Here is a 113,023-nt window from a genome sequence, read left to right on the forward strand (position 1 = left end):
CCAGCGGCCCCGCCCCCACCGGCGACCCCGCCGCCAACCTGCCGATGCAGGGCCCCGGCGTCGACGCCGAGTCCGACGGCGGCATCCCCTGCGTCTTCTGACGCGACCGGCACCGCAGCGAGGGAGGCCCCCCACCGGGGGCCTCCCTCGCTGCCTTTCCCCCACCGGTGTTCCGGGCCCGGCACCTCTGGCGCAATTCCCCGTACTATGTATAGTGTACTGCGTACGGGATAACCGTGCGCCATGACGAGAGGGCTCCGCCATGCAGATCACCGACACCGCCGTCTCCCTGACCGTCGAGGACACCGGGAGCTCCGCCGCCTTCCTCCGGCGGCACTTCGGCTACACCGAGCAGATGTCCGCCGACGGTTTCGTCTCGCTCGCCCACCCGGGCGGCGGGGTCAACGTCGTCTACCTGCGGCGCGGCCTGGAGGTGCTGCCCGAGGAGCAGCGTCACCGCACCGCGGACGGGGTGGTCCTGGCGTTCGTGGTCGAGGACATCGCCGCCGAGGAGCGCCGGCTGCGCGAGGAGGGGGTCGCGATCACCCTGCCGCTGCACGAGGAGCCGTGGGGCGAGAAGCTGTTCCAGGTCACCGACCCGAACGGGGTCGTGGTCGAGCTGGTCGAGTGGGTGAAGCAGTAGCCGTTCCGCGGAACGCGGGCGCCCCCGCCCCGGGAGACCGGGACGGGGGCGCCGAACTCGCGGCGGCGGACGGTCGGCCCACCGCCCGGGTGGGTCAGTCCACCGTCCAGGTGTCGCTGCCCGCCAGCAGCGTCGCCAGGTCGCCCGGACCGCGCTGCTCGACGGCCGCGGTCAGCTGGCTCTCCATCAACTCGTCGTAGACCGGCCGCCGGACGTCGCGCAGCACGCCGATCGGCGTGTGGTGCAGGGTGTCCGCGTCGGCGATCCGGGAGAGCGCGAAGGCGGTGGCGGGGCTGGCCGCGTGGGCGTCGTGCACCAGCAGCCGCGCCTCGTTGTCCGCCGTGACCGGCGCCGTGAACAGCTCGCCGTCCGGGCCCCGGAAGACGCCGTTGGCCGCCTGCGCGCCGAAGCGGATCGGCTGACCGTGCTCCAGCCGGATCAGCGCCTCGTCCCGGGTGCCGGCCTCCTTCAGCACCTCGAAGGCGCCGTCGTTGAAGATGTTGCAGTTCTGGTAGATCTCCACCAGCGCCGTGCCCTCGTGCTCGGCCGCGGCCCGCAGCACCGACTGGAGGTGCTGGCGGTCCGAGTCGATGGTCCGGGCGACGAAGGAGGCCTCGGCGCCGATCGCCAGCGACAGCGGGTTGAACGGCGCGTCCAGCGAGCCCATCGGGGTGGACTTGGTGATCTTGCCCAGCTCGCTGGTCGGTGAGTACTGGCCCTTGGTGAGGCCGTAGATCCGGTTGTTGAACAGCAGGATCTTCAGATTGACGTTCCGCCGCAGCGCGTGGATCAGGTGGTTGCCGCCGATCGACAGCGCGTCGCCGTCGCCGGTCACCACCCACACGCTCAGGTCCCGCCGGGAGGAGGCCAGCCCGGTGGCGATCGCCGGCGCCCGGCCGTGGATCGAGTGCACCCCGTAGGTGTTCATGTAGTACGGGAAGCGCGAGGAGCATCCGATCCCGGAGACGAACACGGTGTTCTCGCGCCTGACGCCCAGCTCCGGCATGAAGCCCTGCACCGCGGCCAGGATCGCGTAGTCCCCGCAGCCGGGGCACCAGCGCACCTCCTGGTCCGTCTTGAAGTCCCGGGCGCTCTGCGGCGCCTCGGCCTTGGGTACCAGTCGCAGCGACGGGAAGCCGCGCTCCTCGGAGTCACCGTCGCTCATGCGCCGCTCGACGGGTCGCTCGCTCCGCTCGCTCATCGGTGGTCCTCCTCGTCCAGGCTGCCGATCGCCGCCCACAGCACGTCCGCCAACTGGGCCGCCTTGAACGGCAGTCCGCGCACCTGGTTGTAGGACTCCGCGTCCACCAGGTACTTCGCCCGCAGCAGCAGCGCGAGCTGCCCGAGGTTCATCTCGGGCACGATGACCTTCTCGTAACTGCGCAGCACCGCACCCAGGTTGGCCGGGAACGGGTTGAGGTTGCGCAGGTGCGCCTGGGCGACCTCGCCGCCGTCCGCGCGCACCCGGCGCACCGCCGCGGTGATCGGGCCGTACGTCGAACCCCAGCCGAGCACCAGGACCCGGGCGTCGCCGGTCGGGTCGTCGACCTCCACCGGCCTGACCGTGATGCCGTCGACCTTGGCCTGCCGGGTGCGGACCATGAAGTCGTGGTTGGCCGGGTCGTAGGAGATGCTCCCGGTGCCGTCCTGCTTCTCGATGCCGCCGATCCGGTGCTCCAGGCCGGCCGTGCCGGGCACCGCCCAGGGCCGGGCCAGGGTGTGCGGGTCCCGCAGGTACGGCCAGAAGGCGCCGTCCTCGCGGTTCGGCTCCGTCGCGAACTTCGGGTCGATCTCCGGCAGTTCACCGATGTCCGGAATCCGCCACGGCTCCGAGCCGTTCGCCAGGTAGCCGTCCGAGAGCAGGAAGACCGGGGTGCGGTAGGTCACCGCGATCCGGGCCGCCTCCAGCGCCGCGTCGAAGCACTCGGCGGGCGTGGCCGGGGCCACGACCGGCACCGGCGCCTCGCCGTTTCGTCCGAACATCGCCTGCAGCAGGTCCGCCTGCTCGGTCTTGGTCGGCAGGCCGGTGGACGGGCCGCCGCGCTGGATGTCCACCACCAGCAGCGGAAGTTCCAGCGACACCGCCAGGCCGATCGTCTCGGACTTCAGCGCCACGCCCGGCCCCGAGGTGGTGGTCACGCCGAGCGCCCCGCCGAAGGCCGCGCCGAGCGCCGCGCCGATGCCGGCGATCTCGTCCTCTGCCTGGAAGGTGCGCACCCCGAAGTTCTTGTGCTTGGACAGCTCGTGCAGGATGTCCGAGGCCGGGGTGATCGGGTACGAGCCCAGGTAGAGCGGCAGGCCCGAGCGCTGGGCGGCGGCGATCAGCCCGTAGGCCAGCGCCAGGTTGCCGGAGATGTTGCGGTAGCGCCCGGCAGGCAGGGCAGCCGGGGCGATCTCGTAGGAGACCGCGAAGTCCTCGGTGGTCTCGCCGAAGTTCCAGCCCGCCCGGAAGGCGCTGATGTTCGCCTCGGCGATCTGCGGCCTCTTGGCGAACTTGCCGCGCAGGAAGGCCTCGGTGCCGTGGGTGGGCCGGTGGTACATCCAGGACAGCAGCCCCAGGGCGAACATGTTCTTCGCCCGCTCGGCGTCCTTGCGGGCCAGCCCGCTGTCCTTGAGCGCCTCCAGGGTCAGCGTGGTGAGCGGCACCTTGTGCAGGTGGAAGCCGTCCAGCGAACCGTCGCCCAGCGGGTCCGCCGGGTAACCGACCTTCGCCAGCGCGCGCTTGGTGAACTCGTCGGTGTTGACGATGATCTCCGCGCCGCGCGGCAGATCGGGCAGGTTCGCCTTCAGTGCGGCCGGGTTCATCGCCACCAGCACGTTTGGGGCGTCGCCCGGGGTGAGGATGTCGTGGTCGGCGAAGTGCAGTTGGAAGGACGAGACCCCCGGCAGCGTGCCGGCCGGCGCCCGGATCTCGGCCGGAAAGTTCGGCAGCGTGGAGAGGTCGTTGCCGAACGCGGCCGTCTCCGAGGTGAACCGGTCACCGGTGAGCTGCATCCCGTCACCGGAGTCGCCGGCGAACCGGATGATCACCCGGTCGAGTCTGCGGACGGGCTTGGCACCGCCGGGCGGCGGGCTGCCCGGGGCGTGCGGACCGGCGGGGCCGGCTGCTCCGGGGCGCTGCGCACCGCTGCCGGTGCGACCCCCGTCGCCGTCCGATCCGTCCACTGCCTCTGACTGATCGACCTGACTGGTCACTGCCGCGGACCTCCTCGTGGGCACACCACCGCGGGCGCGGCCCCGTGCCCCGTCCGCCTGGTGCACCGCTCGCATCCTATGCGCGCGCACACGAGCCCGGTCGGAACTCCGGCAGGAAATTCCACCCGCCCGCGACTCTCGCCGCATCCACCGACAACGCTCGGCCACCGGAGATCATTCCGCGTACGGAGCACCGCGCCGCGGCGGCTCCCCGGGCCGCGGGCGGGCACGCCCGGGGAGCCGTCGCGGTCAGGAGTTCAGGTAGGTGAGCACCGCGAGCACCCGACGGTGGTCCTCCGGGCTCTGTGCCAGGCCGAGCTTGAGGAAGATGTTGCTGACGTGCTTCTCCACCGCCCCGTCGGAGACCACCAGCTGCTTGGCCACCGCCGCGTTGGTGCGCCCCTCGGCCATCAGCCCGAGCACCTCGCGCTCGCGCGGAGTCAGGTTGGCCAGGACGTCGCCCTTGCGGCTGCGGCTGAGCAACTGCTGCACCACCTCCGGGTCCAGCGCGGTGCCGCCCTCGGCGACCCGCACCACCGCGTCGGCGAACTCGCGCACCTCGGCGACCCGGTCCTTCAGCAGGTAGCCGACGCCCCGGGTGGAACCGGCCAGCAGCTCGGAGGCGTACCGCTCCTCCACGAACTGCGACAGCACCAGCACGCCCAGGTGCGGGTAGCGCCCGCGCAGTTCCACGCAGGCGCGCAGGCCCTCGTCGGTGTGGGTCGGCGGCATCCGCACGTCCGAGACCACCACGTCCGGCAGGGCGTCGGAGGCCGCCAGGTCATGGACGGTCTTCACCAGGGCGGCGCCGTCCCCGACCCCCGCCACGACCTCCAGGCCGCGGTCGGTGAGCAGCCGGGTCAGACCTTCCCGCAGCAGTACGGAGTCCTCGGCGATGACGACGCGGCGCATGGCGACCTTCCGGGCAGGCGTGAACTGACGGGAGCCAGTCTCCCCCATCCCTGCGGCGCCGTGGGCGGGGATCACATGGTGCGGATCGCCACCGCGTCGCACAGCCCGTCCAGGGCCGCCTTCGCCGCGCAGTCCGGCAGCGGGGCCAACAGCGCCCGGGCCTCCTCGGCGTGCCGCAGGGTCTCCCGGCGGGCGCGCTCCAGGGCGGGGTGGGCGCGCAGCAGGCGCAGCGCCTCGGCGTGCAGGTCGTCGTCGGAGAGGTCCTTGGCGAGCAGTTCGCGCAGCCGGGTGTCGTCCGGGTCGCCAGGGTCGGCCGGCATCTGCTGGAGCAGCAGGGTCGGCAGGGTGGCCACGCCCTCGCGCAGGTCGGTGCCGGGGGTCTTGCCGGACTCGTCGCCGTCGCTGGCGATGTCCAGCACGTCGTCGGCCAGCTGGAAGGCGATGCCGATCCGCTCGCCGAAGTCGCCGAGGGTCTCCACCAGCCACGGCTCGGCGCCGGCCATCAGCGCTCCTATCCGGCAGGAGACGGCGATCAGCGACCCGGTCTTGCCCGCCAGCACGTCCAGGTAGTGCAGCAGCGGGTCCCCGTCCGGGCCGGGGCCACGGGTCTCCAGGATCTGGCCGGTGACCAGCCGCTCGAAGGCCTCGGCCTGCATCCGCACGGCCTCCGGGCCGAGATCGGCCAGCACCTGGGAGGCGCGGGAGAACAGGAAGTCGCCGGTGAGGATGGCCACCGAGTTGTCCCAGCGGGAGTTGGCGCTCTCCGTCCCGCGGCGCACCGGAGCCTCGTCCATCACGTCGTCGTGGTACAGCGTGGCCAGGTGGGTCAGCTCGACCACCACCGCGGCCGGCACCACGCCGGGCGCCCCCGGGTCGCCGAACTGGGCGGCGAGCAGCAGGAGCAGCGGACGGAAGCGCTTGCCGCCGGCCTCCATTAGGTGGCTGGCGGTGACGGTGATGAAGGGGACGTCGCTCTTGACGGCCTCGGAGAGCGCCGCCTCCACCGCTTCCAGCCCGGCCTGGACGTCACGGGTCAGGTCGCGGTCCTGCACGCTGAGCCCGAAGGGTCCCACGACGGTCACGAAGACCACTCCTCTGTCCCTGGTCGATCTAGCGGCCTGGTCCCTGAGTGCCGCCGCTGGCCATACAGGCAGGGTATCCGGTCGTGAGTGGATCACTGCACGGGCGTGCGGATCCTGTCATGACCGAGCCGGAAGGCCTGGTCAGGAGCGCTACGCGGGCGACGCGGCGGTGGGGGCGAATTCGTCTGGAAACAAAGGCTGGAGATCGGCCCGGACATCCGGACCGACCTCCAGCAAACCGACCGGTGACGGTCAGTACGCGAACAGCGAGGCCTTGGACGCGAGGTCCAGGAAGTACTGCGGCAGCAGACCCAGCCCCAGCGTCACCAGCACTCCCACCCCGATGGCCGTCGCCGTGAAGGCGCTCGGGATCGCCACCGTCGGACCGCCCGGCTTCGGGTCGGAGAAGAACATCAGCACGATCACCCGGATGTAGAAGAACGCGGCCACCGCCGAGCTCAGCACACCGACGATCACCAGCGGCGTCGCCCCGCCGGCCGCCGCCGCCTGGAACACCGCGAACTTCCCGGTGAAACCGGAGGTCAGCGGGATCCCGGCGAAGGCCAGCAGGAACAGCGCGAACACCGCCGCCACCAGCGGCGACCGCCGGCCCAGCCCCGCCCAGCTGGACAGGTGGGTCGCCTCGCCCTTGGAGTCCCGCACCAGGGTGACCACGGCGAACGCACCGAGCGTCACGAAGGAGTACGCCGCCAGGTAGAACAGCACCGAGGACAGGCCCTGCTTGTTGACAGCGATCACCCCGGTCAGGATGAACCCGGCGTGCGCGATCGAGGAGTACGCCAACAGCCGCTTGACGTCCTGCTGGGTCACCGCCAGCACCGCGCCCACCACCATGGTCAGGATCGCCACGCCCCACAGCACCGGTCGCCAGTCCAGCCGCAGCCCGGGGAACGCCACGTAGAACAGCCGCAGGAACGCCCCGAAGGCCGCGACCTTGGTGGCCGAGGCCATGAAGCCGGTCACCGGGGTCGGCGCGCCCTGGTAGACGTCCGGCGTCCAGGAGTGGAACGGCACCGCGCCGACCTTGAACAGCAGGCCCACCGCCAGCATCGCCAGGCCGGTCAGCAGCAGCACGTCGCTCCGGGTGCTGCTCAGCTGCGCCGCGGTGGTCATCGTCTTGCCGGAGACGATGTCCGCGATGTCGACCAGCTTCACGCTGCCGGCGTAGCCGTACAGCAGCGCCGTGCCGAACAGGAAGAACGCCGAGGCGAAGGCGCCGAGCAGGAAGTACTTGACCGCCGCCTCCTGGGACAGCAGCCGGCGGCGGCGGGCCAGCGCGCAGAGCAGGTACAGCGGGAGGGAGAAGACCTCCAGCGCCACGAACATGGTCAGCAGGTCGTTGGCGGCCGGGAAGAGCAGCATCCCGCCGACCGCGAACATGGTCAGCGGGAACACCTCGGTGGTGGTGAAGCCGGCCCGGACCGCGGCCCGCTCCTGCTCCCCGCCCGGGGTGGCGGCCGCCTGGGCGGCGAAAACGTCGGCGGGCTCGCCGCCGGCCTTCGGCTCCAGCCTCCGCTCGGCGTAGGTGAGCACCGTGACGACCGCGACCAGCAGGATCACGCCCTGCAGGAACAGCGCCGGGCCGTCCAGCGCGACCGACTCCATGGCCAGCAGGTCGATCCGGGGCGCGCCGTGGCCCTGCGCGGCCAGCACCACCACGGCGACGAAGGCGCCGACCAGCGCGACCAGGGAGAGCGAGACCTGGGTCCAGCGCCGCAGCCGCCGGGGGACGAACGCCTCCACCAGGACGCCGGCCACGGCGGCGCCGAACACCACCAGCATCGGGGAGAGTTGGCCGTACTCGACGTGCGGTGCGGGGATGCTCGGGGTGTTGCCGCCGGCGGCGGCGAGCACTGCGCTGGCACTCACTTCTGCTCACCTCCTGAGGTGGCGGCGACCGGGTGGGCCGGCGCCGGGTCGGTCCGGTGGACCTGCGAGAGCGTCGCGTCCACCGAGGGGTTCACCAGGTCGGTGAGCGGCCTGGGGTAGACGCCGAGCAGGATCGTCAACGCCACCAGCGGTGCCACCACGGCCAGTTCGCGGACCTTGAGGTCGGGCATCGACCGCACGCCCTCCTTGACCGGGCCGGTCATGGTGCGCTGGTACAGCAGCAGCGCGTACAGCGCGGCCAGCACGATGCCGACGGTGGCGATCACGCCGATCGCCGGGTAGCGGGTGAAGGTGCCCACCAGCACCAGGAACTCGCTGACGAACGGGGCCAGCCCCGGCAGCGACAGGGTCGCCAGACTGCCGATCAGGAACGTCCCGGCGAGCACCGGGGCGACCTTCTGGACCCCGCCGTAGTCGGCGATCAGCCGCGAGCCGCGGCGGGAGATCAGGAAGCCGGCCACCAGCATCCACGCGGCGGTGGAGAGGCCGTGGTTGACCATGTAGAGGGTCGCGCCGCTCTGGCCCTGGCTGGTCAGCGCGAAGATGCCCATGATGATGAAGCCGAAGTGCGAGATCGAGGCGTAGGCGACCAGCCGCTTGATGTCCTTCTGTCCGATCGCCAGCAGCGCGCCGTAGACGATCCCGATCAGCGACAGCACCATGATCGCCGGGGCGAAGGTCTTCGAGGCGTCCGGGAACAGCCCGAGGCAGAAGCGCAGCATCGCGAAGGTGCCGACCTTGTCCACCACGGCGGTGATCAGCACGGCGGTGCCCGCGGTGGCCTCGCCCATCGCGTTCGGCAGCCAGGTGTGCAGCGGCCACAGCGGGGCCTTCACCGCGAAGGCGAAGAAGAAGCCCAGGAACAGCGCGTTCTGGGCGGTGCCGGACAGCTTCAGGCTGCCTCCGGCGACCGCGTCGGTCAGGGTCGGCAGGTCGAAGGTGCCGAAGCCCTGGTCCTGGGCGATCACGTACAGGCCGATCACGGCGGCCAGCATCACCAGGCCGCCGAGCAGGTTGTACAGCAGGAACTTGACGGCCGCGTAGGAACGCTGGCGCGCCGACTCGGGGCCGCCCGCCCGGTCGCCGAAGCCGCCGATCAGGAAGTACATCGGGATCAGCATGGCTTCGAAGAACACGTAGAACAGGAAGACGTCGGTGGCGTAGAAGGAGACGATCACCATCGCCTCCACCGCCAGGATCAGGGCGAAGAAGCCCTGGGTCCTCCTGCGCCGCTCAAAAGTGCCGGGGTCCAAGGTCCCGTCCGGCGCTGCGGGCCCCGGGTCGGCGTCGTGCCAGGAGGCCAGCATCACCATCGGCACCAGGACGGCCGTGAGCAGGGCGAGCACCGCGCCGATGCCGTCCACGCCGAGCGAGAAGGTGATGCCGAAGGAGCGGATCCAGCTGTACGACTCGGTCAGCTGGTAGCGGGCGCCGTGCGGGTCGAACCGCAGCGCCACCGCGGCGGCCAGCGCCAGGGTGACGGCCGAGACGGCCAGCGCGACGGTCTTGGTGGTGCGGCGCCGGGCCTCGGTCGCCCCGGCGGGCAGGGCGGCGGTCAGCACCGCACCGGCCGCCGGGACGGCGCAGGTGGTGGTCAGCAGGACGCTCATGGCCGCACCTCCCGCCGCGTCTCCCCGCCCCGAGCCGAAGGGCGCGCCGGTGCCAGAAGTGATGAGCGACGAGCGACCGACGCAGGAGGGACTGCCGGAGCGAAGAGTGTCGGCGCCGGGTCGGAGCGCCCGGAGGCGAGCGGGCGAGCAACTGTCATCAGACGGACCTCATCAGGAGAGTCGAGGCGACCAGCACCAGCGTGCCGCCGAACATGGAGAGCGCGTACGAGCGGACGAAGCCGTTCTGGACCCGCCGCAGCCGGCCGGACAGGCCCCCGATGACGGCGGCCAGGCCGTTGACGAAGCCGTCCAGGCCGCGGCTGTCGAAGAAGACCAGGGTCGCGGTGAGCGCCGAGCCCGGCCGCACCAGCACGGCGTGGTTGAAGTCGTCCTGCAGCAGGTCGCGGCGGGCGGCCCGGGTGAGCGGGGAGCCGACCGGCGGCACCACCGGGACGGGCGAGCGCCCGTACATCACGTACGCGAGGCCCAGGCCGGCCAGCATGCAGACCGTGGTCAGCCCGGTGACGGTCCACGAGCTGAGCGGCGAGTTGCCCTCGCTGTGCCCGGTGACCGGCTCCAGCCACTTCAGGAAGGAGTCGTTGATGTCGAACAGCGCGCCCGCGAACACCGAGCCGACGGCCAGCAGCACCATCGGGATCACCATGGTCCTCGGCGCCTCGTGCGGGTGCGGGAGGTTGCCCTCCGCGTCGGGCTGCCAGCGCTTCTCGCCGAAGAAGGTCAGCAGCATCACCCGGGTCATGTAGAACGCGGTGACCGCCGCGCCGACCAGCGCGCACAGGCCGAGGATCCAGCCCTCGGTGCCGCCCTCGGCGAAGGCCGCCTCGATGATCCGGTCCTTGGAGAAGAAGCCGGACAGGCCGGGGAAGCCGATGATGGCCAGGTAGCCGAGGCCGAAGGTGGCGAAGGTCCAGGGCATGTGCTTGCGCAGGCCGCCGTAGTGACGCATGTTCACCTCGTCGTCCATGCCGTGCATGACCGACCCGGCGCCGAGGAACAGCCCGGCCTTGAAGAAGCCGTGGGTCACCAGGTGCATGATCGCGAAGACGTAGCCGATCGGGCCGAGCCCCGCCGCCAGCACCATGTAGCCGATCTGCGACATGGTCGAGCCGGCCAGCGCCTTCTTGATGTCGTCCTTGGCGCAACCGACGATCGCACCGAACAGCAGCGTCACCGCGCCCACCACCACCACGGCGGTCCGGGCGTCCGGCGCCAGGTTGAAGATCGCCGCCGAGCGGGTGATCAGGTAGACCCCGGCGGTCACCATGGTGGCCGCGTGGATCAGGGCCGAGACCGGGGTCGGGCCCTCCATCGCGTCCCCCAGCCAGGACTGCAGCGGCACCTGCGCCGACTTGCCGCAGGCCGCCAGCAGCAGCATCAGGCCGATCGCCGTCAGCTTGCCCTCGCTCGCCTCGTGCGCCGAGTCGAAGACCGGGGTGAAGGCGAAGGAGCCGAACTCCGCGAACATCAGCATGATCGCGATCGACAGGCCCATGTCGCCGACCCGGTTGACGATGAAGGCCTTCTTCGCCGCCGTCGCCGCGCTCGGCTTGTGCTGCCAGAAGCCGATCAGCAGGTACGAGGCCAGGCCCACGCCCTCCCAACCGAAGTACAGCAGCAGGTAGTTGTCCGCCAGCACCAGCAGCAGCATGGCGGCCAGGAACAGGTTCAGGTACGCGAAGAAGCGGCGCCGGCGCTCGTCGTGCGCCATGTAGCCCACCGAGTACAGGTGGATCAGCGTGCCCACCCCGGTGATCAGCAGCACGAAGGTCATCGACAACTGGTCCAGCCGGAACGAGACGTCCGCCTGGAAGGCGTTCACCGGCACCCAGCTGAACAGGTGCTCCGTCACCGCCCGGTGCTCGCCGTCGCGGCCGAGCATGTCCCAGAACAGCGCCAGGCCGAAGCCGAACGAGAGCGCGGCGAGCGCGGTGGCCAGCCAGTGGCCGAACCGGTCGAAGGCCCGGCCGCCGAGCAGCAGCAGGGCGGAGCCGGCCAGTGGAGCCGCCACCAGCAGCGGAATGAGAGAGTTCACCGAAGGTCCTCCGCCTACAGCTTCATCAGGTTGCTGTCGTCGACCGAAGCGGAGTGCCTGGTCCGGAAGATGGAGACGATGATGGCGAGGCCGACCACGACCTCCGCCGCAGCGACCACCATCGTGAAGAAGGCGATGATCTGGCCGTCCAGCGTCCCGTGCATCCGGGAGAACGTCACCAGCGCCAGGTTCGAGGCGTTCAGCATCAGCTCCACGCACATGAACAGCACGATCGCGTTGCGCCGGATCAGCACCCCGGACGCCCCGATGGTGAACAACAGGGCCGACAGGTACAGGTAGTTGACCGGGTTCACTGCGCGTCCTCCTCGCCGTTCTCGTGGTTGGGCACCGGTTCCAGGGACTTGCGCGGACCGGCCACGGCGGGCCGCTCCGAGGACGGCCGGCCCAGCCAGTCCGCCGTGCTGTTCTCCAGCTCCGCCATCCGCTGCAGCATCGCCTGGCTGACGTCCCGGACCTGGCCGCGCTCGCGCAGCGTCGCCATCACCGAGTCCTCGGCGACCGTGCCGTCCGGCAGCAGCGCCGGGACGTTCACCGCGTTGTGCCGCGCGTACACGCCCGGCGCCGGCAGCGGCGGCACCTGGATGTTGTCCCTGACCCGCTGCGCCGCCAGCTCGCGCTGGGTCCTCGGCGCCTTCACGTGCTCGCGGTGGGTCAGCACCATCGCGCCGATCGCCGCCGTGATCAGCAGCGCGCCGGTGACCTCGAAGGCCCACACGTACCGGGTGAAGATCAACCGGGCCAGGCCCGGCACGTTGCCCTCGGCGTTCGCCTCGGCCAGCCCGGTGAAGTGGTCCAGCCTCGCGTTGGCGATCCCCGCGATCAGCAGCACGCCGAAGCCCAGCCCGCACAGCACCGCGGCGAACCGCTGGCCCTTCAGCTGTTCCTTCAGCGAGTCCTCGCTGGTCACGCCGACCAGCATCACCACGAACAGGAACAGCATCATGATCGCGCCGGTGTAGACCACGATCTGCACCACGCCCAGGAACACCGCGCCCTGGGCCATGTAGCAGACCGCCAGCGCCATCATGGTCGCCGCCAGGCACAGCGCGCTGTGCACGGCCTTGCGCATCAGCAGCATGCCCAGCGCGCCGCCGACCGCGATCACCGCGAGCACCCAGAACTGGACGGCCTCACCCGTGGAGGTCGTCCCGGTGGCCGCCGCCAGATGTGCGATCACGGCCGCACCTCCTTCTCCCGGTCGGTGCGCTCCTGCTGGACCGTCCCCGGCGCCGCCGCGGTGACCTCACCCCGGTAGTAGGCGCCCTCGTCGGTGCCCGGGAAGATCGCGTGCGGGGTGTCGACCATGCCCTCGGACAGGCCCACCAGCAGCTGCTCCTTGGTGAAGATCAGGTCCTTGCGGGAGGAGTCGGCCAGCTCGTACTCGTTGGTCATGGTCAGCGCCCTGGTCGGGCAGGCCTCGATGCACAGCCCGCACAGGATGCAGCGGGCGTAGTTGATCTGGTACACCGCGCCGTAACGCTCGCCCGGCGAGTAGCGCTCCTCGTCCCGGTTGTCCGCGCCCTCCACGTAGATCGCGTCGGCCGGGCAGGCCCAGGCGCACAACTCGCAGCCGACGCACTTCTCCAGACCGTCCGGATGCCGGTTCAGCTGGTGGCGGCCGTGGAAGCGCGGAGCGGTCGGCTTCTTCTGCTCCGGGTACTGCTCGGTGAGCCGCTTCTTGAACATGGCCCTGAAGGTCACGCCGAAACCGGCGGCCGGGCCGAGGATCGACGGCCGGTCGGCCCGCTCAGGCCGGCCCGTCTGGTCGGACGACATCGCGGATCAGCTCCCTTCGGAATGGTCGGCCCCGTTGAGGGCGTCCTGGAGTTGCTTCGGGGCGCGGCTGGGCCGGCGTGGCACCGGCGGGAGCACCTGGCCGGGCAGCGGCGGCACCGGGTACCCGCCCGCCATCGGGTCGAACGCCTCGGCCGGCCCGTCCTCGGACGCCGCGGCCTCCTCGGGCTGCTTCCTCAGGGCGTCCCGCACCAGCGCCAGCAGCAGGACCGCGCCCACCGGCGCCCCCACGTACAGCACCACCTGGCCGAAGCCGTACCCCTCGTTGCGCAGCGCCCGCACGCTGGTGATCAGCACCAGCCACACCAGCGAGACCGGGATCAGCACCTTCCAGCCCAGCTTCATGAACTGGTCGTAGCGGAACCGGGGCAGCGTGCCGCGCAGCCAGATGAAGAAGAACAGCAGCAGCTGGATCTTCAGTGTGATCCACAGCATCGGCCACCAGCCGTGGTTGGCGCCCTCCCAGAAGGTCGACACCGGCCACGGGGCGCGCCAGCCGCCCAGGAACAGGGTCGAGGCCACCGCCGAGACCGTCACCATGTTGACGTACTCGGCCAGCATGAACATCGCGAACTTCAGCGAGGAGTACTCGGTGTTGAAACCGCCCACCAACTCGCCCTCGGCCTCCGGGAGGTCGAACGGCGCCCGGTTGGTCTCGCCCACCATCGCGATGATGTACACGATGAACGACACCGGCAGCAGCGCCGCGAACCAGGTCGGCTGCTGGTGCGCCACGATCTCCGAGGTCGACATCGAACCCGAGTAGATGAACACCGCCGCGAAGGACAGGCCCATCGCGATCTCGTAGCTGATCATCTGCGCCGAGGAGCGCAGCCCGCCCAGCAGCGGGTACGTCGAACCCGAGGACCAGCCCGCCAGCACGATCCCGTAGATGCCCACCGAGGCCGTCGCCAGCACGTACAGCAGGGCCACCGGGAAGTCGGTCAGCTGAAGCGGCGTCCGGGTGCCGAAGACCGACACCTCGTTGCCGGGCGGACCGAACGGGATCACCGCGAAGGCCATGAACGCCGGGATGGCGCAGACGATCGGGGCCAGGACGTAGACCACCTTGTCCGAGCCCTTGACCACCAGGTCTTCCTTCAGCGCCAGCTTCACGCCGTCCGCCAGCGACTGCAGCAGGCCCCACGGGCCGTGCCGGTTCGGCCCGATGCGCAACTGCATCCAGGCCACCACCTTGCGCTCCCAGACGATCGCGACCAGCACCGTCAGCACCAGGAAGGCGAAGCAGAACACCGCCTTCAGCAGCACCAGCCACCACGGGTCCTGGCCGAAGAAGTGGAGCGTCTCGTACGGCTGCGAAGTCATCGGACCTCCCCTTCCCGGGCCCCGGAAGCGGCCGCGGAACCGGCCGCGGAACCGATGCCGGTGCCGGCGCCGGCCGCGGAACCGGTCGCGGTTCCGGTGCCGGCGACGGCCGCGGAACCGGCCTGTTCGAGCTCGGCCGCGGCGATCGTCACCAGGTGGCCGACGGTGGTGCCGAGCGCGCGATGGGCGCCGCCCGGCGTGGAGTTGAGCGGGATCCAGACCGTACGGTCCGGCACCGACTCGGTGACCTCCAGCGGAAGCACCAGCGACCCGGCCGGGCCGGTCAGCCTCAGCGCACCGGCCGCCTCCGCCCCGACGCCCTGCGAACCGGTCACCAGCGCACCGACCTCCTTCGCGGTGGCCGCCGAGAGCCGGGCCACCGCCCGGTGCCGGGTCCCCGCCAGGTGCGGATCGCCCTCCTGCAGCGAGCCCCTGTCCAGCAGCAGGCGCCAACCCGCCAGCACCGCCTGGCCGGTGGCCGGCCGCGGCAGCACACCCGGGTGCGCCGCCGGAGCGGCCGCCCGGTCGCCCCGCCACGGCTCGAAGCGGTCCAGCTCCAGCCGGGCCGCCCGCACGTCCGTCAGGCCCAGCCGGTGCCCCAGCGCGTCCGCCAGCATCGACAGCACCCGCAGGTCCGACTGGAGGTGCCGGCCCATCTGCTGGTCCGGCTTCAGCGCGGCCTCGAACATCCGCACCCGGCCCTCCCAGTCCAGGAAGGTGCCCGCCTTCTCCGCCACCGCCGCCACCGGCAGCACCACGTCCGCCCGCTCGGTCACCGCCGACGGACGCAACTCCAGCGACACCACGAACGCCGCCGCCAACGCCTCCACGGCCAGCGCCGGATCCGACAGGTCCTCCGGATCCACCCCGCCGACCAGCAGCGCGTCCAGGTCGCCCTGCACGGCCGCGGTCAGGATCTGGCCGGTGTCCCGGCCCGGGCGCGACGGCAGCTCCGCCACCCCCCACACCGCGGCCGCCTCCGCCCGGGCCGCCGCCGCGGCCACCGGACGGCCGCCCGGCAGCAGGCCCGGCAGCGCACCGGCCTCCACCGCCCCGCGCTCGCCCGCCCGGCGCGGCACCCAGGCCAGCTCGGCCCCGGTCGCCTGCGCCAGCCGCAGCACCGCCGTCAGCGCACCCGGCACCGACGCCAGCCGCTCACCCGCCAGGATCACCGCGCCCGGGCGGCGCAGCAGCTCCGCCACCCGGCCCGCGTCGTCGTTCAACGGCTCGTCCGCGGCCAGCGCCGCGAACCACTCCGGCTCGGTGCCCGGCGCCGCCGGCAGCAGCGCACCGCGCAGCTTCGCCAGCCCCCGGGAGGCGAAGGCCGCCACCGAGAACACCTTCATGCCCTTCGCCCGGCTCGCCTTCCGCAGCCGCAGGAAGACGATCGGCGACTCCTCCTCCGGCTCGAAGCCCGCCAGCAGCACCGCCGGGGCCTGCTCCAGCCGCTCGTAGCTCAGCCCGGTGCCGTCCACGTCCACCCCGCGCCCGGCGACCGCCGCGGCCAGGAAGTCCGCCTCCTCACCGCTGTGCGGGCGGGCCCGGAAGTCCACGTCGTTGGTGCCCAGCACCACGCGGGCGAACTTCGCGTACGCGTACGCGTCCTCCACCGTCACCCGGCCGCCCGCCAGCACACCCGTACGGGCCCCGCGCAGCCCCTCCGCCGCCCGGGCCAGCGCCTCCGGCCAGGACGCCGGCACCAGCTCGCCGTCCACCCGCACCAGCGGAGTCGTCAGCCGGTCGCGCTGCTGGGCGTAGCGGAAGGCGAACCGGCCCTTGTCGCAGTTCCACTCCTCGTTCACCGCCGGGTCCTCGCCCGCCAGCCGGCGCAGCACCTTGCCCCGCCGGTGGTCGGTGCGCTGGGCGCAGCCCGAGGCACAGTGCTCGCACACGCTCGGCGAGGACGTCAGGTCGAAGGGGCGCGAGCGGAAACGATAAGCCGCCGAAGTCAGCGCACCCACCGGACAGATCTGGATGGTGTTCCCGGAGAAGTACGACTCGAAGTCGTCCCCCTCGCCCGTGCCCACCTGCTGCAGCGCCCCGCGCTCCACCAGGTCGATGAACGGGTCCCCGGCGATCTGCTGCGAGAACCGGGTGCAGCGCGCGCACAGCACGCAGCGCTCCCGGTCCAGCAGCACCTGACTGCTGATCGGCACCGGCTTCTCGTAGGTGCGCTTCATGCCCTCGAAGCGGGAATCCGCGTCGCCGGTGGACATCGCCTGGTTCTGCAGCGGGCACTCGCCGCCCTTGTCGCAGACCGGGCAGTCCAGCGGGTGGTTGATCAGCAACAGCTCCATCACGCCGCGCTGCGCCTTCTCGGCCACCGGCGAGCTCAGCTGGGTGCGCACCACCATGCCCTCGGCGACCGGGATCGTGCAGGAGGCCACCGGCTTGCGCTGGCCCTCGATCTCCACGATGCACTGCCGGCAGGCGCCGGCCGGGTCCAGCAGCGGGTGGTCGCAGAAGCGCGGGATCTGGGTGCCGATGGACTCGGCGGCCCGGATCACCAAGGTGCCCTTGGGGACCTTCACTTCGACGCCGTCGATGGTGAGCGTGACCAGTTCGACCGCGGTGTCGTCGCTCCTGGAGGCGGTTGGCTCAGTGATCGTCACGCGTGCACCTCCCTTTCGGTGGCGGACTGGTGGCCGGGGCGGGGGCCGTCGGCCCAGACGGTGGAGGCGGCCGGGTCGAACGGGCAGCGGCGCTCGGCCAGGTGCTGCTCGTACTCGGCCCGGAAGTACTTGAGCGAGGAGACGATCGGGCTGGCCGCGCCGTCGCCCAGCGCGCAGAAGGACTTGCCGTTGATGTTGTCGGCGATGTCGAGGAGCTTCTCCAGGTCCCCGTCGACGCCCTCGCCGGCCTCGATCCGCCGCAGCAGCTGGACCAGCCAGTAGGTGCCCTCCCGGCAGGGGGTGCACTTGCCGCAGGACTCGTGGGCGTAGAACTCGGTCCAGCGGGTGACCGCCCGCACCACGCAGGTGGTCTCGTCGAAGACCTGCAGCGCCTTGGTGCCGAGCATCGAACCGGCCGCACCGACGCCCTCGTAGTCCAGCGGGACGTCGAGGTGCTCCTCGGTGAACATCGGGGTGGAGGAGCCGCCCGGGGTCCAGAACTTCAGCCGGTGGCCGGCCCGGACGCCGCCGCTGAGGTCCAGCAGCTGGCGCAGGGTGATGCCCAGTGGCGCTTCGTACTGGCCCGGGTTGGTGACGTGGCCGGAGAGCGAGTACAGCGTGAAGCCCGGGGACTTCTCGGTGCCCAGGCCCTTGAACCACTCCTTGCCGCGGGCCAGGATCGCCGGCACCGAGGCGATCGACTCGACGTTGTTGACCACCGTCGGGCAGGCGTACAGGCCAGCGATCGCCGGGAACGGCGGCCGCAGCCTCGGCTGGCCGCGACGGCCCTCCAGCGAGTCCAGCAGCGCCGTCTCCTCGCCGCAGATGTAGGCGCCGGCGCCGGCGTGCACGGTGATGCCGAGGTCCACGCCGGAGCCGAGGATGTTCCGGCCCAGCAGCCCGGCCTCGTACGCCTCGGCCACGGCCGCGTGCAGGCGGCGCAGCACCGGGACGACCTCGCCGCGCAGGTAGACGAAGGCGTGGTCGCAGCGGATCGCGTAGGAGGCGATCACCATGCCCTCGATCAGCGAGTGCGGGTTGGCGAACAGCAGCGGGATGTCCTTGCAGGTGCCCGGCTCGGACTCGTCGGCGTTGACCACCAGGTAGTGCGGCTTGCCGTCGTTCTGCGGGATGAACTGCCACTTCATCCCGGTGGGGAAGCCGGCGCCGCCGCGGCCGCGCAGGCCGGAGTCCTTGACCAGGGCGATCACGTCGTCCGGGGGCATGGCGAGGGCCGCCTTGAGGCCCTCGTAGCCGTGGTGGCGGCGGTAGGTCGCGAGGGTCCAGGGGCGGCTGTCGTCCCAGGGGTCGGACAGGACGGGGGTGAGCAGCTTCTCGGCCGACTCGGCGGAGGTCATCACGCTTCGGTCCCTTCCTGGCCGTCGGCCTTCGCCTCTGGGCCCCGCTCCTCGTGGCGGGATTCCTCTTGCAGGGGCTCCCCCTGGTGGGGCTCGTCGTGGAGGGGCTCCTCATGGAGGGGCTCCTCGTGGCGGGGGGAGACGACCTTGGCTCCGGGGGTGCCGGGCAGGGCCTCGCCCCGGGCCAGCCGCAGGCCGGCCAGCGAGGGCGCGCCGCCGGCGCCGGACTCGTCGTTGGCGCCGGGACGCTCGTCGGGGAAGCCGGCCAGGATCCGGGCCGTCTCCCTGAAGCCGCACAGCCGGGCGCCGCGGGTGGGCCGCACCTCGCGGCCGGCCCGCAGGTCGTCCACCAACTGCCGGGCGCTCTCCGGGGTCTGGTCGTCGAAGAACTCCCAGTTGACCATCACCACGGGGGCGTAGTCGCAGGCGGCGTTGCACTCGATGTGCTCGATCGAGATCTGGCCGTCCTCGGTGGTGGCGTTGTTGCCGATCCCCAGGTGCTGCTGGAGCTCGGCGAAGATCTGGTCGCCGCCGAGCACGGCGCACAGGGTGTTGGTGCAGACCCCGACGTGGTACTTCCCGGCCGGGCGCCGCCGGTACATCGTGTAGAAGGTGGCGACGGCGGTGACCTCGGCGGTGGTGAGGTCCAACTGCTCGGCGCAGAAGCGGATCCCGGTCGGGCTGACGAAGCCCTCCTCGGCCTGCACCAGGTGCAGCAGCGGCAGCAGCGCCGAACGGGCCTGGGGGTAGCGGCCGATCAGCTCGGCGGCGTCGGCGGCGAGCCGGGCGCGCACCTCCTCCGGGTAGGGCGGGGCCGGCAGCGCCGGCAGTCCGAGTTCGACGTTGGTCACCGGTCCACGCCTCCCATCACCGGGTCGATCCCGGCCACCGCGACGATCACGTCGGCCACCTGGCCGCCCTCGCACATCGCCGCCATCGTCTGCAGATTGGTGAACGACGGATCCCGGAAGTGGACCCGGTACGGGCGCGTCCCGCCGTCGCTGACCACGTGCACACCCAGCTCGCCCTTGGGCGACTCGACCGCTACGTACGCCTGGCCGACCGGGACCCGGAAGCCCTCGGTGACCAGCTTGAAGTGGTGAATCAGGGCCTCCATCGAGGTGCCCATGATCTTGCGGATGTGGTCGAGCGAGTTGCCCAGGCCGTCCGGGCCGACGGCCAGTTGGGCGGGCCAGGCGATCTTCTTGTCGGCCACCATGACCGGGCCCGGCCGCAGCCGGTCCAGGCACTGCTCGACGATCCGCAGCGACTGCTTCATCTCCTCCAGACGGATCAGGAAGCGGCCGTAGGAATCGGCGGTGTCCGCGGTGGCGACCTCGAAGTCGTAGTCCTGGTAGCCGCAGTACGGGTCGCTCTTGCGCAGGTCGTGCGGCAGACCGGCGGCGCGCAGGATCGGGCCGGTGGCGCCGAGGGCCAGACAGCCGGCCAGGTCCAGGAAGCCGACGTCGACCAGGCGGGCCTTGAACACCGGGTTGGCGGTGGCGAGCTTGTCGTACTCGTGCATCCGAGAGCGGAAGGTGCGGACCGCCTCGCGGATCTGGTCCACCGCGCCCGGGGGCAGGTCCTGGGCGAGGCCGCCGGGGCGCACGTACGCGTGGTTCATGCGCAGGCCGGTGACCAGCTCGAAGACGTCCAGGATCAGTTCGCGGTCCCGGAAGCCGTAGACCATCAGGGTGGTGGAGCCGATCTCCATGCCGCCGGTGGCCAGACAGACCAGGTGGGAGGCGATCCGGTTGAGCTCCATCATCATCACCCGGATGACACTGGCCCGCTCCGGGACGTCGTCGGTGATGCCGAGCAGCTTCTCGACCGCCAGGCAGTAGGCGGTCTCGTTGAACAGCGGGGTCAGGTAGTCCATGCGGGTCACGAAGGTGGTGCCCTGGACCCAGCTGCGGAACTCCATGTTCTTCTCGATGCCGGTGTGGAGGTAGCCGATGCCGCAGCGGGCCTCCTTCACCGTCTCGCCGTCGATCTCCAGGATCAGCCGCAGCACGCCGTGGGTGGACGGGTGCTGGGGGCCCATGTTGACGATGATGCGTTCGTCGTCGGCCCGGCCGACCGCCTCCACCACCTCGCCCCAGTCGCCGCCGGTGACGGTGAAGACCCGGCCCTCGGTGGTCTCGCGGGCGTCTGCTTCCTCGTAGTGCTGAGTGCTCATCAGCTGTACGACCTCCGCTGGTCGGGTGCCGGGATCTGGGCGCCCTTGTACTCGACGGGGATGCCGCCGAGCGGGTAGTCCTTGCGCTGCGGGTGGCCCAGCCAGTCGTCCGGCATCATGATCCGGGTGAGTGCCGGGTGGCCGTCGAAGACCAGGCCGAAGAAGTCGTAGGCCTCGCGCTCGTGCCAGTCGTTGGTCGGGTAGACGCTCACCACGGAGGGGATGTGCGGGTCGGCGTCCGGCGCGGTGACCTCCAGCCGGATCAGCCGGCCGTGGGTGATCGAGCGCAGGTGGTAGACCGCGTGCAGCTCGCGGCCCTTGTCGCCGGGGTAGTGCACTCCGCTGACACCCAGGCACAGTTCGAAACGCAGTGCCGGGTCGTCGCGCAGGATGCGCACGGCCTTCAGGAGGTGGGCGCGGTCGACGTGGAAGGTCAGCTCGGCGCGGTCGACCACGGTCTTGTCGATCACCTCGGCCGGGTCCAGGCCCTGCTCCTCCAGGGCGCCCTCGAACTCGTCCGCCACCTCGTCGAACCAGCCGCCGTACGGGCGTTCGCTCGGGCCGGGCAGCACGATCGGGGCGGACAAGCCGCCGAAGCCCGAAGTGTCGCCACTGCCCCGGGTGCCGAACATGCCCTGGCGGCGGCCGACCACCTCGACCGGGATCTCGCGCACCGGCTGCTCGCGGCGGGTCTCGGGTACCTGCTCGTTCATCGCAGCTGCCCCCGCATCTCGCTGACCGGGGTGGCCTTGAGGGCCAGGGCCTCGCCGAGTTCCTCGGCGCGGCGCCGGTTCACGCCCAGCGGCTCGTGCTGGATCTTGTCGTGCAGCTTCAGGATGGCGTCCATCAGCATCTCCGGGCGGGGCGGGCAACCGGGCAGGTAGATGTCCACCGGGACGATGTGGTCGACGCCCTGGACGATCGCGTAGTTGTTGAACATCCCGCCGGAGGAGGCGCAGACGCCCATCGAGATGACCCACTTCGGGTTGGCCATCTGGTCGTACACCTGGCGCAGCACCGGGGCCATCTTCTGACTCACCCGGCCCGCCACGATCATCAGATCGGCCTGCCGGGGGGAGCCCCGGAAGACCTCCATGCCGAACCGGGCCAGGTCGTAGCGGCCGGCGCCGGTGGTCATCATCTCGATCGCGCAGCAGGCCAGACCGAAGGTGGCCGGGAAGAGTGACGCCTTGCGCACCCAGCCGGCGGCCGTCTCCACGGTCGTGAGCAGAAAGCCGCTCGGCAGCTTCTCCTCGATTCCCATCAGATCCCTCTCAATGCCCTCAAGTCCTCTGGTACGTCCGGCGGTACGCCCGGGGAGCGTCCGGGTGGCGCCCGGTGTGCCGGGACCCCGGGAGCCCGGGAGAACGTCCGGGGAGCCCGGGAGAACGTCCGGCTCCTTGGAGCTTGTCCGCTCGTTCACAAGGGCGGCGGCGCCACCCCTGGCTCAGCCCCGCTCCGGGGCTCAGTCCCACTCCAGGCCACCGCGGCGCCAGACGTAGGCGTAGGCGACGAAGACGGTGGCGATGAACAGGAGCATCTCGACCAGCCCGAAGATCCCCAGGGCGTCGAAGGTCACCGCCCAGGGATAGAGGAAGACGATCTCGATGTCGAAGACGATGAAGAGCATCGCCGTCAGGTAGTACTTGATCGGGAACCGACCGCCGCCCACGGGCTGCGGGGTCGGCTCGATGCCGCACTCGTACGCCTCCAGCTTGGCCCGGTTGTACCGCTTGGGGCCGGTGAGTGAGGCCATCACGACGGAACCGACCGCGAACGCCGCCGCGATGGCACCGAGTACGAGGATCGGCGCGTAGGCATTCATAGCCCCGCTCCCTCCGTCCAGTCGTCCTTGACTGCAGATCGGAACCGGCGGGTCACACTGAGGTGAACCCGCGCTCCAGTTCCCGAGATCCACCTCATGTGAGGCAGTTCACAAAGCCTGGAACGAGCGCATCCTATGCCCGGTAGCTTGTGATCTGCGACACGCAGTTCGTCGCCATCTTTGTGATCTACGACACCATGTGAATGGTGGCGAATGTGAACATGCCCAGAGTTGTCAACGCAAAGGAGTCAAATGGCCACAAGCAGTCGCATTCAAGTTTGAAGCGGCTGGTCAGGGACGAGTTCCTATATCAACTATGCGTCGCTGTTGGCAAATTTCCGGGCGCCATGTTGACGTGTTATGGCGGCTCACTCGGAGGGGTGGCGGGGGGAGGAACGATTGCTTGACCTTTCGTTCACAAGGGGAGCGAAGTTGCCGTGGGTGTCCCCCTCCCCCTCCCGCCGCCCGCCGCCCGCCGCCCGCCGCCCGCCGCCCGCCGCCCGCCGCCCGCCGCCCGCGCCAGGGTTGCCCACCGACTACCGGTGTCACCTGCGCTGAGCCGGCCGGTCTCAGCGCGGAGCTGCTGCGCGCGCAGCTCCGGCAGTCTGTGGGCCCCTGGAGGCCTGCCCTCCTCCTCGCCCTCCTCCTCCGCCGCCTCCGCCTCCGCTGTCGCGGCATGCCTCCCGCTGCGGGCAGGCCCAACTTCCTGGTGCGGCCCTCACAACCCTGGGCCCGCCTCCGCCTCCGGCCTTGCCTCCCTCTCGTTCTCGGGGCTCGCCCTTGTGAGGGCCTCCTTCATCCGCTTTCGCCCTGCGGGCCAGGCACCCGGTTACCGGTTACTGGCTGCCTGTTCCCACACCCAGGCCGCGACGCCCACCCGGTTGCGGGCGCCGAGCTTGCGCTGGATGTTGGCGAGGTGGTTCTTCACCGTTCCCGGTGAGATGAAGAGCCTGGCGCCGATCTCGGCGTTGGTCGCTCCGTCGGCCACCAGCTCGGCGATCTCCTTTTCTCTCTCGGTCAGTTCCTCCACCGGCCCGGCTGTCAACGGGCCCGGTACGCCTGCCGCGGCCGCAGGCCCGGGCACCGCGCTGGATCCGGGCACCGCCATGTGCTGGAGCAGCCGGACCGTGATCTGCGGGCTGATCAACGCGTCCCCGGCCATCGCCGCACGGACCGCCTCGATCAGCAGTACCGGCCCGGAACGCTTCAGCAGGAAACCCGCCGCCCCGTGCCGCAAGGCCGTGTGGACGTACTCGTCCAGGTCGAAGGTGGTCACCACGATCACCTTGCACTGGTCGGCCAGCTGCCGCGTGACCTCCAGGCCATCGAGCTTCGGCATCCGGATGTCCGCGAGCACCACGTCCGGCCGCAGTCTCTTCGCCTCCTGCACCGCTGCGGCGCCGTCCGCCGCCTCGGCTACCACCGTCATGTCCGGTTGGACGTCCAGGATCATCCGGAACGCGCTTCGGACGTCGGCCTGGTCGTCGGCCACCAGGATTCGGATCGGCCTTGCACTGTTGCTCATCTGCTCTTCTCTCCTGCACCCGCACTGGTCCTCATCGGGGTTTCCGGTCGCTCCGGTTCCGCCCGCCCGGCCAACGGCAGCCTCGCCGTCACGCGCCAGGTCTGTTGCTCGTGCGGACCTGCCTCGAACACTCCGCCCAGGGCCTCCACTCGCGCCGCCAGTCCTGGCAGTCCGCTGCCGCCGCCACTGCGGGGGCGGACGACCGACCCCGGCGACCGACCGTCGTTCGTCACGGTCAGCTCCAGCCAGTCGCCGGCGCAGCGGGCCCGGATGTCGATGCGGCGGACGCCCCCGGCATGCCGTCGGACGTTGGTCAACGCCTCGACGACGATCCGGTGGACCGTCCCACCCACCTCGCGCGGGAGCGGCTGGTCCGGCAGCTCCAGTTGGACCTCGGCACCGCCGGCGGCCGTGAACTGCTCGGTCACCTGAACGAGTTCGCCGAGGCCCGGCTGTGGGCTGCGGCCACCGGCTTCTTCGCTTCGAAGCAGCTGAACGGTCCGGTCCAACGAGGCCAGGGCCCGCTGCCCCGCCTGCTCTATCCGCTCGAACATCTCGGCCGTCCGTGCCGGGTCGACGGAGGCCAGGTACGCCCCCGCCTGGGCCTGGGCAACCATGCCGCTGACGTCGTGCGCCACGAAGTCGTGGAGGTCGTGGGCCAGTTCGATCCGCTGAGCCCGCCTGGCTTCGGCGACCGCGCGGGCCCGGCCCTCGTCCAGGCCGCGCAGGTAGAGCCCGATCAGCACCGTCGGCAGGGACAGCATCGATCCGAACCCGAAGAGCGTGAGCGCGTCGGCGGGTCCGTCGAACCGGGACGGCCAGAGCGCGACCGCTCCGCATGCCGTCCAAGCGGCCGCCGCACACCGCGGGCCGTCCTCGGACCGCAGGCTGAGGGCCACTGCGAGCAGCAAGCCGGCCAATTCGGCCAGGCCGACCAGCCCCGTCCAGCGATCCGCCTCCGTCCAGCGGCCGGCGAACCAGACGGCGCCCGAGACCGCCGCCGAGACCGCGCCGAGCGCGGTGGTCACCGCCGCCGATCCGTACCGCCTGCGGAGCAGCCAGGCCGGCAGCAGCAGGACCGGGACGGCCAAGGACAGGAGCTGATTCATCGTCACCGCCTTTCATGGACTCTTCGACTGCCGTCACAGTACGACGGGCCGCAGCGGGGCCACCTGTGCCGATCGGCATATTTCACAGGCGGGTTGAGCAGCCAGAACAGCCCGATCGGCACTGCCGGCGTCCCCCGGCGGACCTCCACTCTTGAGTCGTCGCACCGGCCGAGGGGGTCGGGCCGAAAGGAACCCACGATGTCGAAGCCCGTGATCAACGCCCGTGTCGCCACCGCCCGCCGAGCCCGTGCGGTCGGGGCGGTCGGGGCGGTCGGGGCGGTCGGGGCGGCCGGCGAGACCGCGCCCACTGCCCCGGGCGTAGCCCCCGCACCCCGCTGGGCCCAACTGGCGGCAAAGGCAGCCGTCCTGAGCACCGTCCCCTCGGGGGTGTGGCGCATCGTCTTCGGCTTCGGCGTCCCGGTCGGCTTCACCGGCGCGACGGCCGCGGCTTTCGGGGCGCACCAGCCCGGTTGGGGGACGGTCTACTGCGTGGTCCTGAGCGCCCTGGCGGAGGCTCTGGCCTTCCTGACCCTCGGCCTGGTCCGGCCCTGGGGGCTGGTGGCGCCCAGGTGGATCCCGCTGATCGGCGGCCGCCGGGTCCGGCCGCTGGCCGCGATCGTCCCCGCTCTGCTGGGCTCGGCGATACTCACCGCCCTCGGCATGGAGGGGCTCTTCGGCCGCTGGGCCCACAACCTGGCCGAGCCGGATGCGCCGCACGGCTTCGCCGGTCTGGTGATGACGGCCGCGTACCTGCCGCTGGTGGCCTGGGGTCCGCTGCTCGGCGCGGTCACTCTCGACTACGCCCGTCGGACGTTGTGGCGGCGCCGGTGATGACGACGTCGGGTCACGCCGGGACCGGCTCCCGCGTCTGCTCCCCGGTCCCGGCATCCGCCACCGTGCCTGTCCCGTCCTCGCTCCCGGTCGGGCGCGGCGTGGGGGCGGTGCGCCGACCCCACTCGGTCGCGACCAGCACCAGGGCCCCGCCGAGCAGGGCGAGCGGGCCCATCCGGTTACCGGCGACGGTGATGCCGAAGATCGCGGCCCACAGCGGTTCGGTACCGAGCAGCAGGCTCACCCGGGACGGCGAGGTGGCCCGGACGGCCCACATCTGAACGAAGAAGGCGAAGAGCGTGCAGAACAGGGACAGGTGCAGCAACCAGGCCCACTGGCCGGCTCCGTACGAGAGCGCGACGGTCCAGGGGGCGGGCCCGACGGCGAGTGCGACGACGGCGAACACTGCGGTGGCGACCGCGAGCTGGACCCAGGTGACGGCGAGCATGTCGGTGTTGCGAACAGCCCGGGTGCGGGCCATCGCGAGGACGTACGCGGAGCGGACGAGGGCGGCGCCCAGTACCAGTAGGTCGCCGAGCGTCGGAGGGCGCAGCCCGCCGTCGCCGGTGAGCAGTGCGACGCCGAGGACGGCCAGTCCGGCGGCCGCGAGGAAGGCTCGCGGTGGTGCGGTCCGGCCGAGGGCGCTCTCGCCGAGCGGGGTGAGCACCATGGCGAGGCTGATGATCAGCCCTGCGTTGGTGGCGGAGGTGTGGACGGCGCCGTAGGTCTCCAGCAGGAAGATACCGCTGAGGACGAGGCCCAGTGCGGCGCCACCGAGCCACTCGGTGCGGGTCAGCTTCCGCAGGGCCCGCCACGCGGCCAGCCCGAGCAGCGGCAGCACCAACCCGAAGCGCAGCACCAGCATCGCCACGACCGTCCCGGGCTCGGCCACCCGTTGCACGGCGAGGAAGCTCGACCCCCAGACCACTGCCACGAGTAGGACCGGCAGATCACGAAGGACCGATGAGTATGAGGATGAGGACAGGGAGGCACGCATGAGGAGGATCCCTCCGAGCGAACGGAACCGGCGGGTGCGAGGACCGTACGGCGTCGGACGGACCCAGGAGCTGGGCGTGTGGCTCAGCGGCGGACGGGGTGAGGGATGGAGCAAGGGGGCGCCATCCTCGCGCACCGGCCCGCCGGTGATCAATGCCCCTGCCGGGTGCCGGCGGGTCAGGAGGCGAGCAAGCCGTTCGCGTCGGCGATGGCCTCGATGTCGGCTGGGGTGCCGGACATGATGGCGCGGACGTGCTCGGTGACGAGTTCGACCGGCCAGTCCCACCAGGCGGCGCGGAGCAGGCGTTCGATGTCGGCGTCGTCGAAGCGGCGCCGGATCGGGTGGGCGGGGTTGCCGCCGACGATCGTGTAGGGCTCGACGTCGGCGGTGACCATCGCACCGGCCGCGATGATCGCGCCGTCGCCGATCCGGACACCGGGCAGGACGGTGGCGCCGAATCCGAACCAGACGTCGTTGCCGACGACGGTGTCGCCCCGGCTGGGAAGGCCCGTGACGATGTCGAGGGTCTGCTCCGTCCAGCTGCCGCCGAACATCGTGAAGGGGAAGGTGGACGCACCGATGGTCGGGTGGGCGGCCCCGGCCATCAGGAAGCGGGTTCCGGTGGCGATCGCGCAGTACTTGCCGATCACCAGCCGTTCGGGGCCGTAGGCGTAGAGGACATTGCGTTCCTCGAAGCGGGTGGCGCCGTCGGGGTCGTCGAAGTAGGTGTACTCGCCGACCTCGATCCTCGGGTCGGTGACGAGCGGGCGTAGCAGGACCACCCGGTCGTGGCCGACGAGCGGGTGGAGAGCGGTCGGGTCGGGGATGGCGGTGGTGGTCACGCAGGCTCCTCTCGTAATGCGACTTCAGTCGCATTACGATGAGCATGGCAGGATTGCCGCCCCACAGCAAGCCTTAATGCGACTGGAGTCGACTTTGAACGAGCCCACCCACCCCGACCAGCAACCCCGCACGCCGTCCCCACGCCCGGGCGGCCGCAGCGCCCGGGTCCGTGCGGACGTGGTCGCCGCCACGCTCGCCGAGGTCGCGGAGAAGGGCTACGACGGTCTCACCGCCGAGGCGGTCGCGGCCCGGTCCGGCGTCCACAAGGCCACCCTCTACCGGCGCTGGGGCGGCATCGACGGCCTGGTCGCGGACGCCCTGACCGCCTCGGCCGACCAGCCCTGGCCGCTGCCCGACACCGGAGACCTCCAGGAGGACCTCCGCCGGATCACCCAGGAGGTGTTCAGCGTCTTCACCGACCCCAAGCAGAGCCCCACGCCCACCGCGCTGATCTCCGCCGCCCAGCGCTCCGATGCCGGCGCGGCAGCCCTTCGCGACTTCTTCGCGGCCCGCCACCACCAGGCTGCCGAGGTCGCCGAACGGGCCGTCACCCGAGGAGAGTTGCCGGCCGGAACGGACGGCGCCGAGGTCATCAGGGCCGCCACCGCCCCGCTCTACTACCGACTGTTCGTCACCGGCGAAGCACTGGACGCCCGCACCGCCGAGCGGGCCGCCGACGCCGCCGCCCTGGCCGCCCGCGCCGGACTGTTCGCCTCCATCCCGACCGACCCGGAACCCGACACCGCACCGAACACCCCCGACCAGTAGCCAAGGCGCGGTGACTGAACGACCCCGCAACCCAGCTGACTGCCCATGACCACCACCCGGCAAAAGGAGTCCCAGCCGTCCCGACCCCTACCGGAGACCCATCCGGCCGTGGATGATGCCTCCATGACAAGCATGCCGTCCACCACCCCCCGGAAGGCCCGTCACGTGAAGCGCAAGCACTGGGCGCTGGTCGCCGCCGCCACCGTCCTCCCGCTCGCGGCGAGCACCGGCACCGCCGTCGCGGCGCCCTCCGGCTCCACTCCCGCCCAGAGCACGGCCTGCACCTACACACCCGCCGTCCCTGCCGACAACTTCAAGGGCATCCCGGTCTTCGACGCCCAGAAGGCCGCCCGCCCCTACCACGCGACCCTGCGGACCAACCAGGGTCCGATCACCTTCGAGGCACTGACCGACAAGGCGCCCTGCACCACCTTCTCGTTCCGTTTCCTCGCCGAGCACGACTACTTCGACCGCAGCCACTGCCACCGCCTCACCACCCAGCGGATCTACGTCCTGCAGTGCGGGGACCCCACCGGGACGGGCAGCGGCGGCCCGGGCTACTCCTTCCCGGACGAGAACCTGACCGGCGCCACCTACCCGGCGGGCACGGTGGCCATGGCCAACGCCGGTCCGAACACCAATGGCAGCCAGTTCTTCATCGTCTGGAAGGACACCAAGCTCTCCCCCGCCTACACCCCGTTCGGCCGGGTCACAGCCGGGCTGGACGTCCTGCAGAAGATCGCCGCCGCCGGCGAGGACGACCAGAACGGCCCCGGTGACGGCTACCCCAACGTCCCCGTGAACATCCGCAGCGTGAAGATCAGCAAGCACTGACCAGCGTCCGGCCGGCGGGGTGGGCCGGGCGCAGCCGCCCGGCCCACCCCCGTTGCCGCTCCCGTACGGTGGCATCACCAACGACACCGCAGGGAGCAGCGCCGCATGGACAGCCGGATCTGGGAGAGCGTCGACCACCTGGTCGCTTGGCTGGACGAGCACAGCACGCAGTCGCCACAGGAGGAGCGCCTGCTGCGGCTCCTCAAGCTCTCGGAGGAGGTCGGCGAGGTCGGCGCGGCGGTGATCGGCGCCACCGGCCAGAACCCGCGCAAGGGCGTCACCCACACCTGGGAGGACGTCCAGCACGAGCTCTGCGACGTCGTCTTCAGCGCCCTCGTCGCCCTGCGGACGCTCACCCCCGACGCGGCCCGGGTGTTCGCCGAGCGCCTGGCCTACGTCGAACAGCGCTCCGCCGCCTCCCGACGCCCGGTCGACGGGCCCGAGGAGACGGCGGCGGCCAAGAAAGCCTGAAACGAAGCCCGGCAGAGAGCCCACGGAGAGCCCCACGAAGCCCCGGACCCAACCGTCAAGGGCCAAGTCTCCGACACCAGGCCTCAGAACCCAGGCCTCAGGCACCGAACACCAGTCACGGGCGTCAGGCGTTGGGCGCGACCTTCGCCAGCCCGTTGATCACGCGGTCCATCGCGTCGCCGCCCTTCGGATCGGTGAGGTTGGCGAGCAGCTTGAGGGTGAAGCGCATCAGCAGCGGCCGGGGCAGGCCGTGCTGGGCGGCGAGCTGCATCACCTTGGGGTTGCCGATCATCTTCACGAAGGCCCGGCCGAGCGTGTAGTAGCCGCCGTACACGTCCTTGAGGATGCGCGGGTAGGCCTGCAGGGCGCGCTCGCGTCCGCCGTCGGTGAGGCGGGCGTGGGCCTGCACGATGACGCCGGCGGCGATCTGGCCGGATTCCATCGCGTAGGCGATGCCCTCGCCGTTGAACGGGTTGACCATGCCGCCCGCGTCGCCGACGAGCAGCAGGCCGCGGGTGTAGTGCGGCTGCCGGTTGAAGGCCATCGGCAGTGCGGCGCCTCGGATCGGTTCGGTCATGTTCTCGGGGGTGTAGCCCCACTCCTCCGGCATGCCGGCGCACCAGGCCTTGAGCACCTCGCGCCAGTCGAGTTCGCCGAACGCGGGCGAGGAGTTGAGGATGCCGAGGCCGACGTTGGAGGTGCCGTCGCCCATGCCGAAGACCCAGCCGTAGCCGGGCAGCAGCTTGCGCTGGCCGCCGCGGGTGTCCCACAGCTCCAGCCAGGACTCCAGGTAGTCGTCGTCGTGGCGCGGCGAGTTGAAGTAGGTGCGGTAGGCGACGCCCATCGGGCGGTCCTCGCGGCGGTGCAGGCCCATCGCGAGCGAGAGCCGGGTGGAGTTGCCGTCGGCGGCGACCACCAGCGGGGCCCGGAAGGTGACCGGCCGCTTCTCCTCGCCGAGCTTGGCGGTGACGCCGACGATCCGGCCGGTGCGGTCGTCCAGGACCGGCCCGCTGACGTTGCAGCGCTCGTAGAGCCGGGCGCCGGCCTTCTCGGCCTGACGGGCCAGCAGCTCGTCGAAGTCGGCGCGCTTGCGGACCAGTCCGTAGTCCGGGAAGGAGGCCAGCTCGGGCCAGTCCAGCTCCAGCCGGACACCGCCGCCGATGATGCGCAGGCCCTTGTTGTGCAGCCAGCCGTTCTCGGTGGAGACGTCGATGCCCATGTCCACCAGCTGCTTGGTGGCGCGCGGGGTCAGACCGTCGCCGCAGACCTTCTCCCGCGGGAAGGCGGTCTTCTCCAGCAGCAGCACGTCCAGCCCGGCCTGGGCGAGATAGTACGCGGTCGTGGCGCCGGCCGGGCCCGCGCCGACCACGATGACGTCGGCAGTGCTCTCGACCGTGCTGTCCGGCTTCGTCAGATCGGCTGCGGTCTCGGACACGTGGACACACTCCTGGAGCTGCGGCGGGGGGATGGCGGCTTTTGTCTCCGGCAGTCTAGTTCCGCTGACGTCGCCGGACTCGCCCGCGCCCCGTCCCGCCCTGCCCCGACCCGGGCCGGGGCAGGGCGGGACGGGGCCGAGGCAGGGCGGGACCGGGGGGGCAGGGCGCGGGATGGGCGGCACGGCCCCGCTAGGCGGACTTGTACCCGCGGTGCAACGCGACGATCCCGCCGGTCAGGTTCCGCCAGGCGACCTTCGACCAGCCGCTCTCCTGCATCCGGGCGGCCAGCGCCGGCTGGTCCGGCCAGGCCCGGATGGACTCGGCGAGGTAGACGTACGCATCCGGGTTGCTGCTGACGGCGGTGGCGACCGGCGGCAGCGCGCGCATCAGGTACTCGGTGTAGACGGTCCGGAACGGCGTCCAGGTCGGCGTGGAGAACTCGCAGATCACGAGCTTGCCGCCGGGCTTGGTGACCCGGTGCATCTCGCGCAGCGCCGCGTCGGTCTCGTGGACGTTGCGCAGCGCGAAGGAGATCGTCACGGCGTCGAAGGTGTCGTCCGCGAACGGCAGCCGGGTGGCGTCGCCGGCGGTCAGCGGCAGCTCGGGGTGGCGGCGCTTGCCCTCGGTGAGCATGCCGACCGAGAAGTCGCAGGGGACGACCTGGGCCCCGGCCTCGGCGAAGGGCAGCGAGGAGGTACCGGTGCCGGCCCCGAGGTCGAGCACGAGGTCCCCCGGTCCGGCGGCGACCGCCTCGGCCACCGCCCGACGCCAGGCGCGGGCCTGGCCGAGGGAGAGCACGTCGTTGGTGAGGTCGTACTTGGCCGCGACGTCGTCGAACATGGCGGCGACTTCGTGCGGCTGCTTGTCCAGGGAGGCTCGGGTCACGCCCCCATTCTTCACCCTGTGACGGGCGCCGCGACCAACGGGGCACACCGGGAGGGCGCCACGAGCCGACCGGCACGAACCGACCACGGGCCGACGAGCGACCACCACCGGCCGACGACCGGGAGCGGCCCCCACCGGTCACCCGCTCTGGTGCGACCCCCGCCGCCCGCCCGTACGCCGCCTGCGCCGGGAGCGCTTGCCCTGGGTGATCGCGGGCATCCCCTCGGCCAGCGCCCCGGTCGCCAGCGCGAGGTTGGCGGCGAGCCGGCCCTGCCCGGTGCGGACGGCCACGGCCCGCCGGTGGCGCCGGATGCGCAGCACGCAGATCAGGAACAGCACGACGGCGACCGGCACACTGAACCGGGCCAGTCCCACGCCGACCGGCTGGGGGTAGGTGTCGCCGCAGATCCGCACGGCGCCCGGGTCGTCGGCCGCGTGCTCCAGACAGACCGGGTCGCCGACCTTGGTGCCGTCGGCAAGCGGCAGCGCGGCCGCAGTGTGCGGCTGGCCGCTCACCTTGTAGCTGACGGCGCTGTAGGTGCCGCCGCCGGTCGGCAGCTGGGTGACGACGCCCTCGACTCTCACCGGATGGGCCGCGATCCGGTCGGCCTGGTCGGCCTGGCGCCAACCGAGCAGGCACATCCCGACGGCCAGCACGGCGCTGAGCACGGCGGCGAGGTACCAACCACGGCCCAACCGCGGGGATCGCGGCGGGGGGACGGTCGCGGTTCGCATGGTTCCTGTCCTGGCTTGCCTCCGGGGCCTGGGACACGGCCCCGCCACCCGCGGGCACGGGCGGTGGTGTGGTGAGGGTACGGAGTGAGCTGTCCGGGATCGTATCCGCTGGCGGGCCCTCAGGTCACGGCGAAGGGTCAATCACCCCCCTGCGAGAGCACGGCAGTTCGGGTGCACACGATGCAAGTTCCCTGCGCACCAAGGCAATCCGACTACTGATGAGTACGTCACACCGGCCGGCCGCCGGCCCTCGCGCGGGAGTCACCGCCGCCGGTACACCAACCGCCCGCCCAGCGCCGTCGCCAGGCACCCACCTGCAGCCGGTCGCACCCCGTCCCCACCCCCGACCGCCAGCCCCGAGAGCCCCGACACGCCGGACAGGCCCGACAACCCTGACAGCACGGGCAGCCCAGGGAACACCGCGAAGTCCGCCCGCCCACCGGCCGCCACCCGGCCGTGCACGGCCAGCGGCAACGGAAGCACCGCCAGCGGGTCCAGCGACCCGGCGCCGGCGGCAGCACCGGCACCGGCGCCAGCCCCGGCATCGGAAGCTCCCGGCAGCGCCGCCAGCCCCGAACGCGCCACCGCCGTCCGCACCGCGGCCCGTTCGAACGGCCCGGCCACCGCCGTCACCCCGAACCCGAGCATCCGCTGCAGCCCGCGCCGCGCGCTGGCCCCGTACCGGGTCTCGTCGGTGCAGCCCACCAGCCCGTCCACCACCGGCTCGACGCCGATCTCCTCGCGCGGGTCCGGGTGGTAGTCCCGCTCCAACAGCCGCTGCCCCCAGGGGTTGCGCAGCCCGGGCGTGAGCACGGCCGCCGTGCCCCAGTCCCGCACCCGCGCCGACGGGTGCGCCGCCGCCAGTTCTCCGTACGGCCCGACGGCCTCGACCAGTTCGCCGCGCACCACCACCGCCCCGTCGGCGATGGACGGGGCGGTGGGATCGGCCGGATCGGGCAGCACGAGGGCCGCCCGGTGGAGGGTCAGCACCGGTTCGGGCTCCGAGGACTCGACGAGCTCAGCGGGCTCAAAGGACCCGAAGGACTCAAGGACTCAAGGACCCGAAGGTCCCGACGGACTCGGAGGACTCAGTTGTCCAGGATCTTCAGCTCCGGGTGCGCCGTGCCGCCCTCGATCGCCGTGGAGGCGATGTGCGAGGCGACCCGCGGGTCGACCGGGTCGTTCGCCGGGTCGTCCAGCACCCGCAGGTGCTCGTACGTGGTCGAGCGCTGCGCCGGGACACGGTCGGCGGCGCGGATGAGGTGGATCAGTTCGGTCAGGTTGGAGCGGTGCTTGGCACCGGCCGCCGAGACGACGTTCTCCTCCAGCATCACGGAACCGAGGTCGTCCGCGCCGTAGTGCAGCGACAGCTGGCCCGCCTCCTTGCCGGTGGTGAGCCAGGAGCCCTGGATGTGGGCGATGTTGTCGAGGAACAGGCGGGCGATCGCGATCATCCGCAGGTACTCGAAGACGGTGGCCTGGGTCGAGCCCTTGAGGTGGTTGTTCTGCGGCTGGTAGGTGTACGGGATGAAGGCGCGGAAGCCGCCGGTGCGGTCCTGCACGTCACGGATCATCCGCAGATGCTCGATCCGCTCGGCGTTGGTCTCGCCGGTGCCCATCAGCATCGTGGAGGTGGACTCCACGCCGAGGCCGTGCGCGGCCTCCATGATCTCCAGCCAGCGCTCGCCGGACTCCTTGAGCGGGGCGATCGCCTTGCGCGGCCGCTCGGGGAGCAGCTCGGCTCCGGCGCCGGCGAAGGAGTCCAGGCCCGCCTTGTGGATCCGGGTGATGGCCTCCTCGATGGAGACGCCCGAGATCCGGGACATGTGCTCGACCTCGGAGGCACCGAGCGAGTGGATCACCAGCTGCGGGAACTCGGCCTTGATCGCCGAGAAGGCGCGCTCGTAGTACTCCACGCCGTAGTCCGGGTGGTGGCCGCCCTGGAACATGATCTGGGTGCCGCCCAGCTCGACCGTCTCCGCGCAGCGGCGCAGGATCTCGTCGAGCTCGCGGGACCAGCCCTTGTCGCTCTTGGGCGGCACGTAGAAGGCGCAGAACTTGCACGCCGTCACGCACACGTTGGTGTAGTTGATGTTGCGCTCGATGATGTACGTCGCGATGTGCTCGGTACCCGCGTAGCGGCGGCGGCGCACCGTGTCGGCGGCGGAGCCGAGCGCGTGCAGCGGCGCGGACCGGTAGAGGTCGAGCGCCTCCTCCGGGGTGATCCGGCCGCCGGCGGCGGCCCGGTCGAGCACGGCCTGCAGGTCGGTGCTGGACGCATCGAGGGTGGTCGCTGCGAGCTCGGTCACCTGGCGGCCTTCTCTCTCTCAAGTGCTACTGGGGTACGGCCGAACCAGCCTACGCCAGGCCTTTCGGGCGCCCGCGTCAGCCCGCTGAACTGCGCCTCAGCCGCGCAGCGGCGCAACCCGGCCTCCCCCTTCACCCCTTTCCCTCCTTCGCCCCTTCACCCATTCACCCTGTGCATCGTCCCGGCCGGGTTCCCGGCCGCCGGGTCGGCGGAGGTGAAGCGGATCGTCCCGTCGGCCTGGAGGGTGAGCGTCTCCGTGTTGGAGCCGCCGGTGCAGGCGCCCGGGATCGAGGACTTCACCAGCCGGGACCGGAACACCAGCTCGGTGCCGGTGACCGACCGGAGCGTCCAGGCGCCCTCGCAGCTGATCGAGATCAGGCCGGAGAGGGCGTTGCGGCTGGTGGTGGTCTCCTGACCGACCGCCGCCTGGCGGACGGTGAGGGTGGTGGTGCCGCCGGGCAGTCCCTTGTCGGTGACCATGTCGCCGCTCCAGGTGCCCAGGAACGCCGCCGGCACCGCGTTCGGCCCGCCCGTCGCGCCCGCCGTGCCCGTCCCACCCGGCGGCACCGGAGCGTCGGCCGACGGAGAGGTCGACGCAGAGGTCGACGCGGGAGCCGAGGCCGGCGGCCCGTCCGTCCCGCCCGACCCGAAGGCCCCGGGCGACGCGACGGCGCCGCTCGGATCGATGGACGGAAGCGGCATCGGCCCCACGGAAGGCACCGACACCACCGGATCCGGCCGGTGGGTCATCGCGTACAGCCCGTACCCGCTACCCCCGAGCATCGCGGCCACCAGCACCGCCGCCCCCGCGAGCCCGGCCCGCCGCTTCCACGGATCGGCCCCCGCCGGCCGCACCCCCTCCGACTCCGCCCCCGCCCCCGCCCCCGGCTCCGGCTCCGGCTCCGGCTCCGGCACCACCCCAGGCACCGGACGTCCCCCCGGCACCAAGGTCGGAGTCGGCACCACCTCGGCCCCGTCCCCGGCGGCCCCACCGTCGACCGCCGCCTCGGCCCCCTCCAGGTCCAGCAACTCCACCGCGCTGCGCCCAACCCCCGCCGCCAGGGCCGGCGGCAGCCAGTCGCCCCGCGACAGCCGGGCGGCGGCCGCGCCGTCCGGGTCGAGCCGCGCGGCCAGTCGCTGCGGGGTGGGCCGGGCGGCCGGGTCCTTGGCCAGGCAGTCGAGGACGGTCTCGCGCAGCGGCTCGGGCAGGCCGGCCACGTCCGGTTCCTCGTGCAGCACCCGGTAGAGCAGGACGGCCGCACTGACGCCTTCCCCGAAGGGGTGGACGCCGCTGGCGGCGAAGGCCAGGACGGCGCCGAGGGAGAAGACGTCGCCGGCCGGTCCGACGATCTGCCCGTTCGCCTGCTCGGGTGACATGAAGCCGGGCGAGCCCACCACATAACCCGAACGAGTGAACCCGCTGGTGGCGTCCAGGGCCCGGGCGATCCCGAAGTCGATCAGCCGCGGCCCGTCCAGGGTGAGCAGCACGTTGGAGGGCTTGACGTCGCGGTGCACCAGGCCGAGCCCGTGCACGTGGGCGAGCGCTCCGGCGAGCCCGACGCCGAGGGCGCGGACGGAGTCCTCGGGCAGCGGCCCGTGCTCCTGGACGGCGTCGGCGAGTGCGGGGCCCGCGACGTAGCCGGTGGCGACCCAGGGCTGCTCACCCTCGGTGTCGGCGTCCAGGACGGGCGCGGTCCAGGTGCTCCCGACCCGGCGGGCGGCGGCCACCTCCTGGCGGAACCGGGCCCGGAACTCGGGGTCGTCCGCGAGCTCGGTCCGCACCACCTTGACGGCGACGGTGCGGCCCCCGGCCGTCCGGCCGAGGTAGACCCGACCCATCCCTCCCGAGCCGAGCCGCCGCAGCAGCCGGTAGGCGCCCACCCGGCGCGGATCGTCCGACCCCAGTGCCCGAATGCCCCGCATGCCCCGCACGCTCCCCTCGCACGCGTACGCGCGGCTCCGGGCGGGTGCCCGGCCGCGTACGCCGCTCCCGAACCGCACCCCGCGCAACACCTGCCGGGCACGCCTCGGGAGCAGACCGTACCGGGCCGGGCGGACCGCCGTCCGGCCGTAACGACAACCCCCGGCCCACCCCCTCCGGCCCACCCCGCCGGACCTTCCCTCCGGCCCCCGGACCTACTCCCCCGTCCCCTACCCCCCGACCGGCAGCGCCGTCGGCTCCAGCAGCCGCACCGCCACGTCCGGCGCGAAGCCGCTGTCGTGCGCGACCCGCCGGGCGAACTCGGCGACCCCGGCCAACTGCCGCTCGCCGAGCGAGAAGTCGAGCGCCTCGCTGAAGTACCGCTCCAGGACGTCCGCCCCGAAGGCCTCCCAGCGGGCGGCCTGCTCGGCGACCTTGGCGGCCTCGACCAGCGACAGGTCGCGGGACTCCAGGAAGGCCCGGTGGACGGCCGCGGTCAGCTCGGGGCGGCGCTCGGCGAACTCGCGGCGCACGGCCCAGACGGCGAAGACGAAGGGCAGCCCGGTCCACTCCTTCCACATCTCGCCGAGGTCGTGCACGGTCAGCCCGAGGTCGGCGGCCTGCCCGAGGTAGGCGCGCAGGGCCGGGTCGCCGATCAGGACGGCGGCGTCGGCCTCGGCGAGCATCGCGCTGAGGTCCGGAGGACAGCTGAAGTAGTCCGGGCGAACGCCTTCGCGCTCCTCCAGGAGGAGTCGGGCCAGCCGGACGGAGGTGCGGCTGGTGGAGCCGAGGGCGACCCGGCGGCCGTCGAGGTCGGCGAGCGGCACCTTGCTCACGATCAGGCAGGACATCACCGGACCGTCGCTGCCGACCGCGATGTCGGGCATGACGAGCAGGTCGTCGGCGTTGCGCAGGTACTCCACGCAGGTGATCGGCCCGATGTCGAGGGAGCCGCCGACGAGCTGGTCGCTCAGCTTTTCGGGGGTGTCCTTGGTGAGGTCCAGGTCGAGCAGGTTGCCGGTCCTGGCGAGGCCCCAGTAGAGGGGGACGCAGTTCAGGAACTGAATATGGCCGACCCGCGGTCTGACCGGGGTGTTCTCTTCGGGCTGGTCGGGCTCCCGCTTTTGCGCGTCCGGTGCTGCCACTGCGCCGCTCCCTTGCTGTTCGTGCGCTCCCCCGCAGCGTATGCCCGCTGTTCGGGACGGCTCGCACCGGCCACCCGACACGCGCGGGAGCGCCCCTCGTCAGAGCGGTGACGGTCCGGCGCGCGCCCCCAACGCGCCTTCCACCGCCCGCTCCCAGCCTTCTTCCCGCCCGATCCGGAGGCCCACGACACGCACCGTCCGGAGGGCAAGTGACCTCTGGTCGTCACAGCGGCCGCATGCTAGCGTTGCCCTCAGTTGCAGTTTGATTCCCCTTGCAGTACTTGAAGCCTGCGGAGCATGTAACCGCGGGCTTTTTGTAGTTTTTCAGCAATATCGAAAAACTTCGGACTCGTCCGGAGGCAGGGCGATCAGCGCAGCGGACCGGGGACCACACGGTGTGGCCCCCGACACGCATCGCAAGGAGAACGGCATGGCTCAGGGAACCGTCAAGTGGTTCAACGCTGAGAAGGGCTTCGGCTTCATCGCCCAGGAGGGCGGCGGCCCCGACGTCTTCGTCCACTACTCCGCCATCAACGCGAACGGCTTCCGTTCGCTGGAGGAGAACCAGGCGGTCACCTTCGACGTCACCCAGGGTCCGAAGGGCCCGCAGGCGGAGAACGTCACCGCCGTCTGACCATCCTCTGATGTTCTGATCGCTCGGGACCCCTTCGGGTCCGCCGGCGGCTCCCGACAGCCGTCACCATGAGCACAAGAGCAGCACCCAAGGGGGCCTGCCCATCGCGGCGGGCCCCCTGCCTTTTCGGTTCGCCCGTCTCCGCGGGCCGCGCCGGGAAGGCGACGAGGAACGCCGAAAGGCCCTCCCCCGTCGGGGGAGGGCCTTTCGCGTACCCGGCCGGAGGACCCGGCCGGAGGAACCCGCCGGAGGAACCCACGGGCGGAACCCGATCGGGCGAACCCGGGGATCAGGCCGCGGCCACGCCCTCGGCGTCGGCGCGCACCGGGATGACGGCCTTCGGCGCGTCCTCCTCGTACAGGTCCCCGGAGGGGTTGTTGTACGCGGCCACGTCCAGGATCCGCTCCCGCGCCGCGACCACGATCGGCACGACCACCTGACCGGCGACGTTGGTCGCGGTCCGCATCATGTCCAGGATCGGGTCGATGGCGAGCAGCAGGCCGACGCCCTCCAGCGGCAGGCCCAGGGTGGAGAGGGTCAGCGTCAGCATGACGATCGCGCCGGTGAGGCCGGCGGTCGCGGCCGAGCCGACGACCGAGACGAAGGCGATCAGGATGTAGTCCTTGATGCCCAGCTCGACGTTGTAGACCTGGGCGACGAAGATCGCGGCGACGGCCGGGTAGATCGAGGCGCAGCCGTCCATCTTGGTGGTGGCGGCGAACGGCACGGAGAAGGACGCGTACTCGCTCGGGACGCCGAGGCGCTCGGTCACCCGGCGGGTGACCGGCAGGGTGCCGACCGAGGAGCGGGAGACGAAGGCCAGCTGGATGGCGGGCCAGGCGCCCTTGAAGAAGTGCAGCGGGTTGAGGCCCGCGGCGAAGCGCAGCACCAGCGAGTAGACGACGAACAGCACCAGCGCGCAGCCGACGTATATGTCGAGGGTCAGCGTGGCGAAGGGCTTGAGCAGGTCCCAGCCGTACTTGGCGACGGACTTGCCGATCAGGCCGAGGGTGCCGAGCGGGGAGAGCCGGATGACCCACCACAGGGCGGTCTGGGTCAGCTCCAGCACGGTCTCGCTGAGCTTGAGGACCGGGTCGGCCTTGGTGCCGAGCTTGATGATCGCGGCGCCGACCACGACCGCCAGGAAGACGATCTGCAGGACGTTCACCTTGACGAAGGCGTCGACGATGTTGGTCGGGAAGATCCCGGTCAGGAAGTCGATCCAGGTGCCCTTGGAGTCGAGCGCCTTGAGGCCCTCGGTCTTGAGGTTGGTGCCCTGGCCGGGGTTGGTCAGCAGGCCCAGGCCCAGGCCGATGCCGACCGCGATCAGCGAGGTGATCATGAACCAGAGCAGCGTGCGGGTCGCCAGCCGGGCCGCGTTGGTGACGTTGCGCAGGTTGGCGACGCTCACCACGATCGCGGTGAAGACCAGCGGGGGCACGGCCAGCTTGAGCAGCTGGACGAAGATCTTGCCGATGGTCTCCAGGGTGGTGGCCAGCCAGGAGACGTCGGCGGCACGGGCCAGGTAGCCGAGGCCGACGCCGAGCACGAGGCCGGCGACGATCTGCACCCAGAACGGCGTCTTGCGGATGCGGGTGAGCACGGACGGCGACGAGGTCGCCTCGGGCGCTGTGGACATGGGGGTGCGACTCCGGGGAGGGCGTTGCTGACGGTGGGGTGTGGGGCGGAGGCGGCGGCACGGCACGGGGCCGGGCACGGGAGGGGCTCGGGCCCCGGTTCAGGGGCGTGCCGCCGCGGTACAGCTCAGGGCCGTACGGACCGTGGCGCGACAACGGCACGGGCTGTCCACAGCACCGGTCAGAGCACGGGGGCGGGCGGCGCCGGGCAGCTGGCCCGGGCCGTGCATCCGCAGTGCGTCTGAGGTGGTCACGGCCAATACGTTAGCAGTAAAGATTTGAGATGTTCAAAGTAGTTGTTTGAGATGAGCTCGAACTCCAAGCCCGCCTCGGGGCGAGATCCGGGCACGAACGATGCTGACGCCCCATCAGATCAGCCTTCCGGACGGATTGACCGACCGGCAGTTATACGTATAACCTTGACGGTGTCCCCGGCCCTCCCCTGCGCTCCCCGCCCTCCCCGCCCAGACACCGGAGAAGACCACCGATGGGCTACCTCGCCCTGCTCCGCGCCCCGCACGTCACCCGACTCCTGCTCGGCACCCTGCTCGGCCGCCTTCCCGCCGGTATGACCGCCCTGGTGATCGCCCTCGCCCTGCGCGAGGCCGGCGTCCCGTACGGCCGGATCGGACTGGCCACCTCCGTCTACGCACTCGCCGCCGCCGTCGGCGGGCCGGTGCTCGGGCGGATCGTCGACCGGACCGGACAGCCCCGCGTCCTGCTCGCCTCCGCCGTGATCGCCGGCGGCGGGTACGCGCTGCTCGCCCTCGCCCCCGGCTCGGCCGTCGCGGCGCCTCTCGGCGCCGCCGTCGCCGGTCTCGCGATGCCGCCGCTCGAGCCCTGCCTGCGCTCGCTCTGGCCGGACGTGGTCGAGGACGAACAGCTCGACACCGCGTACGCCTTCGACTCCGCCTCCCAGCAGATCCTCTACGTGGCCGGGCCGCTGGCCGTCGCCGGGATCGCCGGACTGTTCAGCCCGGTCGCCGCACTCTGGGTGGCCGCGGGACTGGGACTGGCCGGCGCCCTGGTCGTCGCCACCGCCGCCCCGGCCCGGGCCTGGCGCGCCCCCGCCCGCGAGAAGTCCGCCGGACTGCTCGGCCCGCTGCGCTCCCCGGGCCTGGTACTGCTGCTGGTCGGACTGGCCGGAGCCGGCTGGGCGGTCGGCGCGCAGAACGTGCTCTTCATCGCCTACGCCGAGCGGCACGCCGGCGGACTGCCCGGCGGCGGAGGCACCCTGCTGGCGCTGGCCGCGCTCGGCGGACTGCTCGGCGCACTCGCCTACGGCACGGTCAACTGGCGGCAGAGCACCGCCACCCGCACCTGGCTGATGGCCCTCGCGATGGCCGCCTCCTACCTCCCGCTGGTGACGCTGCCCGGCCCGTACCCGATGGCCGCACTGGCCTTCGTCTCCGGCATCCTGCTGGCCCCGCTGCTCGCGGCCGCCTTCGTGCTGGTCGCCGAACTCGCCCCGACCGGGACGGTCACCGAGGCCTTCGCCTGGCTGGTGACCCTGTTCGCCACCGGCAACTCGCTCGGCTACGCCGTCTCCGGGCACCTCGCCGAGGGCTCCTCGCTCCGGCCGGTCGCGGTGTGCGCGGCGGGCGGGATCGCGCTCGGCGCAGCGGTGCTGTTCGGCGCCCGCCGCTGGTTCCGCTCCGCGCCGACGGCGCCGCGCTTCGAGCCCGTCGGGGCCGTCGAGCCCGCCGAGCCCCTCACGGTGGGCTGACCGGCCCGCCCCCACAGACGACTGCGCCCGCCGGGGGTCTGGCCGGCGGGCGCAGTCCTTTCCTCGGAGCCGCAGCCCCGTCAAGGCCGCGCCGGGGCCGTCAGCGCGCCGGGGCCGTCGAGGAGCGCCGCACCAGGGCGGTGGCCAGCGGCGCCACCGGCGCCACCCGCTCGCCGCGCAGAAGTCCGGCCAGCGCGGCCGCCCCCGCCCGGCCGAGCTCCTCGCCGGGCAGGTCGACGGTGGTCAGCGGCGGGGCGAGCAGCCCGGAGACCGCGACGTTGTCCATGCCGACCACCGACAGGTCGTCCGGCACCCGCAACCCCCGCTCGGCGGCCGCCTGGTAGACGCCGGAGGCGACCACGTCGTCGTCGCAGATCACCGCGCGCGGACGGTCCGACCGCTCCAGCAGCTCCCCCGCCACGCTCCGCGCGGCCGTGTACCCCTCGTTCAGGCTCACGCCCAACTCCACGACGTCCAGGCCGAGTTCACGGACGGCCCGCTCGAAGGCGGCCTGCCGGACCCGGAAGGTGTACGCGGCGTGGGTGGAACGCAGGTGCCCGATCCGGCGGTGCCCGAGGGCGGCCAGGTGCTCGACGGCGGCCCGCATCCCGCCGGCCACGTCCAGTTCGACGGTCGGGCGCGCCCGGTCGGTGCCGGGATCGGCGTCCAGGAAGACGGCAGGGGTGTCGGGCGGCAGTTCGCCGAGCTGGCTGTCGTCCGGGGAACAGATCAGCAGGCCGTCGAAGCGGCCCGCCGTGGCGGCCTCGGCGAGGGTGGCGCTGCCCCAGCCGGAGCTGACCACAACCGCCAGGCCGTGCCGGCCGGCCTCGTGGTGCACACCCTCCAGCACCCGGCCGAAGAACGGGCCCTGGAGGTTCGGCACGGCCAGCATGATCATCCCGCTGCGGCCCAGCCGCAGCTGGCGGCCGGCCGCCTGCGGGCGGTAGCCGAGGCTGCGGGCGGCCTCGCGGACCCGCTCCCGGGTCGCCTCGGAGACCCGGCGGCCGGCCTCGGCGCCGGAGAAGACCAGCGAGACGGTGGCCTGGGACACTCCGGCGAGCCGGGCGACGTCCCGCCCGGTGGGCCGGCGCACGGGGGCAGGCCACGTCCCGGCGGACCGGTCGGCCCCGGCCGGCCGGTCGGCCTCGACGGACCCGTCGGGCTCGACGGCCCGGTCGCCCCCGGAAGGATCAGCAGCCACGGCGGGCCGCGCCCGGCGTCAGCTCTGCCGGGAGGCGGTCGCGCGGGCGGCGTCGTCCGCGGCGTCCTCCTCGGCGTTCTGGCTGGCGATCCGCTCGGCGGTGCGGCTGCGCATCCCGGCGACCTTGGTGGTGATCTGGGTGGACATCTCGTCGCGCTGCTTGCTCAGCAGCACATAGCTGAGCGGCGCGGAGGCGACCGCGGCCAACAGGACCAGGAAGACCACCCCGGCCTCGCCGCTCACCGGGATGACCCCGAAACGCCCCAGCAGCAGGGCCACCAGCAGGCACCCGAGGAAGATGCTGGCCCGCATGGAGGTGTAGCGGAGCGTGGCGTGCGACTTCTGCGGGCCGTTGCTGCTCACTGGGACACATCCTTCTGGTTCGAGCCGGGGCGGGACTTCCCAGTGAAGCATGCCTGACACCCGGCGCGGGCCACGGGTCCGCCGCCCCTGGCCCGGGGAAGCCCGTGGGAAGCCCCGACGGGCCCCGAGGGTTCAGCGCAGGTCGAGCCACATGGTGATGTCGTCGCGGTCGTCCCCGGGGGCGACCCGGATCGCGGCCGGCACCCGGCCGACCTCCCGGTAGCCGCAGCGGGTGTAGAAGCGCTCCAGGCCGAGGCCACCGCGCGCGGTGAGCCGCAGCGACTCCAGGCCCCAGGCGCGGGCGACCCGTTCGGCCTCGGCGAGCAGTTCGGCGCCGTAGCCGAGGCCCTGGAAGTCGGGGTGCACCATGACCCGCTTGAGCATCCGCCAGTGCTCCATCGGTGCGAAGCGCATCGACGCGAAGAACAGCACCCCGACCAGCCGGCCGGTCGCGCTCTCGTGCGCGACCAGCAGCCGGTCGGGACCGTCCGGGTGGACCCCGGCGAACTGGTGGTCGGCGGTGTCCCAGACCTCGTCCTCGGTGACCGGAGCCACGAAGCCGACCGCGCCGCCCGCGTTGGTCACGTCCGTCCACAGCCGTACGACGGCGGTGCGCAGGTCGGGGTCGAGCTTCGGGTCCAGGGTGAAGGTGAGCGCCATGGAGCGGAGCCTAGTGTTCCGGTCGAACGTGCTTACGAGAGGGCGGGCACCGCCCGGTCGGTCGGCCGGCCGGTGCGCAGCGCCAGGCAGAGGCCGACCGCGACCGCGCACAGTGCGCCGGCGCCGTACCAGGTCAGGTCGTAGTTGCCGAGCGCGTCGCGGGCCAGGCCGGCCAGTCCGGCGACGACGGCCGCGCCGATCTGGTGGGCGGCGAGCACCCAGCCGAAGACGATCGGGGCGTCCTCGCCGAAGTGTCGGCGGCACAGGGCGACGGTCGGCGGCACGGTGGCCACCCAGTCCAGGCCGTAGAAGACCACGAAGGCGAGGATCGGCGGCTGGAGCGAGCCGGCGAGCAGCTGCGGCAGCAGGAGCAGGGAGACCCCGCGCAGCCCGTAGTAGACGGTGAGCAGCAGCCGGGAGTCGACCCGGTCGGTGAGCCAGCCGCTGAACACGGTGCCGGCCACGTCGAACAGGCCGATCAGGGCGAGCAGGCTCGCGGCGGTGGTGACGGGCATGCCGTGGTCGTGGGCGGCCGGGATGAAGTGGGTGCCGACCAGACCGGCGGTGGTGGCGCCGCAGATCGCGAAGGAGCTCGCCAGCAGCCAGAACGGCCGGGTGCGGGCGGCGTCGCGCAGCACCCGCAGGGTGCGGGCCAGGGCGCGGGCGTCCCGCACCGGCTCGGGCGGGGCCTCGGTGGCGCCGTACGGGAGCAGGCCGAGGTCGGCGGGGCGCTCACGCATCAGCAGCAGGACGGGCACGGCGACGGCGCTGGCGGCCAGCGAGACCACGACCACGGCCGAGCGCCAGCCGTGCTGTTCGACCAGCCAGGCGCCGACCGGCAGGAAGACCAGATTTCCCGCTGCTCCGGCGGCGGTGAGCACACCGGTGACCAGTCCCTGGCGGGCCTGGAACCAGCGGCCGGTGATGGTGGTGGCGAAGGCGCCGGCCATCGAGCCGCTGCCGAGGCCGACCAGTACGCCCCAGCACAGGACCAGTTGCCAGGGCTGGCGCATCAGCATGGTCAGGCCGGCGCCGACGGAGATGGTCAGCAGCGCGCAGACGACCACCAGGCGCACGCCGAAACGGTCCATCAGGGCGGCGGCGAAGGGGGCGGTGAGGCCGTAGAGCGTGAGGTTGACGGAGGTGGCGCTGGAGATCGTCCCGAGCGACCAGCCGAACTCGTTGTGCAGGGCGTCCATCATCAGGCTGGGCGTGGAGCGGAAGCCGGCCGAGCCGAGCAGGACGAGCAGGGCGACGGCGGCGACCACCCAGGCGTAGTGCACCCGGGGGCGCCGGCCGGGCGCGGGGGCGGTGGGCGTGGAGGCGGCGAGGGCGGCGGGCGTGGAGGCGGCGAGGGCACTGCGTTCGGTCACGTGGACGAGTCTCCCGAGCCCGCGCCACCCGGACGAGTGGCCTGAATGACAGCTTTCGCAAGAATCGGGCCACGCCCTCGCGTACCCTGACCCGGACGCGCCCCGCTCCGGTCGGGGAGGCGGGAGTCCGAGGACGGGGCCCCGGGGAGGGAACGGCATGGCGCACCTGGTCGCGGTACTCGCCCTGGAGGGCGCGATCGCCTTCGAACTCGGCATCCCCGCAAGGATCTTCGGCAACGCCAAGGACGACGCCGGCCGCCCGCTGTACCAGGTGGCCACCTGCACCCTGGACGGCGGGCCGGTCGCCACCAGCGCAGACTTCCGGATCGCGGTCGACCACGGGCCCGAACTGCTGGAGCGGGCCGACACCGTGGTGCTCCCCGCGTCCCACGACTCCGACCCTGACCTGGCGGACGCCCCCTTCACCCCCGAACTCGCCGCCGCACTGCGGCGGATCCGGCCCGGCACCCGGCTGATGTCGATCTGCACCGGCTCGTTCCTGCTGGCCGCCGCCGGACTGCTGGACGGCCGCCCGGCCACCACCCACTGGCGCTACACCGAGCTCTTCGCCCGGACGTTCCCCAAGGTCCTGCTGGACCCGGACGTGCTCTACACCGACGACGGCGACATCCTCACCTCCGGCGGGGTCGCCGCCGGGGTCGACCTGTGCCTGCACGTGGTGCGCCGCGACCACGGCAGCGCGGTGGCCAACGCGGTGGCCCGCAACTGCCTGGTGCCGCCCTGGCGCGACGGCGGCCAGAAGCAGTACGTGGAGGCGCCGAGCCCGGTGACCTCCGGCGGCACCGGCACCGGCACCGGCACCGCGGCCGTCCGCGCCTGGGCACTGGAGCACCTGGAGGAGCCGCTTCCGCTGCGCCGGCTCGCCGACCGGGCGGGCATGAGCGTGCGGACCTTCACCCGGCGCTTCCGCGAGGAGACCGGCGCCAGCCCCGGCCAGTGGATCACCACCCAGCGCACCGAGCGGGCCCGGCAGTTGCTGGAGCGCACCGACCTGACGATCGACCAGGTCGCCCGGCGGTCCGGCTTCGGCACCGGCACCTCGCTGCGGCTGCAGTTGCGCGGACGGCTGGACGTGGCTCCGAGCGCCTACCGGCGAACGTTCCGCACCCCGGCGTAGCGCCGAAGGACGGTTCCCGCGCGGCCGAGGGCCGGGCGAAGAGCCGACCGAAGCCGAGTGAAGCCGAGTGCTGAGTGAAGCCGAGTGAATCCTGGGAGAAGACTGGCGCTAGGCCGGAATCCGCCCCCGGGGAGCGGCGCACCGGACGGCGGCCGGCCGCGTACGCGCCTGGCGCAGCGTGGCGGGCCACCGTCCGATCGCGGCGCACGGCCCCTGAACCCGCGCCGCGGCCTCCGCACTCGCCGAGGAGCGGGCCGCGCCCGGCGGTCCACGATCCCCCCTGCTGACGCGATCCCCCTGGACAGCAGCACCGTGGCGCGGACGGACGTCCCCTCGGCGTCCCCTCGCAACGGAGAGCCGCACCCAAGCGTGATCAGTCGGATACGTCACGTCAATGGGTAGTCCGAAATTCGGAATGGTTGCGTCAGCTTTCGGCCGGTGATCACCGCCGTGGTCCACGCCACCCGGCAGCGGCGCCCGAAGGCCCGTGGAGAGCCGCTGAAGTCCGCTGCCGGAAGCCGCTATTGAGCCAAAGCGGCCCAGTCCGCCCCGGCCATCGGGTCCACCGGTCGGGCCTGGGTGTCGATCTCGCACCAGACCCGCTTGCCCGATCCGTCCGGGTACCAGCCCCAGCGCTCGCAGAGCAGCTCGACCAGTTCCAGCCCGCGCCCGTTGGTCGCGTCCTCGTCCGCACCGGCGTGCCGGGGGGCCGGGGCGGTCCGGCTCGCGTCGGCCACCTCCACCCGCAGCAGGCCGCACGGACCGGCCTGCGCGGAGCCGTCGGCCACTGGCAGGCAGAGTCGCAGCACGGCCGGACAGCCGGTGTGCACCACGGCGTTGGTGACCAGTTCCGAGACCACCAGCACCACCGTCTCGGCCATCGGTGCGTCCGGGTCCACTCCGTGGTTCAGCAGCCGCGAGCGCACCCACCGGCGGGCCCGGCCGACCTCCGAGGGGTCCGCCTGCACCGCAAGCTGTACCTGAAGAACCTGCACCGCTCCACCACCCGCACTCGCAGTTCGGCCAACGTCCCGATCGGGCCGGATCAGCCGGCCGGCGGGGCCCTCGCGCTTCGCCCGGTGCCACCCGGGGCTCACCCGGGCGCTCGCCGACCCGTCCGCCCGCGCCACTCGCCCGCGCCAACTCGTCAGTCGCACACAGGCCGCGACACGAATACGCCTCAGGATGGGCGGGCGGACGGACGGCAGCAAGCGCTTCGGGCATATTCCGGCGATCGGGGGACAGGGCAGTGCATACTGTCCCGCTCACTCACGCGAGCCTCGTACCGGCACTCGTCCGGCCCGGGCCGACGCCGGTCCCGCTCAGCGCGTGTCGGACACGCCCTGGCGGGAACCTACCGCCGGAGGCCCCCACGGCCCTGCCCGCCACTCGCGAACCACCCGTGCGACATATGTCCAGCGGGTCTCGAACAGCGGCCTCCGCGGACGGTCCCGCGAGCGGACGTCCCGCCATGTGACGAACCGTCGCCGGGATCCACCATCGGGCTCCCCCGGAGCGATGCCGATCCACGGGACGGGGTTCCGTTCTTGCCCGATTCCCTCCCGCCGCGGACCGGCCACGGGATACCGTGGAGTAACGCCGAGCGAACCGGGCAGGAGGGTGGTTCTCGATGGCCACCCCGGACCGGATCCCGCGCTGGGACGAGCAGTTGCAGCGGCGCCTCGCCCGGGGCGAGGAGACCGCGCTCGGCGAACTCTACGACCGGCTCTCGCCGATGGTGCACGGCCTGGCCGGGCGGATACTCGCCGACCAGGCGGCCGCCGACCAGCTCACCCGGGAGATCTTCGCCCAGGTCTGGGAGCACCCCGAGGACTTCGACCCCGCCCAGGGGTCGCTGCGCTCCTGGCTCGGCGCGCTCACCCACCGCCGCGCGGTCGAACGGCTGCGGGCGCGGCGCGACGCCGAGCGGGCGCCGGAGCGCGGCACCGGCGCGACCGAGGAGGAGATCCGCGCCGTGGCCACCGCCGCGCGCGTGCAGTACGTGGTCGACTCCCTGCCCCAACCCCTGCGCGAGACCATCGCGGTGACGTACTACGACGGCCGCACCTACCAGGAGACGGCCCGGCTGCTCGGCATCAGCGAGCAGGCCGCCAAGCAGCGGATGCGGCTCGGCCTGGAGCTGCTGGCCACCGAACTGGCCGACGAACGCGCCCGCCAGGAGCCCCACCCGTCGCGCCGGGACGGCGACGGGCACGGCGACGGCGACGGGCACGACGACGGGAACACCGCCGACGACGGGCACCGCACCGGGCGCGGAGACTGCGACTGCGACTGCGACTGCGACGAGGGCGGGCGGACATGAACGAGGAGCGGCACGACGCCCTGCGCTCGCTGCTCGGTGCCTGGTCCCTCGGCGCCTGCCCGCCGCGCGAGTCCGCCGAGTTGGAGCGGCACCTGCGCGGCTGTGCGGAGTGCACCGAGGAAGCCGCCCGGCTGCGCGACGCGGCCGGCTGGCTCTCCCTGGACGAGCCGCTGGACCAGCCCGGTTCGCTGCGCCAGCAGGTGCTGGACTGGTGCCTGGCCCGCCGCCCGGCCGAACTGCCCGTCCCCGCCTGGGGGATGCCGTACACCGCGGAGACCGCCAAGCTGGACGCGCTGCTGCGCGACCTCGGCCCGGAGGAGTGGCAGGAGGTCGCCGAACTGCCGTGGCACGGCGGCGCCGAGCTGCTGCGCCCGGCCGAGGTGCTGGGCCGGCTGACCGCGGTGGACGGCTTCCTGGCGCTCGCCCTCGGCCTGCCCGACCCGGTCCCGGCGGCTGCCCCGTCCGCCCCGGCGCGGGCACGGGTGGTGGAGCGGCGGGTGCCACCGCAGGAAGCGGCCGTCCCGGCGCCGAGGGTGCCACGGGTGCCACCGCAGGGCGGCCCGTCCACCGCGGTCACCGCGCGCACCGCCCGGCTGCTCGCCGACCAGGCCGGGCTGCCGCCGCAGTCGGTGCGCGCCCGCTGGCGCCAGCAGACCCACGACCTGGTGCGCGGCGCCGCGCTGGCCCCGCAGGGCAGCACCCCGGTCGACCTCGGCTTCGCGGTTCTGCCGCTGCGCGACGCCTTCGTGGACCGCGCCCTGGAGTGCTTCGTGCACGGCGAGGACGTGGCCCGGGCGGTCGCCTACCCGTACGACCCGCCGGCGCCGCAGCACCTGCGGCAGATGGTGGAGCTGGTGGTCCGGCTGCTGCCGCGGGCGCTGGCCGGATTGCGGGCGGCCCGCCCCCAGCCCGCCGGGGCACCGGGCACGGCAGGGCCGGCGGGGGCGACGGCCGTCCGGGAGCCGAGGCGGCTGCGGCTGGTGGTGGACGGTCCGGCGGCCGGCGAGTGGCTGGTGCCGCTGGACGGCGAGCAGGCCGGGCCGCCCGGCGGTGAGCCGGTGGCCTCGATGGTGCTGGACGGCCTGGAGCTGTGCCAGTTGGCCGCCGCGCACCGCGACCCGGACCGGCTGCCGGTGGGCGAGCACGGTGACCGGGCCGCGGTGCGCGAGGTGCTGCACGCGCTGCCGCTGCTGTCGCGGCCGCGGGCGCTCTGAGAAGGCTCAGGCTCTGCGGAAGCTGAGGCTCTGCGGAAGCTGAGGCTCTGCGGAAGCTGAGGCTCTGCGGAAGCTGAGGCTCTGCGGAGACTCAGGCGAAGACGACGGTCCGGCTGCCGTCGAGCAGCACCCGGTGCTCGCTGTGCCACTTGACCGCGCGGGCCAGCGCCTGGCACTCGACGTCCCGGCCGAGCGCGACCAGCTGGTCCGGGCTGACGTCGTGGGTGACCCGGGCCACCTCCTGCTCGATGATCGGGCCCTCGTCGAGGTCGGCGGTGACGTAGTGCGCGGTGGCGCCGATCAGCTTCACCCCGCGGGCGTGCGCCTGGTGGTACGGCTTGGCGCCCTTGAAGCTCGGCAGGAAGGAGTGGTGGATGTTGATCACCCGGCCGGACAGCGCGGTGCACAGCTGGTCGGACAGGACCTGCATGTAGCGGGCCAGCACGACCAGTTCCACGTCCTCCTTCTCGACCAGGTCGAGCAGCTGCCGCTCGGCCTCGGCCTTGGTGTCCCTGGTGACCGGGATGTGGTGGAAGGGGACGCCGTAGCTCTCGGTGAGGTCCCGCAGGTCGGTGTGGTTGGAGACCACCGCGGCGATGTCCACCGGCAGGGCGCCGATCCGGGTGCGGTAGAGCAGGTCGTTCAGGCAGTGCCCGAACTTGCTGACCATGAGGACGATCCGCATCCGCTGCTCGGTCGGGTGGATCTGCCAGTCCATCCCGAAGGAGGCGCCGATCGCGGCGAAGCTGGCCCGCAGCTTGTCGGCGGTGACCGGCTCGGGGGCGGAGAAGTGCACCCGCATGAAGAACAGTCCGGTCTCCCCGTCCCCGAACTGCTGGCTGTCGATGATGTTGCAGCCGGTCATGAAGAGGTAGCTGGAGACAGCGTGGACGATGCCCTGCTTGTCGGGGCAGGACAGCGTGAGGACGTACTGGGCGCTGGCCGGCTGCTGTTCCACTGGGGGTATCCCGTCCTGAGGTCGTGCGAGTTCGTGAATGGTCCAGCGTGTCACATCCTGGACAGTGGCCGCCCCGCTGCCCGCACTGCGGGACGGCACCGCCCGGCGGACGGGCGGCCTCAGACCTGGGTCAGGATCCGCAGCACGTCCAGCGACCTGGGTGCCGCGTCCGGGTCCTCCCCGTCGCCGACGGCCAGGGCGACGTGGGCCTCGCGGGCGGCCCGGACGGTCTCCGGCCAGCCGGGGTGGCCGAGGTAGGCGGAGGCGGGGGCGTCAGCGCCGACCTCGTGCAGCATCTGCACGGCGCGCAGCACCGCGACGTCGACCAGGGCGGCCTCGGCGGAGTCCCGGAAGATCGTGCCCACGTACTTCTCGGCGGACCAGCGGTCCAGCCAGGTGTCCTCGACCAGCCGGTAGACGGCGTCGGTCACGTCCCCGTAGCCCTCCCGTCCGGCCAGCCAGGCCTCCTGCTGGAAACCGGGGTCGGACAGCATGTGCAGCGCCGAGCGCAGTCGGGCTCGCCAGCGCCACCAGGGCAGGTCGTTTAGCGGCATGCCGCCCATCGTGCTGGAGCGGTGGCCCGGACGAGAAGTGTTTCGGGCGGACCGGTGCGAAGAATCTGTGCTGACGGACATGGTGAACGATCGTACGTTCCCCGTCTGTTCGTGCTCCACTCGCGATCTACACGCGTACCCCTTCGGATTTCGGCCGCCGTTTGCCGAGCGTTCGCATTTCCGCCCTCTCGCCTTGCGGCACCGGGTCTTGGCTGTTTCCGGTGCGCCGGATGGCGCCCAGAGAGGGAAGACCGATGACCAGCCGAAGGGACTCGTTCCGGGCCCGTCCCACGATCGCCCGCCGTCGCCGGCGTCCGATCGCCGCCGCGGTGACCGCCGCGGCGCTGCTCCCCACCCTCTTCTCGGCCTCCGCGTGCGGCGGACCGGCCGATGCCTCCACCAACGCCGACGACCTGACGGTGATGACCTGGGCCCCGTCCGGCACCGGGTCCGCCGACCGCCCCGGCATGACCGCGCTGGCCGACTCGATCGGCCGGGACGTCAACCTCAAGGGCGGGTTGAACGGCCACAAGCTGCACGTGATCACCTGCAACGAGCACAACACCGCCGACGGCGCCAAGGCCTGCGCCCAGCAGGCGGTGGACGCCGGGGCGGCCGCCGTGATCGGCTCCTACAGCCAGTGGGGCGACGCCTTCATGCCGGTGCTGGAGCGCGCCGGCATCCCGCTGATCGGCGGGTACGGCCTCTCCCAGCCCGAGTTCTCCAGCCCGCTGTCCTACCCGGTGGACGGTGGGATGCCCGCGCTGATCGCGGGCAGCGGCCGCCAGTTGGTCGAGGCCGGCTGCAGGTCCGTCGCGCTGATCCGTCCGGACACCCCGGCCGGCGACAGCCTGCTCGGCTACCTGGGCAACGCGCTCAAGCCCGCCGGGATGAAGCTGCTGGACGTCAAGGCGCCCGAGCAGTCCTCCGACTACACGGCGGTGGCCCGCAAGGCGATCGGCAGGGACGAGCCGGGCAACTGCGTCACCAGCGCGATGGCCGCCGAGCCGACCGGCAACCTGCTGGACGCCTACCGGCGGCTCACCCCGAAGAACACCCGGATCGCCTCGGTGATCGGCAGCGTCCAGCAGTCGGTGGTCGACTCCACCGGCGGCGACTCCGGCCCGCTGGCCGGGGCGTTCGTCACCAGCTGGTACCCGCCGGAGTCGGCCAGGATCTGGGACGGGCTGCGCTCGGTGGTGCGCTCCGACACCACCGGCGCCAACAGCATCGACGTCTCCGACCCGGGCGTGCAGACCACCTGGGTCGCCTACGAGGTGTTCCGGGTGGTGTCCGAGAAGCTGGCCGCGGCCGGCAAGCCGGTCAGCTCGAAGACCGTCACCGCCCTGCTGGACAGCGGCGAGGGCATCGACGTCGGCCTCACCCCGCCGCTGAACTGGGGCACCACCAACATGCTGCCCAGCACCGAGTCGCCGCGGCTGGTCAACACCTGGATCACCTACCAGGTGGTCAGGAACGGGCGGATGACGCCGCAGCAGCCGGGCTTCGTGGACGTCCGCTGGGTGCTCACCGGCGGCCGACCGCCCGCCTGAGCCGGAGCCCCGTGTCAAGGGCCGGCCCGGGCCGGCCCTTGACAGCGTTACAGGTCGCCGTCGCTGCGGCTGGGCAGGCCGGTCTGGGTGGCGATCGTGTTCCACAGGGACGAGGCCTGCTTCTTCGCGGTGGTCGCCGTGCCGCTGGCCTGCACGGCGTTCTTGTAGTGCTGGTTGCCGGTGTCCGGCTTCTTCGGGTCGCAGGAGGACTGGGCGTCGGTCGCCCAGGCCGCGTACTCGTCGTCCGCCTGGGCCGAGGCCGTCCAGGCGGCGTTGAGCTGCTCGATCAGCTGCTGGCCGCCGGGCAGCTTGTCGGTCTTCAGCTGGCCGAGCTTGGTCTGCAGCTCCCGCCGCTTGCCGGCCGCGGCGGTCAGGGCCTGTTGCGAGTCCGGGAGCTTGTCGCACTTCTGCACCGAGGCAACCGCGGAGACCACCGAGCTGCGGCTGTCGCTCGCGGTGCCCAGCAGGTCGGACAGCGGCTGCGCCTGTGCCTTGACCTCCGGGTCGACGGGGGCGCCGGAACCGCTCGCGCTCGCCGTGCCGGGGGCGGTGCTGCCGGTGGCGGCGACCGGAGCGGTCTTGTGGCCGGACTTGTCGGTGTTCTCGCCGCCGTTCATCAGAACGGCGACCAGGATGCCGGCCGCCGCGCAGCCCGCCACCACGCCGCCGATGATCAGCTTGTTGGAGGAGCGGCCGCCGCGGCCCGGGCGGCCCCCCTGGGTCGCGTTCGGGTCGGCCTGGCCGTAGCCGCCCTGCCCGTAGGCGTCGGTGCCGTGGGCGCCCTGTGCGTAGCCGCCCTGCCCGTAGCCGTCGGTGCCGTGGGCGCCCTGTGCGTAGCCGCCCTGGCCGTAGCCCTGCCCGGGGTGGCCGGGCTGCTGCTGCGTCTGCGGCTGCGCGGCCGGCGGGTACCCCTGGTAGCCGGGCGCGGCCTGCTGCGGTACGCCGTAACCGGGCTGCGGCGCGGGGTAGCCGCCGCTCTGGGGGTCACCGGCCGGGTACGGCGGCAGGTGCTGGGTGGCCGGCGCCGGGTCGGCCTGCGGCGGGACGCCGTAACCGGGCTGCGGCGCCGCACCCCACTGCTGCTGGGTGTGCGCGCCGTCGCCCAGGTACTCCGGCTGACCGGACGGCTGGCCCACCGGCGGCACGGCCGTGGGGCCCTGCGGCTGGCCCGGCTGGCCCTGGGGCTGGCCGGGCTCGGGGCGGAACAGGTCGTCCAGGTTGAAGTCACCGGAGTTGGGGTACGAGCGGCGCTGACTCAACGCGATTCCTCACCTGTGCAGGACCGCGCACGGTCGGCGGACCACATCTCGTCGGTTCTTGGGAGCATCACAGTTCCTTGGACGTCGCGCCCACGCTACCGGTTCGCCTCACCGGGTGACCACGTGGGCGGGACAATCCCACCGCTCCCAGCGCGGACCGTCCTCAGGCCGCCTCCGCGTCCGCCCTGGCGTGGAACTCGCGCACCACCCGCTGCTCCCGGTAGGGCTCCAGCCTGCGCCGGAACTCGTCCAGGTACTCCACGCCCCGGTTGGAGCGCAGCCCGCTCAGCAGCCGCACCGCCTGGGTGCCCGTCTCGCAGGCGCGTTCCAGGTCGCGCTGCTGGAGCTGGGCGGTGGCGAGCAGCACGAGGTCCACCGCTCGCCGGCGCACTCGGGTCGGCGGGTGCAGGTCGAGCGCCCGCCGGGCGTAGTGCTCGGCCGGGCCGGCCTGTTCGAGGTCCCGGTGACAGTGGGCCAGTTCGTCGGCGAGGTAGGCGTCGTCGAAGTGGGCGATCCAGTCCGGGTCGTCCTCCGGGCGGCGCTTCTCCATCATCTCCAGCGCCTTGGCCGACACCGCCTCGCAGGAGCGGGCGTCGCCGAGCAGGGCGTGGCCGCGGGCCTCGGCGGCGTAGAACATCGCCATCGCCGTCGGGGTGGCGACCGACCGGGCGCCCTCCTGGGCGGCGCGGGCGAGCTGGGCGATCTCGCGCGGGTTGCCGAGGGTGGCCGCCAGGTGGCTCATCGAGGCGGCGAGGACGTAGCCGCCGTAGCCGCGGTCGTCGGCGGCCTGGGCGAGCCGCAGGGCCTGGATGTAGTAGCGCTGGGCCAGCCCGGGCTGCCCGGTGTCCACCGCCATGTAGCCGGCGAGTTCGGTCAAACGGGCCACCGCGGCGAAGAGTTGGCGTCCCGTCTCCTCCCGGTAGGCGCCGCCGAGCAGACCGGAGACCACCGAGTTGAGGTAGTGCACGACGACCGGGCGCACGTGCCCGCTGCCGAAGCGGTGGTCCAGGTCGACCAGCATCGTGGTGGTCGCCCTGATCGCGGCCACGTCCGTCGGGCCGACCCGGGGGCCGCCGCCGCGGGCCACCACCGGGTCGGGCGGGGTGATCAGCCAGTCCCGGCTGGGCTCGACCAGCGCGGAGGCGGCGACCGTCGCCCCGGTCAGGAAGTCCCGCCGGCCGACGTCGCTGCGCCACAGCTCGCACACCTGCTCCAGCGCGGCGCCGAGGGTCGGCGCGAACTGCAGCCCGATGCCGGAGCTGAGGTTCTTGCCGTCGGCCATGCCGATCTCCTCGACCGACACGCTGCGGCCGAGCTTGCGCCCGAGGGCCTCGGCGATCACGGCCGGCGCCTGCCCGCGCGGCTGCTGGCCGCGCAGCCAGCGGGCGACGGAGGTCTTGTCGTAGCGCAGGTCCAGTCCGTGCTCCGCGCCGCACAGGTTGACCCTGCGGGCCAGGCCGGCGTTGGAGCAGCTGGCCTCCTGGATCAGCTGCTGCAGGCGCTCGTTGGGCTGTCGTGCGACGAGTGGTCTCGCGGCCATTGGGCTTCGCCTCCCCACACCCTCCGGTCCCGGCCGGCGGGCGACGATGTGCTGATCTGTTGCCGACTGTCCGACCGTCCAAGGAATCTGACACCAGGTTAGCGATCAGCAACGTCAGCGGGATACCCACGGTGACGAACCGCACCCCCCGCGCGCCCTGGGAAATGCTTCCGTGCGCCCCCGCTGCGCCCGCCGCCGCCCGCACCAACTCGCGTGAGTCACCGGTTCGGGTGACATTGCCGGGATGCGGCCGACCGGGGGCCCCCGGCCCGTAACCAGCCTCACACACGGTAGTTGAGCAGCCCGTGGAAGAGATCCCCGACGCCCCCGGCCAGGACGAGACCGCCGGCCCGCCCCCGCTGCTGATCGAAGCCGTCGGCTACGCCGAGAACCGCCACTGGGAGGTGGCCCCGGGCGCCTGGCTGATCGACGGCGACGGGCCCGCCCGCTGCTCCTGCGGCGACCCGCGCTGCGCGCTGCCGGGAGCCCACCCGATGGACGCGGACTGGGCCCGCCGGGCGAGCGCCGGGCCGGGCGCGGTGCGGCGCTGGTGGACCGAACGGCCCCGGGCGTCGATCCTGCTGCCCACCGGCCGGTCCTTCGACGTCCTGGACGTGCCGGAGACGGCCGGGTGCCTGGCGCTGGCCCGGATGGAGCGGATGGACCTCCAGCTCGGCCCGGTCGCGGTGCTGCCGTCCTCGCCCGGGCGGCTCGGGCGGCGGCTGCACTTCCTGGTGCTGCCCGGGGTCGCGGCCAAGCTGCCGGAGATGCTCCGCAAGCTGGGCTGGCCGCCCGGGCGGCTGGACCTGGTCGCCCGCGGCGAGGGGGACTGGACGGTCGCCCCGCCGTCCCGGGTCGGCTCCACCGGCTACGCCCAGTGGGCCCGCTCCCCCTCCGAGTCCAACCGCTGGCTGCCGGACGCCGCCGAGCTGATCAGCCCGCTGGCGTACGCCTGCGGCCGCGAGGCGCCCGCCCAGCAGCTCCAGGCCGCCCAGCCAGCCGGGGTCTGACCCCGGGCAGCGGCCCCCGGATCCTGCCGCCCTGAGCCGATCGGGTGAGGGCGAGCACTGCGCGACACAACGCGCGCGAGTGACGGGCCTTGTCTCCCACCGGAGACGGGGCCCGTCATACGCATTTGCGGATAAGGCTTCGGTCTACCCGCTGGTCAACCGGAAAAGCCCCTCGTACGAGTGACAGCGCTCAAGGATTGCCATGATCGGCCGAGGGGAGGAATTGCGGTGCGAGGGGACGCCGGAAGGGTCGCTCGGACGGGGAAGCCGGGCGAGGCGGTGGAGGGGACCAGGAGGGGCGGAGGGGAACGGGGAGGACGGGAAGGGCCCGCTGCACGGGGAGCAGCGGGCCCCGATCGTCAGTACCGGCCCGGCGCTGTCGCAGCGGGAGTCGCGGAGGAAGCGGCAGGCCGGAGCCCTCAGCCCTGGGCGACGAACACGTGCTGGGCGATGTCCTTGCCCAGTTCCGCCGCGTTCTCGCCGCTGCCGACCAGCACACCGCCGACCCCGGTGGTCACCTTGACCGTCGAGCCCGGCCGGATGCCGGCCCGGCGCAGGGTGCTCATCAGCGCGCTGTCGGTCTGGATCGGCTCGCCGATCCGGCGGACCACCACGTCCGCCCCGGTCTCACCGGGCTTGACGGAGTCCAGCGGGACGAGCGCGGCGTCGAAGCCCTCGCCCTCGGCCTTGGTGTCGCCCAGCTCGTCCAGGCCCGGGATCGGGTTGCCGTACGGGGACTGGGTCGGGTGGCCGAGCATGGCGAGCACCTTGCGCTCGACCGTCTCGCTCATCACGTGCTCCCAGCGGCAGGCCTCCTCGTGCACCTGCTCCCACTCCAGGCCGATCACGTCGACGAGCAGGCACTCGGCGATGCGGTGCTTGCGCATGACGCGCACGGCGAGCCGGCGGCCCTCCTCGGTGAGTTCGAGGTGGCGGTCCCCGGCGACCTGGAGCAGCCCGTCGCGCTCCATCCGGCCGACCGTCTGGCTGACCGTGGGGCCGCTCTGTTCCAGGCGCTCCGCGATCCGGGCACGCATCGGGACGATGCCCTCTTCCTCCAGCTCCAGGATGGTGCGAAGGTACATCTCAGTGGTGTCGATCAGCCCAGACATCGCCGCTGGCTCCGTTCTTCGGTGTCCTCACCGCCAATTCTGACGTACCGCACCGACAACCGGACCCGCCCGGGGGCTTCCGCCACCCGTTTTCGTTCCTGTTGACAGCGGTGCCGCCGGGGCGCGACCGTGCTCGCCGTAGCTTTCTCCACTGGCGGTCTGGACCACCCCCGGCCGCCCCACCCGGCCGGCCCCCTCACCGGCAGAGAGCGAAGGCAACCGATGAACGACCTGGTCGGCAGCTACTTCGACGCCGCGATCGCCCACCTGAACCGGGTCCGCGAGGAGGAGGCCGACACCATCGAGGCGGCGGCCGCCCTGCTGGCCGAGGCGATCACCGAGGGCCGCCGGGTCTTCACCTTCGGCGCCGGGCACTCCTCGCTGCCGGCCCAGGACGTGGTCTACCGGGCCGGCGGACTGGTCCCGGTGAACCTGCTGAACGTCCCGGGGATGGCCGGGGTGACGATGATGCCCGCGCCGCTGTCCAGCGCGCTGGAGCGGGTCTCCGGGCTCGCCACCTCGGCCCTGGACCTGACCCCGGCGACCAGCGGGGACCTGCTGTTCCTGATCTCGTTGTCCGGCCGCCAGGTGATGCCGGTCGAGCTGGCCCGGTACGCCCGGGACCGCGGGCTGAAGGTGATCGGCGTGACCTCGCTGGCCTACCCGGGCGAGGTGCCCTCGGCGCACCCCTCCGGCACCTACCTGAAGGACCACTGCGACGTGGTGCTGGACAACAAGATCGCGGTCGGCGACGGCGAACTGTCCCACCCGGGCGCCGAGACCTCCTTCGGCCCGGTCTCCACCCTCGTCACCAGCGCGCTGATGCAGGCCGTGGTCGCCTCGGCGGTCGGCCGGCTGGCGGACCGGGCGGCCGCCGGGGAGGCTCCCGCACCGCCGCTGTTCCGCTCCGGCAACGTCCCGGGGGGCACCGAGTGGAACGCGAAGCAGATGGCCGACAACGCCGAGCGCATCTTCTACACCTACTGAGCCCCGTACCCCCGCCGGCACCGGTACGGCCACCGGCACCACCCATGACTTCGGGTGCTGGTGCGACTACGGACCGTACCGGACAATTCACCGGGGCTTCCCGGCCATTGCCGACCGCCCCGGCCCGGGCCAGGCGTACCGGGAAGCCGCCCGGGGCAGGAGAGCGGAGGGACCGGAGCGACGGGTGGGGGCCGAGCATGGCGTCTGGGGCGGGACGGACCGGGTGGGTGCGCGAGCGGGAGCTGCTGCCCGAGTTCTTCTGGGCCGCCGACGCGGCCTCGCTGCGCGGCCAGCGCCGCGCGGTGCTGCTCTCCGCCTGGGAGCTGGCGCTGCTGCTGGTCGCCGCCGCGACCGGCTCGGCCGACGGCGAGCCGTGGGCCTGGCCGGCCGCCGCAGGGTACCTGGGCGCGATGGCGCTGGCGGTGGTGATCAGCCGGCAGAACCCGCAGGGCCTGTGGTACGAGGGCCGGGCGGCCGCCGAGTCGGTGAAGACGCTGGCCTGGAAGTTCGCCGTACGGGCGGACGCCTACCAGCCGCCGCCGCGCAGCCTGCCGGACGCCGAGGGGCTGTACCGCTTTCAGCTCACGCGGGTGCTGGGCGCCTTCCGGGACGGTCCGGTGGCGGTGCCGGCGAACGGGATCGAGATCACCGAGGCCATGCGCGACCTGCGCGGGCAGCCGCTGGCGGTGCGCCGCGAGGTGTACCTGAACGAGCGGATCCGGGTGCAGCACGACTGGTACCGCAGCAAGGCCCGCTACTGCGCCCGCGCCGGGTACTGGACCGGCGTGCTGGGCGTACTGCTGCCGGCGCTGGGCCTGGCGCTGGCGGTGCTGCGGGCGCTCGGCGCGTTCACCTACGACGCGCTGGGCACGGTCTCGGCGGTGGCCGCCTCGGTGACGGCCTGGGCGCAGCTGCGCCAGTACCGCCCGCTGGCCGCCGCGTACGGCCTGGCCGCCGAGGAGCTGGAGCTGATCCGCCTCCAACTCGCCCGGCTGGACCTGGAGTCGCCGGACGCCGAGGAGATCTGGGCCCGGCTGGCCCGGGACGCCGAGGACGCGGTGTCCCGCGAGCACACCACCTGGCAGGCCCGCCGGGAGGTGCGCACCACCACCGACCGGGAGCACTGAGGAGGAACGCGTGGCGTTACGGATGGTCAAGACGTCGGACGGCCGGGCCCTGGCCGTCGAGTCCCTCGGCGACCCGCGCGGCCGTCCGGTGTTCCTGCTGCACGGCATGCCCGGCAGCCGGGTCGGCCCGCACCCGCGCAGCACCGTGCTGTACCGGCTGGGGGTGCGGCTGATCTCCTACGACCGGCCCGGCTACGGGGACTCCACCCGGCTGTTCGGCCGCCGGGTGTCGCACGCGGCGGCCGATGTGCGCACCATCGCGGACGAGTTGGGGCTGGACGGCTTCGCGGTGCTGGGCCGGTCCGGCGGCGGCCCGCACGCGCTGGCCTGCGCGGCGATGCTGCCGGAGCGGGTCAGCCGGGTCGCGGTGCTGGTGGGGCTGGCGCCGCGCAACGCGACCGGCCTGGACTGGTACGCGGGGATGACCCCGTCCAACGTCCGCGCCTACCGGGAGGCGGAGCGCGGGCACGGCCGGATCGCCGACGCGATGGAGTTCCGCTCCCGGCAGATCAAGGACGACCCGGTCCGGCTGCTGAACGGGCTGCGCACCGAACTCACCGGTACCGACCGGGAGGTGGTGGCGGACAGCGGGCTGCGGAGGATGCTGCAGAGCAACTACCGGGAGGCGTTCCGGCACGGCGCGGACGGCTGGATCGACGACGTGCTGGCCTTCACCGCCGACTGGGGCTTCGACGTCGGGTCGGTCGGGGTGCCGACCTGGCTGTGGCACGGCGCCGACGACCAGTTCTCGCCGGTCGACCACTCCCGTTGGCTGGCCGACCACATCCCCGGCGCCGAGCTCTTCCTGGAGCCCGGCGCCGCGCACTTCGGGGCGTTCCGGGTGATGACCACGGCCCTGGCCTGGGCGGCCGGTTAGCGGCTACGGCTTCACCGGCGTCAGCGGCTCGGAGCCGTCGAGTACGGCCACGATGTTGTCCACCGCCAGGCCGCCCATCGCCTGCCGGGTGCGGACGGTGGCACTGCCCAGGTGCGGGACCAGCACCGCGCGTTCCTGGGCGAGCAGCGCGGACGGGACGTCCGGCTCGTGCTCGAAGTTGTCCACGGCGGCGGCGAACAGCGCCCCGGACTCCAGTGCGGCGGCCAGCGCCTCCTCGTCCACCACGCCGGCGGTCATGCTGACCACCACCGCGCCGGGCGGCAGCATGGCCAGCCGGCGGGCGTCCAGCAGGTGCCGGGTCTCCTCGGTGCACGGGCAGGTGACGACCAGCACGGTCGAGGTGGCGAGCAGTTCCTCCAGCGGCTTCCACTCTGCGCCGTCGGCCTGCTCGGCGGGCAGTTCGCGGCGGTTGTGGTAGCTGACCGGCATGTCGAAGGCGCGGGCCCGGCGGGCCACCGACTGCCCGATCCGGCCCATGCCGAGCACGCCGAGCGGGGTGCCGGCCAGTTCCAGGCCGAGCAGGAAGTTCGGGCCCCAGGTCCAGGGCGTTCCGGAGCGCAGCAGCCGTTCGCCCTCGCCGAGCCGGCGGGTGGCGGCCAGCAGCAGCGCCCAGGCGGTCTCGGCGGTGGCGTTGGTGAGCACGCCGGGGGTGTTGGTGACCACCACGCCGCGTTCGGCGCAGGCCGCGAGGTCGATGTTGTGGTAGCCGACCGCGTGGTTGGCGACGATCTCCAGCTGCGGGCCGGCCGCGTCCAGGAACTCGGCGTCCACCCGGGTGTTGAGGGTGGTCAGCACGGCCCGGCGGCCGCGGACGGCGTCGAGCAGTTCGGCCCGCTCCAGCTCCCGGTCGCTCTCGCGGCAGGTGGCGGCGTACCGGGCGGTGAGCCGTTCGAGGACGCCGGGCGCGGGGCGCCGGGTGACCAGGACCGGGGGCGGAGTATCCATGGTCCGGCAGGGTACCCCGCCCCTCCCCCGGTCACACCGGCTGCGGCTCCAGGTCGCGGTTGATCCGCTTCCAGCCCCGCGCGGACACCGTGTTGGGGTGCTCCTCGCCGAACTGCCGGATCAGCTCGGAGATCGCCCGGGCGCGCAGTTCGGCGGCCTGGGTGTGCCGGCCGGCCGCCCTCAGGGTGATCGCCAGGTTGGCCTCGCAGGCCACCGCGTCCGGGTGCTGCGGGGAGTAGCGCGCGCACAGTCCCGCGTACGCGGCCCGGCCGAGTTCCTCGGCGAGTTCGGTCTGCCCGGCGTCGCCGTAGGCGTTGGCCAGGTTGATCATCGCGTTGAGGGTGTACGGATGGTCCGGCCCGGCCGATCGGGTCAGACCCTCGACGGTGGCCCGGCCGGTCTCGATGGCGCCCCGGACGTCGCCGCTGCCGCGCAGGTAGATGCCGAGGTTGTTGGCACAGGCCAGGGTGAAGGGGTGGTCGTCGCCGAACAGCCGCCGGTGGCCGTCGTAGACGGTGGCGCACAGGTCGCGGGCGGCTTCCTTGTCGCCGAAGGCGCTGTGGTCGGCGGCCAGGTTGAGCGCGCAGGCCAGCGCGTCGGGGGCGTCGGCGCCGTAGCGCTCCAGGTAGCGCTCGTAGGTCTCCTTGGTGATCCGGCGGGCCTCGGCGAGCTGGCCCATCCGACGCAGTGAGACGGCCAGGGACTTGGCGTTGCGCAGGCTCTCGGGCAGGCCCGGGTCCAGGCCGTCGCCGAAGTCCGCGGTGACCTCCTGGAGCAGGTCGACCGAGCCGCGGTAGTCGCCGAGTTCGCGCAGGTCCCGGGCGAGGGCGGACTTGGTGATGAGGGTGTACGGGTGCTTGGGTCCGAGCACGGCGGTGCGCCGGTCCAGGGTCTCCTGGTCGAGTTCGCGGGCGGCCTCGCTCTCGCCGACGAGGCGGTAGTCGATCGCCAGGTTGTTCGCCATGGAGAGCGTGCGCGGGTTGTCGTCTCCGAACAGCTCGCGGAACTGGTCGAGGATCTCCCGGTCGAGGTCGAGCGCGGCCTGGAAGCGGCCGAGCGCCCGGCGGTCGGCGCCGAGTGAGCCGGCCGTCATCAGGGTGTACGGGTGGTGCTCGCCGAGCAGCGCCCGCTGGCGCTCCAGGGTGGCTTCGTCCAACGCCAGCGCCTCGGCGTAACTTCCCTGGGAGCGCAGCACGTTGGCGAGTTGGAAGCGCAGCAGCAGGGTCTGCCGGTCGTCCTCGCCGAGCTTGCTGGTCCACTCGGCGTCCAGGGCGTGGCCGAGGTCGCGGGCGCGGTCGAGTTCGCCGCGCTTCCACAGGTAGCGGACGCGGTCGATGAGCAGCTGGCGGGTGTCGGCCTCGTCGCAGTTGTGGGCCTTGGAGGGCGACAGGTGGGGCCAGATCTCGTCGAAGGCGGGCCAGTTGGCCGGGTCGTCGGTGTCGCCGAGGACGGGCCGGGCGCCGGTGAGGATGCGGTGCACCTCGTGGACGGCGATCTCCTGCTCGTCGTCGCTCATCCCGGCCCGGATCACCGCCTGGACGAGCCGGTGCACCTGGAAGCTGTTGCTGCCGGCGTCGACCTTGGCCAGGGCGTACCGGCCGATCGCCTGGATGACCTTGCCGAGCATGAACTTGTCGCTGAGGTCGGCGTCGTACTTCACCAGCGCCCGGATCATCTGGTCGCTGTAGAAGAGGTTCATGGAGATCGGCTCGGGCGCGAAGAAGGCGCACAGCTGGAGCAGCCGCACGGCGGCCGGGGACTGCTGGCGCAGCCGTCCGATCGAGACGTTCCAGGTCGCGGCGACCGGGGTGGGGTAGTCGGTGGGGTGGTCGACGGCGAGCGCGCGGGCGGCCTCGGCGTGCAGCTGGCTGACGTAGGTGTCCACCGGGGTGCCGGTGGTGTCCAGCCAGGCGGCGGCCACCTCGACGGCCAGCGGCAGGTCGCCGACGGCCTCGGCGACCCGGTCGGCGTCCGCCCGGGAGAGGCTGCGGGCGCGCCGGCACAGGTGCTCGACGCTCTCGCCGCGGGTGAAGACGTCGACCTCCAGCGCCTCGGCGTGCCCGGTCCAGGCCTGGTTGCGGGAGGTGACCAGGATGTGGCCGGAGCCGCCGGGGAAGAAGCGGCGGATCTCGCCGGGTTCGTCGGCGTTGTCGAAGATCAGCAGCCAGCGGGAGGTGGGCACGCCGCGGCGCAGTGCCTCCCGGGCGGCCTCGGCGGCCTCGGTGACGGAGTCGCCGACGCGCAGGCCCAGGCGGCGGGCGAGTTCGGCGAGCGCGGGGGCGACCAGCTCGGTCTGCTCGGCGTCAATCCACCAGACCAGGTCGTAGTCGGACATGAAGCGGTGGGCGTACTCCAGCGCGACCTGGGTCTTGCCGACGCCGCCGAGCCCGTACAGGGTCTGCGGGGTGGGCAGGACGGCCGCCATGCCGCCGCGCAGCTGGTTGCGGAGCTGCTCCAGCACGGCGGCGCGGCCGGTGAAGGAGGGGTTGCGCGGCGGCACGTCCCACACCGAGGGCTTGCTGCCGGGGAAGCGCGGGCCGCCGCTGGGGGCGTCGCCGAGCGGGGCTTCGCCGCGGCCCAGCGCCCGCAGCAGGCTCTGGACGGACTGGGCCTCGTCGCGGCCGACCAGGTCGACCGGGTTGCGGTTGCTGAACGGCGCGGTGAGCCGGACGTCGCCGACGCGCACCGGCAGCAGCTGGCGCCGGGTGCCGGAGGGGTCGGAGTTGACCACCGACTCCCACAGCGCCCGGGCCTGCGGGGAGCGCTGGTAGGCGGGCGAGAGCACGGCGACGGTGCGGTAGGCGGAGTCGATGCCGCGCTCCGTCTCCTCGCGCGGGTCGGTGCCGGCGCTGAGATCGCGCGGCAGCACCCGGAAGCCCGCCCGGGTCAGTACCGACTCGATCCAGTCCGCCCACATCCGGTCCTCGGGCACGTAGGAGAGGTAGAGGTCGGCGGGGACGGACGGGCGGCGGCGGGTGAAGGCGTCGACGTAGCGCAGCCGCACCTCCTCGTCGACCGGCGGCAGGCCGGTGACCCGCCCCTCGGTGATCATCGAGGTGAGCCGCTCGCAGGCGGCCAGCATCGAGGTGGGGGTGCCGGTCTGGTCGCCGAAGGTGGCGAGGATCTCCTCGTAGGCGTAGAACGGCCGGTACGGGATCTCCACCGAGCCCCAGTAGCTGGCGAGTTCCTCGCCGCTCAGGCCCGCGGGCAGGCCGTCGAAGCGCACCCGGGCGAGGGCGCGGCCGGCGTCCGCCTTCTCCTTCTCGCCCTCGTCGATGCGCATCGGGACGGGCAGGATGCGGATGCCGCGGTCGCGGTAGCGGTCGTGGATGTGCTGGGCGATCCGGGAGGCGCCGTCGATGGACTGGTCGCTGAGGGTGAAGCAGACCACCAGGTCGTCGGGCATCTGGACGGTGCAGATCTCGGCGATGTCGGACAGGCCGGTGCGGGAGTCGATCAGCACGTAGTCGTAGCGCTTGGACATGTCGGCCTTGAGCGCGTCGAAGAACTGCCCGCCGTCGAAGCGGTCGTAGAAGATGTCCCAGTCGAGGTGGGTGACGGCCTCGGAGTAGTCGCGGTTGAACTGGCCCGCGGAGAGGAAGTCCAGGCTGCCGCCGGCCGGGAAGTGCGGCCAGGACAGCGACAGCGCGTGCGGGTGCACCCGGGCGAAGTCCAGGTGCCATCCCTCGGCGTGCTCGACCGGGCGCAGCGCCTCCTCGCGGTACTCGGCGATGAGGTCCATCATCCCGGTGGTGCCGGCCAGGGAGGCCGGGTCGAGGAAGGGGTGGAAGAACTTGGCGAGGCCGGGGGCCTCCAGGTCCCAGTCCACGGTGAGCACCCGGAAGCCGTTGGCGGCGAGGATCCAGGCGGTGTTGGCGAGGGCCATGGTGCGGCCGGTGCCGCCCTTGTAGGAGTAGAAGGTGATGATCCGGCCCTGGCGGTCCTGCTCCGCGGCTCGCCTGGCGGCCTCGCGCGCGGCGGCCAGCTCGGCGGCGCCGACGCGGAAGTTCCTGGTGGTGTTCTCACTCATCGGTGCGGTCCTCCCAAGGGCGCCATCCCAGCATCGGGGTCATCGCCGCCGTCACGGTCGTCGCGGGTGTCGCGGTGGTCGTTGGTACGGGCGTTGCGGTGGTCGGTCCCGTCGTCCGGGTCGTGGTCCCGGTCGACGGGGTCCGGACCGTACTGGTCGGGCCGGTGTCCGCCGAAGCCGTCCGGCCCGTACGCCCCCGGCTCTCGCCGGAATGCCTCCCGCAGGCTCGGCCGGGGCGTCGGCGGTTCCTCGGGTTCGGCCCTGGTGCGGCTCTCGAAGGCGTACTTGGCCTTCATCGCCGCCCGGGGCAGGGCGTCGTCGAAGTCCTCCAGGGTGTCCAGCCCGGTCGGGCCGGTCACCCCGAGGAAGCTCGGGCGGCCGGCCCGCCGGGTGATCCGCAGGATCTGGTCGCTGAGCTCGACCAGTTCCCGGCCGCCGCCGTCGCACTCGGGGTCGTCGCTGTTCCACGGCTCCAGCACGCTCACCCAGGTGGCGTCGCAGCGGTCGAAGCGGCGGACCAGCTCGCGCCGGTGCGGGTCGCGCAGCGCCCACCGGTCCAGCAGCAGCAGTCCGGGGGCCTCGGCGTTGCCCTCGATGATCGACTCGACCTCGTCGTCGAACTCGTGCACGGTCGGCTGGAACCCCAACTGCCGCGCCAGGCGGACCGCGTGCTGAGCTATCGGCGACCCGGCCGGACGGTAGGGGTGCCAGTCGGTACGCCGGGCGCCGTAGAAGTCGGGATTGCGGTCGGGCGGCAACTCGCCCTGGTGGTAGGTGAGTACGGAGATCCGCAGCTGCTTGGTCGGGGCGGTCACGTTGAAGGCGCTGGGCAGTGTGTTGAAGTCCAGCCGGCGCCCGACCGGGATCACCGTCTCCTCCGCGACCTGCACGATCCGCGCGGCCAGCCGGTGCACGGCCAGCTCGTAGGCTGCGCGGAAGTAGCTGAGCTTCATCAGCGCGTAGAGGCCCTCGGTGGCGTAGTCGGGCCCGAACCCGGCGTGGTTGAACTGGAGTTCGCTGGCCACCTTGGGCAGCCGGTAGCGGCTCATCGGCGCCCACAGCACCGGGACGATGCCGCTGGTGCGCTCGGCGTCGATGGTCGCCGGGTACACCGGGCGCCGGGTGAAGGCGTGCCACTCCTGACCGCACGGGACGCTGTTGAAGTAGCGGGGCGAGTACAGCGGCACGAACACCCGGCAGCTCGCCAGCTCCTCGGACAGCCGCTCGGCCCACAACTCGCCCTGGTGCATGGACTCGTCCATGAATCCGACCGGCACCCCGGCCGGGACGGTGGTGAGTTGCAGCACCGCCTCGCAGAGGTCCCGGTACAGCTGTCGGACCCAGTGGTTCGGGTCGCCGGCACCGCGCGCACCGGACTTGGGGGTGTGCGCGTAGGAGAGGAAGAAGTACGGCCGGGCCTCGTCCTCGTCCCAGCCCCGGTCAGTCACACGTGCCTCCCCCGGGCCCGTCGGCAACCTGCCTCCCGCAGCCCCCGTGCGGCGGGGTCTCAGTGTAGGAACGACTGACACCCCAATGGAATAGCACAACGTCTCGCACGAATTGACATGACCGAAACGATGCCGCTGTGTTCTTTCGTTGAGCAGTACCCTCGTTGCGGCCGTAGTGAACGATCAGGAGGGGTACGCATGGAGCGCACGGAGCAGCTCGACTGGCAGAGGTCGAGCTTCAGCACCGACCAGGCCAACTGGCTGGAGATCGCCTCCGAGGGCGAGTTCGTCTACATCCGCGAGTCCGACAACCCCGAGCTGGTCGTCACCACCACCCGTACCAAGCTCAACGCCTGGATCCTGGGCGCCAAGGACGGCGAGTTCGACCACTTCGTGGGGCTCTGAGCGCTCACCCGTCGTAGCGGGCGGCGAGCGCCCTGACCGTCCCCGCGATGCGGTCCCGGAGTTCGGCCGGCTCAAGGACCTCGACCTCGGCGCCCAGGCGCAGGAACTCCCCGTGGGCGTGGTCGACCGACTCGATCGGCACCCGGGCCCGCGTCCAGCCGCCCTCCGCCGGCGCCACCCCGAGGCGGCGGGCGCCCTCCGGGGTCAGCCGCACCAGCGCCTCACCGGTGTGCAGCCGGGCACGGAAGTCCGCCAGGTAGCCCTGCCAGTAGGCAGCCAGCCCGAAGCCGTCCGGTACGGCGAACTCCTCGCGCTGCTCGCCGAGTTCGATGATCTGGTCGACCCGGTAGGTGCGCGTCCCGGACGGCCCGCCGGCCACCAGGTACCAGCGGCCCGCCTTGAGCACCAGCCCGTACGGCTCCACCCTGCGCTCGATCTCCTCCGGCGCCCGCCAGCGCCGGTACCGCAGCACCACCGCCCGGCGGCCCCAGACCGCGGCGGCGACGGCCGCCAGGTGCGGGGTCTCGTCCGCGTCGCCGTACCAGCCGGGGGCGTCCAGCAGGAAGCGCTCCTGGATCCGTCCGGCGTGCTCGCGCAGCTCGGCCGGGAGAGCCGCCCTCAGCTTGAGCTGGGCGGTCGCGAGCGCCTCACCGAGGCCGAGTTCGGCGGCGGTGCCGGGGAGCGCGGCCAGGAAGGCGGCCTGCGCCTCGTCGGCGGTCAGCCCGGTGAGGCGGGTCCGGTATCCGTCGACCAGCCGGTAGCCGCCCGCGTGCCCGGCCTCGCCGTACAGCGGGATCCCGGCGGCGGCGAGCGCCTCGACGTCCCGGTAGACCGTCCGGGCGGACACCTCCAGCTCCTCGGCCAGCTGCCGGGCGGTCATCCGGCCCCGGTTCTGGAGGAGGAGCAGCAGGTTGACGAGCCGACTCGCGCGCATGCCGCCCAGTCTTCCCGACTCCACTGACAGGCGTTGTCAGTGGAGTGCCCCTAGCCTGCGCCGCATGAACGACTTCGACTTCCTGTACGGCACGTGGGACGTGGCCAATCGCCGTCTCACCGCACCGCTCTCCGGTGGCGGGGCCTGGGAGGAGTTCCCCGGCCACTCGGTGGTCCGGCCGCTGTTCGGGGGCGCCGGCAACATCGACGAGATCACCTTCCCCACCCGCGGCCTCCGGGGCGTCACCCTGCGGCTGTTCGACCGGGAGACCGAGCAGTGGGCGATCCACTGGTCCGACAGCCGGACCGGCCGGCTGGACCCCCCGGTGACCGGCGGCTTCACCGGTGACCGGGGCGACTTCCACGGCGAGGACACCCTCGGCGGCCGCCCGATCCGCGTGCACTTCACCTGGTACCGCCTCGGCCCGGACAGCGCCCGCTGGGAGCAGGAGTTCTCCGCCGACGGCGGCCGCTCCTGGGAACTCAACTGGACCATGGACTTCACCCGCACCGGTCCGGCCTTCGACGGGCTGGGCAACGCATGAGCCTCGTCGTCGAACTGCGCCGGTACACGCTGCACCCCGGCGCCCGCGAGACCCTGATCGAGCTGTTCGAGCGGGAGTTCGTGACCGGCCAGGAGGCGGTCGGCATCACCGTCGGCGGCCGCTTCCGCGACCTGGACGACCCGGACCGCTTCGTCTGGCTGCGCGCCTTCCCGTCGATGGCGGAGCGCCGCCGCGCGCTGGAGGCGTTCTACTACGGCCCGGTCTGGCGGGAGCACCGCGACGCCGCCAACGCGACCATGATCGACAGCGACGACGTCCTGCTGCTGCGCGGCCCCGGCTTCGCCCTGCCGACGGACGGCCGCGAACTGCGCGCCACCGTCTTCCACCCCGCCGATGCGGCCGCCTTCGACACCTGGGCCGCCCGCCACCTCGGCCCCGAGCACGCCCTCCACCGCACCGAACACGCCGAGAACGACTTCCCCCAACTCCCCGTCCGCACCGGCGAGGACGCCCGCCTCTGGTTCGGCGCGGTCGAGGAGCCCCCACCCTGGCCCCACCAGCACCTCCGCCTGGAGCCCGTGAAGGGTTAGGGGGCTGGGTGCGCAGGAAGTCGGCCGGCCCGACTTCCTGCACAACCAGCCCGGCCGTGCGTGCGGCCGTGGCCGAGGCGCTGGGCGCGGCCTGACGGCCCGACGCCCTCAGGCCCCGACGAGCTCCGCCAGTTCGTCGGCCGACTCCGGAGTCAGCCGGTAGAAGCCCTGGAGGCTGACGAAGCGTTCGAGGCGCCCGTCCACCACGTACTTCAGCCCCCGAGTCTGGTTCCGGCGGTTGCGCCAGGTCAGGCGTGGCAGGAGGTCGCCCGGTATTCGCTGGTCGAAGCGGACGGGCGTGGCGTCCACGTGGACGGCGTCGGCGCCGCAGCCGCCGGCACCGAGCATCCACCAGTCGGCGTGCCCGGGGAACCCAGGGTCCCGCCAGGTCTCCGGCTCGGCGCCGCAGCAGTCGCCGCGTTCGCGGTCGACGATCCGCATCCGGCTCACCACGAACACCTCGCGCTGCTTGACGTGCAGCGCGTACACCTCGTCCCCGACTCGGGCACCCGACCAGGCGGGCAGCGACTGGTGCGCCCCGCTGAAGGCGACTGGCGGCCGCTGACCCACGCGGCCCTCTTTGCGCAGTTCGCGGCAGGTGTCCTGGGTCCACAACACGGTGTAGGCATCTGGCATGCCGCTGAGCTTAGGAACGGGGACCGACACCCCGGCGCGGGCCCCGCTCCGGCGAGCGGGGCCCGCACGCCTGTCACCCGGCGTGACGCTCCCGGAACCGCCGGGAACAACCACCCGCGCCAAGCTCCACGCCTGGATCAGCGGCGCCAAGGCCGGCGAGTTCGACCGCTTCGTCGCCTGAGCGCTCCCCCGCGCCCCGGCCCGTCGCCGGGGCGCGGATATCCGGTGGCACGCCGCTCGTGAGGCAGCCAGGATCACCACCATGCACGTCTTCCTCCAGACCGCACGACTCCTGCTGCGCCCGTTCACCGCAGGCGACACCGACCACCTCCACGCGCTCGACAACGACCCCGAGGTCATGCGCTTCATCAACGGCGGTGAGCCGACCAGCCGGGAGGCCGTCGAGACCCGGATCCTGCCGCGTCTCCTCCACGACCACGCCTGCTCCGGCACCCGTGGCTTCTGGGCCGCCGAGGAGAGGGCCACGGGCCGGTTCCTGGGCTGGTTCGAGTTCCGCCCCCTCGACGACCACAGCCCCGCCGTCGTCGAGCTCGGCTACCGGCTGAACCGGGCGGCCTGGGGCAAGGGTTACGCCACCGAGGGCTCGCTGGCCCTGATCGACAAGGGCTTCACCGATCTGGGGGTCGAGCGGGTCACCGCGAACACCATGGCCGTCAACACCCGCTCCCGGCGCGTGATGGAGAAGTCGGGCCTGTCGTTCCTCCGGCACTTCACCGGGGACTGGCCGCACCCGATCCCCGGGTCCGAGCACGGCGAGGTCGAGTACGAGCTCACCCGGCGCACGTGGCAGCAACGCCGGTAGCCTTCGCCCAGGCGGCTGAACCACTGCGTCCCCCGGCCGGTCCGGCCGTTGACCACATCATGGAAACCAGAACCTGGGCCGGGCTGTTCGCCGGCGCCGCCGTACTGATGACGGGTGCGGCTCTCGCCCCCGTCGCCGGTGCGGCGGGCACCCCGACCGCGCCGCACGATCCGTACACCCGGACCGAGCTGTTCTTCGGCACCGAGCGGCCGGACGGCGGCCCCGCCGTCACCGACCAGCAGTTCCAGCAGGAGGCCGTCGGCCGGGTGGACGAAGCGGTCGAGGCGTCGTTCTAGCCGGGGCCCGGCCCGCAAGCGTCCCGAGGGGGGAGCCGTGTGCGGTCCGGGCGTCGGAAAGGATGTCGGGCGTGGAAGGAAGCTACAAGCTGCTCCGTCAGACGAGCCGGTGGGCACGTTTCGCCCGGGTCACGGTGAGCGGAGAGACGTCGGCCGAGCCCGCTGTCCAGGTGGGCGCGGACGTGTTCGGGTGGCGCGTTCGGTCCTACGGGCCCACCGTCGGTGCCGTCCAGGTCGGTGACGAGCAGTTCCGAGCAGAGGCGCTGGACGGCGTCCGGTACGCGCTGGCACGGCTTCCCGAGGAGAGCCGCGGGCTGTCCGTGTCCGTCGTCGAGATCGTGACCTCGCCGGTGGACACGGGCCCTGGCGACGTGAAGTTCGCGGCGGCGCACGCCGTATGGGCGATGGTTGGCCGGCAACCGGGCCGGCAACCGTGGATCGATGCCGACGGCGTCCCCGTCTTCCCGTAGCGACCGGGGCGAGGGAGTCAGCGGCAGAACACCGCCGCGATCAGCCCGTTGAGCGCCTTCGGGAACTCCTTCGCCGGGTCCGCGTCCGAGTCGCCGGTGGTCAGTCCGGCGGCGAGGGTCCGGCTCCCGTCCGGGGTGCTGATCATCAGTGCGCCGTAGCCGCCGGGGGCGCCGCCGTTGTGGTGGACGATGGTGACGTCGCCGTTCTCCGGACCCAACTCCTGGACGAAGAGGCCGAGTCCGTAGCCGAGCGGGCCGTGCGGTGTCCGCATCTCGTCCAGCAGTGCGGCCGGGAGGAGGCGGCCGCCGAGCAGTCCGGCGAAGAAGACGTGCAGGTCGCGGGTGGTGGAGATCATGTCCCCGGAGCCGGTCAGCAGCGAGGAGTTCTGCCGGGAGACGTCCACGACCTTCCACTCCTCGCCGTCCTGGTAGCGGTAGTAGCCGTGGGCGTGCGGGCCGGGGATGTCCGGCGAGTCGCCCGGCACCACGGTGTCCCGCAGTCCGAGCGGCCGCAGGATCCGCCGCTGCATCTCCTCGGCGTACGAGCGGCCGCTGAGCGCCTCGACCAGCAGCGCGGCCAGCGTGTAGTTGGTGTTGGAGTAGCTCTGGTCGGTGCCGGGCTCGAACCGCGCCGGCTTCGTCAGCGCGAACCGCACCAGCTCGTCCGGTCGGTAGTTGTGGAACCGGTTCTCCACCCACGCCTTGCCGACCGACGGCAGCCCGGGCACGAACGTCCCGTCGGCGTCCAACTCACCGGTGCAGTTGTAGAGGCCGCTGGTGTGCTGGAGCAGCATCCGTACGGTGATCCGCTCGTCCAGGCCGAACCGGGGCAGGTGCTCGGCCACTGGGGAGTCCAGCCCGATCGCGCCGTCGGCGACCAGGTGCAGCACCAGCGTCGCGACGAAGGTCTTGGTGGTGCTGCCGATCCAGAACTGCCCTTCGGTGGACGGCTTCGCGCTCCCACCCAGCTTGTGCACCCCGGCGCTGCCGGCCCACTCCCCGCTCTCGTCGTACACCCGCATCTGTATCCCGGCGAAGCCGACGTCCACGACGTCCTGGACGGCCTTCTGCAGGTCGGGGCGGTCCTGGGTGGTGTTCCCGCTCATGGTCGGTCCTTCTTCCTTCCGTCGGAGGTTCGGTTCAGAGGCTGCGGGCGGTGATGTCGCCGTAGCCGGTGGTGGCGTGGATGGTCAGCCCGGGGGTGCCGTCGGCGTTCCTCAGGGCGTTGTGGATCCGCCCGTGGCCGGTGCCGGCGTCGAGGGCGGCGGAGATCCCGCGGGCGGCGCCGACGGCGATCTGCCCGTACTCGGTGCGCAGGGTGACGTCGCCGCCGACGGCTTCGGCGATCTGGAGGTCGCCCTTCTGGGTGCGGATCTCGGCGGGGCCGCCGAGCCGGCCGACGGCGATGTCCCCGGCCTGGAGGGTGAGGTGGGCGCCGGCGGTCTCGTCGAGCTTGACGGTGCCCTGCGCGGCCCGGAGGGTGACGTCGCCGAGGCGGCCGACGCCCCGGAACTCGCCGAGCGCGGCCTTGGCCTCGACCCGGGAGCCGACCGGCAGTTGGACGGTCACCTCGGCGGTGCCGGAGTTGCCGAGGAGCCGGTTCTCCGCCTCCGGAGCCTGGATCCGCAGCACGCCGTCGGCGTACCGGACCTCGATCCGCTCGGCGGCCTTCACGTCACGGCTCTTGGTGGCGTCGGCGGGCCGGACCTCGACCACGGTGTCGGTACGGTCCGCGGCGATGAACCGGATGCGGCCGGCGGGGATGTCCAGGACGACCGAGACCGGGGTGGGGGTGGCGAACTTCTGCATCGTGCGCTCCTTCTCTTCCACGGCGTCGGCCCCTTCGGCCCGCCGCTTTCTGATGAAGGAAACGCTACGTTGCGTTCGCCATCCAGGCAACGCCAAGGAGGCATCAAAACAGCGTCATTGCAGGTGAATAGCGCAAATTCATTGCAACGGCCCTGCCGGGAATGCAACGGCACCGAGCACATTCATTGCAATGGATTGAGAATGAACGCTATGCCAGGGCCCGCAGGAACCCGTCGGCGAGGTCGACCGCCTCCCGGACCGGTACGAGCCTGCAGTCGGCCGTACCGATCCGTGCACCGGAGATCCCGGCCGCCGAACCGAGCACCCGGTCCCCCAGCTCGGCGAAGTGCAGGTCGTCCAGGTCGGGCGCCCGGAAGGCCGTCCAGCCGTCCGCGCCGACGCACCGGTACTCGCGCAGCCGCACACCGGGCTGGCGCAGGTCGGCGAGGTGGAAGGCCGTGAAGCGGGCCATTCCGACGCCGAGCATCAGCACCCGGGCGTCGAGTTCGTAGAGCCGCCCGAGCGGGGACTCCGGGCCCAGGTGGGAGGTGAGCGGGTGGCCGGCCGTGATCTCCTCCGCCCGGGCGCCGAGGGCCGTCCAGGAGGTCTGCGGATGGCCGCTGCGCAGGGCGCCGGGCCGGGTGCGGACGGCCTCCGACAGCGCTCCCATGGTCGGGGAGGCCGGGGTGGCCGCCGGGTCGAACCGCGGCATCCGTGCCCGGTGGGCCTCGACCTCCGCCGGGGAGAGACCGGCGACGGCCTCCTGGTGGATCCGCGACGTCGCGGAGTTCTCGGGCGTCGCGGTGTACGCCACCAACGTGCCGTCCGGCCCCAGCACTTCGCACAGGGCGTCGACCACGCCCCCCGCCCCGCCCTCGACCGGCCCGAGCGCCCGCAGCGAAGCCTGGACGTGCAGCACCATGCCCGGCCGGACGCCGAGCCGGGTGAACCCTTCGACGAGCGCAGCAGTGGAGAGCACCGGAACTCCTCCCGAAATCAGGCCTCGACCGACCGCAGGCGGCTGCGCTCGTCGCGTTCCCGCCGCGCCCGCTCGGCGTCCCGCTCCGCCGCCGCCGGCAGCGGCACCGCGAGCCACGGCTCGACGCTCTCTCGCATCCCCTCGGCGAACCGCGCCCCGAGCCCGGTCAGCGCCCCCGACCCGGCCAGCCGCTCGACCGCCTCCGCCGTGTACCGCCGCCAGAGCCCGAACTGCGCCCGCGCCCGTTCGGCGGCCTCCCCCGCGAGGCCGTCGTACGCGACCGTCCGGGTGCCCCAGTACTCGGTCACCGCGAGGTGCGCGTACGTGCCCTGCAACAGGCCCTCCAGCGGGCGCGGATCGGGCCGCCAGGGGGCGAAGTACAGCCGGTCGTCGGCCCGGTCGTAGAGGTCGTGAAGATCGAGCACCGCCCCCAGCTTCACGTGCTGGAACTCGTGCGCGAGCAGCAGCGCCAGGGTCGGCGCCGTCGCGGGCCGGGCGATGCCGACCGCCCCGTACGCCTGCCGTGCCGCCGAGCTGACGTCCCGGCCCGCCGGGCCCGGCCGCAGCGGGGTCACCGTCCCGAGCCCGGCCCGGATGCCCTCCGCGTAGCCGGGCAGGTCGCGCCCGAGCAGCTCCCAGGCCTCCCGCAACGCGCCCGTCCAGTTGAGCAGTTCGGCCTCCGGCAGCCGCTCGGCCACCGGGTGGTCGTGGCTGTCCCGCAGCGGGTCGAGGTCCTCCAGTGCGACCGTCCAGCCCCCGGCCAGCCGGACCCGCCGCAGCGGCTGGTCCAGCGCCGTGCGCACCGAGCCGTCGGCGGCCCGCACCTCGAAGCCGTCCGCCCGCCCGGTGACCACCGCCTCCCCGTCCGGCACCGCGACCCGCCCCAGCGTCGGCAGGTGCAGCCACCCGCCCCGCACCGGCACCGCGACCGCGTCGCCCCGCCCGGCCCGCACCGCCGCCGCGGCGGCCAGCGCGGCCAGCGGCCCGAGTCCGACCGCCAGGTCCCCGGCCAGCCGCCGCGCGGCCCAGGCCCGGGCGTACGGGTGCGCCAGCACCGCGTCCACGGCCGGGGCCGCCGCCCCGTCGAGCTCGGACAGCAGCTCCCAGGCCTCCGCCCGGCCCTGCCCGGAGGCGTCCCAGGCGGCGGCCAGCATGGCCCGGGTCAGGGCCAGTTGGGAGTTCCCGAGGGCGGCGACGGTGGCGGCGCTCCCGTACCCCCGGGCCAGTTCGTCGAGTTGGGCCGGAGCGAGCGCCGCCGGCAGCAGCGCTTCCCCGCCCCGAGCCGGAGCAGCGGCCGGCTCAGCGGTCGGAGCCGCAGCCGCAGCCGAACCACCTGCCCCCGCAATGCCGTTGATGAGAGTCATGAGGTCACCGCAGTAGACGGAGGGATTGTCGAAGCCAGTGTCCGCTCGGTAGCGGTGGGCGTACAGTCCGCCCCCGCAGGAGCGCACCACCGGACAGGCCCGGCAGGCCGCGCTCAGTCCGGCCAGGCCGGACTGCCGGGCGGCGATCCCGGGGTGGCGGGCGAGGTCGTCGAGGCTGTGCGCGAAAACGTTCATCCCGGTGACGGGCGCCCCGTCGTAGGCGGTCTTCAGGCTGTCCGCCTGCTCGAACGTCCCGTCCGTCTCCAGCACGGCCAGGTCCGAGGGTTCCAGCCCCAGCGACTCGGTCAGGCTGGACAGCCCCCGCAGCGTCCTGTGCACGGATTCGAAGGTCCGCACGACGAACGGCCGTCCGTCCGCCTCCCACAGCCCGTGGACGGTCAGCAGCCAGTCCGCGTACGGCGCCTCCCCGCCCGCCGGGAGCCGCTTCGGCGGAGCCTCCCAGGTGGCGTGCGGCAGCAGGAGGTCCACTGTCGGCGGCCGGAGTTCGGCCAGCGCACGGTACACGGCCACCGGGTCGTTCTCGATGTCGACGGTGCACAGCAACCCGGCGAACAGGTGCCGGTACTCGGGCTCGTTCAGCAGCCCCACCGCCCGCAGCACCTGCGGATGGCTGCTCCGCCCGTCGGCGAACCGCCGGTGCCGGTCGTTGGCGGCCCGGTCGCCGTCCAGCGAGATGCCGACCTTGACGTCCAGCTCCGCGAACAGGGCGCAGAAGGCGCGGCTGAGCAGCACGCCGTTGGTGTGGATGCGCAGGTCGAGTGCGCACTCGGGCGGCAGCGCCGACCGCAGCGCCTCGGCGGCGCGGCGCAACCGGCCCGGGCCGGCGAGCAGGGGTTCTCCCCCGTGCAGGACGACCCGGACGGTGGACAGCCGATGGGCGACCGCGTGCTCGCCGATCCGCTCGGCGGCCTTGGCCAGGATCCCGTCCCCGATGACCTTGGGGCGGGAGCGCCAGCTGCTGTCCGCGTGCTCGTAGACGTAGCAGTGGTCGCAGGCGAGGTCGCACCGGCTGTGCATCTTGACCACGAATTGCGTCAGTGGCACCGGAATTCGCGTCATCATGGATGTGGCGGGTTCAGCTCGGCCTGAGTCCGTTTCGGTGTTCCGGTCCGGTTTCAGATCGAGGAGTTGAAGGCCGCTACCGGAACACGGCCGGATTCCGCGCCGGGAAGGGCGCGCTGCAGCTGGGAGGCGAGTTCCTCCGCACCCAGGGCGGCGAGCTCGGCGAGGGAGGGGCGTTCCGGCGTCTCCTGAGTGTCAGTGAGGTTGCCGGCCGGCCTGGTGCTGGTTACCGGAGTCATATTCGTTTCCTTAGGCGCGGTTAGGACCTGCCGAGTGCGGGTAGGCCACCCAGTTGCGACCAATGTAGTGCCCGCAGGGACTCCGCGCGGCACCTTGTCTCCCCAAGTTGGTCCGCCCAGCCGACCGACGCCATACCACGGCGCGTGAAGGGCCCAGAATTCACCCGTTCAGCGGTCGCGCACTTCGCCATGGCGCACGCCGAAGCGCGGTGGCCGGAGCAGGCGTTCGAGCCCCTCGGCCGGTTCTCCCGAAGGGCGCGCCACAGGAGCAAAACCGCTCCCGAAATCGCCGTGCCGACGCCCGGCCTGCGGATGTCCGAAGGGCCGGGCGAGCCGCCTCAGCCACCCAGCGCACGGACAGAACGTGCCAGTTCCTCGGTGAACTCCCTTCCGTTGTGCGTGAGTTCACCGCATTCCAGCAAAGTCCCGGCCGCCGTCAGGGTGTGCGCCCGCCAGCGGGCGAACTCCTCTTCCGCGCGCTCCCGTTCACTCACCCCCGCAGCCGCCTCGGCACACCAGAAGGACGCCACCCCCAGGTGTGCGTACGTTCCCTGGAGCAGCGCACCGGCCGGGCGCAGATCGGGCCGCCACGGGGCGTGGTGGACCGCCGGGCCGTTCGGCCGGTGCAGCGGCACCAGGTCCAGCAGGGCGCCGAGTTGGACGTGCAGGAACTCGTGCACCAGAGCCAGCGCCAGCAGCACCGGATCGCCCGGCAGCGAGGTCGCCACCGCCCCGTACGCCCGGCGGGCCGCGGAACTGACCGCCTCGCCGCCGGGGGCGGGGTGCAGCGGCACCACGGCGGCGACGCAGGCCGCCACCGCCGCCGCCTGCCCGCGGTGGCGGCGCACCAGGATCTCCCAGGCGGCCGCCAACTGCTCCTCCCAGCCGCGAAGTTCCGCTGTGGACAGCGGCCCGGCCGGAGGCCGGCCGTAGTCCACCCGGCGCGGCCCGAGGTGGTCGACCACCGGCGTCCAGCGCAGCCCGTCGCACTCCAGGTCGAGCACCGGCCCCACGCCCGCCCGCAGGAACCCGCCCAGCCCGGCCGGTCCGCCCAGCCCGGACGGCCCGGCCGGCCCGTCCGGCGGTGCCGCCGGGCCGAGCGACAGCGCCCGCAGGCAGTCGGCCGCCCAGGCGTCCAACTCCGGTCGCAGCAGCACCTCTTCCCAGCGCGCCCGGTCGCTCCGCTGGAGCGCGCACAGCTCGTCGTACGCCTCCCGGAAGCCCTCGTCCCGGGGAGCCACCCGGCGCATCGCCACCAGCAGCAGGGCCCGCTTGCTCAACTGCCCGGCACGCAGCAGCCGGACGGCCTCCGGTCCGCCGCGCGCGCCCGCGATCGCCCGGAACGTCGCCCGGTCCAGGACGTGCCGGGGCAGCCCGTCCCCGCCGCTACCCCGCGCGCCCGGCACCCCGGCCGCCACCGCCTCGCCCGTACCCGTCACCGGTCCGTCCTCTCCCGAAAGCCTGAACGCCTGAAGGCGGCCGAACGCCCTGAAGACCTGATCGCCCTGAGGGCCCCGAACAGCCGGACCGGCCGTCCGGTCCGCCCGCAGTCTCCCCGCGCGGCGCCGACTCAGCCGGTCCCGACCCGCGCATGACCCGGACGGGTGAGCACCGCCCGCGGGGCCCGGCCCCGAGGCACCCGCCGGCCCCCTCAGGCACGCCCTACCGCCGCTGCCCGGCCCCGGCCAGCTCCGCCACCCCGGCCCGCAGCCTGCCCGCGATGTGCCGGATCAGCCGGTCCATGTCCGCGCAGTACACGGACGGGTGGGCGAAGCCGTCCCCCGCCCAGCGGTGGGCGTAGAGCCCCCCGCCGCAGACCCGGACCAGCGGGCAGGCCGCGCACACCGGCCCGAGCCCGGCGAGGCCGCGCTGACGGGCCCGGAACGCCGGGTGCGCGGCCGCCTCCGTGAAGCCGTGCCGCCACACGTCCAGGCCCGTCCGGGCGGCGCCGTCGTACGCCACCTTGAGGCTGTCGGCCTGCTCGATCGTGCCGTCCGCCTCGACCACCACCAGGTCCACCGGTGCCAGCCCCACCGCCTCGCTGGCCGCCCGCCCGCCGAGCAGCAGGACCGACAGCTCCTCGAACAGCCGCACCCCGGTCTCCCGGTACGGCGCGTCGTACCAGCGGTCGAAGGCGGCGATCAGCCACTCCCCGTACGGCGCGGGATCGGCGCCGGAGGGCACCGCGCACGGTACGGGCCGCCGGACGCCCGTCGGCGGCTCCTGCCAGGTGGCGTGCGGCAGTAGCAGGTCGAGCCGGGGCGGCGCGAACTCCAGCAGCGCCTCGTAGGTGGCGACCGGGTCCGCGGCGAGGTCGACGACGCACAGCAGGCCGGCGAACAGCTCCCGGTGCCGGTCCGAGCCGAGCAGCCGCACCGCCGCCGCGGTCCGCTCCCAGCTGCCCGCGCCGGAGGGCAGCCGCCGGTGCCGGTCGTGGTCGGCCCGGGCGCCGTCCAGCGAGACCGCCACGCCGACCCGGTGGCGGTGCAGCACGTCGAGCAGCGCGGGCTGGTCCAGCAGCCGCAGCCCGTTGGTCTGCAGGCTGAACCGCACCCGCGGCCCGGCGTCGGCGATCCGGGCCAGCTCGGCCAGCAGCGCGTCCAGGTGGGCCGGTCCGACGAGCAGCGGCTCGCCGCCGTGCAGCACCACGGAGACTTCGTCCAGCCCCTGCTCGGCCGCGTGCTCGGCGATCCGCCGGGCGGTGCGCCGCACGGTCGGCCGGTCCATCCGCCGGGGCCGGTCGCGCCAGCTCTGGTCGGCGCCCTCGTACATGTAGCAGTAGTCGCAGGCCAGGTTGCAACGGCTGTGGATCTTCAGCAGGAACTGCCGGAACGGCACCATGCGCGTGAACCTAGCACCGCCCGGCGGGTTCGCTGACCGCCCGTCACACGTGCGGGGGCTCCACGTCCGAGTCCAGCCGCGTCCCCGCCTTCACGGCGACCGTGGTCGGGTGCTCCTCCCCCAGCGTCACCCGGGCCCGCCGGATGCAGTCCGCCCGCAGGTCGGCGGCCCGCTCGCCCTCGCCGACCGCCGCCAGGCTCAGCGACAGGTTGGAGTTGATGCCGATGGAGTCGTAGTGGTCCGGACCGAGCGCCTCGGTCATCAGCGGCGCCGCCTCCGTCTCCAGGGCGAGCGCGGCCGGGATCTCGCCGCCCACCGCCAGGTCGTTGGCGTGGTTCATCATCGCGATCGGGATGTAGAGGTGGTGCGCGCCGAGGACGGTCCGGAACTGCGCGAGCGTGCGCCCGGACAGTTCCCGGGCCTCCGCGAGCCGCCCGGCCAGCCGCAGGTAGACCGAGAGGTTGTTGGCGCCGGCCAGCGTGACCGGGTGGTCCTCTCCGAGGTAGTCGCGGTAGCGGGCGAGGGCCCGTTCGGCCAGCGGGATGGCCCGGTCGGTGTCGCCGAGCGCGTTGAGGTCGCTGGCCAGGTTGGTGGCGGCGGCCAGGGTGTCCGGGTGCTCGGGGCCGTTGATGTCCAGGTAGCGCTGGTAGATGTCCTCGTCGATCTCCAGGGCCTCGTGGTAGCGGCCGGCCCGGCGCAGCGCCACGGCGAGGTTCTTGCGGGCGCGCAGGGTGTCGGTGTGGTTGTCGCCGATGGTCTGCTGGTAGATCCGCACGGTCTCCTCCAGCAGGTCCAGCGCCTCCCGCAGCCGCCCGGTCTCGCGCAGGTCGCGGGCGTAGTTGGAGGCGGAGGACAGCGCGTACAGGCTGTGCGCGCCGAGGGCGTCGCGCTGCTGGAGGTAGTTGCTGCGGTGCCGCTCCAGGGCGGCGCGGCGGTCGCCGGCCAGGTAGTCGGAGACGGCGAGGTTGTTGGTGATCATCAGGGTGCGCGGGTGGTCCGGGCCGAGGGTGCGCCGGGCCGCGTCGAGGGTCCTGCGGTCGAGCGCCCGGGCCTCGTCGTAGCGGCCGAGGAAGCGCAGGTCGGCGCCGAGGCTGTTGGCGACGGCGAGGGTGTGCGAGTGCTCCGGGCCCAGGGTCGCGGTGAACCGCTCCAGGATGTCCCGGTCCATCTCGTACGCCTCCTGGAGGGCGCCCTGGGAGCGGCGGATGTTGCTCAGCTGGGTGCGCAGCATCAGCGTCTGGGCGTCGTTGTCGGCGTCGAATCCGGGGCCGCCGTAGCCGTCCTCGCGCCAGTGCTCCAGGGTCCGTTCGGCGAGTTCCCGGCCGGACTCGTGGAGGCTGCGCTTCCACTGGTAGCGGACCGAGTCGATGATCCACTGCCGGACGTCCTCATCCGAGCTGTCGAGCGCGCCGGACGGCCAGAGGTGGGGCAGGAGTTCGGCGTACTCGGCCCAGTTGGCGGGGATGTCCGGGTCGCCGGGGTTGGCGGTGGCCAGGGCCGCGTGCACGACGCCGCTCAGCTCGGCCCGCCGGCCCTCCTCGACCTGGTCCCGGAGCACCGCCTGGACCAGCCGGTGCACGGTGATGGTCTCGCTGCCCTGGTCGGTGCGGGCGAGCCCGAACCGGTTGATGGCGCGCAGGAACTCGCCGATGGCGAGCTTGTCGCGGGGTGCGCGCGGGGGCAGCCGCAGGGCGCGGGTGACGGCCCGGCTGTAGAGCAGCCGCATCGGGATGGCGTCCGGGCCGAAGAAGGCGCAGATCTCCAGGATCTGGGCGGCGGGGGCGTTCATCCGGCGCAGTTCCTCGACCGAGATGCGCCAGGTGGCGGCGGCGGAGTGGGGGTACTCGGCGGGGCGCAGCCGGGTGCGCTCCAGCATCTCGGTGAGTTCGCCGTCGAGCAGTTCGAGGTAGGTGGCGATCGGCATCGACGTCTCCTGCAGCCAGACGGCGGCCTGGCCGACGGCGAGCGGGAGGTCGCCGAGGCGGTGGGCGACCTGGTCGGCGTCCTCCGGGGAGAGGCCGCCGTTGAAGCGGCGCAGCAGCCGGATGCTCTCCTCGCGAAGGAAGACGTCGACCTCGACCAGGCCGGCGTGCCGGGCCCAGCCCTGGTTGCGCGAGGTGATCAGCACGTGCCCGCCGGAGGAGCCGCCGGGCTGCCAGGGGGCGAGCTCCTCGGGGGTGCCGGCGTTGTCGAAGACCAGCAGCCAGCGGCGGTACGGGTGGCCGCGGCGCAGCGCGTCGAGGACGGCGGCGGCGGTGTGGGCGACGTCGTCGCTGGTGGGCACGCCGAGCCGGGGGGCGAGTTCGGCGAGCTTCTGCGGGATGTTGGCGGGCTCCTCGGCGGGCACCCACCAGATGACGTCGTAGGCGGACTTGAAGCGGTGCGCGTACTCGGCGGCGATCTGGGACTTCCCGGCGCCGCCGAAGCCGTAGAGGACCTGGCTGAGGACGGCGGCGGGTCCGCCGGTGAAGCGGTTGCGGAGCAGTTCGAGCAGCTTGCCGCGACCGATGAAGGCGGCGTTGCGCGAGGGCGCCTCCTGGACCTGCGGGGCGGTGCCGGGGAACCGCGCCGGGGCCAGGAACTCGCCGCTGTCGGAGTCGAACTGGCGGTTGCTGCCGGGCGGCGGGCCGAGTTCGCCGTACAGCTGGGCCTCGGCGCCGGTCGCGGAGGAGCGGATCAGGTCGGGCACCGCCTGGCCGACGAACGGGCGGGGCACCGGCTCGTCCGAGTCCTGCAGCCGCAGGGCGACCAACGCCGACGCTCCGGAGGGGAGTTCGCGCCCCTGGAGGAGCTGCCAGACCTCGGCGGCGCGGGGCAGCGCGGTGTACTCGGGCGAGAGCAGCGCGAGCAGCCGGCCCTGGCCGTCGAGCGGCCCGGCGACCTCGGGCGGGCGCTGGCCGGCGTGCGGATCGGCGGCGTTGTGCAGGGAGGTCTGGTAGCCGAAGCGGGTGAGGGTGGCGGCCGCCCACTCGGCCCACATCCGGTCCTCGGGCGCGTAGCTGACGAAGACCTGGCGGGGCACCGCCCGGGCGGAGCGCAGGTAGGCGCCGTACAGTCGGCGGCGGGCCTCGGAGCTGAGCGGGCGCAGCGAGCGGACCCGGCCGTCGGTGATCCACTCGGCCAGCCGCTCGAAGGCGTTGAGCAGGCTGCGCGCCTCCTGCGGCCGGTCGGCGACGGTGGCCGGCACCTCCTCGTAGGCGTAGAACGGCTTGTACGGCACTTCGACGTCGGCCCAGTAGGCGGCCCGGCGGTCACCGGGCAGCCAGCGGCCGAGGTAGGGGGCGAAGGCCTCCCGGGCGAAGTCCCGGCCGGCTTCGAGGCGTTCCTGTTCCGCGTCCTCGACCCGCATCGGCACCGGCAGGACGCGGATGGCCCGCTCCTCGGCCTCGGCGATGGCCCGGGCGGCGTCGACGCCGCCGCGGATGTTCTGGGCGCTGAAGGTGAAGCAGTCGACCACGGTGTCGGGCATCAGCACGGTGCAGATGCCGGAGGTGTCGCTGACGCCGGTGCGGCTGTCGATGAGCACGTAGTCGTAGGCGCGGGCCCAGCGTTCGCGCAGCTCGCGCAGGAACTCGCCGCCGCGGATGTCCCGGCCGTGGTAGAAGCTGCGCCAGTTGAAGCTGGTGACGGCGGCCGCGTAGGCGGCGTTCTGCCGTCCGGCGGGAAGGAAGTCGAGCCGGGCGCCGGCGGGCAGGTCGAGGGCGAGGCCGCAGATGTATCCGTCGAGCCGCCCGGGTTCGTCCAGCCAGGCGGCCGGGGGTCGGCCGGTCGGCCCGGTGGCGGAGGGCAGCGCCTGCCTGACGTAGGAGCGCAGCAGGTCGATCAGCCCGTCGGTGGAGTGGAGTTCGGGGTCGACCAGGAGCGGGTGGTAGTAGCGGTGGAGGCCGGGCGCCTCCAGGTCCCAGTCGACCACCAGGACCCGCAGGCCCCGGCTGGCGAGGATCCAGCCGACGTTGGCGAGCGCCATGGTGCGGCCGGTGCCGCCCTTGAACGAGTAGAACGTGACGACCGAACCCGGTCCGCCGCGTCCCGCCTCCGCGCCGGGCTCAGTGTTCATCGTCCGTCTCCCCTCAGCGGGACAGAGCCGTCGTGGCTGCCCGGGCGCTGGCCCGGCATGTCGTTCGGTGTCGGGGCCGGCCCACGGCCCGCGGACGGGCTGTGCGGCGGACCGGAGGGATCGGGCGGGCCGGCCGGGATGGTCAGCCCGGGCATGTCGGGGCCGCCGCCCGGACCGAAGCCGAAGGCGTCGCCGCCATCGTCCCCCCAATCCAAGTTGTCGTCCATGAGCTTGTTCTGAGCGACCGTCACCATGATGGCGAGGTCGGTGTCGAAGCTCTCCCGGCTCACTTTCACCCGGAACAACTGCTCCGGGTCACGCCGGCGCAACCAGTTGCGGCGGAACACTCCGCGCACGCCCGCCCACGGCGCTTCGCGCTCCCCGTCCGGGTCGTTGCCGCCGATCGGCACCACCACGCCGGTGACCGGGTGGTTCTGGTCGTCGTACTCGCGCAGGGCGGCCCGGTAGCGCTCGCTCCCGGCCGCCCACGGGTCCACCAGCAGCACGCTGACCTGGCTGTCCTCGCGGGCCTGGTCGAGCTTCTCGCCGAGCCCGGCGCCGATCTCCTCCAGCGTGGTGGTGTGGCCGGCGTTGGTGATCACCTGCTGGGCGCGGGAGGCGAGCGACGGCTGGGCGGGAGGGTAGAACGGCGCCCAGTGCCAGGGCTTGGCCCCGTACCAGCCGCCCGCGTACGAGCCGCCCTCGGCGGCGGCCTCCGAGGCCCGGCCGGCCGCGATGAACAGCCGCACCATGCCGGGCTCGGTGGCGGGCGCCGGCGCGGCCGGTCCGGGGAAGTAGCCGCGGACGGCGTCGAGGTCGAACTCGGGCAGTTCGGCGAGCCGGCGCACGGCCGCGTCCCGGATCCGTCCGGCGACCACCCGGACGACCTGCCGGTAGGCGTCCTGCTGGGCGGTGCGCAGCAGGGCGCGCAGGCCGTGCCGGGCGTAGGCGTCCCCCATGTCCGGCTGGGCCCATTGGATCTTGGTGACCTCGGTGACCAGTTCGCCCGGCGCGACCGGCTCCCAGAGCACCGGGATCAGTGCCGAGACCAGCTCCGCGGTCTCCTCGTGGTGGCGCCGGACCCTGCCGCGGAAGGCCGTCCACTCCTTGCCGCAGTACAGGCTGGAGAAGTAGGCCGGGGAGTAGAGCGCGACCATGGTCCGACTGCGGCCGAGCATCAGCGCCAGCTTCTCGGCCCACTCGTCGCCCAGGCGCAGCCGCTCGGTGTCACGGAAGGCGAGTTCGTCGGCCTGGACGGCCGGTCCGAGGATGCGCCCGAGTTCGTCCCTCAGGTCGTTGAAGAACTGGTCGACGAAGGCGTCCCCCGCCTCGAAGTCCCGACGCGCGTAGCTGAAGAAGAAGTACGGCCGCTGCTGTTCCCGCTCACTCACCTGTTTCCCCCCGACCCCGACGGTGCCGTGACGGCGCTGGTTTCTTACCCAGCATGTCGTGAACTGCACCGGAAGGAGCGGGAGTTGGTGATTTTTCGAGCCCCGGGGGTTTAACCGGCGGTCAGCGGCCGGTCATCGGAGTTCGAGCGCCGACTGGAAGGCGGCCAGCGGCTCCGCGCCGGGGGTCAGGGCGTCCGCGACGACCCGGCGGAGCAGGTCGCCGAGGACGGTGTCGGGAAGGGCGTCGAGCTCGTCGAGCGGCAGGGCGGCGACGTCGACCAGGTCGGAGCCGAGTCCCGCGGCGGTTTCCGCACCGGTGACGCTCATCAGTCCCTTAGTCCCTCGCTCGACCACGCCGGCACAGCGGGACGGTGGCCGAAAAGGAATCGACCCCGGTCCGCGACGCGCACATTCTACACAAAACGGTGACGGTGCGTCAGATCCGTGCACGCGCCGCGCCCGGATGCGGTACGGCCGGCCGCCCCGCCGGTCACGGGCAGAGCCGTTCCACCCGCCAGCCCGTCGGGGAGGCCGGGTCGGCGAGGTAGCGCAGGCGGTCGTGCAGGCGGTTCTCCCGGCCCTGCCAGAACTCGACGCTCTCCGGGACGACCCGGTAGCCGCCCCAGAACGGCGGCACGGGGACCCCCTCGCCCTCGGGGTAGCGGCGCTCCAGGTCTGCGTAGCGCTGTTCGAGGACGTCGCGGCCGCTGACCGGGCTGGACTGCTCGCTGGCCCAGGCGCCGAGCTGGGAGCCGTGCGGGCGGGTGCGGAAGTAGGCGGCGGTCTCGTCGCGGCCGACCTTCTCGACCCTGCCCTGGACGATCACCTGGCGGGCCAACGCGATCCAGGGAAAGAGGAGTCCGGCGTGCGGGTTGACGGCGAGCTCGGAGCCCTTGCGGGAGCCGTAGTTGGTGAAGAACACGAAGCCGCGCACGTCGTAGCCCTTGAGCAGCACGGTGCGCGAGCTGGGCCGGCCCTGGGCGTCGGCGGTGGAGAGCACCATGGCGTTGGGCTCCACCACCCCGGCGCCGTCCGCCTCCAGGAACCAGCGGGCGAACTGGGCGACCGGCTCGGGTGCGAGCTGCTCCTCGGCCAGGCCCTCGTGGGTGTAGTGCTTGCGCATCGCGGCGAGGTCCGGACCGGGGCTGGCCGCGTCGGCCAGGGTCCGGGTGGCGGGGCTCAGGGGCGTCGGCTGGGCGCGTTCCGGGGTCTGCACGCCAACATCATCCCGTACGACAAGCAACCGGCACCGCTACCTCCGGACAAACCCCGGCCGGAGTTATCGTGACTCGCCACCGCTCGGCCGCCCGCCGTACGGGGAATTGTCCGGAACCGGGCGTTTTGGTTCCGGGAACCCCCGGGCACGACCGACCCCCGGCGGAAGGTCGAGCGGGTCCCACGGGAAACATCACCGCGGTGGTGTATGGCGCAATGCACCCCGTGCCTGTCACTCTGGCACCGAGTGCCAACCACGATTCGGTCACTGGCGAACCGCCCCACCACGGCGGAGCGCCGATCGCAGAACTGAAGGAGCCGTCGTATGTCCGATTTCGTACCCGGGCTTGAGGGAGTCGTCGCGTTCGAGAGCGAGATCGCCGAACCCGACCGTGAAGGCGGCGCCCTGCGGTACCGCGGTGTCGACATCGACGACCTGGTCGGCCACGTCTCCTTCGGCCACGTCTGGGGCCTGCTCGTGGACGGCAAGTTCAACCCCGGCCTGCCGGCCGCCGAGCCCTTCCCGATCCCGGTCCACTCCGGCGACATCCGGGTCGACGTGCAGTCCGCGCTCGCCATGCTCGCCCCGGTCTGGGGCCTCAAGCCGCTGCTCGACATCTCCGCCGAGCAGGCCCGCGACGACCTCGCCCGCGCCGCCGTGATGGCGCTGTCGTACGTCGCCCAGTCCGCCCGCGGCCAGGGCCTGCCGATGGTCCCGCAGAGCGAGATCGACAAGGCCGAGACGGTCGTCGAGCGCTTCATGATCCGCTGGCGGGGCGAGCCGGACCCGAAGCACGTCAAGGCCGTCGACGCCTACTGGACCTCGGCCGCCGAGCACGGCATGAACGCCTCCACCTTCACCGCCCGGGTCATCGCCTCCACCGGCGCCGACGTCGCGGCCGCGCTCTCCGGCGCGGTCGGCGCGATGTCCGGCCCGCTGCACGGCGGCGCCCCCTCCCGCGTGCTCGGCATGATCGAGGAGATCGAGCGCACCGGCGACGCCGTCAAGTGGGTCAAGAACGCACTGGACAAGGGCGAGCGCCTGATGGGCTTCGGCCACCGCGTCTACCGCGCCGAGGACCCGCGCGCCCGCGTGCTGCGCCGCACCGCCAAGGAGCTCGGCGCGCCGCGCTTCGAGGTCGCCGAGGCGCTGGAGAAGGCCGCGCTGGAGGAGCTGCACGCCCGCCGCCCCGACCGGGTGCTCGCCACCAACGTCGAGTTCTGGGCCGCGATCATGCTGGACTTCGCCGAGGTCCCGGCGCACATGTTCACCTCGATGTTCACCTGTGCGCGCACCGCGGGCTGGTCGGCGCACATCCTGGAGCAGAAGCGCACCGGTCGCCTCGTGCGCCCCTCCGCGCGCTACATCGGCCCCGGTCCGCGCCGTCCCGAGGAGATCGAGGGCTGGGACGCCATCGCCCACTGAAAGCCCTGAACGCACCGGGCGTCCGATCGCGAAAACGCCCCTGACCAGCGGGTCCGGCTCCGGCCGGGCCCGCTGTTCGCACACCTGCGGGCTGCCGAGATCACAGTCTCAGCGAGCGGACGACCGTACCCCGCGGGGCCCCCGGCCGGTAGGCTGCGGGCGTGGCTCAGATCCAGATCCCCGCTGACATCAAGCCCGCAGACGGCCGTTTCGGCTGCGGACCGTCCAAGGTGCGCCCCGAGGCCCTGAGTGCCCTCGCCGCCACCCAGACCTCGCTGCTCGGCACCTCGCACCGCCAGACCCCGGTCAAGAACCTGGTCAAGCGCGTGCGCGAGGGCGTGAGCAGCCTCTTCTCGCTGCCGGAGGGCTACGAAGTCGTCCTCGGCAACGGCGGCTCCACCGCCTTCTGGGACATCGCCGCCTTCGGCCTGGTGCGGGAGAAGTCCCAGCACCTGGACTTCGGCGAGTTCTCCTCGAAGTTCGCCTCCTCGGTCAAGGCCGCCCCGTGGCTGGCCGAGCCGACCGTGATCAAGACCGCCCCGGGCACCCACCCGCTGCCGGTCGCCGAGGCGGGCGTGGACGTCTACGGCCTCACCCACAACGAGACCTCCACCGGTGTCGCGATGCCGATCAAGCGCCCGGTCGGCGCCGACGAGGGCTCGCTGGTGCTGGTGGACGCCACCTCGGGCGCCGGCGGCCTGCCGGTCGACATCACCGAGACCGACGTCTACTACTTCGCCCCGCAGAAGTCCTTCGCCTCCGAGGGCGGCCTGTGGCTGGCCACCTTCTCCCCGGCCGCCCTGGAGCGCGCCGCGGAGATCGCCGGCTCCGGCCGGTACGTCCCGCCGTTCTTCTCGCTGCCGACGGCCATCGACAACTCGTCGAAGGACCAGACGTACAACACCCCGTCGATCGCCACCCTGTTCCTGCTGGCCGACCAGCTGGAGTGGCTGAACGGCAACGGCGGGCTGGACTGGGCCGTCGCCCGTACGGCTGATTCCTCGTCCCGGCTGTACGGCTGGGCCGAGAAGTCCTCCTTCGCCAACCCGTTCGTGGCGAACCCGGCCGAGCGCTCCCAGGTGGTCGGCACCATCGACTTCGACGAGTCGGTGGACGCCGCCGCGGTCGCCAAGGCACTGCGTGCCAACGGCATCGTGGACACCGAGCCGTACCGCAAGCTGGGCCGCAACCAGCTGCGCATCGCGATGTTCCCGGCGATCGACCCGGCGGACGTCGAGGCGCTCACCCACTGCATCGACCACGTGGTCGAGCAGCTCTGACGGCTCCCTCAGGGAACGGCTGAGGGCCACCGCCTGCGGGCGGTGGCCCTCTCGCCGTTCCCGGCTGCCGCGCCGCCGTCCGGCCTCGCCGTCCCGCCCCGGTCGGCCTACTTGCCGACCAGGGCGCCGATCAGCACGACGGCCAGCAGCAGCACCAGGGTGCCGGAGACGATGCGCATACGAGTCTTGGGATCCACGGTCATCGAGCGTACCTGCGGCTCACAGCAGGTTGACACCGAGGGCCGCCCCGCCGGTGGCGCCGAGGTGCCGGCCGGTGATCCGGCGGGAGTCCGGTGAGGACGGGAAGGCCACGACGCCGGCGATGTCGGACACCTCGGCGGTCGCCGCAGGACTGGAGCCCGCCGGCACCGGTCCGGCAACCCGTTACGGGTACGCCGCCCAGCGCGCCAGCGACCAGGCGCGCACCGACTCGTAGTGCGGGCCGCCGCCACCGCCCTGATCGCTCCGCATCAGGTGCAGTTCGGCGGCCTCCCAGTCCGGCCCCCGGTACCCGGCCAGCGCGGCCACCAGCGCCTCCACCTCGGCCGCCGACGCCCGCCGCTCGGCCCGCCGCCGCCCGCGCGAGGACCCGGCCCGGGCCAGCGTCAGGTGCGGGTGGAAGCCGAACGCGTCCACCTCGGCGGTGATGTCCTCAGTGGCCCCGTACACGGCCTCGGCGAGCCGTCGCAGCGCCCAGGTCTGCCCTCCGACCCCGGCCCAGAGCACCCGGTCGCCGAAGCGCCCGGCCCCCGCGAGTCGCAGGCGGTGCGCCGGGGTCGCCTCGGCGACTGCGGCCAGGCCCGTCGTCAGCTCCGTCAGCCGGTCCTCGGCGACCTCCCCGAGGAAGGCCAGCGTGAGGTGCCAGTCCTCGACCGTGGTCCAGCGCAGCCGGTCCGCCCCGGGCAGCCCGCGCACCGGCGCGACCGCGTCCGAGAGCCCCTGCAACGCCGCGACCGGCGGCAGTACCGCCACGAACAGCCTCATGGACCAATCTTCCCCCGATCGGCCGTTTCAGGTAGAACCGTTGTCCATGAAGATCCGCACCGGGGGCCTCGCGGACATCCCCGACATCCTGTCCATGCTCGACGGCGCCATCGCCTGGCTGGCCGCCCAGGGGCGCACCGGCCAGTGGGGCGACCAGCCGTTCTCCACCAATCCGGCCCGGGTGGAGCACATCGAGCAGTACGCGGCCGAGCCGTTCCTGATCCGCCTCGCGGTGGACGACGAGGGCCGTACGGTCGGCTGCTGCGTGCTGGCCGAGGAGCCCGGGAAGTACATCCCCCTCGTGGACGAGCGCGAGCTCTACGTCCGTCACCTGGTCACCGACCGCAGCCGAAAGGGCTCCGGCATCGGCGCCGCGCTGATCGCCGACGCGGTCGAGGAGGCCCGCCGGCGCGGCATCGGCCTGCTGCGGGTGGACTGCTACGCCGGCGCCGACCGGAAGCTGGTCGGCCAGTACAGGGCGCTCGGCTTCACCGAGACCGTGGGCTTCGAGGTCGAGCAGCCCACCGGCACCTGGCCCGGCCAGGTGCTCGAAATCCGCCTCTGACACGGCACTCGACGCGCCGTCAGGGAACCCCGGACGTTCACTTCCGGGGCTCCCCGACGCATCGTCAGCAGGCGGGGACCAGCTCGCCCTTGCCCGCCGAGGCGGCGCGCGGCACGAAGGCCACCACCCGCCCGCCGCGACCGGGGTGCAGGTCGAACCGCACCCGCAGGTCCGCGCTGCGGGCCAGCACCAGGCCGACCGCGGCGGCCGCGAGCGCGGACACCACGCCGCAGGCCAGCAGGCCGAGCCGGGGCCCGTACGAGGCGGTGACCCAGCCCACCACCGGGGCGCCGATCGGCGTGCCGCCGGTGAAGACCAGCACCAGCAGGCCCATCACCCGACCGCGCATCTCGGGGTCGGTGGCCAGCTGCAGGGTGGAGTTGACCGAGGTGTTGAAGCTCAGCCCGAACACCCCGATCAGCGTCAGCAGCAGCGCGAAGGTCCAGTAGTCGGGCGCGAAGGCCGCGACCACCTCGAGGGTGCCGAAGGCCAGCGCCGCGCCGACCAGCCGGCGCAGCCGGGGCGCGCCGCGGCGGGCGGCGAGCAGCGCGCCGGCCAGCGAGCCGACCGCCATCGCGGTGTTGAGTATGCCGTACTGGCCGGCGCCCACCTTGAAGGTGTCGTGCGCGAACCCGGACAGCAGCGTCGGGAAGTTGAACCCGAACGTGCCGATGAACCCGGCGAGGACCATCGGCCAGAGCAGCTCGGGCCGCTCCTTCACGTACCGCAGGCCCTCGCGCAGCTGGCCCTTCTCACGGGCGATCGGCTCGGTCGGGCGCAGTTCGCTCTCCCGCATCGCGAGCAGCCCGCCGATCACGGCGGCGAAGGACAGCGCGTTGACGGCGAACGCCCAGCCGCTGCCGACCGCGGCGATCAGCAGGCCCGCGGCGGCGGGGCCGACCAGGCGGGCGGTCTGGAAGTTGGCGGCGTTCAGGCTGACGGCGTTGGCGAGGTCCTTGGGCCCGACCATCTCGGAGACGAAGGCCTGCCGGGTCGGGTTGTCGACCACGGTGACCAGGCCGAGCAGCAGCGCGAAGGCGTACACGTAGTACGGCGTCACGACGTCGCCGATGGTCAGTACGGCCAGGCCCGCGGCGAGCAGGCCCATGGTGCCCTGGGTGTGGATCAGCAGCCGGCGCTTGGGCATCCGGTCGGCGAGCACGCCGCCGAACAGGCCGAGCAGCAGCATCGGCAGGAACTGCATGGCGGTGGTGATGCCGACCGCGAGCGGGCTGCCGGTGAGGCTCAGGACCAGCCAGTCCTGGGCGATCCGCTGCATCCAGGTGCCGGTGTTGGACACCACCTGGCCGGCGAAGTAGTAGCGGTAGTTGCGAACGCGCAGGGAGGAGAACATCCCCCGCGGCCGGGTGAACTCGGCTCCCGTGGGAGATGCGGCCGAACGGGTTCGGCGCTGAGCGGCGGAGTCCGCCGCGGTGCGTTCGTCGGGGTCGTCGTCGCCGCTGCCGGGCAGACCGCTGGGGGCGGAGGCCTGGGCGTCGGCGGCCGCGGTGCTGTCCGCGGCGGGGTCGGTGGTCGGGTCGTCGGTACGGATGGCGGCGGCGCTGGCTGCGGCCGGCGGTGTCACGGTGGTCTCCCCTCGCGGCGCGACGGCCCCGGCGGGGGCCGTCGCGCTCCTGGTCATGGTGGTCTGTCCTGCGGTGATGCGGGCTCCTTCGTCTCCCGGCGGCTGGGCCGGGCTCGGTGTGCCTAGAGGTGTGCGAGCTTGTAGAGCACAGGAGCGGCTTCCCGGAGGACGGCCCACTCCTCATCGTCGAGCCCCTGGGCGAGCTCGGCGAGCCAGACGTTCCTGCGCCGACGACTCTCCGTGAGGATCGTCTCGGCCTGCTCGGTGCTGCTGACGACGACCTGGCGGCGGTCCTCGGGGTGCGGCTCGCGCCGCACCAGCCCCTTCTCCTCCAGCATCGCGACGATCCTGGTCATCGAAGGAGGCTGCACGTGCTCCTTCCGGGCGAGCTCACCCGGCGTCGCCTTCCCGCACCGGGCGAGGGTGCCCAGCACTCCCATCTCGGTAGGACTGAGCGACTCCTCCACCCGCTGGTGTTTGAGTCGTCGGGAGAGGCGCATCGTGGACGACCGCAGCTGTGAGATCGCTGCGAGGTCCTGCTCGGACATCTCGGGCATCTCTTTAGCTTACGTCATTACTCTCTCTAAGGAAAAACGGGTTCCCGCCGTGCCGGAAGATCGGCCCGGTGCCATATTGGTCATGGGGCCACCGCTCCCAACTCCCGGAAGGGCCGACCAGCCATGTCCGACGTCGTCGCCGAACAACCGCCGCAGTCCCCGCAGGGCGACACCGGCTTCGCCCGGCTCGCCATGGTCACCATCGACTGCGCCGACCCGGTCGCGCTGGCCTCGTTCTACGGCGAGCTGCTGGGCTGGGAGACGCGGCACGTCGACGAGCACTTCGCGATCCTGGACAACCCGGAGGGCGGCAGCCCGCTGGGCTTCGGACGGGTGACCGGCTACCGGCCGGAGCCGTGGACCGAGCCGGACGGCAGCAAGCACTTCCACCTCGACTTCTACGTCGACGACCTGGAGGAGTCCACCGCGAAGGCCCTCGCACTCGGCGCCACCGAGCCCGACTATCAGCACGGCCGCACCCTCAAGGTGCTGATCGACCCGGCCGGCCACCCGTTCGGCCTCGCCCCGCTGGAGTAACCGCCAAAGAGGCCCGGGGGCGGTGCGCAGGCAGTGTCAGGGCTTGGTGCCAAGATCATGCAGACGGCGTAAAGATCCAGCCTGACCTGGGATTTCACGAAAACCGCGAACCTTGTGCGACTGGCGGGTAGTGGCTACTGTCCCCGCTGTCAGGTGCACCACACGCCGGGCCCCCTCGCGACGGAACCCGTCCCGTGCCGCTTCCCGAACGCCCTCCCCGGCCCACCCGGCCCACCGCTTCCGTCCGAGCCCTGGCGTCCGCAACCCCATTCCAGGGAGCTCAATTGGGCGAGATCCATCATGCCGACCACGGCTGGGTGACACCGGCGGTTTCGTACTTCGTCGCCTGTCTCGGTGCCTTCGTCGCCCTGCGCAGCGCCCGCTGGGCACTCGTCTCACAGGGCCGCAGCCGGATCGCCTGGCTGCTCTTCGCCTCGACCTCGCTCGGGGCGGGCATCTGGTCCATGCACTTCATCGCGATGCTCGGCTTCTCGGTCAGCGGCGTCGAGATCAGCTACCAGCCGGGGCTGACCGTGCTCAGCCTGCTGGTCGCCGTCGCCGTGGTGGGCATCGGGCTGTTCACCGTCGGGTACTGGCGCAGCCACCCGCTGCTGGCCCTGCTGGTCGGCGGGCTGACCACCGGGCTCGGGGTCGCGGCGATGCACTACCTGGGCATGGCCGCGATGGTCCTGCCCGGCCACCTCGGCTACGACCACGTCACGGTGGGGCTGTCGGTCGCCATCGCGGTGTTCGCGGCGACGGCCGCGCTCTGGGCCGCGCTGAACATCCGGGGCACCCTCGCCGTACTGGCGGCGGCGCCGGTGATGGGCGTGGCCGTCTGCGCCATGCACTACACCGGGATGGCAGCGCTCTCCGTCCGCCTGGACTCCTCGCACTCCACCCAGGGCGGCGTGATGGCCCTGCAGTTCATCTTCCCGCTCGGGGTCGGGCTCGGCTGCTACGTCTTCTTCGGCTCACTGGCCTTCGCCGTCTCGCCGAGCAAGGCCTCCACGAAGCCGCTGCTGGCCGGCCCCGCCGCGCCGCTGCCGCCGCGACCCCCTCGGGTCCCCCCGCAGCAGCGGCGGTTGATGAGCGAGACGCGCGCCCGGCGCTGAACTCCGGACGCGAGGACGCCCGGCCGGGCCCCCACCCCGGCCGGGCGTCCTCGCGTCCGGACACTCCGAGGGCTCCGAGGGCCCGTCCTGGAACGCCCCGCGGGCGGGACTTCCGGGACGGGCCCCGGGGGCTACTCCGGCTTCCCGAGCAACCCGGTCAGGTGCTCCGGCGTGGCCACCGGGCAGACCTTGCGCACGAAGTCCCGCCGCAGCGCGTGGTACGGCTCGCCCGTCCGGTAGAAGTTGGCGTGCATCCGGCGCAGTTCCTCCGCCCGGTACTCGGCCAGCGGCTTCGCCTCCTCGTCCTCGGCGCGGCGGCGCTTCTTGTCCACCAGCCGCCCGGTGAGCTCCGGCGAGTCGGCGAGCCGGGCGGCCTCCCGGGCCACCCAGCGGCGGAAGTCGGCCGCGTCCCCGCCGGCCGTACGGTCCACCAGGCCGATCCGGCGGGCGTGCTCCGCCCCGACCGGCAGCGCCTCGGTGGTCAGCCGCTCGGCCTGCTCGGCGCCGACCCGGGCCGGCAGGGTGTACGTCCAGTACTCGGAGCCGTACAGGCCCATCAGCCGGTAGTGCGGGTTGAGCACCGCCGAGTCCCGGCACCACACCTCGTCGGCGGCGAGCGCCAGCATCAGCCCGCCGGCCGCCGCGTTCCCGGCCAGCGCGGCGACGGTCAGCTTGTCGCCGGTGGTCAGGATCGCCTCGACCAGGTCGTCCATCGCGTTGATGTTCTCCCAGGACTCCAGCGCCGGGAAGGCCGCGCCCTCGATGACGTTGAGGTGGATCCCGTTGGAGTAGAAGTCCCGGGGCGCGCCGAGCACCAGCACCGAGGTGGGCCGGTCGGCGGCCGTACGGTAGGCGGCCAGCAGCCGGCGGCACTGCTCGGTGCTCATCGCCCCGCCGGCGTAGGCGAACTCGAGGAAGCCGACGTCGCCCTCCTCGCGGTAGCGCACTTCCGACCAGGTGTTGCGGCGGGCGGCCTGCGCCGGGGTCACCGGCACCTCGCGGACCCGGTGCAGCTCGTCGGCCAGCACCGTCGCGGCCGGCAGCTTGAAGGTGACCGGGCCGCCCGGGGTGCGGCGCGGGCGCAGCTGCGGGATCCAGACCGCGCCGTCCACGGTGGCCCGGCAGATCGCGCCGTCCCGGGTGGCCAGGACGGCGCCGGGCACCGGGCCGCGCAGCTCGTCCTCGGGGTGGCCGCCGTGCAGGAAGAACTCGCGTCCGTACAGCTCGTCCAGCACGCCGGGCTGGGAGTCGGCGGCGCGCAGCTTGCGCAGCACGATGGCGGTGTCGTCCCGCTGCCAGTCGATCCGGCGCACCTCCTGCTTGAGGAAGGGCCGCAGCTCGCCGCGCACGTCGGGGCGGCTGTAGTCGAGCGGTTCGGGGGTGAACAGCCCGCCCTCGTACCGCTGGACGGCCAGCAGGACGGCCTCGACGGCGGCGTCCGCGACCTCGCCCCGGTACAGCTCGCTCTTGCCGCAGTCCGGGACGGCGAACTCGACGGACGCCCAGATGTCGCCGGCGTCCATCTCCTCGACGGCCTGCAGCACGGTGACGCCCCAGCGCCGGGCGTCCTCGGTGATCGCCCAGTCGAGCGAGGAGGGGCCCCGGTCGCCCTTGGGGCCCGGGTGCACGATCAGGACCGTCCGGGTGGACCAGATGTCCGCCGGGACGGCCCTGGTGAGCATCGGGCAGATGATCAGCTCCGGGTCGACGCGGGCCACGGCGTCCCTCATCTGATCGTCGCCGAGCGCGAGTTGGACGGCGACCTGGTGGCCGCGCTCGCGCAGCTCGGTGTGGACGCGCTGGGTCAGGCTGTTGAACGCGGTGGCGATCAGGAGAATGCGCACAGGGGGCCTCCGGGCAGGGACTGCGGGTCGCGCGGAGGCGATGAAACCAGGGCATGGACACGTAATGGTCACGGTCCGTGCCTCGACGCTCTACTCTCACGTACCCCGCACACCTGTGGCCGCTGCTTCGCGGTATCTCCCCAGCCCCTCCTCCGGGTTGTCGCCGTTGTCGCCTAGCGGGGGAACGCCCGGCGGGCCCGCCAGGTGGTGTGCTCCCGGGAGACCGCGTCCTCCGCCTCGGCGGCCATCCGGGCCCAGCGCAGCTCGGCGTCCGGCGCCTTGAGGTCGAGGTCGGAGAGCTGGTTGCCGACGTTCTCCAGCTCGCGCGCGGCCAGCTGGTAGGCGGCGGCCAGCGGGCGCAGCTGCTTGAGCTGCGTCCAGGCGATGATCGCGGCGGCCGCGGCCGAGCTGGCGCCGAAGATGTGCACCTCCAGGGCGCCGGTGGCCTGGGCGATCGCCGCCGCCGCGCCGATGATGATCAGCGTCGCGATGCCCAGCCCCCAGGAGACCGCCTGGGACTCGCAGGACTCGGCCCGGGAGCGGTACCAGGTGCGCTGACCCTCGACCCGGGTGCGCAGGTAGAGGGTGCGCCGGGCGGTCAGGCTGTCGGCCCGGGCGCGCCGCATCTCCTCGGTGATCTCCGGGACGCTGCCGGGCGGCACGATCTCCGGGTTCTCGAAGGCCCGCAACACGTCCTCGACCTGGAGCAGGTAGCCGCGGTCGGCGTCCGCCGACTCGGCCTCGCCGTCGAAGGGCCGGGCCCGGACGCTGTACTTCCAGGCCAGCGTCTTGACCGACTCGGCCGCCGCCCGGGCCTCGTACCACCGGCCCTGCGGGTTGCTGCGGCGCAGCCGGGACCAGAAGTAGCCGGCGACCAGGAAGGCCGCCACCGAGAACAGTGGCTTGATATCGCTGTCGCCCTTGTGGTCCGGGCCCGGGAGCGAGCCGATCAGCGCGGCGACCACCAGCATGGCGATCAGCCCGCGGTGCCAGCGGAGCGTCTCGCGCTGTCCGTCCAGCGAGGCCTTGTCCGCCCGCCAGAACAGCTCCGGCAGCAGCCTCGCCTCGACTCCCCCGGGCGGATCCTGTTGCACCATCGGTCGAGCCCCCTCCCCGTCTCCGTCCAGGCAGTATGCCCCCCGCCAACTGCCCTACACAGTCGGCTTTTTGACACCTTCCGCCGGTAGCCGATTGCCCCATCGAGGCGTAACCGATACAAAGGGTTACATGCCGCTGCACTGGAAGCTCGTCATCGACTGCGCCGACCCGCACCGCCAGGCCGCCTTCTGGGGCGCCGCCCTCGACTACACCGTCGAGGACCACAGCACCCTGATCACCCGCCTCCTGGGCGCCGACGCCGTCACCCCCGACGCCCTCACCGAGGTCGACGGCCACCCCGCCTGGCGCACCCTCGCCGCCGTCCGCCACCCCGGGGACGAGTGCGACCCGGCCTCGGACACCGGCCTGGGCCGCCGCATCCTCTTCCAGGCCGTCCCCGAGGACAAGCAGCGGTCCAAGAACCGCCTCCACCTGGACGTCCACGCCGGCCCGGGCGGTCGGGCGGCCACCGTCGCCCGCCTCGAAGCCCTCGGCGCCACCGCCCTGCACGACGTCAGGGAGCCCGGCGGCGAGTGGACCGTCATGCGGGACCCGGAGGGCAACGAGTTCTGCGTCCACTGACCAGGGGCCGCCGGGAACGCCGAAGGGCCCTCCCCGCACGGGGAGGGCCCTTCGGGACTGTCGGGCTCAGAGCAGGCCGAGGGCCGGCATCAGGTAGTAGAAGGCGAACACCGCCGCCACCGCGTAGAGCGGGGCCGGCACGCCGCGGCCGCGACCGGCGGCCAGCCGCAGCAGGCAGAAGGCGATGAAGCCGAAGCCGATGCCGTTGGTGATCGAGTAGGTGAACGGCATCATCACGATGGTCAGGAAGGCCGGGATCGCGATGGTGTAGTCCGCCCAGTCGATCTCCTTGATCGAGTTGGCCAGGATCAGGAAGCCGACCGTGACCAGGGCCGGGGTGGCGGCCTGGGCCGGGACCATGGTGGCGAGCGGGGTGAGGAAGAGCGCCACCACGAAGAGCAGGCCGGTGACGATCGAGGCGAAGCCGGTGCGGGCGCCCTCGCCGACGCCGGCGGTGGACTCGACGAAGCAGGTGTTGGCGGAGGCCGAGGTGGCGCCGCCGGCCGCGGTGGCGATGCCGTCGACCATCAGGATCCGGTTGATGCCCGGCAGGTCGCCCTTCTCGTCGAGCAGGTGGGCCTCGTCGGCGACGCCGAGGATGGTGCCCATCGCGTCGAAGAAGCAGGACATCAGCACGGTGAAGACGAACAGCACGCCGGTCAGCACGCCGACCTTCTCGAAGCCGCCGAACAGGCTGACCTTGCCGACCAGCCCGAAGTCCGGGGCGGCCACCGGGTTGCCCGGCCAGGTGGGGACGGTGAGGCCCCACTTGAGCGCCGGTACGTCGGCGACCTTGTCGACCACCAGGGCGAGCACGGTGGAGGCCGCGATGCTGATCAGGATCGCGCCGGGCACCTTGCGGATCACCAGGACCAGGGTCAGCACCAGGCCGAACACGAAGACCAGCACCGGGAAACCGAGCAGGTGCCCGTTGCCGCCGAGCTGCAGCGGGACCGTGGTGTGGGCGGCGTCCGGGACCCGGCTGACGAAGCCGGAGTCGACCAGGCCGACCAGGCTGATGAACAGGCCGATACCGATCGCGATGGCCTTGCGCAGCCCGATCGGCACGGCGTTCATGACCCGCTCGCGCAGGCCGGTGGCGACCAGCAGCATGATCGCGAAGCCGGCCAGCACCACCATTCCCATGGCGTCCGGCCAGGTCATCTTGGGCGCGAGCTGGAGCGCCACGATGGTGTTGACGCCGAGACCGGCCGCCAGGCCGATCGGCACGTTGCCGATCACGCCCATCAGCAGGGTGGTGAGCCCCGCCGTGAGGGCGGTGGCGGTGACCAGCTGGGCGCTGTTCAGGTGGGCCCCGGTGACGTCCGTGCCGCTGGCCAGAATGATCGGGTTCAGCACCAGGATGTACGCCATGGTGAAGAAGGTGGCGACACCGCCGCGGATCTCGCGCGGCAGGGTGGAGCCGCGCTCACTGATCCTGAAGTAGCGGTCCAGGGCACCGTTGGGGGGCGTCGGCGCGGAGGCCGCGGGTTCGGGCGACTCGGTGGTCGGCTGGACCACAGGCATGCGTGCGTCCTCTGTGGGGGAGCTGAGGAGAGGGGGAACGCCCGTGGCGACGGTGGCCGGGCGTGGACCTTCCAGTATGGTTTCCCGGTCGCACACGCGCTATCTTCGCGCGTAGAGTCCGGATGGCGCCGGACGGACCCCGCCGCCTCCCCGCACCCCGCCGCGCACCGTACGCTAGGCCCCATGCCCAAGACGCCGCTGCACCCCTCGCCCCCTCCGCTGGAGGCCAACGACGTCGCCATCGTCGGCGGCGGCACGGTGCTGTGGTTCGTCGCCTTCCTCGCCCTGCTCCCCTTCCAGGGCACCCTCTCCGACCACGGCCACGGCACCTGGCCCTGGATCTGCCTCTCCGGCGGCCTGCTCGGCCTGATCGGCCTCTGGTACTGCCGCGCCCGGCGGGACGCGATCGCCCGCAGCCGCGCCGCCGAGGCGGCCGCGCGGGAAGCGGAGACGGACGGCAAGGGCCCGGCCACCCGGTCGGACTGAATGGTTCTTCAGTAGCACGCACCGGACAAAAGGCACCCGTAGAGTCGGTGCCATGACGCAGCCTGCCCAGCCCGCGGAAGAGCAGCCGAGCGGCGCGAACCGCCCCGACGGAGCGCACCCGCTGGGGCTGCTGCCCGGCCGGCGCGGCGGCCTCACCGCCGCCGAGGTGGCCGAACGCGTCGCGAACGGGCAGGTCAACGACGTCCCGGTGCGGTCCAGCCGGTCCGCCAAGGAGATCGTCCGGGCCAACGTCTTCACCCGGTTCAACGCCATCATCGGCGTCATGTTCGGGATCATCCTGATCGTCGGCCCACTCCAGGACGGTCTGTTCGGCCTGGTCATCGTGGCCAACACGGCGATCGGCATCTTCCAGGAGCTGCGCGCCAAGAAGACCCTGGACAGCCTGGCGCTGATCGGCGAGGCCCGCCCGCAGGTCCGCCGGGACGGCAGCGTCCAGCAGATCGCCGTCTCCGGGATCGTCCTCGACGACACCGTGCTGCTCGGCACCGGCGACAAGGTGGTCGTGGACGGCGAGGTCACCGAGGCGGACGGCCTGGAGATCGACGAGTCGCTGCTCACCGGCGAGCCCGACCCCGTCCTCAAACAGCCCGGCGACCAGGTGATGTCCGGCAGCTTCGTGGTGGCCGGCGCGGGCGCCTTCACCGCCACCAGGGTCGGCCGCGAGGCCTACGCGGCCCAGCTGGCCGAGGAGGCCAGCAAGTTCACCCTGGTGAAGTCGGAGCTGCGCAGCGGCATCAACAGCATCCTGCGCTTCATCACCTACCTGCTGATCCCCACCGCGCTCGGCCTGATCATCAGCCAGCTGGCCGTCGAGGGCCGCGACTGGCGCGAGGCCGTGCGCCGGATGGTGGCCGGCATCGTGCCGATGGTCCCCGAGGGCCTGGTGCTGCTGACCTCGGTCGCCTTCGCCATCGGCGTGATCCGGCTGGGCCGCAAGCAGTGCCTGGTCCAGGAGCTCCCGGCGATCGAGGGCCTGGCCCGGGTCGACACCGTCTGCCTGGACAAGACCGGCACCCTCACCGAGGGCGGCATGGACGTGATCGACCTGCGGGTGGTCTCCGACGGGGAGCCCGCCCCGGTCGACGAGGACACCGTCCGGCACGCGCTCGCCGTGATGGCCGGCGCCGACGCCCGCCCCAACCCGTCCATGCAGGCCGTGATCGACGCGTACGGGCGCGGCGACGGCCCCGGCGGCAACGGCTGGCGGGTGATCGAGGCGATGCCCTTCTCCTCCGCCCGCAAGTGGAGCGGCGTGCAGCTGCTGGAACCCCAGGGCGGCGAGGCCAGCTGGCTGCTCGGCGCCCCGGACGTCCTGCTGCCCGTCGGCCACCCGGCGCTCGCCGAGGTGGACGAGCTGGGTGCCCGGGGCCTGCGGGTGCTGCTGCTCGGCCGTACGCCCGTCCCGCTGGACTCCCCCGACCCGGCCGCCGGCCTCACCCCGCTCGCCCTGGTGGTGCTCCAGCAGCGGCTGCGCGCGGACGCCGCCGACACCCTGCGCTACTTCGAGGGGCAGAACGTCCGGGCCAAGGTGATCTCAGGCGACGCGGCCGTCTCGGTCGGCGCCGTCGCCGGGCACCTCGGGCTGCCCGGCGCGGACCAGCCGCTGGACGCCCGCACCCTGCCCGAGGACCCGGACGAGCTCGCCGGGACGGCCGACCGGACCAGCGTCTTCGGCCGGGTCACCCCCCGGCAGAAGCGCCTGCTGGTCGGGGCGCTCCAGTCGCGCGGCCACACCGTGGCGATGACCGGCGACGGCGTCAACGACGTGCTCGCGCTCAAGGACGCCGACATCGGCGTGGCGATGGGCACCGGCTCGGACGCCACCAAGGCCGTCGCCCAGATCGTGCTGCTCGACGACTCCTTCGCAACCCTGCCCTCGGTGGTCGCCGAGGGCCGCCGGGTGATCGGCAACATCGAACGGGTGGCCGGACTGTTCCTGGTCAAGACGGTCTACTCGGTCCTGCTGGCGCTGCTGGTGATCTTCACCCACTCGCCGTACCCGTTCCTGCCCCGGCACTCCACCGTGCTGTCCACCCTCACCATCGGCGTGCCGGCCTTCTTCCTCGCCCTCGCCCCCAACAACGAGCGGGCCCGCACCGGCTTCGTGAAACGCGTGCTGCGGCTGGCCGTCCCCGGCGGAGCCATCGCCGGCACCGGCACCTTCGTCGCCTACTCGCTGGCCCGGGCCAACCACGCCACCGACCTCGAGGCCGACACCAGCGTGGCCACCCTGACGCTCTTCCTGATCGCCATCTGGGTGCTCGCCATCGTCGCCCGCCCGTACAACTGGTGGCGCCTGCTGCTGATCGCCACCATGGGGCTCGCCTTCGCGCTGGTGCTGGTGGTGCCGTGGCTGTCGAACTTCTTCGAGCTCTCCCTGGTCGGCGGCCGCGACCCGTGGACGGGCGTCGCCATCGCGCTGGTCTGCGGTGCGGTCCTGGAGACCGGCTGGGCCTGGATGAAGCGCCGCGGGATGGAATGACAGGCGTTCGGCATCTGCCCGACTGAAGTCGGCGGCGCTGGTGGTGACGCTCGGCGCGATCCGGCTGACCGCCACCACCACCGTCCACCCGCGGCTCGAGCCGCGCAGCAGCTGACCCGGGTCAGCCCTCGAAGTCCCGGGCCGCGGACAGCTCGTACGCCCGGTCCGGCTCGCTGAGCGCCGCCAGCACCTCGAAGCGCCGGTGCCACTGCCCGACCGACCAGGCCAGGCCCGCCGCCAGGCCCTCCGGGGTGGCGGCGTGCAGCAGCCCGGGCACCGGCGGGACCTCGAACTCGTCGTCCTCGTCGGCGGCCTCGGCCAGCTCCGGGTCGTACGGCGGCTCCGGGGCGTCCGCCTCGTGGTCCCACCGCCAGTCGACCGCGGCCTCGCCGCCGTCCGGGCCGACCACCAGCAGCTCCTCGTGCTCCTCGTAGGCGACCGGGCAGCCGGGCAGCAGCTCCCGCACCACGGCCGGGACGCGGTGCAGCACGCCCTCGGAGAGCACCCGCCCGCCGGCCACCTCGCTGGCCAGCGACACGTGCAGCCGCTCGGCGAGGTCCACGGCGAGCGCCGGGGCGACCGGCAACAGCGGGTAAGGGTGCAGCAGTTGGACCAGGTCGGGGGCGTCGGCGACGACCGCCTCGGTGGCGTCGACGACCACGGTGTGGTCCGGGCGGCGCCCGGTGGCCGGGTCCAGCGGCGGCAACGCCCGCACCACGTCCAGGGGTTCGATCCGCTCGCGGTCGACCCTGGCCAACGCGCTGTGGATGCCGTGCAGTTGGCGGTGTCCAACCTCGGCGGCCGGGTCGGTGAGCCGGTCCAGCACCTCGTCCGGGCCGTGCACCTCGGCGAGCAGCGCGGCCAGCGTGGTGCGCACCCCGAGCGCGTGCAGGAACTGCTCGTCCAGGGTGGTGCGGGCCTCCTCGTACAGGCCGCGCAGCAGCGGGTCGGCCCCGGCGGCACGCAGCCCGGCGGGCTCGCGGCCGGACAGCACCGGGTGGTCGCGCAGCCACCAGGCGGTGTACGGCGGCAGGTCGACGTAGCTGCCGTCCGGCAGCAGGGTGCGCACCGGGTTGACCACGGCGTCCCGGTACGGCGGGCGGGCGAGCGCGGCGAGCGCCTCCGGCCATGCGTCGTCGTCCACCAGGTCGAGGTCCCGGACGGCCAGCAGCTCGGCGGCCACCGGCGGAACCCCGACCAGTTCGTCGGCGTGCAGCGCCTCCAGGGCGTCCTCGGCCCACTCGGCGAGCCCGTCGGGCGCCTCGTCCAGCAGCCCGGTGGGGTGGCCGCCGGCCGCCCGGTCGGCGGGCGCGGTCGGGTCGAGCCGCTCCAGGTCGTCCGGGTCGAGCACCACGTCCTCGGCGCGCACCAGCACGAAGTCGGCCAGCACGCCGACGGCCGTGAGCACCTCGGGGCCCCAGCGCTCCAGCAGCTCGTCGTCCACCCAGCCGGCGTCCTCCTCGCGGGCGATCGCGGCGAACGGGCTTTCGGGCAGCACCAGTTCGCCCGCCCGGGCGGGCTCGCCCTCGTCGTCCAGCAGCGCCAGCCGGGCCAGCCAGGGGTGCTCGCCGGGCGCCGGGGCGGCGGCCTTCACCAGGGCCAGCACGGCGTCGGCCAGTTCCAGCGCGGCGTCCGGGTCGTCCTCGGCCAGCTCGTAGGAGCGGGCGACGGCGGCGCGCACCTCGGGGGTGTCCAGCACCCCGGCCGGGGTGGCGGTGCCGGCGCCCAGCTTGGCCAGCAGCGGGTGGGCGGCCTCGGGGTGGGCGAGGCGCAGGTCGAGCGCGGCGAGCGCCCCGGCCAGCGTCTCGGGGTAGCCGGGGAAGGCCGCCCAGTCGGCGTCCTCGGAGGGCAGCAGCACCCGCCGGGGCCCGGTGACCGTCCGCCCGTCGGCGAGCGGTACGGGCAGCGCGCCGAGCGCCTCCGGGTCGGCCGCGCCGAGCGCCGCGTACAGGTTGCGCCACCAGGCGGGGTCGCGGTCCAGTCCGCCGAGCTGGTCCACCACCTCGGCCAGCGGCACCCGGCGCACGTTCAGCACCCGCAGCTCGGTGCGGCGCTCCAGACCGGCCGGCAGCAGGCCGGGGAAGATCGGCGCGAGCGCCTCCACCACCGAGCCGTCCGCGCCCTCCAGCAGCGTCGCGTCCCGGGGCCGCAGCGCGGGCGTGCCCTCCTCGACGCCGCCCGGGTGCGGCAGGAACGGCGTGCCGGGCAGCCGGGACAGCACCGCCGCGCGCAGCGCGTTGTCCAGCGCGCCCTGCCCGAGCGGCCCGGGCACCAGCCCGAGCGAGCCGAGGTCGGCGCCGCGGGCGCGCAGCAGGTCGGCGTAGCTGTCGGCGGCGCGCTCGGTGAGGAAGTCGGCGAGCGCGCCGGGGGCGACGTGCCGACGGGTGGAGTCCAGCGGGTAGGAGGCGATCAGCAGCGCGGGCAGGCCGATCGGCTCGTCGCTGGGGGTGGGCGCGTGCAGCACCGGCGCGATCGCGGGCCGCTGCGGACTGCCGTCCTCCTCCACCGGGACGGCCCAGGTCACCGTCCAGTACGGGCGGGCGCGCTCCTCGGTGGGCCGGTCCGCGAGCAGCTCGGCGTGCAGCCGGCCGGAGGCGCCGGCGGTCTGCCAGACGGTCCGCCGGAGCCGGGCCTCCGCGTCATCGGTGACGGTGACCTCGGTGACGCCGTCCGGGCGGGGCTCGGCGGCGCTGCGGGTGAGCGTCCGGGTTCCCTCCGGGGTCTCCACCACGACCTCGGCCAGGCCGGGCAGGGTGAGCAGCAGGGCGTCGTCGATCCCGGCCAGCAGACGGCGGGTCAGGTCCTCGGCGGCGGCGTCCCGCAGCGGCAGCACCACCACGGTGTCGTAGCCCTCGGGCGCCGGGCCCTCGGCCGCGAACGGCAGCCGCAGCAGCGGCACGTGGCCGTCCCGGGCCCGCAGTTCGTCGGCCAGCGCGGGCTGCGCCGCGGCGAGCGCCCGGGCCTCGCCCAGCGACCAGCGCACCCCGCCCGCGGCGCCGAGCACGGCCGGCTCGTCGGTGACGGCCAGGACGGCGGCGAAGCCGACGCCGAACCGGCCGACGGCGGGCTCCTCGCCGCGCTTGGAGGAGGCGCGCAGGGTGGACAGCGACTCGACGGCCGCCGCGTCCAGCGGGGCGCCGGTGTTGGCGGCGGCCAGCACGCCGTCCGCCAGGGTCAGCCGCAGCCGCCCGGGCCCGTGCCCGGCCCGCACCGCCGCGTCGGCCGCGTTCTGCGCCAACTCGACCACCAGGCGGTCCCGGTAGCCGCCGAGCGCCAGCTCCTCCTCGGCGTTGGCGTCCTCCCGGAACCGGGCCGGCGAGGCGGCCCAGGCGTCCAGGACCCGCCGGCGCAGCGCGGCGCTCCCGAACGGATCCGCGAGGTGCTCGTCCGCGCCGCTGCCGATGATCCGAGGTTCCACTGGACCTGCCGCCTTCCGCCGCCCTGTTCGTCGTAGGGCATTCTTCCCTGCCCCACTGACTGCTCCCGACCACGGCCCGCCCTGACCGGGGCCGGGAGCGGGAATCCGCAGGCCGGGACGGTCTCGGCGGGCGGGCATCGCAAGGGCCGCCTCACCGCCGGAGGCGGGGGCGCGGCGGAGGCGGGGGCGCGGCGGAGGCGGGGGCGCGCCGGAGGCGGGGGCGCGCCGGAGGCGGGGGCGGCCGTCGGCCGGCACCCCACCGGCCGGGCCGACGGCCCGCCCTGCCGCCGCCCGTGGGCTGGGGGGATCCCCACGGACGGCGGAAGGGCCAGGGGCCCCGCGGCGGGCGGGCGCCCCTACCCGGAGGAACGCCGCGGCCCGCCCCACCGGTTCAGTGGGACGGGCCGCGGGGACGGATCAGGAGTGGCCGAGCTCCTCCGCCGGGGCGTCAGGCTCGACCGAGCCGGAGGCGCGGTCCGGGTGGAGCTGCAGCGGCTCGACCACCAACTCGTCCAGGATCAGCTCGGACGGCGCCGGCGGGGCGGGGATGACGGCCGCCTCGGAGTGGCCGCCGCAGCCGTACGCGAAGGAGACGATCTGGCCGTCGGCCGGTCCGAACTCGTTGCCGCACACACCGAAGGCCTGTCCGAGCGAGCCGCCGATCGGGATCAGGAAACCGCAGCTGCCGCACGCGGCCGGGGCGGCCTGCGCCATCGGGGTCTGCGGGCCGTGGGACTTCTCCCAGCGGTCGGCGGCCAGGTGCAGGCCGAGCCGGGAGAGCACCCGGCTGCGGCCCAGGCCGAGCTCCTCGGCGACCGCGTTGATCTGTGCGCGGGCCGGGGCCGGCTGGACGTGCGGGTCGGTGACGACCACGTCCTCCTCGGCCGCGAGGGCGACCGCGGAGTTCGGGGCGGGCTCGTCCTCGCCGGTCCAGCCGGGCTCCAGCCGCAGGTCGTCGGCACCGGTCGGCAGCAGGTCGCCGGGGCCCATGTCGCCCGGGCGCAGCCGCTCGCTCCACGGCACCCACTCCGGCGCCAGCACGGCGTCGGGGCCGGGCAGCAGCACGACCTCGTCCAGCGTGACGTTCTTGGCGCGCGGCGCGCGGGCGACGGTCACCGCCCAGTGCCAGCCGCGGTAGGCCGCGTCCAGGCACTCGAAGCTGTGGGTGACGACGCGGTCGGCGTCCGCCTGCACACCCAGGTGCGTCCCGACCGCCTCCGGCCCGACGGCCTCCTCGGCAGCCTGGCGGGCGAGTTCGACGGCCTCGGCACAGAGCCGGTCGGGGGTACGGCTTCGCATCGCAGCACTCACGGCGTCGATTCTCTCCCAGTTCTTCTGTCGCCCACGGCGTGTTGCCTTCTCCGCCGCGGCGCGGTAGTCCCTCATCCATTCTGCGCGACCCGGGGCCGCCGCGGGTACCGGCCGCGCCGCTCGTCCGGCCTGCCGGCGCCCCTGCGCCCCGGCGGGCGGACCCTGGGGCAGGCTACCCGGCGCTCGGTGCCCCGGCACAGTCCGGGGCGGAGCCGACCCTTCCGGAGGCCGCGCCGAGCGGTTCCGCATCCCGCGTTACGGCGGCGAATCTGGGGCAGGATGGGCTTGTGGCGGACGACGACCCGTCGCAGCACGCAGTGCCCGCCTCGCAGGCCGACAGCCCCGACGAGGCGGACGCCGCGTCGCGACAGCAGCCTCACGTCCCCGCTGCGGGCGAACCGCAGCCGGCGGACGGCGACGGGGCGTCCACCGCCCGGGTCACTCTGGAGAAGTCCCTCCGGCCGGAGACGGCGGACACCGCGGAGATCCCGGAGACCCCGTCGGCATTCCCCGGTCCGCCGGAGGACGAGGACCTGGCCGAGGAGGCCCCCGAGCCCCGCCGGCACTTCCTGGTCCGCACCGCCTCCACCGTCGGCCTGAGCGCCGGCAAGCTGGTGCACGGCACCGGCCGCCGGATCCGCCGGGCCACCTCGGCCGAGGGCGCGGGCGAGTCGGGCCTGGCGAAGCTGATCGAGCTGCACGCCCTGAACTCCTTCGGCGACATGCTGATCACCATCGCACTGGCCTCCACCATCTTCTTCTCCGTCCCGACCGGCGAGGCCCGCGGCCGGGTCGCCCTGTACCTGCTGATCACGATGGCCCCGTTCGCCCTGCTCGCCCCGGTGGTCGGCCCGCTGCTGGACCGGCTGCCGCACGGCCGCCGGGCCGCCATGGCGATGTCGATGCTGGCCCGGGCCGTCCTGGCCTGGACGATGGCCGGGGTGATCTCCGGCGGCGGCATCGCGCTCTACCCGGAGGCGCTGGGCGTGCTGGTGGCGTCCAAGGCGTACGGGGTGGTGCGCAGCGTGGTGGTGCCCCGGCTGCTGCCGAGCCGGCTGTCCCTGGTGAAGGCGAACTCCCGGGTCACCCTGGCCGGGCTGCTGGCCACCGGCGTGGCGGCCGCGGTGGGCGGGGCGCTGCACCTGATCGGGCCTGGCTGGCCGTTGCGCGGCGCCTTCCTGGTGTTCGTGATCGGCACCCTGATGGCCTTCCACCTGCCGCACACCGTCGACTCGGCCAAGGGCGAGCAGCGGGCCGTGCTGCACGCCGACCTGCCCGGCGAGGGCCAGGGCCCCCACCTGATCCACCACAGGCCCCCGAAGGTCAAGGCCTCGCTGCGCACGGTCGGGCCGTCGGTGGTGCTGGCGCTGCGCGCGATGTCGGGGATGCGGTGGCTGGTCGGCTTCCTGGTGTTCTTCCTGGCCTTCCTGCTGCGCACCGATCCGATCGGCGGTCTGCAGCCGACCCTGGCGCTGGGCCTGGTGGCGCTGTCGGCCGGGACGGGCAACGCGCTGGGCTCGGTGCTCGGCTCCTGGCTGCGCACCCGTGGCCCGGAGGCGACGGTCACCGCGATGCTGCTGCTGGCGACCTGCGCGACGGCGGCGGCCGCGCTCTGGTACGGCGTGGTGACGGTGGTCCTGGTCGCCGGGGTGTCCGGGATAGCGGCCTCGCTGGGCAAGCTGGCGCTGGACGCGCTGATCCAGCGGGACGTCCCGGAGGCGGTGCGGACCTCGGCGTTCGCCCGTTCGGAGACGCTGATGCAGCTGTCCTGGGTGGCGGGCGGCGGGGTGGGCATCGTGCTGCCGCTGGACGGGGTGCTGGGCCTGTCGATCGCCGCGGCGGTGGTCGGCCTGGTGCTGGTGTGGACGGGCCACTCGCTGCTGCGGCTGGGCCCGCGACGGCACCCGGCCGCGCCCCGGGTGGCCTGAACCGGCCCGTACGGGGTGACGGGCAACACGCGGTGGCCGACCCCCGCGTAGCGTGATCGGCCGGGCCCGGTAGATTCTGACGCATGAGCCTCAATACCCGTGTCATCGCCGCCCTCGGCGCCGTCGTCGTGGTCGGTGCCGCCACGGTTGGCACCTCCGTCGCGATCGCCGCCGGCCAGACCGAGCACAACAGCCACCGGGCCACCCTGACGGTCGGCACCTCGTCGATGACCGCGGACCCGCTCTGCTGGAACGACGGCAGCCCGCTGACCGACGACCAGCAGGACCAGTGCAAGGCCAATGCCACGAAGGCCCTGAAGGACGGCTCGCTGCCGTCCTCCGACGTGGTGCCGAGCGACCGGATCGGTGTCGGCGTCAGCCCGAACGTGGCGAAGACCGGCTGGTGGGCCTCCACCAACGGCGGCTCGTCCTCCCAGGGCGGGCAGACCAGCCTGTTCTCGTACGCCCAGGGCCCGACCTTCTCCGGTCTCCAGACGGCCGGCTCGGTGCTGAACGCCAGCGGCCGCACCCTGGTCACGGTGGTCGAGATCGACAAGAAGGCCGAGGCCCCGATCGCGGTCTGGTACTTCCAGCTGAACGGCAAGAACGCCACGGACGCCGGCAACAGCTGACGCTCCCGCGATGACCGCGCACGTCGTCGACGCGCACCCCGGGCAGCCGGGCCCCGAACGGGCCCGGCTGCTCGTCGTCGTCGCGGTCCCGGCGGAGGCCGAGGCGGTGCTGCGCGGTCTGCCCGGCGGGGCCGAGGCCGTACCGCTGCCCGGCGGGGTGCTGCACCGCTGCGCGGGCGCGCCGGTGGACGTCCTGGCCGCCGGGGTCGGACCGGCCGCCGCCGCGGCCGCCGCCTCCGCCGCCCTGGCGGCCCGCCCGTACGGCCTGGTCGCCTCGGCCGGGATCGCCGGCGGGTTCGCCCCGCACGCGCCGGTCGGCGCCACCGTGCTGGCCGACGCGATCGTCGTCGCCGACCTCGGCGCCGAGACCCCCGAAGGCTTCGCCGACGTGACCGAGCTGGGTTTCGGGACCGTCCGGCACACCCCTCCCCCGGCCGTCGTGGCGCTGGCCGGGAAGGCACTCGGCACCCGGGACGTCGACGCCGTCACCGGCCCGGTGCTGACCGTCTCCACCGTCACCGGCAGCACCGAGCGGGCCGCCGCGCTGGCGGCCCGTCACCCGGGTGCCGCCGCCGAGGCGATGGAGGGCTTCGGCGTGGCCGAGGCCGCCGCCCGGTACGGCGTGCCGGTCTTCGAGCTGCGCACCGTGTCCAACCCGGTGGGCCCGCGCGACCGGGCCGCCTGGCGGATCGGCGAGGCGCTGGCCGCCCTGGAGCGGGCCTTCGCGGCCCTGCCCGTCCGAGAACTGATCGAGGAGGCCGGCCGTGGCTGAACGGCTGAGCATCGCGTACTCGCCCTGCCCGAACGACACCTTCGTGTTCCACGCCTGGGCGCACGGCGAGGTCCCCGGGGCGGACGCCCCCGAGGTGACCTTCGCCGACATCGACGTCACCAACGGCCTGGCCGAGCGCGGCGAGCTGGACGTGCTGAAGATCAGCTACGGCGCGCTGCCCTGGGTCCTGGAGGAGTACGCCCTGCTGCCCTGCGGCGGCGCGCTCGGGCGCGGCTGCGGCCCGCTGGTGCTCACCCTGCCGGGTGTCGGCTCCCCCGCGGAGCTGGCCGGGAAGACGGTCGCGGTGCCGTCCGAGCGCTCCACCGCCTACCTGCTGTTCCGGCTCTGGGCGGCGCGGGCGGTGCCGGGGGGCTTCGGCGAGATCGTCGTCCTGCCGTTCCACGAGATCATGCCCGCCGTCCGGGACGGCCGGGTGGACGCCGGCCTGGTCATCCACGAGGCCCGCTTCACGTACCAGCAGTACGGCCTGCACAGCCTGGCCGACATGGGCGAGGCCTGGGAAGCTGAGACCGGTCTGCCGATCCCGCTGGGCGCGATCGTCGCCCGGCGCTCGCTGGGCGCCGGGCGGCTGCGCGAGCTGGCCGAGACGATCCGCACCTCCGTCCGGCAGGCCTGGGCGGACCCCTCGGCCAGCCGGGAGTACGTGCTGGCGCACGCCCAGGAGATGGACCCGGCCGTCGCCGACCAGCACATCGGGCTGTACGTGAACGAGTTCACCGCCGACCTCGGCGAGGAGGGCTACGGAGCCGTCCACGCGCTGCTCACCCGGGCCGCCGAGGAGGGGCTGGTCCCCCCGCTCGACCCGGGTGCGCTCGCGTTCCCGTCGTAGGGCCCGTGAATCCCCGGACTCAGACGTCGAACTGGTCGGCCACCGCGCGCAGCAGGCCGGCCAGCTTCTGGCCGGTCGGCTTGGCCGGGTAGCGCCCGCGCTGGAGGCCGGGCAGCACCGCGTCCAGGGTGGTGATCAGGTCCTGGACGATCGGCGCCATGTCGTCGGCGCTCCGGCGCTGGGCGGCGGCCACCGAGGGCAGTGCGTCCAGCAGCTGCACGGCCATCGCCTGGTCCCCGCGGTGGCCTGCGACCACGCCGAACTCGACCCGTTGGCCCGGCTTCAGCACGGTGACACCGGCGGGCAGCGCCTTGGTGTGGACGAAGACGTCGCCACCGTCGTCGCGCGACAGGAAGCCGAAGCCCTT

At 73.1% G+C, this 113,023-nt stretch carries 99 protein-coding genes (2 of these 99 cut by a window edge); 34 read left to right on the forward strand and 65 right to left on the reverse strand.

What is annotated here, in order from left to right:
• Both BOQ63_RS20830 and BOQ63_RS20835 read left to right on the forward strand, forming a co-directional pair.
• Positions 1-101, forward strand: the 3' portion of a protein-coding gene (locus BOQ63_RS20830) for an LCP family protein (RefSeq protein ID WP_051747024.1). 1,567 nt of this gene lie to the left of the window's left edge; the window shows 101 of its 1,668 coding nt (coding positions 1,568-1,668); its start codon lies off the left edge, out of view; it ends in the stop codon at positions 99-101.
• A gap of 161 nt (positions 102-262) precedes the next feature.
• A complete protein-coding gene (locus BOQ63_RS20835; protein WP_072654773.1) occupies positions 263-643 on the forward strand; it encodes a VOC family protein in 381 nt (126 codons plus the stop codon).
• Positions 644-737: 94 nt separating this feature from the next.
• On the opposite strand, the gene BOQ63_RS20840 is transcribed toward BOQ63_RS20835, so the two are convergent.
• The 20 genes from BOQ63_RS20840 to BOQ63_RS20935 form a co-directional block, all read right to left on the reverse strand.
• Positions 738-1,808 carry a 2-oxoacid:ferredoxin oxidoreductase subunit beta gene (locus tag BOQ63_RS20840; RefSeq protein WP_030286528.1) on the reverse strand — a complete coding sequence of 357 codons (1,071 nt, stop codon included), beginning with the start codon at positions 1,806-1,808 and terminating at the stop codon, positions 738-740.
• A gap of 32 nt (positions 1,809-1,840) precedes the next feature.
• Positions 1,841-3,838, reverse strand: a complete 1,998-nt coding sequence (locus BOQ63_RS20845; RefSeq protein ID WP_030286530.1) for a 2-oxoacid:acceptor oxidoreductase subunit alpha — start codon at positions 3,836-3,838, stop codon at positions 1,841-1,843.
• A 249-nt stretch (positions 3,839-4,087) separates the two neighbouring features.
• Positions 4,088-4,750 (reverse strand): response regulator transcription factor, encoded by a 663-nt coding sequence (locus tag BOQ63_RS20850; protein ID WP_030286532.1) that lies wholly within the window; start codon positions 4,748-4,750, stop codon positions 4,088-4,090.
• 71 nt (positions 4,751-4,821) lie between these two features.
• Positions 4,822-5,832 (reverse strand): polyprenyl synthetase family protein, encoded by a 1,011-nt coding sequence (locus BOQ63_RS20855; protein ID WP_030286534.1) that lies wholly within the window; start codon positions 5,830-5,832, stop codon positions 4,822-4,824.
• Between the two features lie 252 nt (positions 5,833-6,084).
• Positions 6,085-7,722: an NADH-quinone oxidoreductase subunit NuoN gene (gene nuoN / locus BOQ63_RS20860; RefSeq protein ID WP_051747025.1), complete on the reverse strand. Its 1,638-nt coding sequence runs from the start codon at positions 7,720-7,722 to the stop codon at positions 6,085-6,087.
• Positions 7,719-9,353 carry an NADH-quinone oxidoreductase subunit M gene (locus BOQ63_RS20865; protein ID WP_030286539.1) on the reverse strand — a complete coding sequence of 545 codons (1,635 nt, stop codon included), beginning with the start codon at positions 9,351-9,353 and terminating at the stop codon, positions 7,719-7,721. The genes nuoN and BOQ63_RS20865 overlap by 4 nt, the downstream gene beginning before the upstream one ends.
• Before the next feature lie 157 nt (positions 9,354-9,510).
• On the reverse strand, positions 9,511-11,406 hold the full coding sequence (nuoL, locus tag BOQ63_RS20870; protein ID WP_030286541.1) for an NADH-quinone oxidoreductase subunit L: 1,896 nt from the start codon (positions 11,404-11,406) through the stop codon (positions 9,511-9,513).
• Between the two features lie 14 nt (positions 11,407-11,420).
• Positions 11,421-11,720, reverse strand: a complete 300-nt coding sequence (gene nuoK / locus BOQ63_RS20875; RefSeq protein WP_030235394.1) for an NADH-quinone oxidoreductase subunit NuoK — start codon at positions 11,718-11,720, stop codon at positions 11,421-11,423.
• Positions 11,717-12,601, reverse strand: coding sequence for an NADH-quinone oxidoreductase subunit J (locus tag BOQ63_RS20880; protein WP_030286543.1), 885 nt, complete (start codon positions 12,599-12,601; stop codon positions 11,717-11,719). Before BOQ63_RS20880 ends, nuoK begins: the two co-directional genes overlap by 4 nt.
• Positions 12,601-13,203 (reverse strand): NADH-quinone oxidoreductase subunit NuoI, encoded by a 603-nt coding sequence (gene nuoI, locus BOQ63_RS20885; protein ID WP_030286545.1) that lies wholly within the window; start codon positions 13,201-13,203, stop codon positions 12,601-12,603. The genes BOQ63_RS20880 and nuoI overlap by 1 nt, the downstream gene beginning before the upstream one ends.
• Before the next feature lie 6 nt (positions 13,204-13,209).
• Positions 13,210-14,547, reverse strand: coding sequence for an NADH-quinone oxidoreductase subunit NuoH (gene nuoH / locus BOQ63_RS20890; protein ID WP_030286547.1), 1,338 nt, complete (start codon positions 14,545-14,547; stop codon positions 13,210-13,212).
• On the reverse strand, positions 14,544-17,159 hold the full coding sequence (locus tag BOQ63_RS20895) for an NADH-quinone oxidoreductase subunit G (RefSeq protein WP_150476023.1): 2,616 nt from the start codon (positions 17,157-17,159) through the stop codon (positions 14,544-14,546). The genes nuoH and BOQ63_RS20895 overlap by 4 nt, the downstream gene beginning before the upstream one ends.
• Complete coding sequence (nuoF, locus tag BOQ63_RS20900; protein ID WP_072654774.1) at positions 17,156-18,517, reverse strand: NADH-quinone oxidoreductase subunit NuoF; 1,362 nt, start codon at positions 18,515-18,517, stop codon at positions 17,156-17,158. The genes BOQ63_RS20895 and nuoF overlap by 4 nt, the downstream gene beginning before the upstream one ends.
• Positions 18,517-19,368: an NADH-quinone oxidoreductase subunit NuoE gene (nuoE, locus tag BOQ63_RS20905; RefSeq protein ID WP_072654775.1), complete on the reverse strand. Its 852-nt coding sequence runs from the start codon at positions 19,366-19,368 to the stop codon at positions 18,517-18,519. The genes nuoF and nuoE overlap by 1 nt, the downstream gene beginning before the upstream one ends.
• Positions 19,365-20,696 carry an NADH-quinone oxidoreductase subunit D gene (locus BOQ63_RS20910; protein ID WP_030286555.1) on the reverse strand — a complete coding sequence of 444 codons (1,332 nt, stop codon included), beginning with the start codon at positions 20,694-20,696 and terminating at the stop codon, positions 19,365-19,367. The genes nuoE and BOQ63_RS20910 overlap by 4 nt, the downstream gene beginning before the upstream one ends.
• Positions 20,696-21,409: an NADH-quinone oxidoreductase subunit C gene (locus tag BOQ63_RS20915; RefSeq protein WP_030286557.1), complete on the reverse strand. Its 714-nt coding sequence runs from the start codon at positions 21,407-21,409 to the stop codon at positions 20,696-20,698. Before BOQ63_RS20915 ends, BOQ63_RS20910 begins: the two co-directional genes overlap by 1 nt.
• Positions 21,406-21,960, reverse strand: coding sequence for a NuoB/complex I 20 kDa subunit family protein (locus BOQ63_RS20920; RefSeq protein WP_030286559.1), 555 nt, complete (start codon positions 21,958-21,960; stop codon positions 21,406-21,408). The genes BOQ63_RS20915 and BOQ63_RS20920 overlap by 4 nt, the downstream gene beginning before the upstream one ends.
• Before the next feature lie 201 nt (positions 21,961-22,161).
• Positions 22,162-22,521: an NADH-quinone oxidoreductase subunit A gene (locus tag BOQ63_RS20925; RefSeq protein WP_030060100.1), complete on the reverse strand. Its 360-nt coding sequence runs from the start codon at positions 22,519-22,521 to the stop codon at positions 22,162-22,164.
• 829 nt (positions 22,522-23,350) lie between these two features.
• Complete coding sequence (locus tag BOQ63_RS20930) at positions 23,351-24,046, reverse strand: response regulator (RefSeq protein WP_030287221.1); 696 nt, start codon at positions 24,044-24,046, stop codon at positions 23,351-23,353.
• Positions 24,043-25,155, reverse strand: coding sequence for a sensor histidine kinase (locus BOQ63_RS20935; protein ID WP_050366624.1), 1,113 nt, complete (start codon positions 25,153-25,155; stop codon positions 24,043-24,045). The genes BOQ63_RS20930 and BOQ63_RS20935 overlap by 4 nt, the downstream gene beginning before the upstream one ends.
• Before the next feature lie 198 nt (positions 25,156-25,353).
• Between BOQ63_RS20935 and BOQ63_RS20940 the strand changes: the two genes are divergently transcribed.
• Positions 25,354-25,986 carry a hypothetical protein gene (locus BOQ63_RS20940; protein ID WP_223885993.1) on the forward strand — a complete coding sequence of 211 codons (633 nt, stop codon included), beginning with the start codon at positions 25,354-25,356 and terminating at the stop codon, positions 25,984-25,986.
• 13 nt (positions 25,987-25,999) lie between these two features.
• Here BOQ63_RS20940 and BOQ63_RS20945 read toward each other — a convergent pair whose 3' ends face one another.
• Both BOQ63_RS20945 and BOQ63_RS20950 read right to left on the reverse strand, forming a co-directional pair.
• Positions 26,000-26,983, reverse strand: coding sequence for a DMT family transporter (locus BOQ63_RS20945; protein WP_078867484.1), 984 nt, complete (start codon positions 26,981-26,983; stop codon positions 26,000-26,002).
• Positions 26,984-27,159: 176 nt separating this feature from the next.
• Positions 27,160-27,825, reverse strand: a complete 666-nt coding sequence (locus tag BOQ63_RS20950) for a CatB-related O-acetyltransferase (protein WP_030552703.1) — start codon at positions 27,823-27,825, stop codon at positions 27,160-27,162.
• A 94-nt stretch (positions 27,826-27,919) separates the two neighbouring features.
• Here BOQ63_RS20950 and BOQ63_RS20955 point away from each other — a divergent pair, with 94 nt between their 5' ends.
• The 3 genes from BOQ63_RS20955 to BOQ63_RS20965 all read left to right on the forward strand — a co-directional run bounded on the left by BOQ63_RS20955 (position 27,920) and on the right by BOQ63_RS20965 (position 29,899).
• On the forward strand, positions 27,920-28,594 hold the full coding sequence (locus tag BOQ63_RS20955; protein WP_223885994.1) for a TetR/AcrR family transcriptional regulator: 675 nt from the start codon (positions 27,920-27,922) through the stop codon (positions 28,592-28,594).
• Positions 28,595-28,717: 123 nt separating this feature from the next.
• Entirely contained in the window at positions 28,718-29,428 is a 711-nt protein-coding gene (locus tag BOQ63_RS20960; RefSeq protein WP_223885995.1) for a peptidylprolyl isomerase, read from the forward strand.
• A 105-nt stretch (positions 29,429-29,533) separates the two neighbouring features.
• Entirely contained in the window at positions 29,534-29,899 is a 366-nt protein-coding gene (locus BOQ63_RS20965; RefSeq protein WP_030287200.1) for a MazG-like family protein, read from the forward strand.
• Positions 29,900-30,023: 124 nt separating this feature from the next.
• Here BOQ63_RS20965 and BOQ63_RS20970 read toward each other — a convergent pair whose 3' ends face one another.
• From BOQ63_RS20970 to BOQ63_RS21000, 7 genes are all read right to left on the reverse strand, one after another.
• A complete protein-coding gene (locus tag BOQ63_RS20970) occupies positions 30,024-31,313 on the reverse strand; it encodes a geranylgeranyl reductase family protein (protein ID WP_030287198.1) in 1,290 nt (429 codons plus the stop codon).
• A 211-nt stretch (positions 31,314-31,524) separates the two neighbouring features.
• Positions 31,525-32,220, reverse strand: coding sequence for a demethylmenaquinone methyltransferase (locus BOQ63_RS20975; protein ID WP_030287196.1), 696 nt, complete (start codon positions 32,218-32,220; stop codon positions 31,525-31,527).
• Between the two features lie 138 nt (positions 32,221-32,358).
• Positions 32,359-32,955: a hypothetical protein gene (locus tag BOQ63_RS20980; protein ID WP_072654779.1), complete on the reverse strand. Its 597-nt coding sequence runs from the start codon at positions 32,953-32,955 to the stop codon at positions 32,359-32,361.
• Between the two features lie 261 nt (positions 32,956-33,216).
• On the reverse strand, positions 33,217-33,945 hold the full coding sequence (locus BOQ63_RS20985) for an amidohydrolase family protein (protein ID WP_072654780.1): 729 nt from the start codon (positions 33,943-33,945) through the stop codon (positions 33,217-33,219).
• Positions 33,946-34,043: 98 nt separating this feature from the next.
• Positions 34,044-35,264, reverse strand: a complete 1,221-nt coding sequence (mqnC, locus tag BOQ63_RS20990) for a cyclic dehypoxanthinyl futalosine synthase (RefSeq protein WP_046387239.1) — start codon at positions 35,262-35,264, stop codon at positions 34,044-34,046.
• Between the two features lie 155 nt (positions 35,265-35,419).
• On the reverse strand, positions 35,420-37,177 hold the full coding sequence (locus tag BOQ63_RS20995) for a serine/threonine-protein kinase (protein WP_150476378.1): 1,758 nt from the start codon (positions 37,175-37,177) through the stop codon (positions 35,420-35,422).
• Between the two features lie 237 nt (positions 37,178-37,414).
• Positions 37,415-38,329, reverse strand: coding sequence for a menaquinone biosynthetic enzyme MqnA/MqnD family protein (locus BOQ63_RS21000; RefSeq protein WP_030287186.1), 915 nt, complete (start codon positions 38,327-38,329; stop codon positions 37,415-37,417).
• 430 nt (positions 38,330-38,759) lie between these two features.
• Between BOQ63_RS21000 and BOQ63_RS21005 the strand changes: the two genes are divergently transcribed.
• Positions 38,760-38,963, forward strand: coding sequence for a cold-shock protein (locus BOQ63_RS21005; protein WP_030287184.1), 204 nt, complete (start codon positions 38,760-38,762; stop codon positions 38,961-38,963).
• Positions 38,964-39,252: 289 nt separating this feature from the next.
• Here BOQ63_RS21005 and BOQ63_RS21010 read toward each other — a convergent pair whose 3' ends face one another.
• A complete protein-coding gene (locus BOQ63_RS21010; protein ID WP_037830435.1) occupies positions 39,253-40,602 on the reverse strand; it encodes a dicarboxylate/amino acid:cation symporter in 1,350 nt (449 codons plus the stop codon).
• Between the two features lie 485 nt (positions 40,603-41,087).
• On the opposite strand from BOQ63_RS21010, the gene BOQ63_RS21015 reads away from it, so the two are divergent.
• The gene (locus tag BOQ63_RS21015; protein WP_150476025.1) at positions 41,088-42,326 is read left to right on the forward strand and encodes an MFS transporter; all 1,239 of its coding nucleotides are present in this window, start codon (positions 41,088-41,090) and stop codon (positions 42,324-42,326) included.
• A gap of 100 nt (positions 42,327-42,426) precedes the next feature.
• Here BOQ63_RS21015 and BOQ63_RS21020 read toward each other — a convergent pair whose 3' ends face one another.
• From BOQ63_RS21020 to BOQ63_RS21035, 4 genes are all read right to left on the reverse strand, one after another.
• Positions 42,427-43,419, reverse strand: coding sequence for a LacI family DNA-binding transcriptional regulator (locus BOQ63_RS21020; protein ID WP_037830434.1), 993 nt, complete (start codon positions 43,417-43,419; stop codon positions 42,427-42,429).
• Positions 43,420-43,545: 126 nt separating this feature from the next.
• Positions 43,546-43,890 carry a DUF4229 domain-containing protein gene (locus tag BOQ63_RS21025; RefSeq protein WP_030287176.1) on the reverse strand — a complete coding sequence of 115 codons (345 nt, stop codon included), beginning with the start codon at positions 43,888-43,890 and terminating at the stop codon, positions 43,546-43,548.
• Positions 43,891-44,022: 132 nt separating this feature from the next.
• Complete coding sequence (locus BOQ63_RS21030) at positions 44,023-44,550, reverse strand: GNAT family N-acetyltransferase (RefSeq protein ID WP_030287174.1); 528 nt, start codon at positions 44,548-44,550, stop codon at positions 44,023-44,025.
• A 32-nt stretch (positions 44,551-44,582) separates the two neighbouring features.
• Positions 44,583-45,923, reverse strand: coding sequence for an MFS transporter (locus tag BOQ63_RS21035; protein ID WP_030287172.1), 1,341 nt, complete (start codon positions 45,921-45,923; stop codon positions 44,583-44,585).
• A gap of 157 nt (positions 45,924-46,080) precedes the next feature.
• On the opposite strand from BOQ63_RS21035, the gene BOQ63_RS21040 reads away from it, so the two are divergent.
• Entirely contained in the window at positions 46,081-47,061 is a 981-nt protein-coding gene (locus BOQ63_RS21040) for a GlxA family transcriptional regulator (RefSeq protein WP_030287171.1), read from the forward strand.
• Positions 47,062-47,582: 521 nt separating this feature from the next.
• Here BOQ63_RS21040 and BOQ63_RS21045 read toward each other — a convergent pair.
• On the reverse strand, positions 47,583-48,056 hold the full coding sequence (locus BOQ63_RS21045; RefSeq protein WP_046386046.1) for an ATP-binding protein: 474 nt from the start codon (positions 48,054-48,056) through the stop codon (positions 47,583-47,585).
• Between the two features lie 635 nt (positions 48,057-48,691).
• Between BOQ63_RS21045 and BOQ63_RS21050 the strand changes: the two genes are divergently transcribed.
• The gene (locus BOQ63_RS21050) at positions 48,692-49,384 is read left to right on the forward strand and encodes a sigma-70 family RNA polymerase sigma factor (RefSeq protein ID WP_072654782.1); all 693 of its coding nucleotides are present in this window, start codon (positions 48,692-48,694) and stop codon (positions 49,382-49,384) included.
• On the forward strand, positions 49,381-50,598 hold the full coding sequence (locus BOQ63_RS21055) for a zf-HC2 domain-containing protein (RefSeq protein ID WP_030287223.1): 1,218 nt from the start codon (positions 49,381-49,383) through the stop codon (positions 50,596-50,598). The genes BOQ63_RS21050 and BOQ63_RS21055 overlap by 4 nt, the downstream gene beginning before the upstream one ends.
• 91 nt (positions 50,599-50,689) lie before the next feature.
• On the opposite strand, the gene purU is transcribed toward BOQ63_RS21055, so the two are convergent.
• Entirely contained in the window at positions 50,690-51,556 is an 867-nt protein-coding gene (gene purU, locus BOQ63_RS21060; RefSeq protein ID WP_370863248.1) for a formyltetrahydrofolate deformylase, read from the reverse strand.
• Positions 51,557-51,675: 119 nt separating this feature from the next.
• Entirely contained in the window at positions 51,676-52,191 is a 516-nt protein-coding gene (locus tag BOQ63_RS21065) for an SCO4402 family protein (RefSeq protein WP_072654783.1), read from the reverse strand.
• 173 nt (positions 52,192-52,364) lie between these two features.
• Between BOQ63_RS21065 and BOQ63_RS21070 the strand changes: the two genes are divergently transcribed.
• Entirely contained in the window at positions 52,365-53,663 is a 1,299-nt protein-coding gene (locus BOQ63_RS21070) for an ABC transporter substrate-binding protein (RefSeq protein ID WP_046386045.1), read from the forward strand.
• 47 nt (positions 53,664-53,710) lie between these two features.
• Here the strand turns inward: BOQ63_RS21070 and BOQ63_RS21075 are convergent, their stop codons facing one another.
• Positions 53,711-54,922, reverse strand: coding sequence for a hypothetical protein (locus BOQ63_RS21075; protein WP_150476027.1), 1,212 nt, complete (start codon positions 54,920-54,922; stop codon positions 53,711-53,713).
• Positions 54,923-55,085: 163 nt separating this feature from the next.
• Positions 55,086-56,462, reverse strand: a complete 1,377-nt coding sequence (locus tag BOQ63_RS21080) for an NsdA family TPR-like regulatory protein (RefSeq protein ID WP_030287159.1) — start codon at positions 56,460-56,462, stop codon at positions 55,086-55,088.
• A 305-nt stretch (positions 56,463-56,767) separates the two neighbouring features.
• Between BOQ63_RS21080 and BOQ63_RS21085 the strand changes: the two genes are divergently transcribed.
• A complete protein-coding gene (locus tag BOQ63_RS21085) occupies positions 56,768-57,472 on the forward strand; it encodes a bifunctional DNA primase/polymerase (protein ID WP_033347773.1) in 705 nt (234 codons plus the stop codon).
• Between the two features lie 419 nt (positions 57,473-57,891).
• Here BOQ63_RS21085 and BOQ63_RS21090 read toward each other — a convergent pair whose 3' ends face one another.
• The gene (locus tag BOQ63_RS21090) at positions 57,892-58,584 is read right to left on the reverse strand and encodes an iron-dependent transcriptional repressor DtxR (protein ID WP_030287155.1); all 693 of its coding nucleotides are present in this window, start codon (positions 58,582-58,584) and stop codon (positions 57,892-57,894) included.
• A gap of 222 nt (positions 58,585-58,806) precedes the next feature.
• Between BOQ63_RS21090 and BOQ63_RS21095 the strand changes: the two genes are divergently transcribed.
• The 3 genes from BOQ63_RS21095 (at position 58,807) to BOQ63_RS21105 (ending at position 61,575) form a co-directional block, all read left to right on the forward strand.
• Positions 58,807-59,571, forward strand: a complete 765-nt coding sequence (locus tag BOQ63_RS21095; RefSeq protein WP_072654785.1) for a sugar isomerase domain-containing protein — start codon at positions 58,807-58,809, stop codon at positions 59,569-59,571.
• Positions 59,572-59,798: 227 nt separating this feature from the next.
• The gene (locus BOQ63_RS21100) at positions 59,799-60,698 is read left to right on the forward strand and encodes a DUF4231 domain-containing protein (RefSeq protein WP_030287151.1); all 900 of its coding nucleotides are present in this window, start codon (positions 59,799-59,801) and stop codon (positions 60,696-60,698) included.
• Between the two features lie 22 nt (positions 60,699-60,720).
• Entirely contained in the window at positions 60,721-61,575 is an 855-nt protein-coding gene (locus tag BOQ63_RS21105) for an alpha/beta fold hydrolase (protein WP_030287149.1), read from the forward strand.
• Between the two features lie 3 nt (positions 61,576-61,578).
• Here BOQ63_RS21105 and BOQ63_RS21110 read toward each other — a convergent pair whose 3' ends face one another.
• The 3 genes from BOQ63_RS21110 to BOQ63_RS21120 are packed head-to-tail and all read right to left on the reverse strand — an operon-like array spanning position 61,579 to position 68,019.
• On the reverse strand, positions 61,579-62,541 hold the full coding sequence (locus tag BOQ63_RS21110) for a 2-hydroxyacid dehydrogenase (protein WP_030287147.1): 963 nt from the start codon (positions 62,539-62,541) through the stop codon (positions 61,579-61,581).
• Positions 62,542-62,572: 31 nt separating this feature from the next.
• Complete coding sequence (gene fxsT, locus BOQ63_RS21115) at positions 62,573-66,571, reverse strand: FxSxx-COOH system tetratricopeptide repeat protein (RefSeq protein ID WP_079183692.1); 3,999 nt, start codon at positions 66,569-66,571, stop codon at positions 62,573-62,575.
• Complete coding sequence (locus BOQ63_RS21120) at positions 66,568-68,019, reverse strand: TIR-like protein FxsC (protein WP_050366628.1); 1,452 nt, start codon at positions 68,017-68,019, stop codon at positions 66,568-66,570. Before BOQ63_RS21120 ends, fxsT (BOQ63_RS21115) begins: the two co-directional genes overlap by 4 nt.
• Before the next feature lie 198 nt (positions 68,020-68,217).
• Between BOQ63_RS21120 and BOQ63_RS21125 the strand changes: the two genes are divergently transcribed.
• Positions 68,218-68,424: a DUF397 domain-containing protein gene (locus BOQ63_RS21125; RefSeq protein WP_030287141.1), complete on the forward strand. Its 207-nt coding sequence runs from the start codon at positions 68,218-68,220 to the stop codon at positions 68,422-68,424.
• 4 nt (positions 68,425-68,428) lie between these two features.
• Here the strand turns inward: BOQ63_RS21125 and BOQ63_RS21130 are convergent, their stop codons facing one another.
• Positions 68,429-69,358, reverse strand: coding sequence for a helix-turn-helix transcriptional regulator (locus BOQ63_RS21130; protein ID WP_072654786.1), 930 nt, complete (start codon positions 69,356-69,358; stop codon positions 68,429-68,431).
• A 64-nt stretch (positions 69,359-69,422) separates the two neighbouring features.
• Here BOQ63_RS21130 and BOQ63_RS21135 point away from each other — a divergent pair, with 64 nt between their 5' ends.
• Together BOQ63_RS21135 and BOQ63_RS21140 are read left to right on the forward strand one after the other, a co-directional pair.
• Positions 69,423-69,902 carry a hypothetical protein gene (locus tag BOQ63_RS21135; protein WP_072654787.1) on the forward strand — a complete coding sequence of 160 codons (480 nt, stop codon included), beginning with the start codon at positions 69,423-69,425 and terminating at the stop codon, positions 69,900-69,902.
• Entirely contained in the window at positions 69,899-70,453 is a 555-nt protein-coding gene (locus tag BOQ63_RS21140) for an NIPSNAP family protein (RefSeq protein WP_072654788.1), read from the forward strand. Before BOQ63_RS21135 ends, BOQ63_RS21140 begins: the two co-directional genes overlap by 4 nt.
• A 108-nt stretch (positions 70,454-70,561) precedes the next feature.
• On the opposite strand, the gene BOQ63_RS21145 is transcribed toward BOQ63_RS21140, so the two are convergent.
• Positions 70,562-71,089, reverse strand: coding sequence for a hypothetical protein (locus tag BOQ63_RS21145; protein WP_030287133.1), 528 nt, complete (start codon positions 71,087-71,089; stop codon positions 70,562-70,564).
• Between the two features lie 262 nt (positions 71,090-71,351).
• On the opposite strand from BOQ63_RS21145, the gene BOQ63_RS21150 reads away from it, so the two are divergent.
• From BOQ63_RS21150 to BOQ63_RS21160, 3 genes are all read left to right on the forward strand, one after another.
• Positions 71,352-71,912: a GNAT family N-acetyltransferase gene (locus BOQ63_RS21150; protein WP_030287131.1), complete on the forward strand. Its 561-nt coding sequence runs from the start codon at positions 71,352-71,354 to the stop codon at positions 71,910-71,912.
• 59 nt (positions 71,913-71,971) lie between these two features.
• Positions 71,972-72,208, forward strand: a complete 237-nt coding sequence (locus BOQ63_RS21155; RefSeq protein ID WP_051747070.1) for a hypothetical protein — start codon at positions 71,972-71,974, stop codon at positions 72,206-72,208.
• Positions 72,209-72,279: 71 nt separating this feature from the next.
• Entirely contained in the window at positions 72,280-72,678 is a 399-nt protein-coding gene (locus BOQ63_RS21160; RefSeq protein ID WP_051747069.1) for a hypothetical protein, read from the forward strand.
• A 17-nt stretch (positions 72,679-72,695) separates the two neighbouring features.
• Here the strand turns inward: BOQ63_RS21160 and BOQ63_RS21165 are convergent, their stop codons facing one another.
• The 11 genes from BOQ63_RS21165 to pdxH all read right to left on the reverse strand — a co-directional run bounded on the left by BOQ63_RS21165 (position 72,696) and on the right by pdxH (position 87,564).
• Positions 72,696-73,784 (reverse strand): serine hydrolase domain-containing protein, encoded by a 1,089-nt coding sequence (locus BOQ63_RS21165; protein WP_072654789.1) that lies wholly within the window; start codon positions 73,782-73,784, stop codon positions 72,696-72,698.
• 34 nt (positions 73,785-73,818) lie between these two features.
• A complete protein-coding gene (locus BOQ63_RS21170; protein ID WP_030552677.1) occupies positions 73,819-74,487 on the reverse strand; it encodes a DUF4097 family beta strand repeat-containing protein in 669 nt (222 codons plus the stop codon).
• 208 nt (positions 74,488-74,695) lie between these two features.
• On the reverse strand, positions 74,696-75,466 hold the full coding sequence (locus BOQ63_RS21175; protein WP_030287123.1) for an AAC(3) family N-acetyltransferase: 771 nt from the start codon (positions 75,464-75,466) through the stop codon (positions 74,696-74,698).
• A 17-nt stretch (positions 75,467-75,483) separates the two neighbouring features.
• Positions 75,484-77,910: an FxsB family cyclophane-forming radical SAM/SPASM peptide maturase gene (locus tag BOQ63_RS21180; RefSeq protein ID WP_150476030.1), complete on the reverse strand. Its 2,427-nt coding sequence runs from the start codon at positions 77,908-77,910 to the stop codon at positions 75,484-75,486.
• 56 nt (positions 77,911-77,966) lie between these two features.
• On the reverse strand, positions 77,967-78,152 hold the full coding sequence (gene fxsA, locus BOQ63_RS21185; protein WP_030287119.1) for an FxSxx-COOH cyclophane-containing RiPP peptide: 186 nt from the start codon (positions 78,150-78,152) through the stop codon (positions 77,967-77,969).
• 338 nt (positions 78,153-78,490) lie between these two features.
• Positions 78,491-79,591 (reverse strand): aKG-HExxH-type peptide beta-hydroxylase, encoded by a 1,101-nt coding sequence (locus tag BOQ63_RS21190; protein WP_150476032.1) that lies wholly within the window; start codon positions 79,589-79,591, stop codon positions 78,491-78,493.
• A 223-nt stretch (positions 79,592-79,814) separates the two neighbouring features.
• Positions 79,815-80,993, reverse strand: coding sequence for an FxsB family cyclophane-forming radical SAM/SPASM peptide maturase (locus tag BOQ63_RS21195; RefSeq protein WP_043388183.1), 1,179 nt, complete (start codon positions 80,991-80,993; stop codon positions 79,815-79,817).
• Between the two features lie 43 nt (positions 80,994-81,036).
• Positions 81,037-85,050 (reverse strand): FxSxx-COOH system tetratricopeptide repeat protein, encoded by a 4,014-nt coding sequence (gene fxsT, locus BOQ63_RS21200; protein ID WP_030287112.1) that lies wholly within the window; start codon positions 85,048-85,050, stop codon positions 81,037-81,039.
• Entirely contained in the window at positions 85,047-86,441 is a 1,395-nt protein-coding gene (locus tag BOQ63_RS21205) for a TIR-like protein FxsC (RefSeq protein WP_051824455.1), read from the reverse strand. The genes fxsT (BOQ63_RS21200) and BOQ63_RS21205 overlap by 4 nt, the downstream gene beginning before the upstream one ends.
• Before the next feature lie 132 nt (positions 86,442-86,573).
• Complete coding sequence (gene fxsA / locus BOQ63_RS21210; protein ID WP_030287108.1) at positions 86,574-86,768, reverse strand: FxSxx-COOH cyclophane-containing RiPP peptide; 195 nt, start codon at positions 86,766-86,768, stop codon at positions 86,574-86,576.
• 163 nt (positions 86,769-86,931) lie between these two features.
• A complete protein-coding gene (pdxH, locus tag BOQ63_RS21215) occupies positions 86,932-87,564 on the reverse strand; it encodes a pyridoxamine 5'-phosphate oxidase (protein WP_050367137.1) in 633 nt (210 codons plus the stop codon).
• Positions 87,565-87,981: 417 nt separating this feature from the next.
• Here pdxH and BOQ63_RS21220 point away from each other — a divergent pair, with 417 nt between their 5' ends.
• Complete coding sequence (locus tag BOQ63_RS21220; RefSeq protein WP_030287104.1) at positions 87,982-89,082, forward strand: citrate synthase 2; 1,101 nt, start codon at positions 87,982-87,984, stop codon at positions 89,080-89,082.
• Positions 89,083-89,243: 161 nt separating this feature from the next.
• Positions 89,244-90,362, forward strand: coding sequence for a phosphoserine transaminase (gene serC, locus BOQ63_RS21225; protein ID WP_030287102.1), 1,119 nt, complete (start codon positions 89,244-89,246; stop codon positions 90,360-90,362).
• 384 nt (positions 90,363-90,746) lie between these two features.
• Here the strand turns inward: serC and thpR are convergent, their stop codons facing one another.
• Positions 90,747-91,346, reverse strand: coding sequence for an RNA 2',3'-cyclic phosphodiesterase (gene thpR / locus BOQ63_RS21230; protein WP_072654793.1), 600 nt, complete (start codon positions 91,344-91,346; stop codon positions 90,747-90,749).
• A 46-nt stretch (positions 91,347-91,392) separates the two neighbouring features.
• On the opposite strand from thpR, the gene BOQ63_RS21235 reads away from it, so the two are divergent.
• Positions 91,393-91,911: a GNAT family N-acetyltransferase gene (locus BOQ63_RS21235; RefSeq protein WP_030552662.1), complete on the forward strand. Its 519-nt coding sequence runs from the start codon at positions 91,393-91,395 to the stop codon at positions 91,909-91,911.
• A 64-nt stretch (positions 91,912-91,975) separates the two neighbouring features.
• On the opposite strand, the gene BOQ63_RS21240 is transcribed toward BOQ63_RS21235, so the two are convergent.
• Together BOQ63_RS21240 and BOQ63_RS21245 are read right to left on the reverse strand one after the other, a co-directional pair.
• Entirely contained in the window at positions 91,976-93,553 is a 1,578-nt protein-coding gene (locus tag BOQ63_RS21240) for an MFS transporter (protein ID WP_454130247.1), read from the reverse strand.
• A 65-nt stretch (positions 93,554-93,618) separates the two neighbouring features.
• The gene (locus BOQ63_RS21245; protein WP_030287092.1) at positions 93,619-94,053 is read right to left on the reverse strand and encodes a MarR family winged helix-turn-helix transcriptional regulator; all 435 of its coding nucleotides are present in this window, start codon (positions 94,051-94,053) and stop codon (positions 93,619-93,621) included.
• Between the two features lie 123 nt (positions 94,054-94,176).
• On the opposite strand from BOQ63_RS21245, the gene BOQ63_RS21250 reads away from it, so the two are divergent.
• Both BOQ63_RS21250 and BOQ63_RS21255 read left to right on the forward strand, forming a co-directional pair.
• Entirely contained in the window at positions 94,177-94,590 is a 414-nt protein-coding gene (locus tag BOQ63_RS21250; RefSeq protein WP_046385751.1) for a VOC family protein, read from the forward strand.
• Between the two features lie 284 nt (positions 94,591-94,874).
• On the forward strand, positions 94,875-95,705 hold the full coding sequence (locus BOQ63_RS21255) for an MHYT domain-containing protein (RefSeq protein WP_063736199.1): 831 nt from the start codon (positions 94,875-94,877) through the stop codon (positions 95,703-95,705).
• Between the two features lie 131 nt (positions 95,706-95,836).
• Here BOQ63_RS21255 and BOQ63_RS21260 read toward each other — a convergent pair whose 3' ends face one another.
• Together BOQ63_RS21260 and BOQ63_RS21265 are read right to left on the reverse strand one after the other, a co-directional pair.
• Complete coding sequence (locus BOQ63_RS21260) at positions 95,837-97,549, reverse strand: hydrogenase maturation protein (protein ID WP_072654794.1); 1,713 nt, start codon at positions 97,547-97,549, stop codon at positions 95,837-95,839.
• Between the two features lie 173 nt (positions 97,550-97,722).
• Complete coding sequence (locus BOQ63_RS21265; protein WP_030287083.1) at positions 97,723-98,646, reverse strand: DUF4231 domain-containing protein; 924 nt, start codon at positions 98,644-98,646, stop codon at positions 97,723-97,725.
• A 130-nt stretch (positions 98,647-98,776) separates the two neighbouring features.
• Between BOQ63_RS21265 and BOQ63_RS21270 the strand changes: the two genes are divergently transcribed.
• On the forward strand, positions 98,777-99,229 hold the full coding sequence (locus BOQ63_RS21270) for a VOC family protein (RefSeq protein ID WP_030552653.1): 453 nt from the start codon (positions 98,777-98,779) through the stop codon (positions 99,227-99,229).
• Between the two features lie 66 nt (positions 99,230-99,295).
• Here the strand turns inward: BOQ63_RS21270 and BOQ63_RS21275 are convergent, their stop codons facing one another.
• Complete coding sequence (locus tag BOQ63_RS21275) at positions 99,296-100,756, reverse strand: NCS2 family permease (RefSeq protein WP_030552650.1); 1,461 nt, start codon at positions 100,754-100,756, stop codon at positions 99,296-99,298.
• A gap of 183 nt (positions 100,757-100,939) precedes the next feature.
• Here BOQ63_RS21275 and BOQ63_RS21280 point away from each other — a divergent pair, with 183 nt between their 5' ends.
• Positions 100,940-101,242, forward strand: coding sequence for a DUF2530 domain-containing protein (locus tag BOQ63_RS21280; protein WP_030287078.1), 303 nt, complete (start codon positions 100,940-100,942; stop codon positions 101,240-101,242).
• A gap of 52 nt (positions 101,243-101,294) precedes the next feature.
• Positions 101,295-103,745, forward strand: a complete 2,451-nt coding sequence (locus tag BOQ63_RS21285; RefSeq protein ID WP_030287077.1) for an HAD-IC family P-type ATPase — start codon at positions 101,295-101,297, stop codon at positions 103,743-103,745.
• 121 nt (positions 103,746-103,866) lie between these two features.
• Here the strand turns inward: BOQ63_RS21285 and BOQ63_RS21290 are convergent, their stop codons facing one another.
• Both BOQ63_RS21290 and BOQ63_RS21295 read right to left on the reverse strand, forming a co-directional pair.
• Positions 103,867-107,163 (reverse strand): sacsin N-terminal ATP-binding-like domain-containing protein, encoded by a 3,297-nt coding sequence (locus BOQ63_RS21290; protein WP_191093580.1) that lies wholly within the window; start codon positions 107,161-107,163, stop codon positions 103,867-103,869.
• Between the two features lie 417 nt (positions 107,164-107,580).
• Positions 107,581-108,462: a DUF3027 domain-containing protein gene (locus BOQ63_RS21295; RefSeq protein ID WP_030289708.1), complete on the reverse strand. Its 882-nt coding sequence runs from the start codon at positions 108,460-108,462 to the stop codon at positions 107,581-107,583.
• 545 nt (positions 108,463-109,007) lie between these two features.
• Between BOQ63_RS21295 and BOQ63_RS21300 the strand changes: the two genes are divergently transcribed.
• From BOQ63_RS21300 to BOQ63_RS21315, 4 genes are all read left to right on the forward strand, one after another.
• Positions 109,008-110,402, forward strand: a complete 1,395-nt coding sequence (locus BOQ63_RS21300) for an MFS transporter (protein ID WP_435823429.1) — start codon at positions 109,008-109,010, stop codon at positions 110,400-110,402.
• A gap of 83 nt (positions 110,403-110,485) precedes the next feature.
• Complete coding sequence (locus BOQ63_RS21305; RefSeq protein WP_030289706.1) at positions 110,486-111,034, forward strand: hypothetical protein; 549 nt, start codon at positions 110,486-110,488, stop codon at positions 111,032-111,034.
• 10 nt (positions 111,035-111,044) lie between these two features.
• Positions 111,045-111,806 carry a futalosine hydrolase gene (locus BOQ63_RS21310; protein ID WP_046386228.1) on the forward strand — a complete coding sequence of 254 codons (762 nt, stop codon included), beginning with the start codon at positions 111,045-111,047 and terminating at the stop codon, positions 111,804-111,806.
• Complete coding sequence (locus BOQ63_RS21315) at positions 111,799-112,656, forward strand: 1,4-dihydroxy-6-naphtoate synthase (protein WP_030289704.1); 858 nt, start codon at positions 111,799-111,801, stop codon at positions 112,654-112,656. Before BOQ63_RS21310 ends, BOQ63_RS21315 begins: the two co-directional genes overlap by 8 nt.
• Before the next feature lie 19 nt (positions 112,657-112,675).
• Here BOQ63_RS21315 and BOQ63_RS21320 read toward each other — a convergent pair whose 3' ends face one another.
• Positions 112,676-113,023, reverse strand: partial view of a cold-shock protein gene (locus tag BOQ63_RS21320; RefSeq protein ID WP_030289703.1) — the 3' portion only. The gene runs 36 nt beyond the window's last position; 348 of the gene's 384 nt are visible here — the last part of the coding sequence; its start codon lies off the right edge, out of view; the stop codon is at positions 112,676-112,678.

Origin of the sequence: Streptomyces viridifaciens (assembly GCF_001888885.2) — a bacterium.
GTDB classification, from domain to species: Bacteria; Actinomycetota; Actinomycetes; order Streptomycetales; family Streptomycetaceae; genus Kitasatospora; species Kitasatospora aureofaciens.

What these genes read in the sequence shown, in the direction of transcription:
- BOQ63_RS21195 (WP_043388183.1), bottom strand. Translation starts at nt 80,993, where the DNA reads ATGGTGCCGTTCCGGCAGTTCCTGCTGAAGATCCACAGCCGTTGCAAC.
- BOQ63_RS21125 (WP_030287141.1), top strand. Translation starts at nt 68,218, where the DNA reads ATGGAGCGCACGGAGCAGCTCGACTGGCAGAGGTCGAGCTTCAGCACC.
- BOQ63_RS21170 (WP_030552677.1), bottom strand. Translation starts at nt 74,487, where the DNA reads ATGCAGAAGTTCGCCACCCCCACCCCGGTCTCGGTCGTCCTGGACATC.
- BOQ63_RS21265 (WP_030287083.1), bottom strand. Translation starts at nt 98,646, where the DNA reads ATGGTGCAACAGGATCCGCCCGGGGGAGTCGAGGCGAGGCTGCTGCCG.
- fxsT (WP_079183692.1), bottom strand. Translation starts at nt 66,571, where the DNA reads ATGAGTGAGAACACCACCAGGAACTTCCGCGTCGGCGCCGCCGAGCTG.
- BOQ63_RS21005 (WP_030287184.1), top strand. Translation starts at nt 38,760, where the DNA reads ATGGCTCAGGGAACCGTCAAGTGGTTCAACGCTGAGAAGGGCTTCGGC.
- BOQ63_RS20910 (WP_030286555.1), bottom strand. Translation starts at nt 20,696, where the DNA reads ATGAGCACTCAGCACTACGAGGAAGCAGACGCCCGCGAGACCACCGAG.
- BOQ63_RS21135 (WP_072654787.1), top strand. Translation starts at nt 69,423, where the DNA reads ATGAACGACTTCGACTTCCTGTACGGCACGTGGGACGTGGCCAATCGC.
- BOQ63_RS20945 (WP_078867484.1), bottom strand. Translation starts at nt 26,983, where the DNA reads ATGCGTGCCTCCCTGTCCTCATCCTCATACTCATCGGTCCTTCGTGAT.
- fxsA (WP_030287108.1), bottom strand. Translation starts at nt 86,768, where the DNA reads ATGAGCGTCACCGGTGCGGAAACCGCCGCGGGACTCGGCTCCGACCTG.
- BOQ63_RS21070 (WP_046386045.1), top strand. Translation starts at nt 52,365, where the DNA reads ATGACCAGCCGAAGGGACTCGTTCCGGGCCCGTCCCACGATCGCCCGC.
- BOQ63_RS20840 (WP_030286528.1), bottom strand. Translation starts at nt 1,808, where the DNA reads ATGAGCGACGGTGACTCCGAGGAGCGCGGCTTCCCGTCGCTGCGACTG.
- BOQ63_RS21150 (WP_030287131.1), top strand. Translation starts at nt 71,352, where the DNA reads ATGCACGTCTTCCTCCAGACCGCACGACTCCTGCTGCGCCCGTTCACC.
- BOQ63_RS21240 (WP_454130247.1), bottom strand. Translation starts at nt 93,553, where the DNA reads ATGACCAGGAGCGCGACGGCCCCCGCCGGGGCCGTCGCGCCGCGAGGG.
- BOQ63_RS20915 (WP_030286557.1), bottom strand. Translation starts at nt 21,409, where the DNA reads ATGAACGAGCAGGTACCCGAGACCCGCCGCGAGCAGCCGGTGCGCGAG.
- BOQ63_RS21250 (WP_046385751.1), top strand. Translation starts at nt 94,177, where the DNA reads ATGTCCGACGTCGTCGCCGAACAACCGCCGCAGTCCCCGCAGGGCGAC.
- BOQ63_RS21305 (WP_030289706.1), top strand. Translation starts at nt 110,486, where the DNA reads ATGAGCCTCAATACCCGTGTCATCGCCGCCCTCGGCGCCGTCGTCGTG.
- BOQ63_RS20850 (WP_030286532.1), bottom strand. Translation starts at nt 4,750, where the DNA reads ATGCGCCGCGTCGTCATCGCCGAGGACTCCGTACTGCTGCGGGAAGGT.
- BOQ63_RS21295 (WP_030289708.1), bottom strand. Translation starts at nt 108,462, where the DNA reads ATGCGAAGCCGTACCCCCGACCGGCTCTGTGCCGAGGCCGTCGAACTC.
- BOQ63_RS21015 (WP_150476025.1), top strand. Translation starts at nt 41,088, where the DNA reads ATGGGCTACCTCGCCCTGCTCCGCGCCCCGCACGTCACCCGACTCCTG.
- thpR (WP_072654793.1), bottom strand. Translation starts at nt 91,346, where the DNA reads ATGAGGCTGTTCGTGGCGGTACTGCCGCCGGTCGCGGCGTTGCAGGGG.
- BOQ63_RS21270 (WP_030552653.1), top strand. Translation starts at nt 98,777, where the DNA reads ATGCCGCTGCACTGGAAGCTCGTCATCGACTGCGCCGACCCGCACCGC.
- BOQ63_RS21110 (WP_030287147.1), bottom strand. Translation starts at nt 62,541, where the DNA reads ATGGATACTCCGCCCCCGGTCCTGGTCACCCGGCGCCCCGCGCCCGGC.
- BOQ63_RS20960 (WP_223885995.1), top strand. Translation starts at nt 28,718, where the DNA reads ATGACAAGCATGCCGTCCACCACCCCCCGGAAGGCCCGTCACGTGAAG.
- BOQ63_RS21050 (WP_072654782.1), top strand. Translation starts at nt 48,692, where the DNA reads ATGGCCACCCCGGACCGGATCCCGCGCTGGGACGAGCAGTTGCAGCGG.
- pdxH (WP_050367137.1), bottom strand. Translation starts at nt 87,564, where the DNA reads ATGCGCAAGCACTACACCCACGAGGGCCTGGCCGAGGAGCAGCTCGCA.
- BOQ63_RS20965 (WP_030287200.1), top strand. Translation starts at nt 29,534, where the DNA reads ATGGACAGCCGGATCTGGGAGAGCGTCGACCACCTGGTCGCTTGGCTG.
- BOQ63_RS21080 (WP_030287159.1), bottom strand. Translation starts at nt 56,462, where the DNA reads ATGGCCGCGAGACCACTCGTCGCACGACAGCCCAACGAGCGCCTGCAG.
- BOQ63_RS21145 (WP_030287133.1), bottom strand. Translation starts at nt 71,089, where the DNA reads ATGCCAGATGCCTACACCGTGTTGTGGACCCAGGACACCTGCCGCGAA.
- BOQ63_RS21140 (WP_072654788.1), top strand. Translation starts at nt 69,899, where the DNA reads ATGAGCCTCGTCGTCGAACTGCGCCGGTACACGCTGCACCCCGGCGCC.
- BOQ63_RS21180 (WP_150476030.1), bottom strand. Translation starts at nt 77,910, where the DNA reads ATGACGCGAATTCCGGTGCCACTGACGCAATTCGTGGTCAAGATGCAC.
- BOQ63_RS21030 (WP_030287174.1), bottom strand. Translation starts at nt 44,550, where the DNA reads ATGGCGCTCACCTTCACCCTGGACCCGAAGCTCGACCCCGACCTGCGC.
- BOQ63_RS21095 (WP_072654785.1), top strand. Translation starts at nt 58,807, where the DNA reads ATGAACGACCTGGTCGGCAGCTACTTCGACGCCGCGATCGCCCACCTG.
- BOQ63_RS20925 (WP_030060100.1), bottom strand. Translation starts at nt 22,521, where the DNA reads ATGAATGCCTACGCGCCGATCCTCGTACTCGGTGCCATCGCGGCGGCG.
- BOQ63_RS21155 (WP_051747070.1), top strand. Translation starts at nt 71,972, where the DNA reads ATGGAAACCAGAACCTGGGCCGGGCTGTTCGCCGGCGCCGCCGTACTG.
- BOQ63_RS21310 (WP_046386228.1), top strand. Translation starts at nt 111,045, where the DNA reads ATGACCGCGCACGTCGTCGACGCGCACCCCGGGCAGCCGGGCCCCGAA.
- BOQ63_RS20930 (WP_030287221.1), bottom strand. Translation starts at nt 24,046, where the DNA reads ATGAGCAACAGTGCAAGGCCGATCCGAATCCTGGTGGCCGACGACCAG.
- nuoF (WP_072654774.1), bottom strand. Translation starts at nt 18,517, where the DNA reads ATGACCTCCGCCGAGTCGGCCGAGAAGCTGCTCACCCCCGTCCTGTCC.
- BOQ63_RS20865 (WP_030286539.1), bottom strand. Translation starts at nt 9,353, where the DNA reads ATGAGCGTCCTGCTGACCACCACCTGCGCCGTCCCGGCGGCCGGTGCG.
- BOQ63_RS20940 (WP_223885993.1), top strand. Translation starts at nt 25,354, where the DNA reads ATGTCGAAGCCCGTGATCAACGCCCGTGTCGCCACCGCCCGCCGAGCC.
- BOQ63_RS21105 (WP_030287149.1), top strand. Translation starts at nt 60,721, where the DNA reads ATGGTCAAGACGTCGGACGGCCGGGCCCTGGCCGTCGAGTCCCTCGGC.
- BOQ63_RS20920 (WP_030286559.1), bottom strand. Translation starts at nt 21,960, where the DNA reads ATGGGAATCGAGGAGAAGCTGCCGAGCGGCTTTCTGCTCACGACCGTG.
- BOQ63_RS21280 (WP_030287078.1), top strand. Translation starts at nt 100,940, where the DNA reads ATGCCCAAGACGCCGCTGCACCCCTCGCCCCCTCCGCTGGAGGCCAAC.
- fxsA (WP_030287119.1), bottom strand. Translation starts at nt 78,152, where the DNA reads ATGACTCCGGTAACCAGCACCAGGCCGGCCGGCAACCTCACTGACACT.
- BOQ63_RS20935 (WP_050366624.1), bottom strand. Translation starts at nt 25,155, where the DNA reads ATGAATCAGCTCCTGTCCTTGGCCGTCCCGGTCCTGCTGCTGCCGGCC.
- BOQ63_RS20835 (WP_072654773.1), top strand. Translation starts at nt 263, where the DNA reads ATGCAGATCACCGACACCGCCGTCTCCCTGACCGTCGAGGACACCGGG.
- BOQ63_RS21055 (WP_030287223.1), top strand. Translation starts at nt 49,381, where the DNA reads ATGAACGAGGAGCGGCACGACGCCCTGCGCTCGCTGCTCGGTGCCTGG.
- nuoH (WP_030286547.1), bottom strand. Translation starts at nt 14,547, where the DNA reads ATGACTTCGCAGCCGTACGAGACGCTCCACTTCTTCGGCCAGGACCCG.
- BOQ63_RS21245 (WP_030287092.1), bottom strand. Translation starts at nt 94,053, where the DNA reads ATGCCCGAGATGTCCGAGCAGGACCTCGCAGCGATCTCACAGCTGCGG.
- BOQ63_RS21165 (WP_072654789.1), bottom strand. Translation starts at nt 73,784, where the DNA reads ATGAGCGGGAACACCACCCAGGACCGCCCCGACCTGCAGAAGGCCGTC.
- nuoI (WP_030286545.1), bottom strand. Translation starts at nt 13,203, where the DNA reads ATGTCGTCCGACCAGACGGGCCGGCCTGAGCGGGCCGACCGGCCGTCG.
- BOQ63_RS21065 (WP_072654783.1), bottom strand. Translation starts at nt 52,191, where the DNA reads ATGTCCGTCAGCACAGATTCTTCGCACCGGTCCGCCCGAAACACTTCT.
- fxsT (WP_030287112.1), bottom strand. Translation starts at nt 85,050, where the DNA reads ATGAACACTGAGCCCGGCGCGGAGGCGGGACGCGGCGGACCGGGTTCG.
- BOQ63_RS21040 (WP_030287171.1), top strand. Translation starts at nt 46,081, where the DNA reads ATGGCGCACCTGGTCGCGGTACTCGCCCTGGAGGGCGCGATCGCCTTC.
- BOQ63_RS21130 (WP_072654786.1), bottom strand. Translation starts at nt 69,358, where the DNA reads ATGCGCGCGAGTCGGCTCGTCAACCTGCTGCTCCTCCTCCAGAACCGG.
- BOQ63_RS21010 (WP_037830435.1), bottom strand. Translation starts at nt 40,602, where the DNA reads ATGTCCACAGCGCCCGAGGCGACCTCGTCGCCGTCCGTGCTCACCCGC.
- BOQ63_RS21275 (WP_030552650.1), bottom strand. Translation starts at nt 100,756, where the DNA reads ATGCCTGTGGTCCAGCCGACCACCGAGTCGCCCGAACCCGCGGCCTCC.
- BOQ63_RS21090 (WP_030287155.1), bottom strand. Translation starts at nt 58,584, where the DNA reads ATGTCTGGGCTGATCGACACCACTGAGATGTACCTTCGCACCATCCTG.
- BOQ63_RS20980 (WP_072654779.1), bottom strand. Translation starts at nt 32,955, where the DNA reads ATGCGAACCGCGACCGTCCCCCCGCCGCGATCCCCGCGGTTGGGCCGT.
- BOQ63_RS21235 (WP_030552662.1), top strand. Translation starts at nt 91,393, where the DNA reads ATGAAGATCCGCACCGGGGGCCTCGCGGACATCCCCGACATCCTGTCC.
- BOQ63_RS21285 (WP_030287077.1), top strand. Translation starts at nt 101,295, where the DNA reads ATGACGCAGCCTGCCCAGCCCGCGGAAGAGCAGCCGAGCGGCGCGAAC.
- BOQ63_RS21220 (WP_030287104.1), top strand. Translation starts at nt 87,982, where the DNA reads ATGTCCGATTTCGTACCCGGGCTTGAGGGAGTCGTCGCGTTCGAGAGC.